The organism is Pseudomonas sp. BF-R-19 (genome assembly GCF_019956445.1).
In the GTDB taxonomy this organism is placed as follows: Bacteria; Pseudomonadota; Gammaproteobacteria; order Pseudomonadales; family Pseudomonadaceae; genus Aquipseudomonas; species Aquipseudomonas fluorescens_BH.
The window spans coordinates 56038-170587 of sequence record NZ_JAHBDN010000059.1 but is presented as its reverse complement, the minus strand read 5'-3'; the positions used below and the strand labels follow the sequence as shown (position 1 = coordinate 170587).

Genomic DNA, 114550 nt, shown 5'->3' with positions numbered 1-114550 from the left:
ACGTTCTACTTGTTCGCACTGGTAGAGGCATCGGCTACCTCAGTCTTGCGATTGCCATCGGTAGCCACCACTTTTTTGGCAGAGGCCTTGAGTTTTTCCGCGCGGGTTTGAGCCTCTACGACTTGCTGGGGGCTCAAGTCGGCACGGGTCACGAGGTCGGCGGCCGCCTTCCAGTTATCCTGGTAGATCAGCAACGTCACCATATTGAGTGCCGCCAGTGTGTTTGCCTGCTTGAGCTCCATGGCGGTCATGAATTCAAAGCGTGCTTCAGGGATCCGTCGCTGATTGAGGTAGACGACCCCCAGGTCATTGCGCATCCTGTCGTCGGTGGGGGCCATCTTCACCGCACGCTCAAGGTGAGTGGCAGCGCTGGCGTTATCATTCTTGGCGGCGGCCAACTGGCCCAGGCCATGTTCCCCTTCAGCCACCAGACAGGTGCCGAGCAAGCCTTCGTACAACGGCTGCGCGTCGCTGCTACGCCCCATCAAGCGCAGTACCCGAGCCTTGCGCAGGCGAACCTGGACCAGGTTATCGGGCAATCCTTCCAGATTCGCCAGGCTGGCATACAAACGGCCTTCGTCGGCCATGTTGTCGGCCAGGTTCAGGGCCAGTTCTTGTTCCGAATCGGGCTTGGCACAGCTGGCCGGTCGCGAAGACAGGCCATTGCTGGCACAACCGGCGAGCATTAATGTCGCCGCTATTGCAATGACTGCTTTCATCGAAGGTCCCCTGGCTGCAACACGTTGAACGCCTGGCCAATGGCAATAAGGCTGGCCCGGCAAGCGTGCAAAGTCACCGCTACGCGTGAGGGCGAGACAAGTCTGGTTCAGGCTCCGGTTCATTGCGAGAGCCCGCTGCGACTGTCGAAGTCGCCATTTTCCAGGAAAAACATGCGGTAGAAGTTCGGGTCGTAATTGCGCAGCTGTTCGCCAGGCAATGACGGTAGTTGTGCATTGGCAGCCAGTGGCTGGACCAGATGCGGGGTGACGATCATCAGCAGTTCGCGCTCTTCACGGTTGATGGTGTTGTCGCGGAAAAACGCGCCTAGAACCGGGATATCGCCCAGCCCCGGAAACTTGTTCACCTGGGAATTGTTGCGGGAGCTGATCAGACCGCTGATGACGAAGCTTTCGCCGTCGGCCAGGGAGATGCTGGTATCGGTACGGCGCACGGTCAGGGCCGGGACTACCGTGCCGGCGATGCTCACGGCGTTGGTGAAGTCCAGTTCACTGACTTCCGGCGCCACCTTCAGCGCGATACGGTTTTTCCCGACGATGGTCGGCGTCAGGGTCAGGCGGATACCAAATTCCTTGTACTCGATGGACACGTTATCGCTGCCTGAACTGGGCACCGGAATCGGTATTTCACCGCCGGCCAGGAAGCTCGCACTCTGCCCGCTGAGCGCTACCAGGCTTGGCCGCGCCAGGGTGTAGGCGAAACCACTGCCTTCCAGCGCATTGAGCGCCACCAGGGTATTGCCGGTAGCAAAAGTGAGGTTGAAGTTGTCGTTGTTCACCGGTATCACCGGCGTGACAATGCCGCCGATGGTGGGCAAGGTTCTCGGCGAGCCAAACAGCCAGTTGCCGCGGATGCCGAAAATCGAGGCGGAGGCTTCCTTGAGCTTGGTCCGGCTGACTTCAACGAAGCGGATATCGGTCTGCACCTGGCTCGGCAGCAGCGGGTCGTCGGAAGGCACCGACGGCACGCTGGTCAGCGCCGACGTGGCCTTGCCCTTGACGAACACCATGCTTTGGCGCGGCGTTTTCGAACAAGCGGTCCAGACCATCAGGCTGGTGGTCCCCGGCGCAATGCCCGTAAGTATGAAGGCGTTGCTGCCGCTGGGTTGCACGTCGGCAATTTTCGGGTCGCCCACCGCCAGTTGCGTTACCGGAACGGGGCTGCGCAGTTCATTCTGCAGCCCCTGACCGACCTCGTACGTTGTCGGCCAATTGTCCAGTTGCGGGCAATTGGCCGGCGCGGCCTGAGCCGCATCCACGCTGAGGCCCATCCAGAACAGGCCATGGAAAATTCGCTTGAAAGCGGGCACGGTACGAAGGCTCATTAAGTACATCCTCACTGGATAGACCGTCTTTAGGCGGACTGAGTTGTCTCGGATCACTTCACGGGGATCGGGCTATCCCCCCCAATGCGCCCGACCACTCATCCATGGCCTTGGCGTTATTCCTTGCGTGCTACACACGAGCGGGCGTACTTCGCTGATCTGGCGGGACAGCGAGCGACCTTTGCTGAAACGGTTTTTAGTGATCCGGTTACCTGGACTGCCCGTCTGAGCGATACTCGCGCCTATGGGTCGACCTGGTTCCCCCGGAAAGTCATCGGCAATGAAGGTACAGAGCCGAAAAGCGCCTGCCAGGATCATGGTGAGGTAACTCCTTTTGCCAATCCGCGGTCTGATCACTGAAGCTGACGTGGAAAATCGAGCCGTCATGACTTCTTATTGTTTGAAGGTAGTTCAATCAAACCAAAGTGCCATGAATTTAAGGAAAACCATTGGTGCAAAGGCTGGAGATAGGCGGGTGGGCAAGGTCGCAGCACAGTGCGGTTGCCGAAATTGACGGGTTGCGCTGAAGGCAATAAAAAAAGGCCCGCATGCTCAAGCATGCGGGCCTTTTGGCATCACTGATTGAAAATCAGTGCTTGCTGTCCTGGTTCGACAGCGCCAGCAGCTGCTTTTCCTGGTTCCAGTCGAAAGGCTCGTCGTTCTGTTCGGCTTCGAAACGGCGCTCTTCCAGTGCCTGATACAGGTCGATTTCATCATCGGGCATGTAATGCAGGCAGTCACCGGCGAAATACCACAGCAGGTCGCGCGGGACCAGGTGAGCGATTTGCGGATAGCGCGTAATGACCTGGCACAGGATGTCCTGGCCCAGGTACTGGCTTTCGATCGGGTCAATCGGCAGCGATGCAAGCAGTTCGTCGAAGCGCTCAAGGAACAAGGCATGACTTTCGTCGGGAACCTGCTCGGCCTCACCTACGGCGACCAGGATGCTGCGCAGGTGGTCGAGTAAAACGAGATGATCGGCAACGATGTTGGACACGAGATAAGTCCTCAAGAGCAAAACGGGCGCGGGAGTATAAAGCGCCTGCGCCCGTTTTTACATGCTTGAAGGGATCAGCGGACTTTTCCCTTGGCCAGTGCCAAAGCCTTTTGGTCAAAGTCATCGACATCGATCACCTTGCGCCGGGCTGCTTCGGCTTCACGCAGGGTTTGGGCTTCCACCGGCTGCAACACGCCAGCCTCGAGCGCGGCATCGATCACCGACTCGCCGGCCACGGGTTTGACCTGACCACTCTTGAGTGCCACGTGCAGCTTCTTGTGCAACGGCTGTGCGGCGCTCAACAGATTGCAGGCGTGTTGCAATGCACCGACCGGATCGTCGCTCGCTTGTGGGCGATAGCAACCCAGGAGCAATTCCTCCAGGGCAGGGTCGTCCTTGGCGCGGCCAATCAACCCGGCGACTTCGGCTCCGAGTTTGTCCGATGGCCCTTTGTGCCGGCGACCGAACGGGAACACGATCACCCGCAACAGGCAGCCGACGACTTTGTTCGGGAAGTTGTTCAACAGCTCATCCATGGCCCGTTCCGCCTGGCCCAGGCTTTCTTCCATGGCCCAGGCCAGCAGCGGTGTCATGTACTGCGGTGAGTCGAGATCGTTGTAGCGCTTGAGTGCGGCCGAGGCCAGGTAAAGGTTGCTCAGCACGTCACCCAGCCGTGCGGACAGACGCTCGCGGCGTTTCAGTGCGCCGCCCAACAGCATCATGCTGAGGTCGGCGAGCAGGGCGAAAGCCGCGGCCTGACGATTGAGGGCGCGGAAGTAACCCTGGCTGAGCTTGTCGCCCGGGGTGTGTTCGAGGTGTCCGAAACCGAGATTCAGCACCAATGTGCTGGCGGCGTTGCCCACGGCAAAACCGATGTGCTTGAGCAGCAGGCCATCGAATTCTCTGAGCGCCTGATCCTTGTCTTCACGGCTGGCGAGGGCCATTTCCTTGAGCACGAAGGGATGGCAGCGAATCGCGCCCTGGCCGAATATCATCAGGTTGCGCGAGAGAATGTTCGCGCCTTCGACGGTGATGAAAATCGGCGCGCAGTTCCATTTGCGGCCGAGGTAATTGTTCGGCCCCATGATGATCGCCTTGCCGCCGTGCACATCCATGGCATCGCTGATGCAGTCGCGGCCGCGCTCTGTGAGGTGGTACTTGAGAATCGCCGACAGCACCGACGGTTTCTCGCCCAGATCGACCGCGTTGGCGGTCAGCATGCGGGCGGCGTCCATCATCCAGGTGTTGCCGCCAATGCGCGCCATGGCTTCCTGAATGCCTTCGAAAGCGGCAATCGGCACATTGAACTGCTCGCGAACCTGAGCGTATTGGCCCGTCACCAGGCTGGTGAACTTGGCCATGCCGGTGCCCACCGCTGGCAGGGAAATCGAACGCCCGACCGACAGGCAATTCATCAGCATCATCCAGCCTTTGCCGAGCATCTCCTGGCCGCCGATGAGGAACTCCAGCGGGACGAACACGTCCTTGCCCGAGTTCGGGCCATTCATGAACGCGGCGCCCAAAGGTAGGTGCCTGCGCCCGATTTCGACACCGGCGATGTCGGTTGGAATCAGCGCCAGGCTGATGCCCAGGTCTTCGTTGTCGCCCAGCAGGTGATCCGGGTCGTAGGCCTTGAAGGCCAGGCCGAGGAGGGTGGCCACCGGGCCGAGGGTGATGTAGCGCTTTTCCCAGTTCAGGCGCAGGCCGAGGACTTCCTGGCCCTGCCATTCACCTTTGCAGATCACTCCCGAGTCCGGCATGCCACCGGCGTCGGAGCCGGCCAGCGGACCGGTCAGGGCAAAACACGGGATGTCGTCGCCGCGTGCCAGGCGTGGCAGGTAATAATTGCGTTGTTCGTCGGTACCGTAATGCAGCAACAGTTCGGCCGGGCCGAGGGAGTTGGGGACCATCACGGTGGAGGCGAGGTCGCCGCTGTGGCTCGCCAGTTTCATCGCCACTTGCGAGTGGGCATAAGCGGAGAAGCCCTTGCCGCCAAACTCCTTGGGGATGATCAGGGCGAAAAAGCCGTTGTCCTTGATGAACGTCCAGACGTCGGGCGGCAGGTCCATGGTTTGACTGAGCTGCCATTCACTGACCATGGCGCAGAGTGTTTCGGTCGGCCCATCGATGAACGCCTGTTCCTCTTCATTCAATTGTGCTTTGGGATAGGACAGCAGTTTGTTCCAGTCCGGACGGCCACTGAACAGTTCGCCGTCCCACCAGACCGTACCGGCGTCGATGGCATCGCGTTCGGTTTGCGACATCGGCGGTAGGGTTTTCTGGAACCAGTTGAACATCGGCGCGCTGAACAATTTGCGGCGCAGGTCGGGCAGCAGCAAGGGCGCGGCGACGGCGGCGATCAATACCCAGTAAACCAGCAATAACCAGCCCGGCGCGCGGCTGAAAGCGCCCATGGCCACGACATAAACGGCCACGATGCTCAGGGCGGGCAGTGGGGCGATGCGGCGGTGGGCCAAATAAGCAATCCCGACCAGCAGAACCAGTATCCACAACAGCAGCATATTCATTCCTCCGTGAAACCAGGGCGAACCAGCCCACAGAGCTTAGACGGCATCCGCAAAACAGGCTGGTTGGAGCGATGTGTTTGGAATCGTGGGAAAAGCGTTCATCGAGCGAGCGGCAAAGCGCCCATGTTTGGCCGAAATGTCGTTATCTCTGTGCTGAAGCTCTCGCTAGACTCGGGGCTTCCCCAGGAGATTAATCTCATGCACGAGTATCTGAGTCCCGGCCGCTTCATCGATAGTGACCATCCGTCCGTCGTGGAGTTCGCCGAACAACATCGTGGTGCCAGTCGCGATCCGCTGGAGCAGGCGATCAGTCTCTATTACGCCGTGCGCGAAGCGGTGCGCTACAACCCGTACACATTCAGTCGCGATCCGCAGACCCTGCGCGGCAGTTATGCGCTGGCGGCCGGGGAGAGTTACTGCGTGCCCAAGGCCACGCTGCTGGCAGGTGCAGCGCGGCATTGCGGGATTCCCGCGCGGATCGGCCTGGCGGATGTGCGCAATCATTTGTCGACGCCACGGCTGCTTGAGTTGCTCAAGAGCGACATGTTCGCCATGCACGGCTACACCGAGTTCTATTTGCAGGAGCGCTGGGTCAAGGCGACGCCAGCGTTCAACCGCAAACTCTGCGACCTGTTCAACGTGGCGCCGCTGGAATTCGACGGGATCAACGACAGCGTTTTTCATCCCTTCAACCGCGATGGCGCGAAGCTAATGGAGTACCTCGTCGATCACGGCCAGTTCGCCGACGTACCTGAAACGTTCTTTTTCGAACACCTGGAAAAATGCTATCCGCACCTGTTCGGCGAGCAACAGCAAGCGCTGCTGGTCGACATGCAGAGCGATTTGAGTCGCGCCTGATCCGGCGTATGCTGCCTGCCCACTTATCGAAAAAGAGGCAGTCATGCTGAAGATCTGGGGTCGGAAAAACTCGTCGAATGTCAGAAAACCATTGTGGGCCGCCGAAGAGCTGGGGCTGGCCTACGAGGCGATCGATGCCGGTGGTGCCTTTGGTGTCGTCGATACGCCCGAATACCGCGCCATGAATCCCAATGGTCGTGTGCCTGTCATTGAAGACGACGGTTTTGTGTTGTGGGAATCCAACGCCATCGTGCGTTACCTGATGGCCTTGCATGCTGACGGCACGGCCTGGTACCCGAACAATCTTAAGGCCCGCGCCACTGCCGACAAGTGGATGGACTGGACCACCTCAAGCTTTGCCGGCCCGTTCCGCACCGTGTTCTGGGGCGTGCTGCGTACCCCGGCAGACCAGCAGGACTGGCCCGCCATCAAGGCGGCGATCAAGGAATGCGACACGCTGCTGGCGATGGCCGATCAGGCGTTGGCGAACAAACCCTACCTGTCCGGAGACGAGATCGGCATGGGCGATATTCCCTTGGGCAGTTTCATTTATGCCTGGTTCGAGATGCCGATCGAGCGTGCGCCACAACCCCATCTGCAGGCCTGGTATGCCCGGTTGAAGCAGCGTCCGGCGTATCAAAAGGCGGTCATGACCGCGTTGACTTAATACTCACTATCGACACGCTTGACTGTACTTGTGTGGCGGCGACAAGCACCATTGTGCCAGTTCGCTGCGGTTGTATTGTTCGCCGCCGCCCATACTTATCCCTTTCTTCCCTTCTTGGTGCGTAAATCAGATATGAGTTCCGCTCTGTCCATCCGGCAGCTAACCAAAACCTACGGCAACGGTTTCCAGGCCCTGAGTGGTATCGATCTGGATGTCGCCGAAGGTGACTTCTTCGCCTTGCTCGGCCCGAACGGTGCAGGCAAATCCACGACCATCGGCATTCTCTCGACCCTGGTGAACAAGACCAGCGGCACGGTGAACATCTTCGGTCACGACCTGGACAGGAATCCTGCGCAGCTCAAGCGCTCCATCGGCGTGGTGCCTCAGGAATTCAACTTCAACCAGTTCGAAAAGACCTTCGACATCGTCGTGACCCAGGCCGGCTACTACGGCATCCCGGCGAAAATCGCCAAGGAACGCGCCGAACAGTACCTGACCCAACTCGGCCTGTGGGACAAGAAGGACGTGCCGTCGCGTTCACTGTCCGGCGGCATGAAGCGGCGCCTGATGATCGCCCGCGCGCTGGTGCATGAACCGCGCCTGCTGATTCTCGACGAACCGACTGCCGGGGTGGACATCGAGCTGCGTCGCTCGATGTGGAGCTTCCTCACCGAACTGAACCAGAAAGGCATCACCATCATCCTCACCACCCACTACCTGGAAGAGGCTGAGCAGTTGTGCCGCAACATCGGCATCATCGACCACGGCACCATCGTCGAGAACACCAGCATGAAGCAGTTGCTCAGCCAATTGCATGTGGAAACGTTCCTGCTGGATATGAAGAACACGTTGCAAGTGGCGCCGCAGTTGCTCGGCTACCCGTCCCGGCTGGTCGATAGTCACACCCTGGAAGTCCAGGTGGACAAGTCCATGGGCATCACCGCGCTGTTCACCCAGTTGGCGCAGCAGAACATCGAAGTACTGAGCCTGCGTAACAAAACCAATCGGCTTGAGGAGTTGTTCGTGTCCCTGGTGGAGAAAAATCTGTCGAAGGTGGCGGTATGAGTTCCGAGCTGCGCCCCAACCTCGTTGCCCTCAACACCATCGTTTACCGTGAAGTCCGGCGTTTCACCCGGATCTGGCCGCAGACCCTGCTGCCACCCGCGATCACCATGGTTTTGTACTTCGTGATCTTCGGTAATCTGATCGGTCGGCAAATCGGCGACATGGGTGGCTTCACTTACATGGAGTACATCGTGCCGGGGCTGATCATGATGTCGGTGATCACCAACTCCTACGGCAACGTGGTGTCGAGTTTCTTCGGCAGCAAGTTCCAGCGGTCCATTGAAGAACTGATGGTCTCGCCGCTGTCGCCGCACACGATTCTGATCGGCTACACTCTGGGCGGTGTGCTGCGCGGGTTGATGGTGGGGATCATCGTGACCCTGCTGTCGCTGTTCTTCACCCATTTGCAGGTGCATCACCTGGGCGTGACCATTCTGGTGGTGGTGCTGACCGCGACGATCTTCTCGCTGCTGGGCTTCATCAACGCCGTGTTTGCGCGCAACTTCGATGACATTTCGATCATTCCGACTTTCGTGCTGACGCCACTGACTTACCTGGGCGGGGTCTTCTACTCGATCACCTTGCTGCCGCCGTTCTGGCAGACCGTGTCCCTGGCCAACCCGGTGCTGCACATGGTCAACGCGTTCCGTTACGGCATCCTCGGCGTATCGGATATCCGCATCAGCGTGGCCATCGCCTTCATGCTGGTCGCGACCGCGGCGCTGTATCTCGGTAGTGCACGGTTGCTGGTCAGCGGGCGCGGGATGCGTACCTGAGGGATACCGCGTCGTCTGTTTCGCGAGCAAGCCCGCTCCCACACTGGATCTATGGAGCACTGAAGATCCCTGTGGGAGCGGGCTTGCTCCGGGCGGCGTTCCGACGAAAGCGTCAGCCCAGACACCGCATAAAAAACGGCCTCCCAAAGTGGAGGCCGTTTTGCAATCTCACATTCGACTTTGCTTGCGCCGCTTCCATTGCCGCGCCACCCACCAGCGCCAATACATCATCACCAGGCAGTAGGCCAGTGCACCGAGTGCCAGCCCCGTCACTACCGAGCCCAACAGAAACGGTTGCCACAGTGTCGAGATTTCGCCGCTGATCCATTCCCAGGTCAGTGAGTCCGGCAACTGCCGGGCGGGGACGTCCATCAGCCAGGCGCCAGTCTGGTAGGTGCAGAAAAACACCGCGGGCATGGTGATCGGGTTGGTCACCCAGACCAGGCTCACGGCAATCGGCATGTTGCCGCGCACGATAATGGCGAGGATGGCCGCCAGCAGCATCTGCAGCGGGATCGGCAGGAACGCGGCGAACAGCCCCACCGCCATGGCGCGGGCAACGGAGTGGCGGTTGAGGTGCCACAGGTTCGGGTCATGCAACAGCGTGCCGAGGAAGCGTAAGGACTTGTGTTCCCTGATGCTCATCGGGTCTGGCATGTAACGTTTGAATAAGCGCCGGGGCATAAGGTTTCTCGGTCGGTCAGGGCGGCAAGTATGTCTGGATTCTATGAGCTGCCCATTCAGACTTTGTGACAATTATTGACGACGCCCATGTGACGGGCGGACTAAGCCTTGAAGGGTACTCTCAAGGACGGGCTTATGCGCACAGGGATGATGGCGCTGGCGTTGGGTCTGCTGACCTTGCGTTTTTTACCGGCATTACCGCCGGTCTGGTTGTGGCTGGTGATGCCGGTGGCGGGTTTGATGTTGCTGCCGTTCAGGACCTATCCGGTGGCGTTTTACTTGTTCGGTTTGAGTTGGGCCTGCGTGAATGCGCAGTGGGCGCTGGATGACCGGTTGCCGCCGACGCTGGACGGAGAAACCCGTTGGGTCGAAGGGGGGGGTCACAGGCTTGCCCCGGCATGACGACGGTGTCGTGCGTTTCGAATTGACCGACATCCAGTCTCGACGTACCCGGCTGCCGCGGCAAATGCGTCTGGCCTGGTATGGCGGGCCGCCGGTGAACAGTGGCGAACGCTGGCGCCTGGCAGTCAAGTTGAAGCGCCCGGTCGGGCTTCTCAATCCGCAGGCCTTCGATTACCAGGCCTGGTTGCTGGCACAACGCATCGGCGCGACCGGGACGGTCAAGCAGGGCGAACGCCTTGCACCAGCCCAATGGGCCTGGCGCGATGCCATCCGTCAGCGTTTGCAAGCGGTGGATGCCCAAGGGCGAAGCGGCGCGTTGACGGCGTTGGTGCTCGGGCACGGCGCCGGGCTGAGTCGCGAAGACTGGCAGGTATTGCAGGACACCGGCACGGTGCATCTGTTGGTGATTTCCGGGCAGCACATCGGACTGCTGGCGGGAGTCGTGTATCTGCTGATCGCTGGCCTGGCCCGCTTGGGGCTATGGCCGAGCCGTCTGCCATGGTTGCCCTGGGCATGTGGCCTGGCATTCGCCGCTGCGCTCGGTTACGGGATGCTGGCCGGTTTCGAGGTGCCGGTGCGACGGGCCTGCCTGATGATTGCCATGGTGTTGTTGTGGCGTCTACGGTTCCGTCATCTCGGTGCATGGTGGCCACTGTTGTTGGCACTCAACGGCATATTGCTGCTGGAGCCGCTGGCGAGTCTCCAGCCTGGTTTCTGGCTGTCTTTCGCGGCCGTGGCGTTGGTGGCAGACCTGGACCCGTGCCCAGTGGCTGATTGCAATCGGGCTGTGTCCATTGTTACTGGCTCTGGGGTTACCAATCAGTCTCAGCGGGCCGCTGGCCAATTTGTTCGCGGTGCCCTGGATCAGTCTGGTAGTACTGCCACCGGCGTTGCTCGGGACGCTGTTGCTGTCGGTGCCTTACGTGGGTGAGAAATTGCTGTGGCTGGCGGGCGGCCTGATCGACGGGTGGTTCAGGGGATTGAGGCTCGTCTCCGGTCAGGTTCCCGCGTGGTTGCCCGCGGCAGTCCCGCTATGGGCCTGGGTAATCGGTGCCATTGGCGCCTTTTTGCTATTGCTGCCGCGAGGCGTACCGATGCGCCCGTTAGGGTGGCCCATGTTGTTGATGCTGGTTTTTTCGCCCAGGCCGATGTTGCAGGAGGGCATGGCCGAAGTCTGGCAACTGGATGTGGGGCAGGGCCTGGCGATCCTGGTGCGCACTCGGCATCACACGTTGCTGTATGACGCCGGACCGCGTTTCGGTGAACTCGATCAGGGGGAACGGGTGGTGCTGCCGGCCTTGCGCAAACTGGGGGTGAAGGGGCTCGACCTGATGCTGATCAGCCACGCCCATGCCGATCATGCCGGCGGTGCCCCGGCGATCGCCAGGGGCTTGCCGGTGAAACAGGTGGTCAGCGGTGAGCCGTCAGACTTGCCTGTGGAGTTGCAGGCCGAGAGGTGTGAGAGCGGTCGGCAATGGACCTGGGATGAGGTCGATTTCCAGCTTTGGCACTGGCCATTGGCCGGCGACAGCAACCAGAATTCCTGTGTCTTGCTGATCGAGGCCAATGGTGAGCGGTTGCTGTTGAGTGGCGACATCGATGCCGCCGCCGAGAGAGCCCTGCTGGACAGTCCGTTGGCCGTGCCCACCGATTGGCTGCAGGCGCCACACCACGGCAGTCGAAGTTCGTCGTCCAATGCTCTGTTGGATGTCCTGCAACCCAAAGGGGTGCTGATCTCCCGCGGGCAGGGCAATTCGTTTGGCCATCCGCATCCCACGGTCATCGCGCGTTATCAAAAACGTGGAATGTCGATCTACGACAGCGTCGAACAAGGTGCCATTCGTCTGCAACTGGGGCGCTTCAAGCCGCCATGGTCAATGCGCCAGGAACGGCGTTTCTGGCGCGATCCGCCGCCCTTGAACCCATAACCGAGCATTATCAAAGCCCGACGGGTTGCGACATCACGGTTTTCGGTGCTTCAACCCCCTATGTTAGAGTGGCGCACTTTTTCGAGGGGACTGTCACTGTGTGGGAATTGGTCAAATCCGGCGGCTGGATGATGCTGCCGATCATTCTGAGTTCCATCGCGGCCATGGCGATCGTTGCCGAACGCCTCTGGACCCTGCGAGCCAGCCGCGTGACCCCGGAGCACTTGCTCGGGCAGGTCTGGGTCTGGATCAAGGACAAACAGCTCAATAAGGAAAAACTCAAGGAACTGCGCGCCAATTCGCCTTTGGGCGAGATCCTGGCAGCCGGCCTGGCCAACTCCAGGCATGGTCGCGAGATCATGAAGGAGTGCATCGAAGAGGCCGCACAACGGGTCATCCATGAGCTCGAACGCTACGTCGCCGCCCTCGGCACCATCGCCGCCATGGCGCCGTTGCTGGGCCTGTTGGGTACGGTGCTGGGCATGATCGATATTTTCAGTGCGTTCACAGGCAATGGCATGACCACCAACGCCTCGGTACTGGCCGGTGGTATTTCCAAGGCCCTGATCACCACGGCAGCCGGTTTGATGGTCGGTATCCCCGCGGTGTTCTTCCACCGTTTCCTGCAACGCCGGATCGATGAGCTGGTGGTGGGCATGGAGCAGGAAGCGATCAAGCTGGTCGAAGTGGTTCAGGGCGATCGCGATGTGGACCTGACCGGGAGCAAAGCGTGAAATTCCGCCGCAAAGCACGGGAAACGGTGGACATCAACCTCGCGTCGCTGATCGACGTGGTGTTCATCTTGTTGCTGTTTTTTGTCGTGACCACCACTTTCACCCGTGAAACCCAGTTACGCGTCGATCTGCCGGAAGCGGTCAGTGGCACGCCAGCCGAAGATCAGAGCAAACCTTTGGACATCGCCATCAGCGCCGACGGTGTGTTCTCGGTGAACAACCAGATTTTGCCGAAAAGCGACCTGGCTTCGCTGATGGACGCGCTGCAAAAAGCAGCCAACGGCGACACCAACCGACTGCTGTCTATCAGCGCAGACGGCAAGACTCAGCATCAGTCCGTGGTGACTGCCATGGATGCGGCCGGCAAACTCGGCTTCAGTCATTTGCGCATGACCACCATCGAGGCGGCGCCCCCCGCGCCCTGATGAGCATGTCCAATCGATTGCTCGCTGCGTGGTACGCAGGTCATCCGGCCCTGAAGCTGTTGCAGCCACTGGAGTGGTTGTACCGGCGCGTGGTCATGAACAAGCGCAAGCGCTTTCTGGCGGGTGAGGGCGAGATCTATCAGCCGCCGGTGCCGCTGATCGTGGTCGGCAATATCACCGTGGGTGGCACCGGCAAGACGCCGCTGATTCTATGGATGATCGAGCACTGCCAGCGCAGCGGCCTGCGGGTTGGCGTGGTCAGCCGCGGCTACGGCGCCAAACCGCCGCAATTGCCGTGGCGGGTCGAGGCCGAGCAGAGCGCCGACGTCGCCGGTGACGAGCCGTTGCTGATCGTCCAGCGCACCGGCGTGCCGCTGATGATCGACCCCAATCGCAGCAACGCTGTAAAAGCGTTGCTGGCCAGTGAGCCGCTGGACCTGATCCTGTCCGACGACGGCATGCAGCACTACCGCCTGGCCCGCGACCTCGAGCTGGTGTTGATCGACGCCGCCCGCGGCCTGGGCAACCGCCGTTGCCTGCCTGCCGGGCCATTGCGTGAACCGGTCGAGCGCCTGCAAAGCGTCGACGCGGTGCTCTACAACGGTGCCGTGGCTGACCGCGATGATGGATTTGCCTTTCAATTGCAACCCACCGCGCTGGTCAACCTGCACAGCGACGAACGGCGTCCCCTCGACCACTTCCCCAGCGGCCAGGCCCTGCACGCGGTGGCCGGCATCGGCAATCCGCAACGTTTCTTCAAGACCCTCGAAACGCTACACTGGCAGCCGGTTCCACATGCGTTTGCCGACCACGCCGAATACAGCGTGGAGGCGTTGAATTTCACGCCGTCATTGCCGTTGGTGATGACGGAAAAGGACTCGGTGAAATGCCGTGCCTTTGCCGCCGCCGACTGGTGGTACCTGGCGGTCGATGCCGTGCCGTCGCCGGCCTTCGTGGCCTGGTTCGACACACAGCTGATGCGCCTGCTGCCGGCTCGTTTGTTGCCTTAACTCCGTTTTTTCCAGGGAATGCTCATGGACACCAAATTGCTCGATATCCTCGCTTGCCCGATCTGCAAAGGCCCGCTCAAGCTCAGCGCCGACAAGACCGAGCTGATCAGCAAGGGCGCAGGCCTGGCCTACCCGATTCGCGACGGCATCCCGGTGATGCTCGAATCCGAAGCACGCACCCTGACCACCGACGAGCGCCTGGATAAATGACCACAGCCTTTACCGTCGTCATTCCATCGCGTTACGCCTCCACCCGCCTGCCGGGCAAGCCGATGCTGCTGATCGCCGGCAAGCCGATGATCCAGCACGTCTGGGAACAGGCGAGCAAAAGCAGCGCCGAACGGGTGGTGGTGGCCACCGACGACGCGCGCATCGTCGAGGCCTGCAAAGGCTTTGGTGCCGAAGTGGTGTTGACCCGTGAAGATCACAACTCCGGCACCGATCGCCTGGCCGAAGTCGCGATGAAGCTGGGCCTGGCGCCCGACGCCATCGTGGTCAACGTCCAGGGCGACGAACCGCTGATCCCGCCGAGCGTGATCGATCAGGTCGCCGCCAACCTGGCGGCCCACGCCGAAGCGCGCATGGCCACCCTGGCCGAGCCGATCGAAGACGCGGAAACCCTGTTCAATCCCAACGTGGTCAAGGTCGTCAGCGACCTCAATGGCCTGGCGCTGACGTTCAGCCGTTCCACCTTGCCCTGGGCGCGGGATGCATTCGCCGTGAACCCTGAGCAGCTACCCGAAGGTGTGCCGTACCGCCGCCATATCGGCATCTATGCCTACCGCGCCGGTTTCCTGCAGGATTTCGTCAGCTGGGGTCCATGCTGGCTGGAAAACACCGAGTGCCTGGAACAGCTGCGTGCCCTGTGGCATGGCGTGCGGATCCACGTGGCCGACGCACTGATCGCGCCGCCAGCCGGTGTCGATACCGTTGAAGACCTAGAGCGCGTTCGTCGCCTGCTGGAGGCGTGATGCGGGTTCTGTTTGTCTGCCTGGGCAACATCTGCCGCTCTCCCACGGCCGAAGGCGTGCTGCGGCAAAAGTTGCGTGAAGCGGGGCTGGCCGACCAGGTCGAAGTCGCCTCAGCCGGCACTGGTGACTGGCATGTCGGTAAGGCACCGGACCAGCGCAGTCAGGCCGCGGCAAAGCTGCGCGGTTATGACTTGTCCGCCCAGCGCGCCCGGCAAGTCAGCCGCGCCGATTTCACCACCTACGATCTGATCCTGGCGATGGACAACAGCAATCTGCGCAACCTCAAGGCCTTGCAACCGGTCAAGGGCAAGGCAGAGCTGGATTTGTTCCTGCGCCGTTATCAGTCGGAAATCGATGAAGTGCCGGACCCGTATTACGACGGCGACCAAGGCTTCGAGCAGGTGCTGGACCTGATCGAGCGCGCCAGCGATTTGCTGGTGATCGAATTGAAGGGACGGTTATGAGTTTGCAGGTTCGGTCGCAGGTTTCGCTCAAGCCGTTCAACAGCTTTGGCGTGGATGTCCAGGCCCGGTTGTTTGCCGAGGCCCATAGCGACGCCGAGGTGCGAGAAGCCTTGGCCTATGGGCTGGAACACGAGGTACCGGTGCTGGTGATCGGCGGAGGTAGCAACCTGCTGCTGACGGCGGATATCGAATCACTGGTGCTGCGCATGGCCACCCGCGGGACTCGCGTGCTGAGCGATGACGGCAGCAAAGTGGTGATCGAGGCCGAGGCCGGTGAGCCCTGGCATCCCTTTGTGCAACACACACTGTCCCTGGGGCTGTCCGGCCTGGAAAACCTCAGCCTGATTCCCGGCACTGTCGGTGCGGCACCGATGCAGAATATCGGCGCCTACGGGGTCGAGATCAAGGACGTGTTCGCTGGCCTGACCGCCCTCGATCGCCAGACCGGCGAACTGCGCGACTTCACACTGCAAGAGTGTAACTTCGCTTACCGCGACAGCCTGTTCAAGCAGGAGCAGGGGCGTTGGTTGATCCTGCGTGTGCGTTTCGCCCTCGACCGCGCCGCGCATCTGCATCTGGAATACGGCCCGGTGCGTCAGCGCCTGACCGAACAAGGCATCGAGCAGCCGACCGCCAGCGATGTCAGCCAGGCCATTTGCAGCATTCGCAACGAAAAACTCCCGGACCCGGCCGTACTCGGCAATGCCGGTAGTTTCTTCAAGAACCCTTTGGTGTCGGTGGCGCTGGCTGCACGGCTCAAGGGCGAATACCCGGACCTGGTGGCCTATGCGCAACCCAACGGGCAGATGAAGCTGGCCGCCGGTTGGTTGATCGAGAGGGCAGGGTGGAAGGGTTTCCGTGAGGCTGACGCTGGCGTGCATAAATTGCAGGCGCTGGTGCTGGTCAACTATGGCGGCGCGACGGGCCTGCAACTGCTGAACCTGGCGCAGCGCATCCAGAAAGACATTTTCGAGCGTTTCCATGTCGATCTGGAAATGGAGCCGAACCGCTATTGAGCTAAGCTTTCAGGACGGATCAAAAAGCCCTGCACAATGTTTATTGTGCAGGGCTTTTTTGTTAATGCTCGGTTAACTTAGTCAGCTAACGATGCACACTCTTGCTCCACCAAAGGCCCGGTGCAGACCGTTTGCGTCCGCATAAGAGAGCCCATTAGCCTGAGTCGATCTGCGTGCGACCCACCGAGATCCAGCGGCAGATTGCTCGACCCCATAACTCAAGCACTATGCGGGCGTGCCCATGATTACCCTGAAACTCAATGGTCAAGACCATCAACTCGACGTCACCGAGGACATGCCGCTGCTCTGGGCGATCCGCGACGTGGCCGGTTACAACGGTACCAAATTCGGCTGCGGCATGGGCCTGTGCGGGGCCTGCACCATTCATATCGAAGGGGCTCCGGCACGCAGTTGCATCACGCCCATCGGCTCCGTCGCGGGGCAGAATGTCAGCACCATCGACAACCTGCACGCCGACCCGATCGGCAAAGTCGTGCAGCAAGCCTGGCTCGACACGGCAGTGGCTCAATGCGGCTTCTGCCAGGGCGGGCAAATCATGTCGGCGACGGCGCTGCTCAAGACCAATCCGAACCCGAGCGACGAGCAGATCGAAGAAGCCATGGTTGGCAACATCTGCCGCTGCGGCACCTACAACCGCATCAAGACCGCGATCCGCCAGGCCTCCACTCACCTGAAGGAGGCCAAGGCATGAGCCAGTTACCGAATGATTTCGCCCTGAGCAATCTGAGCCAGCTCAGTCGCCGTGGCTTCCTGAAAGGGGTGGGTGCCACCAGTGCGCTGGTATTGGCGGCGAGTTGGGGCTGGCAAGACGCTTTTGCCGGAGAAAAAGACAAGAAGTTCGGCGCCGACGGTATGCCCCACGGCTGGGTCGACGATCCGAAAGTCTATGTGAGCATCGCCGCCGATGGCACGGTGACCGTGATCTGCAACCGCTCGGAGATGGGCCAGGGCGTGCGCACCAGCTTGACCATGGTGGTGGCCGATGAATTGGAAGCCGACTGGGCGATGGTCAAAGTGCAGCAGGCCCCTGGCGATGAAGTGCGCTTCGGCAACCAGGACACCGACGGCTCGCGCAGCATGCGTCACTGGTACGAGCCGATGCGTCGCTGCGGTGCTGCCGCGCGGACCATGCTCGAACAGGCCGCCGCCGCGCAATGGAAAGTGCCGGTCGGTGAATGCCATGCGCAATTGCACAAGGTTGTCCATGAGCCTTCTGGCCGCGAAATCGGATATGGCGCCCTGGCCTCCGCCGCAAGTGCGTTGCCGGTTCCGGCCCGCGACAGCCTGAAACTCAAGCAACCCGAGCAATTCCGTTACATCGGCAAGGAAGGCACCAAGGCCATCGACGGTGAAGACATCGTCAACGGTCGTGCGGTGTACGGCGCCGACGTGCATTTCGACGGCATGCTGTACGCGACCATTGCGCGGCCCACGGTGTATGGCGGCAAAGTCAAAAGCTTCGATGGCAGCGCGGCAATGAAAGTTCCTGGCGTGGTCAAGGTGCTGCAGATCGAAAGCCGGCCTTTGCCTTCGGAGTTCCAACCCCTGGGCGGTATTGCGGTGGTGGCGAGCAATACCTGGGCGGCGATCAAGGGGCGCGAGGCGCTGAAAATCGAGTGGGACGACGGCCCCAACGCCAGCTACGACTCGATTGCCTATCGCAAGGAACTCGAAGCGGCCTCGCTCAAGCCCGGCAAGGTGGTGCGCAATACCGGCAACATCGATGAGGTCATGACCAGCGCCGATAGCATGCTGGAAGCCTCCTATTATTTGCCGCATTTGTCACAGTCGCCGATGGAACCGATGGTCGCCATTGCGCGGTTCAAGGACGGTGCGTGCGAAGCCTGGGGGCCAAGCCAGGCGCCGCAGGTCTCTCGGGAACGGATCGGCGAACGCCTGGGCCTGCCGTTCGACAAGGTCACGTTCAACGTGACCCTGCTGGGGGGCGGATTCGGGCGCAAGTCCAAGCCTGACTTCATCATCGAAGCCGCCATCCTCGCCAAGGAGTTCCCCGGCAAAGCGGTGCAGGTGCAATGGACCCGCGAAGACGACATCCACTGTTCCTACTTCCACACCGTGTCGGTCGAATACCTCAAGGCCAGCCTGAACAAGGATGGCCTGCCGTCCGGCTGGTTGCACCGTACGGTGGCGCCGAGCATCACCGCGTTGTTTGCGCCGGGCATGAACCATGAGGCGGCGTTCGAACTGGGCATGGGGTTCACCAACATGGCCTATGCGATCCCCAACATTCGCCTGGAGAACCCCGAGGCCACGGTGCATACCCGGGTGGGTTGGTATCGCTCGGTGTCGAATATTCCCCATGGCTTCGCGATCCAGAGTTTTATCGACGAACTGGCGCACAAGGCCGGGCAGGACCCACTCAAGTACCAGATCAGATTGCTCGGCCCGGACCGTCAGATCGATCCGCGCACCTTGAGTGAAGAGTGGAACTACGGCGAATCACCCGAGCGTTATCCGATCGACACCGCGCGCCTGCGCACGGTACTGGAGACCGCCGCCAAAGCCGCCGGTTGGGGGCGTGAGTTGCCCAAGGGGCGCGGTCTGGGCCTGGCGGTGCATTACAGCTTCGTGACGTATGTGGCGGCGGTGATCGAGGTGGAGGTGAAAGACGATGGCACACTGGTGGTGCACAAGGCCGACATCGCCGTCGATTGCGGACCACAGATCAACCCCGAGCGGATTCGCGCGCAATTCGAAGGTGCCTGCGTCATGGGCCTGGGTAATGCGGTGCTGGGGGAAATCAGCTTCAAGGACGGCAAGGTCCAGCAGGATAACTTTCACATGTACGAGGTAGCGCGCATGTCCCTGGCGCCAAAAGAAGTGGCCGTGCATCTGGTGACGCCGCCGGGTAACGTCCCATTGGGCGGTGTGGGTGAGCCGGGCGTGCCACCGATTGCGCCAGCACTGTGCAATGCGATCTTTGCTGCCACCGGCAAACGCATCCGCAACCTGCCGGTTCGTTATCAGCTGTCGGGCTGGCAGAAGGCTGGCGCCTGATGGACAGCGCCGATCTGAACGTCCTGCGCAGCGTGTTGCAATGGCATCGCGCCGGTCAGCGGGTGGTGTTGTACAGCGTGGTCGAAACCTGGGGCACTGCGCCCCGGGCACCCGGCGCCATGCTCGCCTTGCGCGAAGACGGCATGGTGATTGGTTCGGTTTCCGGCGGGTGTGTCGAAGATGACTTGATCGCCCGGCTGCACGACGGGCGCCTCGCGCTTGACGGGCCGCCGGTGCAATTGATCACCTACGGCGTGACCCGCGAGGAGGCCGCACGTTTCGGCTTGCCCTGCGGTGGCACCTTGCGCTTGACCGAGGAGCGTATCGACGATGGGGATTGGGTCGAGCAATTGCTCGCCCGTTGCGAGACCCATGAAATCGTTGCGCGCGAACTGAACCTGGCCACCGGCAAAGTGCTTTTGCAGCCGGCCAATAAAGCTGACGTGTTGACGTTCGACGGACAGACCTTGCGGGCGATCTATGGCCCGCGCTGGCGCTTGCTGTTGATCGGCGCGGGGCAGCTGTCGCGCTATGTGGCGGAAATGGCCCGGCTACTGGATTTCGAGGTGCTGATTTGCGATCCGCGTAGCGAGTTCGTCTATGGCTGGGAGGAGCAGCACGGACGATTCGTTTCGGGCATGCCGGATGAGGCGGTATTGAACATCCAGACCGATGAACGCACGGCCATCGTGGCCTTGACCCATGATCCGCGTCTGGACGACATGGCGCTGCTCACTGCCCTGGATTCCAGGGCTTTTTACGTCGGGGCGCTGGGATCGCGGGTCAACAGCCAGAAGCGCCGGGAAAACCTGGCTCAACTGGGTTTGTCGCAATCGGCGATTGACCGCTTGCATGGTCCGATCGGTTTGCACATTGGCAGTCATAATCCTGCAGAAATTGCCTTGTCGCTCATGGCGGAAATCGTGGCGGTCAAAAACGGCGTCGAACTGAAACAGAAGAAAGCCGTGCGGGAGAGCGTATGAGCGAGTCCATTGGCGTCGTCGTACTGGCGGCGGGGCAGGGCAGCCGCTTTCGCCAGGAGGCGGGTACCGAAAAGGATAAATTGGTGGCCGATTGCACCGGGCGTGACGGCGTGGTGCGGTCCGTCATCGAGCACACGTTGGTCAACCTGCCGACGGCGATGGACAAACGCGTACTGGTGACCACTGCTGACCGCCCGCAAGTGATTCGCATGGCTCAGGCCTATGGCTGCGAGATTGTACTGATCGAATCGACTGGAATGGGCGACAGCATTGCCGCAGGAGTTGCTGCCTGCAAGCAACTCGATGGCTGGCTGATGGTGCTGGGGGATATGCCGTTCATCCTGCCATCCAGTATCGAGCAAGTGGTAGCGGGTATTGGCGATGACATTATCAGCGTGCCCGTGCAGGGCGGCGAGTACGGGCATCCGGTCGGGTTCGGACGGGACTTCGCGGCGGGGTTGATGGCGTTATCGGGGGATCGCGGTGCCAAACCGCTGTTCGCCCAAGGGCGGGTGGTTGAAGTGACCGTGGATGATCCGGGTGTGTTGTGGGATGTGGATGTGCCTGAGGCGTTGGTCTTCAAGTAGTTCCGGAGCAAGCCCGCTCCCACAAGGGACTGCTGTGAAGTCCGGATATAAAAAAGCCCCGCCTGGGATCACCAGACGGGGCTTTTTAGTGGCCGATGGAATCAGACGAGAGGTTTAGGCTCGTGTTCTTTTTCCTGGGCTTGCTCGTGTTGCTCTACCGCTTCCTGAACGGAGCGCGGTGCTTCGTGGATCACCGACTCAACCGGCTCGGCAGCCACTTCAGCGGCCGGGGCAGGAGCTGCCTCAACCACTTCAGCAACAACCGGTGCAGGTTCGGCAGCGACAGCCGCTTCAGCTGGAGCCGCAGCGGCAGCCAGTTCAGCTTCCTTCTGCAGGCGCTCGGCTTCACGCTTGCGACGACGCACTTCACGTGGGTCGTTAGGCGCGCGGCCACTTGGCGTCAGGGCGCTGACAGGAGCGGCTTCGACTACCGGTGCAGGTGCTTCGGCAACAACCGGCGCTTCAACGACTGGCGCTTCAACCACCGGCGCTGGAGCAGGTTCCGCGGCGGCAACCACCGGTTCGGAAACCATGGCTTCAGCCACCTGAGGTTCAGCAACTGGTGCAGCGGCTTCAGCGACGGCTGGTTCGGCAACCCAGTTGAATGCGGTTTGCTCTTCGCGTGCTTCGCGAACGGTTTCAGTCACGGTTTCAACAACCGCTTCTGCAACCACGGCAGGTTCTTCAACCACTGGAGTTGGCTCGGCAGCCGCTTCAACGGCAGGCTGTGCCTCAGGCGCTGACGCCACTTCGATTTCCGGCGAGGCGGTGATTTCGACCGGGGTGGTCGCTTCAACGACTGGCGCTTCAACCGGAGCTGCTTCCAGGGTCGCGGCGGTGGCGCGTTCGGCTTGCACATTGGCTTCAGCTTCGGCTGGAGCGCTGATCACGCTGCTGGCAACGGCTGCGGTGACAGCCAGGCCGGCAGCCAGATCGGCAACGCTTGGTGCTTCAGCGTTTTCGCCGGACTCGGACTCTTCCGAACCTTCGATCACGTTGCCGTTGGCGTCACGCTGACGCTCGCGACGGTTGCTGCGACGACGCTGACCACGGGAGCGGCGGCGTGGACGATCGCCTTCGGCGCCTTCCTGACCGTCTTCCTGCAGTTGCTCTTCGTTGGTGACCAGTTCTTCTTCAGTGGCGGCTGCGGCAGCTTGTTCGGCACGTGGCTGACGTTCTTCACGCGGTGGGCGTGGAGCGCGTTCTTCACGTGGCTGGCGAGCTGGACGCTCTTCAGCCGTAGCAGCCGTAGCAGCCGTAGCAGCGGCCGGAGCAGCCGGAGCGGCATCCAGAGGTTCGCGCAGTTCACGAACGCGTTCTTCGCGCTCGCCACGTGGCTTGCGATCTTCACGCGGAGCGCGCGGTGCACGTTCTTCACGAGGCGCGCGTGGTGCGCGTTCTTCGCGGGCTACTGCCGGAGTTTCTTCGCGGGTCTCACGCGGTTCGCGCACTTCCCGTGGCTGACGCTCTTCACGCGGTTCACGTGGTGCGCGTTCTTCACGCGGTGCACGTTCTTCGCGGGGCTTGCGCTCTTCATCACGGCGAACGTTACGGTTGCGGCTCTGCTGGCGACCGTTGCGACGCTCTTCGTTGCGGGCCGGACGCTCGGCGGCAGGTTTTTCAACCACAACCGGTGCGGCAGGCTCTTCCTTGGTGGCGAACAGGCTCACCAGCGACTTCACCAGGCCTTTGAACAGGCTTGGCTCAGGCACTGCAGCCGGAGCAGGGGCTGGAGCGGCCACTTCAGTCGGAACCGGAGCGTTGGCGCGGGCCGGGGCCGTCTTGACCGCGGCTTCCTGGCGAACCAGGGTGCGGGTCGCAGCGGCTGGCTGGACTTCTTCGACTTCGGCAGCGGCAGCGGCGATTTCGTAGCTGGACTGGTTGGTCGCGGCTTCCGGGCTGTCGTCACGCAGGCGCTGTACTTCGAAGTGCGGCGTTTCGAGGTGATCGTTCGGCAGGATGACGATACGGGCACGGGTGCGCAGTTCGATCTTGGTGATCGAGTTGCGTTTTTCGTTGAGCAGGAACGCCGCCACCGGGATCGGCACTTGTGCACGAACTTCGGCGGTACGGTCTTTCAGGGCTTCTTCTTCGATCAGGCGCAGGATCGCCAGGGACAGCGATTCAACGTCACGGATGATGCCGGTGCCGTTGCAACGCGGGCAGACGATGCCGCTGCTTTCGCCCAGGGACGGACGCAGGCGCTGACGGGACATTTCCAGCAGGCCGAAGCGCGAAATGCGACCGACTTGCACGCGAGCGCGGTCGGCTTCCAGGCATTCGCGGACTTTCTCTTCCACGGCGCGCTGGTTCTTGGCAGGGGTCATGTCGATGAAGTCGATGACAATCAGGCCGCCGATGTCGCGCAGGCGCAACTGACGGGCGATTTCTTCGGCCGCTTCAAGGTTGGTTTGCAGTGCGGTTTCTTCGATGTCGCTGCCTTTGGTGGCGCGCGCCGAGTTGATGTCGATGGACACCAGGGCTTCGGTCGGGTCGATAACGATGGAGCCGCCGGAAGGCAGTTCGACAACGCGCTGGAAAGCGGTTTCGATCTGGCTTTCGATCTGGAAACGGTTGAACAGCGGAACGCTGTCTTCGTACAGCTTGATCTTGCTGGCGTATTGCGGCATCACCTGGCGGATGAAGGTCAGGGCTTCGTCCTGGGCTTCAACGCTGTCGATCAGCACTTCGCCAATGTCCTGGCGCAGGTAGTCGCGGATCGCGCGGATGATCACGTTGCTTTCCTGGTAGATCAGGAACGGCGCGGCGCGGTCCAGCGAGGCTTCCTTGATAGCGGTCCAGAGTTGCAGCAGGTAGTCGAGGTCCCACTGCATTTCTTCGCTGCTACGGCCCAGGCCGGCAGTGCGCACGATCAGGCCCATGTCGGCCGGTGCAACCAGGCCGTTCAGGGCTTCACGCAGTTCATTGCGCTCTTCGCCTTCGATGCGACGGGAGATACCGCCGGCACGCGGGTTGTTCGGCATCAGCACCAGGTAACGACCGGCCAGGCTGATGAAGGTGGTCAGGGCGGCGCCCTTGTTGCCACGTTCTTCTTTTTCGACCTGAACGATGACTTCCTGGCCTTCGCTCAGGACGTCCTTGATGTTGACGCGACCTTCCGGGGCTTTCTTGAAGTATTCGCGGGAGATTTCTTTGAGGGGCAGGAAGCCGTGGCGCTCAGAGCCGAAATCGACAAAGGCAGCCTCGAGGCTTGGTTCGATGCGAGTAATCCGGCCTTTATAGATGTTGGCCTTCTTCTGCTCGCGTGCACCGGATTCGATGTCCAGGTCGTAGAGGCGCTGGCCATCTACCAGTGCAACACGCAACTCTTCGGGTTGAGTTGCGTTAATCAGCATTCTTTTCATGTAGTACCGTCGGTTTCCGGGCTGCCGGAAACGGCGTTCGGCACACACGACTTCTCACGGTCGGTGTCAGGTGCGTCGGGAGTGGTTGGCCATTTCCCGTGTCCAGCGAAGTCCGGCCAATGTGGGCCTTCATCGCGACGTACGCGTCCTGCTTGCTGTGGCTACTTAAGCACTCAGTCAGGAGGAGGAATCAACCAGCGGCTGTGGACGAGATGAAGCGTCTTGAGAAAGCCTGTTGCTACACAGTCCGGCGGTTGTGCATCTCCACCCTACACGTATCCCTGATAATTCGGGTGCTGCCGCGCGCAGAATCCGCAGCGGGTTGGCATTTACCGTGAGCTCCGATAGGGGAGGTCACGCATCATGGCTAATTTAGGCGTTGTTTCCGATGCCTTCGCTCGGGGTCATTCGCAACTGACTGCACTTTGTGAACTGGCCGTGAATATGGCTCGCAAAACGAGTGGAAACTCTGCTTTGTGGCGTGATTCAGGCCTCATGTCACCTGCGCTCGTTACACCTGCAAACTCCACCGTTACGTAGCGAAAGCCCCGTAGGACGGCCTCGCGTCCTGGTGAATTGCGTTGGTCAGGGCCGGTTTTTGACCGTTGGTCCGCTGTCCAGGCCGCTTTTGGCGACGTTCGCGACTATAGCAGCAATGATTAAGTGCTTCAATTCCATAAAAAATTGTTATCATCCGCGCCATGACGACGACTACCCCCCCGACTCCAAGCGTACAACTGCTTGAGGTCTCGCCGGAATATGCCGGCCAGCGCATTGATAATTTCCTTCTCGCCCGACTCAAAGGCGTGCCCAAGACCTTGATTTACCGCATTTTGCGCAAGGGCGAAGTGCGCGTGAACAAAGGTCGGATCAAGCCCGAGTACAAGCTGCAGGCGGGCGACATCGTGCGCGTGCCGCCGGTTCGCGTGCCTGAGCGCGACGAGCCGGTACCACTGGCACAAGGCCTGCTGCAGCGGCTCGAGGCCTCGATTGTCTTCGAAGACAAGGCGCTGATCGTGATCAACAAGCCTTGCGGCATCGCCGTTCACGGCGGCAGCGGCTTGAATTACGGAGTCATCGAAGCCTTTCGTCAGTTGCGTCCCGATTGCAAGGAGCTCGAGCTGGTTCATCGTCTCGACCGTGACACCTCCGGCCTGCTGATGATCGCCAAGAAACGCAGCATGCTGCGTCACTTGCACACAGCCTTGCGCGGTGATGGCGTTGATAAGCGCTATATGGCGCTGGTTCGCGGTAACTGGGCATCCTCGATCAAGCAAGTTCGAGCGTCGCTCGGTAAGAGCAATCTGCGCTCCGGTGAACGTATGGTCGAGGTCGATGAGGAGGAGGGCAAGGAGTCTGTGACCGTGTTCAAGGTCCTGCGTCGCTTTGGCGACTTTGCCACCCTGATTGAAGCCAAGCCGATCACCGGCCGCACTCACCAGATCCGCGTCCACACGTTGCACGCCGGGCACTGCATTGCCGGCGACACCAAGTACGGCGATGACGATTTCAGTAAGGAAATCCGTGATCTGGGTGGCAAGCGCCTGTTCCTGCACGCCTACATGCTGACCGTGCCGCTTCCCGATGGCGGCGAGCTGAAGCTGCAAGCGCCGGTCGACGAGATGTGGGCCAAAACCGTGGAGCGATTGAGTGCGCCCATCTGATTACAAGCTGCTGATCTTTGATTGGGACGGCACCCTGGCTGATTCCATTGGCCGGATTGTCGAGGCGATGCACGTTGCCTCGCAGCGTTCCGGTTTTGAGCGGCGCGATGATCTGGCCGTCAAGGGCATCATCGGCTTGGGCTTGCCGGAAGCGATCCGCACCCTGTACCCCGAAATCGATGATGCCGAGCTGATCGCGTTCCGTGAGCACTATGCTGAGCATTACATTGCGTCGGAGGCTGTGCCTTCGCCGCTGTTCGAGGGTGTGGTCGAGTCGCTCGAGGCGTTTCGTGCCGAGGGTTATCATCTGGCCGTGGCGACCGGCAAGGCCCGTCGCGGGCTGGATCGGGTGTTGAAGTCCCATGGCTGGGAGAATTACTTCGATATCACTCGCGCTGCCGATGAGACCGCCAGCAAGCCCCATCCGCTGATGCTCGAGCAAATCCTGGCCCATTGCGAGGTTCGCCCGGAGCAGGCGTTGATGGTCGGTGATTCGTCCTTTGATCTGCAGATGGCGCGCAACGCTGGCATGGGCTCGGTGGCCGTCAGTTATGGCGCTCAATCGATCGATGCGTTGAAGTTGTATGAGCCGCGACTGGCCATCGACCGCTTTTCAGAATTGCATGCCTGGCTGAGTCAGCGGGCTTAACCGGTTGTATTTGGGGTGGATGGCATGACCGACGAATGGAAGGCGCCCGCCAAGGCGAGCGCAGAGAGCGGTGACGACAAGAGCTGGAAGCTGCTGGAAAAGACGCTGCTGGCCAGCGTGCAGGAGCAGCGCCGTTCCCGTCGCTGGGGGATATTCTTCAAGTCACTGGCTTTTGTGTATCTGTTTGGCGCAATTGCCCTGTTTTCGCCGCTGATGGATATGGAGAAGGCCGCTACCCTCAGTGCCAATTACACGGCGTTGATCGATGTGACAGGCATGATTGCCGACAAGGAGCCGGCCAGTGCAGACAATATCGTTGGCAGCCTGCGCGCGGCTTTCGAGGACAAGAAGGTCAAGGGCGTCATCCTGCGCATCAACAGCCCGGGCGGCAGTCCGGTGCAGTCGGGTTATGTGTATGACGAGATCCGTCGTCTGCGCGGCCTGCACCCGGACATCAAGCTCTATGCGGTCATTTCCGATCTGGGGGCTTCCGGCGCTTACTACATCGCCAGCGCGGCGGATCAGATCTATGCCGACAAGGCGAGCCTGGTCGGTTCCATCGGTGTGACGGCAGCCGGTTATGGTTTTGTCGGTACCATGGAGAAGCTGGGTGTCGAGCGTCGTACCTACACCTCTGGCGAGCACAAATCGTTCCTCGATCCGTTCCAGCCACAAAAGCCGGAGGAAACCGCCTTCTGGCAGGGTGTGCTCGATACGACCCACAAGCAGTTCATCAGCAGCGTCAAGCAGGGGCGTGGCGATCGCCTGAAGGACAAGGAACATCCGGAGTTGTTCTCCGGCCTGGTCTGGTCCGGCGAGCAGGCACTGCCATTGGGGTTGATCGATGGGCTGGGCAATGCCAGTTCGGTTGCGCGAGATGTGATCGGCGAGAAAGAGCTGGTGGACTTCACCGTTCAGGAGTCGCCATTCGATCGCTTCTCGAAAAAACTCGGCGCCAGCGTGGCTGAGCATTTGGCGATGTGGATGGGCTTTAACGGTCCGTCGTTGCGCTGATTCTGAAGTGACATGAAAAACCGGCCTGCGTGGCCGGTTTTTTAGTACTGGGTGTCAGGGTATTTGCACGCCTTCTGCCAACAGCATGTCGATCAGGCGAATCAGCGGCAGGCCGATCAGGCTGGTGGCGTCAGGTCCCTCGGTGCTGCGAAACAGGCTGACCCCCAGGCCTTCGGCCTTGAAGCTGCCAGCGCAGTCGTAGGGTTGCTCTGCGTGCAGGTAGCGTTCGATGCGGGTCGCATCAAGTGTGCGCATGTGTACGGTGAGCGGCACGCAGTCGATCTGACAGTGCCCGGTCTGGCTGTTGAGCAGGGCCAGGCCGGTCAGGAACGTCACGCTGGCACCGCTGGCGGCCAGCAGTTGTTCGCGGGCTTTTTCGAACGTGTGGGGCTTGCCGATAATCCGGTTTGCCAGCACGGCGACCTGGTCGGAGCCGATTATCAGATGAGCGGTATGGCTGTCGGCCAGGGCGCGCGCTTTCTCTTCGGCGAGGCGCTTGACCAGTTCGGTGGCGGACTCACCCGGGCGATGGCTTTCGTCGATATCCGGCGAGCTGCAAGTGAAAGGCAGTTGCAGGCGGGTCAGTAATTCCCGGCGATAGACCGAACCAGAAGCGAGTAATAAAGGCAGCATGCGCATCTCCAGAAGGCAGGTGCGAATTCTAGCGGGGCTTCCAAGTGACGGACAGGGCTGAATTTCCTTTGACATGGGCGGGGGCATCCCTATAATGCTGCGCCTATGTTGAATGACCCGATTCCACCTCACGTTGACCCGCGCAAATTGGCTGATCGTGGCACCACCCTTCAAGGTGAAATGCTGCTGGCCGATTTGGAGAGACTCTGCGACCCGCTTTCCGACAATGTCGGTACGGTGCAGGCTAAATTCGTTTTTGAACGAGATGAACGTAAATCTGTGGTCATCCACAGCTTTATCGACACTGAAGTCAAAATGGTTTGCCAGCGTTGTCTTGAGCTGGTCACCCTGCCGATCCACAGCGAATGCAGTTACGCCGTGGTGAAGGAGGGTGCGAATACCCAGTCGTTGCCGAAAGGTTATGACGTGCTGGAACTGGGCGAAGATCCTTTGGATCTGCAGTCACTGATCGAGGAGGAGCTTCTGCTTGCCTTGCCCATTGTGCCTGCTCATCATCCGGAAGAATGCCAGCAGCCGGCGGGTCTCGATGAGCCCGAACCGAGCGAGGACGAGGTAACGCGGTCCAACCCGTTCAGTGTATTGGCGCAGTTAAAGCGTGACCCAAACGTTTAGGAGTTAATCAATTATGGCTGTTCAGCAGAACAAAAAATCCCGCTCTGCCCGTGACATGCGCCGTTCGCACGACGCTCTCGAGGCTAGCACCCTGTCTGTAGAAAAAACCACCGGTGAAGTTCACCTGCGTCACCACGTATCGCCAGAAGGCGTATACCGTGGCCGTAAAGTGATCGACAAGGGCGCTGACGAGTAATCACTTGTCCGCTCAAGTCATCGCGATTGACGCAATGGGCGGGGACTTCGGTCCCCGCAGCATTGTCCAGGCCAGCCTTGCTTGCCTGTCTGCTACACCCTCGCTGCACCTGACCCTCGTCGGTCAACCCTCCCTTCTTGAAGAATTGATCGCTGGCCATTCGGCTGTGGATCGCGCGCGCCTGTCGATTGCCCCGGCGAGCGAAGTCATCACCATGGACGAAAAACCCGCCCAGGCCTTGCGCGGCAAACCTGACTCGTCGATGCGCGTGGCGCTTGAGTTGTTGCGTGACGGCAAGGTCCAGGCCTGCGTCAGTGCCGGCAACACCGGGGCGCTGATGGCGTTGTCGCGGTTCGTGCTCAAGACCCTGCCGGGCATTGACCGTCCGGCCATGGTCGCGGCGATTCCGACACAAAAGGGTTACTGCCAATTGCTCGACCTGGGCGCCAACGTCGATTGCAGTGCCGAGCATCTGTTGCAGTTTGCGGTCATGGGCTCGGTTGCGGCGGAAACCCTGGGCATAGTGCGCCCACGGGTAGCCTTGCTGAACATCGGCACCGAAGACATCAAGGGCAATCAGCAGGTCAAGCTGGCAGCGACGTTGTTGCAAGGCGCCCGGGGCATCAATTACATCGGCTTTATCGAGGGCGACGGTTTGTACCGTGGCGAAGCGGATGTGGTGGTGTGCGACGGTTTTGTCGGCAACATCCTGCTCAAATCCAGCGAAGGTCTGGCGACCATGATTGCCGGGCGCATCGAGGCGTTGTTCAGGAAGAACGTGGCCTCTCGCGTGGTCGGTGCGCTGGCGCTGCCGTTGATGAAGCGTCTGCAGGCTGAACTGGCGCCTGCCCGGCACAACGGCGCGAGCTTTCTCGGCCTGCAGGGGATTGTGGTGAAAAGCCATGGTTCTGCCGGGGTTCAGGGGTTTCAGAGTGCCATTGCGCGCGCCTTGATCGAGATTCAGGAGAATCTCCCCGAGCGCCTGCACGGTCGTCTGGAGGATTTGTTGCTTTAGGCGTTTTCGTCGGACAATGCTTAAATGTGACCGCTTGGTTCGATGGGCCATCCAACTGTCAGTTTCTTGCGTCCCCAAAGCGGGGCGCCAACTCTCCGACGACAAGATCATTAGGGGCTTGTTACATGTCTGCTTCCCTCGCATTCGTCTTTCCCGGACAGGGCTCGCAGTCCCTCGGCATGCTCGCCGAGTTGGGCGCACAACATCCGGTTGTCCTTGAAACATTCAAAGAAGCTTCCGATGCACTGGGTTACGACCTGTGGGCACTGACCCAGCAAGGGCCGGAAGAGCAACTCAATCAAACCGATAAAACCCAACCGGCCATTCTGACCGCCTCTATCGCCTTGTGGCGTCTGTGGCTGGCGGAAGGTGGCGCGCGTCCGGCTTATGTTGCCGGGCACAGCCTGGGTGAATACAGCGCGCTGGTCGCGGCAGGCAGTCTGAGCCTGGGCGATGCGGTGAAGCTCGTCGAGCGTCGTGGCCAGTTGATGCAGGAAGCCGTTCCGGCCGGGCAGGGCGGTATGGCCGCCATCCTCGGTCTGGACGATGCCGACGTACTGGCAGCCTGTGCCGAAGCGGCGCAAGGCGAAGTGGTCAGTGCGGTCAATTTCAACTCGCCGGGCCAGGTGGTCATCGCCGGTGCCAAGGCTGCCGTCGAGCGCGCCATCGAAGGCTGCAAGGCGCGTGGTGCCAAGCGCGCCATGCCGTTGCCGGTCAGCGTGCCGTCGCACTGCGAGCTAATGCGTCCGGCGGCCGAGCGTTTCGCCGAGTCGATCGCCGCGATCGACTGGCAGGTCCCGCAAATTCCTGTGGTGCAGAACGTCAGTGCTGACGTGCCTGCCGATCTGGAAACCCTCAAGCGCGATCTGCTTGAGCAGCTTTACAAGCCAGTGCGCTGGGTTGAATCGGTCCAGGTGCTGGCCACCAGGGGCGCGACCCAACTGGTCGAATGCGGTCCGGGCAAAGTGCTGGCCGGTCTGAACAAGCGCTGCGCCGAAGGCGTGTCGACATCCAACCTCAATACCCCAGACGCTTTCGCTGCCGCCCGTGCAGCGTTGGCCTGAATCAGGAGAAGCTTGCATGAGTCTGCAAGGTAAAGTTGCACTGGTCACTGGTGCAAGTCGTGGCATCGGCCAGGCTATCGCCCTGGAACTGGGTCGTCAGGGCGCCATCGTCGTGGGTACCGCGACCTCCGCGTCGGGTGCTGAGCGCATTGCCGCCACCCTGAAAGAAAACGGCATCCAAGGCACCGGTCTTGAGCTCAACGTCACCAGCGACGAGTCCGTGGCTGCGGTCCTGGCGAGCATTCAGGAGCAGTTCGGTGCGCCGGCGATCCTGGTCAACAATGCCGGTATCACCCGCGATAACCTGATGATGCGCATGAAAGACGACGAGTGGCATGACGTTGTCGATACCAATCTGAACAGTCTGTTCCGCCTGTCCAAGGGCGTTTTGCGTGGCATGACCAAGGCCCGTTGGGGCCGAATTATCAGTATTGGTTCGGTTGTGGGTGCCATGGGCAACGCAGGCCAAGTAAACTACGCTGCCGCCAAGGCCGGCCTGGAAGGTTTCAGCCGTGCACTGGCGCGTGAAGTCGGTTCGCGTTCGATTACGGTAAACTCGGTGGCCCCAGGGTTCATCGATACCGATATGACCCGTGAACTGCCCGAGGCGCAGCGTGAAGCCTTGCAGACGCAGATTCCGCTGGGTCGTCTGGGGCAGGCTCAAGAGATCGCGTCCGTGGTCGCTTTTCTTGCGTCGGACGGTGCGGCTTACGTTACCGGAGCTACAATCCCGGTGAACGGCGGGATGTACATGTAATTCAAATGTGACGGATTGCTTCAAAAAAATGTCATACGAGCTGTCTAAAATCCGTTATAAAGCTGCAATCTATTTTATAGGCAGTGGGTCACCGGGTTCGAGGAGTGAAGCTTTCAGTTGAAAAGCTGAAAAGTCTTTCTATACACTTACCCACTGGCCAGCTGCCTGAATTTGTCCATTAGGAGTGAAAACAAGGTATGAGCACCATCGAAGAGCGCGTCAAGAAAATCGTTGCTGAGCAACTGGGCGTTAAAGAAGAAGAAGTGGTCAACACTGCTTCCTTCGTTGAAGACCTGGGTGCCGACTCCCTTGACACCGTTGAGCTGGTGATGGCTCTGGAAGAGGAATTCGAGACCGAAATCCCTGACGAAGAAGCCGAGAAGATCACTACTGTACAAGCTGCAATCGACTACGTTACTAGCCACCAGGCGTAATAGTTTGTAATCGTTGCTCGCTGTCATGGAAAAACCGCACTGCCATCACGGCGTGCGGTTTTTTCTTTAGGCCTGATGCAAAGTCGTCATTTGAAAAAGGAGAGTGCTGTGTCGCGTAGACGCGTCGTAGTCACCGGTATGGGTATGTTGTCGCCACTGGGCACGGATGTGCCGAGCAGCTGGCAGGGCATTCTGGCTGGCCGCAGTGGCATTGGTCTGATCGAACACGCCGACCTTTCTGCCTATTCCACCCGTTTTGGCGGCTCGGTAAAGGACTTCAATGTCGAGGAATACCTGTCGGTCAAGGAAGCCCGCAAGCTCGACCTGTTCATTCAATACGGTCTGGCCGCAGGTTTTCAGGCGGTACGCAATTCCGGTCTGGAAGTCACTGACGCCAACCGTGAGCGTATCGGCGTGGCCATGGGCTCGGGTATTGGCGGTCTGACCAATATCGAAGAAACCGCCCGCACGCTGCACGAGACCGGCCCGCGACGGATTTCCCCGTTCTTCGTGCCAGGCTCGATCATCAATATGATTTCCGGTTTTCTGTCCATCCACCTCGGTGCACAGGGACCCAACTACGCCATCGCCACGGCCTGTACCACCGGTACCCACTGCATTGGCATGGCGGCCCGCAACATCATGTACGACGAAGCCGACGTGATGATTGCCGGCGGCGCCGAGATGGCGGCCTGCGGTCTGGGCATGGGCGGCTTCGGTGCCTCCCGCGCGCTGTCGACCCGCAACGACGAGCCGACCCGCGCCAGCCGTCCATGGGACAAGGGCCGCGATGGCTTTGTATTGTCCAATGGTGCCGGTGCGCTGGTGCTGGAAGAGCTCGAGCACGCCAAGGCGCGTGGCGCGACCATCTATGCCGAGCTGATCGGCTTCGGTACCAGTGGCGATGCCTACCACATGACCTCGCCGCCAGCCGATGGCGCAGGTGCTGCGCGTTGCATCACCAATGCGCTGCGCGATGCCAAAATCAACGGCGATCAAGTGCAGTACATCAACGCCCACGGCACGTCGACTCCCGCAGGCGACCTGGCCGAAGTCAATGCGATCAAGTCGGTGTTCGGCGATCACGCCTACAAGCTGGCCGTCAGTTCCACCAAGTCCATGACCGGTCACCTGCTGGGTGCGGCGGGCGCGGTCGAGGCGATCTTCAGCGTGCTGGCAATCAACGGCCAGGTGGCGCCGCCGACCATCAACCTCGATGAGCCGGACGAAGGCTGCGACCTCGATTTCGTGCCGCACACGGCGCGCAACATGGATATCGATGTGGTCGTTTCCAACTCCTTCGGTTTTGGCGGCACCAACGGCTCGCTGGTGTTCCGCCGGTTCGCAGGCTGATGGACAGCTGGGTCGACGGTCAGCCGGCTGACGCTTTGTCGCTGAAGGATCGCGGCCTGGCTTATGGCGATGGTCTGTTCGAGACCATCGCCGTACGCAACGGGCAGCCCCTGTTGCTGGACCGGCATCTATCGCGTCTGGCGGATGGCTGTTCGCGTTTGGCAATGACTGCCGATCATGAGTTGGTCCATAGCGAGTTGCTGGCCTACGCCGCGGCACTGGGTGACGGGGTGCTCAAGCTCATTCTCACTCGTGGCGACGGTCTGCGCGGTTACGCCCCCGATCCTTCGGCCCAGGCCCGACGCATTCTGCAAGGCAATCCACCAGCGGCTTACCCTGCCGCGCACGGTGAGCAGGGGGTACGTCTGTTTCCCTGCGTCACGCGATTGTCCAGGCAGCCATTACTGGCCGGCCTCAAGCACCTGAATCGTCTTGAACAAGTCCTCGCCCGTGCCGAATGGCAGGACACCGAGCATGCCGAAGGCTTGATGCTCGATCAGGCCGGACGGGTGATTGAAGGTGTGTTCAGTAACTTGTTCCTGGTGCGTGATGGCGTGCTCATCACTGCTGACCTCAAGCGCTGCGGCGTGGCAGGCGTGATGCGCGCCGAAATATTGTTTCAAGCCAAGTCGCTGGGAATTTCCACGCAAGTCACCGATATCCCTCTCGAACAGCTGCAATGGGCTGACGAAGTCTTTGTCTGCAACAGCGTGTATGGTATCTGGCCGGTGCGCGCCTATGCTGCTCTTCACTGGCCGGTTGGGCCGCTCACCCGTAAACTCCAAACCATTGCCCGTGTGCTACTGGATGCTTGATACGTGAGACGTAAACTCTTGCTGCTGCTGGAAACCGGAGTGGTTCTGGCGGGGCTGCTGATGGGTGCTTCAGCCTGGAAGATTCATTCGGCGCTGGTACAGCCGCTGAACATTGCCCAGGAACAATTGCTGGATGTGCCCAAGGGCACCACGCCGACCCGCACCTTATACCGACTCGAAGCCAATGGCGTCATCAAGGACGCATTCTGGCTGCGGGTGTATTGGCGCTTCAACCTCGCCAAACAACCCCTGCACAGCGGGGAATACCGCATTCAACCTGGCATGACCGTCGAAGGCCTGATCGACCTGTGGAAACGCGGGGAAATGGTTCAGTACAGCCTGACCCTGGTCGAAGGCTGGAATTTCCGTCAGGTCCGCGCAGCGCTGGCCAAGGAAGAAAAGCTCGATCATAGCCTCAACGGTTTGAGCGATAGCCAGGTCATGGACAAGCTCGGCCACACCGGGATTTTTCCGGAAGGGCGCTTCTTCCCTGACACCTATCGTTACGTGCGGGGCATGTCCGATGTCGAGCTGCTGAAAACCGCTTACGACCGCCTCGACGAAGTGCTCGCCAAGGAGTGGGAGAAGCGCGCTGCAGATACGCCGTACACCGAACCCTACCAGGCGCTGATCATGGCTTCGCTGGTGGAAAAGGAAACCGGTGTGCCACAGGAGCGCGGGCAGATTGCCGGTGTGTTTGTGCGGCGCATGGCGATGGGCATGCTGCTGCAGACCGACCCGACGGTGATCTACGGCCTCGGCGACCGCTACAGCGGCAAGCTGACCCGGGCTCACCTCAAGGAATCGACGCCCTATAACACCTACATGAATGCGGGCCTGCCGCCGACGCCGATTTCCATGGTCGGTCGCGAAGCCATCCATGCGGCACTCAATCCGGTGGAGGGCAACAGTCTTTACTTCGTGGCGCGTGGCGATGGCACTCACGTGTTTTCCGACGACCTGGATGCCCACAACAATGCCGTGAAGGAGTTCCAGCTCAAGCGTCGCGCCGATTACCGCTCCAGCCCGGCACCCGCTGCTGCGCCAGAGACATCGCCGACCCAGACTGAACAAAACGGTACGCAGGAGGCCAAGGCTTCGCAGGAGCTGGCACCGATCCCGGCCGCTTCACCGAACACGGTTCCCGAGGCGCTGCCGCAGGTGCCGGCGCAAGATCCTGCACCAGCCCCTGAAACGCCCGAGCTCGATGCCAACGCACCGAAAAGCCCGCAATGACTCTGACTAAGGACTGCCTGTGACTGGCTTGTTTATTACTCTGGAAGGCCCGGAAGGCGCCGGCAAGAGCACCAATCGCGAATACCTGGCCGAGCGCTTGCGCGCCGCCGGCATCGAGGTGGTGCTGACCCGCGAGCCGGGTGGCACGCCGTTGGCCGAGCGCATCCGTGAAGTGCTGCTGGCCCCGGTCGATGAAGTCATGAACCCGGATACCGAGTTGCTGCTGGTGTTCGCGGCGCGAGCCCAGCACCTGGCCGAAGTGATTCGCCCGGCGCTGGCCCGCGGTGCGGTGGTCCTGTGTGATCGTTTTACTGATTCGACATACGCTTACCAGGGTGGCGGTCGCGGCTTGTCGTTGGAGCGCATCGCGACCCTGGAAACTTTCGTCCAGGGCGAACTGCGCCCGGACCTGACGCTGATTTTCGATCTGCCTGTCGAGGTCGGCCTGGCCCGCGCCAGCGCTCGTGGTCGTCTGGATCGCTTCGAGCTCGAAGGCCGGACCTTTTTCGATGCCGTGCGCAGTGCCTTCCTCAAGCGCGCCAAGGCGGATCCGGCGCGTTATGTGCTGGTCGATGCTGCCCAACCGTTGGCAAAGGTCCAGCAATCGCTGGATGCCTTGCTGCCGCGCCTGCTGGAGTTGAGCCGTGGCTGAGGCCTACCCGTGGCAGGAAAACCTCTGGCAGCAACTGGCCGGTCGCGCCCAGCATGCGCACGCCTACCTGCTGCATGGCCCGGCGGGAATCGGCAAGCGGGCACTGGCCGAGCGCTTGATGGCCAGCTTGCTGTGCCAGCGCCCGAACGCGCTGCAAGCCTGCGGAGAGTGCAAGTCCTGCCTGCTGCTCAAGGCTGGCAGCCACCCGGATAACTACATCCTGGAGCCGGAAGAGGCCGACAAGGCGATCAAGGTCGATCAGGTTCGCGACCTGGTCGGTTTCGTGGTGCAGACCGCGCAGTTGGGCGGGCGCAAAGTGGTGCTGATCGAACCGGCCGAGTCGATGAACATCAACGCCGCCAACGCCTTGCTCAAAAGCCTTGAAGAGCCGTCCGGCGAAACCGTTTTGTTGCTGGTCAGCCATCAGCCGAGCCGTTTGTTGCCAACCATCAAGAGTCGCTGCGTGCAGCAGGCCTGTCCGCTGCCGGGTGAGGCCATGAGCTTGAAGTGGCTAGCCCAGGCGTTGCCGGAGTGTTCCGAAGAAGAGCGCGTCGAACTGCTGACGCTGGCCGCCGGTTCGCCACTGGCGGCGGTCAATCTCCAGGCCCAGGGCGTGCGGGAGCAGCGCATGCAAGTGGTGGAGGGGGTGAAGAAACTCCTCAAGCAACAGCAGTCGCCGACGCAATTGGCCGAAGAATGGAAAAACATTCCGATGTTGCGCCTGTTCGACTGGTTCTGCGATTGGTCGAGCCTGATCCTGCGTTATCAGTTGACCCAGGATGAAGCCGGCCTCGGCCTGACCGACATGCGCAAGGTCGTGCAATACCTGGCGCAGAAAAGCGCCCAGGGCAAAGTCCTCGATATCCAGGACTGGATCCTCGCCCAGCGACAGAAAGTCCTGAGCAAGGCCAACCTCAACCCGGCCTTGTTGCTGGAGGCATTGCTGGTGCAATGGGCGTCGTTGCCTGCCCAGCGATGACTGTCTGCGCCTAGACTCTGAGTATCAGAACATCCGACCGTCCCACCCATTCGATGCAAGTAGCAGCCCTTTATGCTCGTAGATTCCCATTGTCACCTTGATCGCCTCGACCTGACCGCCCACGACGGCTCCCTGGATGCTGCCCTGGAGGCTGCCCGGCAGCGTGGGGTAGGGCACTTTCTGTGTATCGGTGTCAGCGCGGACAACGCGGCCGACGTCAAGGCCCTGGCCGAACGTTATGACGACGTCGACTGCTCGGTGGGCGTGCACCCTCTGGATGTGCAGCCGGGTGCCGCGCCGGCGCTGGACTGGCTGTTGCACGAGCTCAACCATCCGCGGGTGGTCGCCATTGGCGAAACCGGCCTCGATTACCACTACGAGCCGGAAGCGGCAGAGTTGCAGCAGGAATCGTTCCGCCTGCACCTGCAAGCGGCGCAACAGACCGGCAAACCGGTGATCATCCACACCCGTGGCGCCCGCACCGATACCCTGGACTTGCTGCGTGAAGCAGCGCTGCCCCAGGCGGGCGTGCTGCATTGCTTCACCGAAGACTGGGAGATGGCGAAGGCTGCGCTGGACATGGGCTATTACATTTCCCTGTCCGGGATTGTCACTTTCCGCAATGCCGACGCGTTGCGCGATGTGGCCAGCAAGGTGCCGGCCGACCGCTTGCTGGTGGAAACCGACTCGCCGTACCTGGCGCCGATTCCCTATCGCGGCAAGCCAAACCTGCCGCAGTACGTGCGTGAAGTTGCGGAATTTCTGGCAATGTTGCGTGGTGAGCCCTACGAGCGGTTTGCCGAGCAAACCACGGCGAATTTCAAGCGACTGTTCCCGCTGGCACATGTAAAAGGTTAAATCGCAGGCAAAAAAAACCCGGGTTCTGGGGGGTGAATCCGGGTTAAGACCATTAGGAGTAAAACAATGGCACGCGGTCCGTTGGTACCAATATCGGCGTGACACTTGGGGGAGATGCCCCGCCGACAGTTCAAGTATTGATCAGGATTGCGCCTCGTCCAGTTTGCTGGTCAGGGTTTTTAAACAAATTTGGAATACGTGCGCTTCGGAAGAGTTCTCATCACCCTGTAAACGTGCGCGGAATGACCAGAAAGCGCAGATATGGTCGGATGATCCGTGCATTTTTGCGTAAGTTAGGCATAATACGCGGCTTCGAATTTTGACCTCGACAGACCTTTTCTTATGCATAAAGAACCTCGTAAGGTCCGTGAATTCCGTCGCCGCGAGCAGGAAATTCTCGATACCGCGCTCAAGCTGTTCCTCGAACAAGGTGAAGACAGTGTCACCGTCGAGATGATTGCTGATGCCGTCGGTATCGGCAAAGGCACGATCTACAAGCACTTCAAATCCAAGGCGGAAATCTATCTGCGCCTGATGCTCGACTACGAGCGCGATTTGAACGCTCTGCTGCATTCGGCCGATGTCGACAAGGACAAGGAGGCCCTGTCCCGGGCCTACTTCGAATTCCGCATGCGCGATCCACAACGCTATCGCCTGTTCGACCGCCTCGAAGAGAAAGTGGTCAAGGGCAACCAGGTGCCGGAGATGATCGAGGAGCTGCACAAGATCCGTGCCTCGAACTTCGAACGCCTGACCTTGCTGATCAAGGGCCGGATCAGCGAAGGCAAGCTGGAAGACGTGCCACCTTACTTCCATTACTGCGCGTCCTGGGCGCTGGTGCACGGTGCCGTCGCGCTGTATCACTCGCCGTTCTGGAGCAATGTGCTGGAAGATCAGGAAGGTTTCTTCCAGTTCCTGATGGATATTGGCGTGCGCATGGGCAACAAGCGCAAGCGTGACACCGACACTTCCGGCAGCTGAGCCATTCAGTTGCCTTATTGCGCCATGATTTCGCTACTTGGCGCAGTACCGCAGGAATATACTCAGGTAGAGGACTTGCTAAAACTTGATTTCTGAGTCAAGTTTTAGCGGCCCGATATTCTTCCGCCGGAGTGACCATGATCGTTGACCGTCAAGGCAGGCGTTTTCGCAACTTGCGAATCAGTCTGACCTCAGCCTGCAATTACGCCTGTACCTACTGCGTGCCCAACGGCAAGCGGCTGGTGGCTGCGCAGGATGAATTGTCGGCCGAAGCCATGGCGCGCGGCGTGGCTTATCTGATTGAAGCAGCGGGCATCGAGCGTCTTCGCATTACCGGTGGCGAGCCGCTGGTCAGCCCGAAACTCGAAGCGTTCATGACGGCGGTCGGGCAGATGGGCCTGGAAGACATCAGTCTGACCACCAATGGCCAGTTGCTTGCGAAGAAACTGCCGCTGCTGGTGAACGCCGGCATTCGGCGCCTCAACGTCTCCCTCGATACCCTCGACGCCAGTGCGTTCCGCGGCATTGCCCGGGGTGGCGACCTGGCCACCGTGCTCAATGGCATGAGCGAGGCCAGTGCGGCCGGCATGAAGATCAAGGTCAACATGGTGCCGCTGCGCGGACAGAACCTCGATCAAGTGATGCCGCTGCTCGACTACTGCCTGGAGCGCGGTTATGAACTGCGCTTCATCGAACTGATGCGCATGGGCCACCTGGCCAACGATTCCAATGCCTTTCTGCAACAGTTCGTCAGCCTCCAGCAATTGCTGAGCCTGATCGGCGAGCGCTACGAATATCTGCAAGCCGACGCACCTGTCGATGCGACAGCGGTGCGCTATGAAATTCCGGGGCAAGGCCATTTCGGCGTGATCGCCAACGAAAGTGTGCCGTTCTGCCGTACCTGCTCGCGCCTTCGTTTGTCGTCCACCGGATGGCTGCATGGCTGCCTGTCGTCGAGCAATCGCCATTACATCGGCGACCTGCTGGACAAGCCGCGCCATCAGGCCCTGCCGGCCTTGCAGCGGCTGCTGGTGAAAGCCTTGGGGGACAAGCAGGAAGTGGCGTTCTCTGGTGGTGCGACTGTGATGAAAATTATCGGCGGTTGATCCGGCCTCATCGCGGGCAAGCCACGCTCCCACAAGGTTTTGCGTAAACCCTGTGGGAGCGTGGCTTGCCCGCGATTGCGTTTGATCAGGCAACGATCAACTTGGACTGGCGCGGAAGCTGCATCCTACGGCCATTCGCCGGTTTTCCGACACCGGCCTCTGGAGGATAGGATGCGTAGCCTGGTTTTGCTGCTGGCCGTTTTGGCACTTGGTGGCTGCATGAACGTCAGCGATATGGCCGAAGGGACTCGTTACCATATGAGCGATGCGGGGTTGCTCGACCACAGTGACAGCCGTCGCGTAAACAATCTGCGCATTCAACCGGACTCGTTCGTCTACATTGCCCAGGGCGCTTTCATGCCGCCAGGCAGCGACGTCTACCCGCGGCCCAACGTGATCGCCGAAGTCGCGTTCGATGGTTTCGTCGAATACTTCCCGATGGTCCGCCGTGCCCGTACGCCGGAAGGCCTCGACCAGGCCATGGGCGACGCCCGTGCCGCCGGTGCGCACTATCTGCTCTACACCCGCTTCGCCAAGTCTGACGACCGTATCGGCAACTCGGACGAGTGGCTGGACCAGGAAGCCCTGGATCGTCTCGGCATCGACAGCGGTATGATTCAGATCATGTTGATCGAGACCAGCACCCAGTATTTGATTGATACTGCAACCATCAAGAGTCGTGGCGGTTTACTGACGTTCCACGATAAAAAACCCGAAGACCTGATGGGCCCGCCGCTGGAACAATACGCGCGCAGCCTGTTGGGGCTCAGCGACCAGTAATTTCAAGGAGAACGCCATGAGTGGCCCGCAAAAAGCCAACGACCTGCTGGGGCAAATCCCCAAGACCAAAGGCTTGCCGCCGGTGCACCTGTGGAATCCCGATTTCTGCGGCGACATCGACATGCGCATCGCCCGCGACGGCACCTGGTATTACCTGGGCACGCCGATCGGGCGCAAGCCGATGGTCAAGCTGTTCTCCACCATCATTCGCCGCGACGGCGATGATTATTTCCTGATCACTCCGGTGGAAAAGGTCGGCATCAAGGTCGACGATGCGCCGTTCGTGGCGATTGCGGTGGATGTGGAAGGCGAGGGCGAGGCGCAGGTGTTGCGCTTTACCACCAACGTCGATGAAACCACCGAGGCCGGCGCCGATCATCCGATGCGCGTGGTCATCGACCCGGTAACGCAAGAGCCGGCCCCTTACGTGCACGTGCGCAGCAATCTTGAAGCCTTGATCCATCGCAACGTGTTCTATCAATTGGTGGAGCTGGCGGTGAGTCGCGAGATCGACGGCCAGCGCTGGCTCGGTGTATGGAGTGGCGGCGAGTTCTTCTCCATCGGCCTTGAGCCCTGACGCATCACTCTGTGGGAGCGGGCTTGCTCCGGGCGGCGATCCGACGATGAGGCCATCAGCTTCAGCACAAAAAAGTTGGCTTTAACCCGCCTTGCGCAACGCCTCGATCAACTCCTGCTTGCGCATCCCCGATCTTCCCGGAATGCCTTTGGCCCGGGCTTCCTTCCTCAAGCTATCGACCGTCTGGGTCTCTCTGGAGGCCGTGCTCCCACGTGAGTGCCCCTCACGAGTGGCCACCGCCCGACGTGCCGATTCCTTGCGATCTGCCGATTTTGCACTGTCCGGTTTCTTGCGTCCCGAACCGCCGGCCCGCTCGCCGCCGCCGGACTGTTTGTTGACTGTCGCCCAGGCGCGGGCCTCGGCTTCGTCCTTTGAGACGCCTTTGCTTTCGTAACTTTCTTCGATGTGTTGCGCCTTGCGCTTTTGCTCGGCGGTGTATTTGGTTTTGCTTCCACGAGGCATGGGATTTCTCCTGGCTTCATTATTGGCTCAAATTGCTTTCCTCGTCCTCGGTGGTGCTTGAGCCGAGGCCACCACTGCCGGGCGTTTTTTTGTCCGGCAGGTTCGTCCCGCTCTGACGTCCCGCGTCATTGCCTTGAACCCGAGGGTCGGTGCCGGTGGCGGGAGGGAGGTTATGGTCGATCGTCGTGCCATCGGTGTTCATGCCAGGGGCACTCTGGATGGCGGGGGCCCTGGGTTTTTCCACCGGATTGGTCGGGCCGGTGCTCGAGCCGATGGTCCCGGCGAAGGAGGCTGCGGACAAAAGCGCAGTGAGAACGAGGGCGATCAACCTGGACAGGGTCATGGCGGTGTCTCCAACGAGTAGAGTCCTTACCTGATTAGTCCGCCCTCGAACTGGATGGGTGCATTGTCAACGACGAACGGCTCAGGCCTGCTCCAGTGCCCTGACCGCTGTGGCCCTACGCCAGATCAACCGGCCCAGGGTGATCAGCCAGTTGAGCGAGGCAACCGCCAGCACCGTGAGTAACAGCGTGGGCATGCCTTGCTCGACGATGATTTTCCCGGCCAGCAGCGGAAAGCCGAACACGCCGATGAAGTACGACAGGCTGAACAGCAGCAAGGATTGTGCGGTGGTGCCGTTCGGCGCTTCATTGGCGGCCAGGCCGTTGATCACCGAGTAGGTCAGGCCGTAACCGATCCCAAGCATCACCGCCGCGAGCACGTAGCTGAAGCTGCTGTCGACGACAAAACCGAACATCACGATCGATGCCAGCATCAACCCCGAAAGCACGCACGACGCACGGAATGGATCGCGCTTGACCACGAAACCGGCAACCAGCATGCGGCCGCTGATCGCCGCGCTCATGAAACCGAGGAAGAACAGCGAATAGTCGAGTGAGTGCGCCGCTGCGTAACTGGTTTGAAAGCTCGACAGACCACCGAACACACAACCGCCGAGGCCAACCATGATGATCGGGAATACGGCCCTGGAGGACAGCACCTGAACCGCTGCGCGCCAGGAGATCCGCGACACGCTGCCAGATTGCGCGGGCGCCGGTTTCAGTTGTCGATCCAGGCGCCAGAACAGCAATACGCCGATCAGGCTGGCCAGTGCCGCCAGGTAAAACGCCGCGGTCACCGGGTAGCCGAGCGCACTCGCCGCGCGGCCGAGCAACGGGCCGCTGCCGATCCCGGTCATCATGCTGCCTGACAGCAGGGCGAAGTATTTGGCGCGCTGTGCGGGTGTTACCAGGCTTGCAACGATGATTGGCCCCAGGGTGTAGAACACGCCCCAGCCCAGGCCCAGCAGTAGCCCGAAAAACAGCAGCAGGTGACCGAAGCCCGGGCTCAGGGCGAAGCCCAGGCTGGCCGCCACCAGCAACACACCGAACAGCGCCACCGATCGAGCGGCGCCGAGCAGGTCGGACAAATGACCGGAAACAATCACCGCCGCAAAGGTGCTGAGCATCGCCGCCGAAATCACACTCCCGGCGTCGTGTTCGTTACCGCCGCGCGAACCAATCAGCAATGAGAGCAAAAACGTCGAACCGTAGGACAACGACAACAGGTAACTGGTGAGGCAAAACAGGCCGAACAGCTTGCTTGAAACTGGAGGTGTTGCGGTAGACATGACGCGGTTCCTTGACCGGCTAGATGAGCCGCGCAGGTATCTAACCATGCAGTGCCAAAATGTTAGGTCCGAGGTTATCGATTCCAGGGTTAGTGGCGGCCGGAGTAAAGCTTCCAGACACTTTGCGGCGGATCAGCTTTTGTGGCGAGGGAGCCCCTCGCCACAAGTACCGCGCCGACTTAGTATGGCGTTTTCCACTTTTGACAAGGCACGTCCATGACGATCGAAATCCGCCCGGCGACCCCCAGTGACGCACCGCAAATCCTCGCGTTCATCACTGAACTGGCCGACTACGAACGTGCCCGCCATGAAGTCATCGCCAGCGTTGCCGATATCGAACGCAGCCTGTTCAGCGAAGGCGCCACCGCCCATGGCCTGATCTGCCTGCGCGACGGTGCACCCATCGGTTTCGCGGTGTTTTTCTTCAGCTATTCCACCTGGCTTGGCAGCAACTGCCTGTACCTCGAAGACCTCTACATCACCCCGGAACAGCGCGGCGGCGGTGCGGGCAAGACCCTGCTGCGGCACCTGGCGAAAATCGCCTGCGCCAATGATTGCGGGCGGTTTGAGTGGAGCGTGCTGGAGTGGAATACGCCGGCCATCGACTTCTACAAATCCCTGGGCGCGCAGCCGCAGGAGGAGTGGGTGCGCTATCGGATGGATGGGGCGGTGTTGCGGGATTTTGCTTCGGGTAACTGAAACTTCTTAAAAGATCGCAGTCTTCGGGCTGCGATTTTTTTGCCTAATATCATAATATGGGATTGATATTTATATATTGAGATTTATCCCGTCTCAGGTTTATAGTCCCGCTCACTCACTGCCAAAAACCAAAACAGGTGAAGCGATGCAGGCGCAATTGATCGCGCTCGACTGGGGGACAACCTCATTACGTGCTTACAAACTGGCTGAAGGCGGCCAAGTGCTCGAACAGCGTTCGCTGTCGTCGGGGATCATGCAGCTGCCGAAAGCGCCGCGAATCATTGGCGGCCGGGAATGCGCCGATGGTTTCGAACTGGCCTTCGATGAGGCTTGCGGCAACTGGCTCGACGTCCAGCCGGACTTGCCGGTGATTGCCTGCGGCATGGTTGGCAGTGCCCAGGGCTGGAGCGAAGCGGCCTACCGCGACACGCCGGCGAACGTCGCCACGCTCGGTACTTCCTTGCAAACCGTGCGCAGCCTGCGCGGCGTTGATGTACACATCGTGCCCGGCGTCATTGAGCGTTCGCCTTTGCCGAACGTGATGCGCGGCGAAGAAACCCAGGTGCTCGGCGTGCTGCAATACCTTGCGAGCGAGGCGGGCGCTGATCTGCTGATCGGCCTGCCGGGCAGCCATTCGAAATGGGTGGAAGTGGCCGACGGCTGCATCATGCACTTCGACACTTTCATGACCGGCGAAGTCTTCGCTGTGCTCAGTCAACACAGCATTCTCGGACGCACCCAACAATGTGGCGGGTCTTTCGATGGCGATGCGTTTGATCGCGGCGTGAAGGTCGCGTTGTCGGCGGACGGTGAAATCGGTCCGCTGTCGACGATGTTCAGTGCCCGCAGTCTCGGGCTGGCTGGTGAACTAAGCGCTGCGGCGCAAGCGGATTATCTGTCAGGCCTGCTGATAGGCCATGAACTGTCGGCCCTGGCCAGCGTTCAGCGGCGCCGGCGCAACAGTGTGCATCTGCCTTCGATCATCCTCATCGGCAACACCCAACTCTGTGCCCGCTACAGCCGTGCGCTCCACGCCTGCGGTTTTGCCCGGGTGATCCTGGCCGAACAGGCCACCGAACGCGGATTGTGGCAACTGGCACTGGCTGCCGGCCTGGTCACGTGCACCGCATCCCGTTAAACCTGACTGGAGTCCTGACATGCTCAAACAAGCCCTGGCGCAAAACGGCCTGATCGCGATCCTGCGTGGCCTGCGCCCGCAGGAAGCAGCGGCCATCGGCGAAGTCCTGTACACCGCCGGATTTCGCGTCATCGAAGTGCCGCTCAATTCCCCTGAGCCGTACGAAAGTATCCGCATCCTGCGCAGTACCTTGCCCGCCGATTGCCTGATCGGTGCCGGCACGGTGTTGACGCCGGAGCAGGTCGAGCAAGTGAAAGCCGCGGGTGGCCAGGTGATCGTCATGCCCCATAGCGATCCGAAGGTCTTGCGCGCGGCGAAAGCGGCGGGCCTGTACCTGTCGCCGGGTGTCGCCACGCCGACCGAAGCCTTCGCGGCACTGGCTGAAGGCGCGGATGTGCTGAAGCTGTTCCCGGCCGAGCAGATGGGCCCGGCAGTCGTCAAGGCCTGGCTCGCCGTATTGCCTGCCGGAACCCTTCTGGCGCCGGTCGGCGGGATCACGCCAGACAACATGCAGTCGTTCATCGATGCCGGCGTCAAAGGTTTCGGCCTCGGTTCCGGCCTGTTCAAACCGGGCATGACGCCTGCGCAAGTGGCGGCCAATGCCAAGGCCTACGTCGTTGCCTGGAAAGCCCTTCGCTAAGACTTCTTTGAGCGCCGAGCGCGCTGCATCTAATAAGAGAGCCAAAAGATGAAAATCACCAAACTGACCACCTTCATCGTTCCGCCGCGCTGGTGCTTCCTCAAGGTCGAAACCGACGAGGGCGTGACCGGTTGGGGCGAGCCCGTGGTCGAAGGCCGCGCCCACACCGTTGCCGCTGCCGTTGAAGAATTGTCCGACTACCTGATCGGCAAGGACCCACGCAACATCGAAGACATCTGGACTGTGCTCTATCGCGGCGGCTTCTACCGTGGCGGCGCGATCCACATGAGCGCCCTGGCCGGTATCGACCAGGCCTTGTGGGACATCAAGGGCAAGGCGCTGGGTGTGTCGGTCAGCGACCTGCTGGGCGGTCAGGTGCGGGACAAGATTCGTGTGTATTCGTGGATCGGCGGCGACCGTCCGGCGGACACCGCGCGTGCGGCGAAAGAAGCGGTCGAGCGTGGTTTCACCGCGGTAAAAATGAACGGCACCGAAGAACTGCAATTCCTCGATACCTTCGACAAGGTCGACCAGGCCCTGGCCAACGTCGCCGCCGTGCGCGATGCCGTCGGCCCGAACGTCGGCATTGGTGTCGACTTCCATGGCCGGGTGCACAAGCCCATGGCCAAGGTGCTGATGAAGGAGCTTGCCCCGTACAAGCTGATGTTCATCGAAGAGCCGGTGCTGAGCGAAAACTACGAAGCGCTTAAAGAGCTGGCGCCGCTCACCAGTACGCCGATTGCCTTGGGCGAGCGCCTGTTCTCGCGCTGGGATTTCAAGCGCGTGCTCAGCGAAGGTTATGTCGACATCATCCAGCCAGATGCGTCCCACGCCGGCGGCATTACCGAAACCCGCAAGATCGCCAACATGGCCGAAGCCTACGACGTGGCGCTGGCGCTGCATTGCCCGCTGGGTCCGATTGCCCTGGCGGCTTGCCTGCAACTGGACGCGGTTTGCTACAACGCGTTCATCCAGGAACAGAGCCTGGGCATCCACTACAACGAGAGCAATGACCTGCTCGACTACATCAAAGATCCACGGGTGTTCGACTACGACAAAGGCTTCGTGAAAATCCCGAACGGCCCGGGCCTGGGCATCGAGATCAACGAGGAGTACGTGATCGAACGCGCCGCCATCGGCCACCGCTGGCGCAACCCGATCTGGCGCCATGCCGATGGCAGTTTTGCCGAGTGGTGAGTGCCTGACACACCACTGAACCCCTGTGGGAGCGAGCTTGCTCGCGATAGCGATTTCACAGCCAACATTGATGCTGACTGACACTCCGCCATCGCGAGCAAGCTCGCTCCCACAGTTTGATCTCCATGCACAGTGAGATCTGCGTTAACCCTGTTTTCGACCTCAATAACCATAAGAAGAGGCACCCCTCATGCAACCGCAAACCCTCACCGGGCAGGCGTCGTTGGTGACGCCCAGCCGCAAGCGTTTTTTCATCATGGTGCTGTTGTTCATCACCGTGGTGATCAACTACCTGGACCGCAGCAACCTGTCGATTGCCGCCCCGGCATTGACCAGCGACCTGGGCATCGACCCGATCCACGTCGGCCTGATCTTCTCCGCGTTCGGCTGGACCTACGCCGCCATGCAAATCCCCGGCGGCTGGCTGGTGGACCGCGTGCCGCCACGGATTCTGTACAGCGTCGCCTTGCTGCTGTGGTCGGTGGCCACCGTGATGCTCGGCTTCGTCAGCAGCTTCATCGCGCTGTTCGTGTTGCGCATGGCGGTCGGTGCGCTGGAAGCACCGGCGTATCCGATCAACAGCCGCGTGGTCACCACCTGGTTCCCCGAGCGCGAGCGCGCCACGGCCATCGGTTTCTACACCTCCGGGCAGTTCGTCGGCCTGGCCTTCCTGACGCCGGTGCTGGCCTGGCTGCAGCACGAATTCGGCTGGCACATGGTGTTCGTCACCACCGGCGCGGTGGGCATTGTGTGGGCGGTGATCTGGTACGCGGTGTATCGCGAACCACGGGATTTCAAAGGTGCCAATGACGCAGAGATTGATCTGATTCGCGAGGGCGGTGGGCTGGTGGACATCCAGGCCGAACAAGCCAAGGTCAAAGCCAAATTCAGCTGGACCGACCTGGGCATCGTCCTGACCAAACGCAAGCTCTGGGGTATCTACCTCGGGCAGTTCTGCCTCAACTCGACGCTGTGGTTCTTTCTCACCTGGTTCCCGACGTACCTGGTGAAGTACCGCGGCATGGACTTCATCAAGTCCGGCCTGTTGGCGTCGCTGCCGTTTCTCGCGGCCTTTGTCGGCGTACTGTGTTCCGGTTTCTTCTCGGACTTTTTGATCCGTCGCGGGTACACGGTAGGCTTCGCCCGCAAGTTGCCGATCATCAGCGGTCTGCTGATTTCCACCTCGATCATCGGCGCCAACTTTGTCGAGTCGACGCCGCTAGTGATTGCCTTCCTCGCGCTGGCATTCTTCGGCAATGGCCTGGCTTCGATCACCTGGTCGCTGGTGTCGACCTTGGCTCCGGCGCGCTTGCTCGGGCTGACCGGCGGGGTGTTCAACTTCATCGGCAACCTGTCGGCGATTGCCACGCCTATCGTGATCGGCTTCCTCGCGACGGGTGATTCTTTTGCCCCGGCGATCACCTACATTTCGGTGCTGGCGTTGATCGGTGCACTTTCCTACATCTTGCTGGTGGGCAAGGTCGAGCGTATCAAGTTGTAGTCGTGGCGTCCGGGCGACCATAATGCCGCCCGTTCACTCGCTCAACGGTAAAGGCTGGATATGCAGGAAGACGCCCCAAAAATCGCCAAGGATGCCGCGCCGACCGGCACCCAGACCCTGCTTCGCGGGTTGGGTGTGGTTCATGCCGTGGCCAGCGGCGCCCGCGATCTCAAGGAAATCGCCCGGCTGATCGGCACCACGCGCAGCACCACCCATCGCCTGGCCAGTTGCCTGGTGGACGAGCGTTATCTGCGGGTGGTGCCACAAATCGGTTATCTGCTGGGGCCGAAGCTGATCGAACTGGGCTTTCAGGCCCGTGAAGAGTTGCCATTGGTGACCCTGGCCGGGCCGTATCTGGATGAGTTGTCGGCGTTGACCGGCGACACCATTCACCTGGCGATTCGTGAAGGCGACGAAGTGCTGTACCTGCACAAGAATCCGGGGCGCAATGGCCCGGAAATGCGTTCGCGGGTCGGCCATCGCATGCCGTTGGCGCGCACCGGGATCGGCAAGGCGCTGATGCTCGATGATTCGCCGCAAGAGTGGCAGCGCCTGTACGAAGTCAGCCTGCCGGTGGGTGGGAAAAACCAGTTCTGGCCGCAGCACCCTGAGCAGTCCTGGGAGCAGTTCGAGCAGCGCATGGCCGAGTACGTGGCCGGCGGCTACGCCTTCGACCTGGAAGACAACGAACCGTCGATCCGCTGCGTGGCGGCGCCGATTCGCGATGCCAGCAAGCGCATCGTCGCCGGCATCAGCATCGCCAGTACCGTGCCGTACATGCCGCTGGAAAAAATGGCCGAGCTGATTCCCCTGATCAAAGGGGTCACGGCCCGGCTGTCGGCGGAGCTGGGCCTCAAGGTTTAAACCTTGAGGGTCGCCATGTCGATGACGAAGCGGTACTTCACGTCACCGGCGATCATGCGGGCGTAAGCCTCGTTGATCTGGCGGATGTCGAGCATTTCGATGTCGCAGGTGATGTTGTGCTCGGCGCAGAAATCCAGCACTTCCTGGGTTTCGGTGATGCCGCCGATCAGCGAGCCGGCGAGCACACGACGCCCCAACACCAGTTTGGCGGCATGTACCGGCGGCTCCACCGGTTCGATCAACCCCACCAGAATATGCACGCCGTCGAATCGCAGCGTATCGAGGTAAGGGTTGAGGTCGTGCTGCACCGGAATGGTGTCGAGCAGGAAGTCGAAGTGACCGGCGGCAGCCTGCATCTGCGCGTCATCGGTGGACACGATCACATGGTCCGCGCCCTGGCGGCGAGCTTCTTCGGCCTTGCTTGCCGAACGGGTGAACAGCGTCACTTCAGCGCCCATGGCCTTGGCGAACTTGATGCCCATGTGGCCCAGGCCACCCATGCCGAGAATTCCGACCTTGTCACCGGCCTTCACGCCGTAGTGCTTGAGCGGCGAGTAGGTGGTGATGCCGGCGCACAGGATTGGCGCGGCGTTGGCCGGGTCCAGTGACTCGGGAATGCGCACCACGAAGTGCTCGCTGACCACGATGCTGTCGGAGTAGCCACCCATGGTGTTGCTGCCATCGATCCGGTCCGGGGTGGCGTAGGTCAAGGTTGGGCCTTCGAGGCAGTATTGCTCCAGGTTGGCCTGGCAGGCTTCGCAGCTGCGGCACGAGTCGACCATGCAGCCAACACCGACCAAGTCGCCGACTTTGTGTTGGGTGACATTCGCACCGACGGCAGTAACTTTGCCTACGATTTCGTGGCCGGGCATCAGCGGGTAAACGGCAATGCCCCACTCGTTGCGAGCCTGATGGATGTCGGAATGGCAGACGCCGCAGTAGAGAATCTCGATGGCAACGTCGTCAGGCCTTGGGCTGCGACGTTCGAATTTCACGGGGGCGAGGGGAGTGGTGGCCGACTGGGCGGCGTATCCGATGGCGGTGTACATGGTGAACCTCGCAAGAGCGGTGACGGGTGAGGTGGCGCATTCTGGGCGCCGAACCCTGTACCGGCCATGGCGATTCCTCCGGGTGTCATGCCTATTCCTCCGGCATGCGGGTGTGAGCCGTCGCATTGGCCAGCGGATCTGCGATGATGCTTTTGTCCCTTTTTCCGTGATTTTTTTGTGAAGAGCTCCGATGTTGCTGACCCGTCACCTTGATGCCAATGCCACCCTGGTTTCGCTGATCGAACCGCTGTCCACTCGCGACGGTTTTGTCCCGACTGCCTTGCCGGGCGTGCAGGTTCTGCGGGCCAGTTGCGATGTGGCCCGTGGGCCGCAGATCTATGAGCCGAGCCTGGTGATCATCGCCCAGGGCAGCAAACTGGCGTACCTGGGGCCGCGCACCCTGGAATATGGCGCAGGGCACTACCTGATTCAGGCGCTGCCGGTGCCGTTCGAGTGTGAAACCTTTGCCGCGCCGGACGGGCCGATGCTGGGTGTTTCCGTCGCGATTGACCGGGTGATGCTGGGCGAACTGGTGTTGGCGATGGGCCTGGCGCCAGGGCGGCATATTCCGGCGCAAACGCCTGAGTCCATGACCTCGGCAGTGCTCGATGACGCCATGCGCGGTTGTGTTGAGCGGCTGCTGCGTTGCCTGCACGATCCGCTGGAATGCCAGATCATGGGGCAAGCGCGCTTGCGCGAATTGCTGTTCGTCGCATTGCGTGGTCCGCAAGCCGATGTGTTGCGGGCGCTGGTTGAGCAGCAGGGGCAATTCGCCCGGATCGCGGCATCCCTCAGTCATCTGCATGCGCATTTTGCCGAACCGCTGAACGTCGAGACCCTGGCCAGTTGCGCGAACATGAGTGCGTCGACCTTTCACGAGCATTTCAAGCGCAGCACCTTGTTGTCGCCGGTGCAGTATCTGAAGCGATTGCGTCTGCTCAGAGCGCAGCAGTTGTTGCTGGGCGAGGGATTGGGTGTGGCGCAGGTGGCGCATCGGGTAGGGTATCAGAGCACGTCGCAGTTCAGTCGCGAGTACAAGCGGTACTTCGAGCGTAATCCGGGAGACGAACGCGCAGCCTGATCCACCGAAAATCCCCTGTGGGGGCGGCGGTGCGGCGATCCGACTTGCTCGCGAAAGCGGTGTGTCAGTCAATATAAATGGTGAAGGATCAACCGTATTCGCGAGCAAGCCCGCTCCCACAGGGGACGGTGTTGTGGCTTGAATCGCAGGCAACAAAAAGGCCCCCGTTTCGGGAGCCTTGATGTTCAGCGGTTCGGCTTACATGTTCGGGTAAGTCGGGCCGCCAGAGCCTTCAGGCGTCACCCAGGTGATGTTCTGTGCAGGGTCCTTGATGTCGCAGGTCTTGCAGTGAACGCAGTTCTGGGCGTTGATCTGGAAGCGTCTCTCGCCATCTTCCATGGTGATCACTTCATACACGCCAGCCGGGCAGTAACGTTGTGCCGGCTCATCGTACAGCGGCAGGTTCTTGCTGATCGGGATGCTTGGATCGGTCAGCTTCAGGTGACACGGCTGTTCTTCTTCGTGGTTGGTACCGGAGATGAACACCGAGCTGAGTTTGTCGAAGCTGAGCTTGCCGTCCGGTTTCGGGTAGTCGATCTTCTTGCAGTCGGCCGCGAGCTTGAGGCAAGCGTAATCCGGCTTGGTGTCGTGCAAGGTGAACGGCAGTTTGCCGCCGAAGATGTTCTGGTCGAGCCAGTTGAAACCGCCACCGACGATGGCGCCGAACTTGTGGATCGCCGGGCCGAAGTTGCGGCTGGCGAACAGTTCTTCGTAGAGCCAGCTCTTCTTGAACGCGTCGACGTAGGTGGTCAGCTCTTCGGTGCCATCCTTCTCGGCGAACAGGGCTTCAGCCACGGATTCAGCGGCGAGCATGCCGGACTTCATCGCGGTGTGGCTGCCTTTGATCTTGGCGAAGTTCAGGGTGCCGAGGTCGCAACCGATCAGCGCGCCACCCTTGAACACCATTTTCGGCAGCGAGTTCAGGCCGCCCTTGCTGATGGCACGTGCGCCGTAGCTGATGCGCTTGCCGCCTTCCAGGTACTGAGCAAGCACCGGGTGATGCTTGAGGCGCTGGAACTCGTCGAACGGCGACAGGTAGGTGTTGCTGTAGGACAGGTCGACGATCAGGCCAACCACGACCTGGTTGTTTTCCAGGTGATAGAGGAACGAGCCGCCGGTGTTCTCGGTTCCCATGATGTCCATCGGCCAACCGGCGGTGTGCACCACCAGGCCAGGCTGGTGCTTGGCCGGGTCGACTTCCCAGATTTCTTTCAGGCCGATGCCGTAGTGCTGGGCATCAGCGTCAGTGTCCAGGTTGAAACGCTTGATCAGCTGCTTGCCGATGTGGCCACGGCAACCTTCGGCGAACAGCGTGTACTTGCCACGCAGTTCCATGCCCGGGGTGTACAGGCCTTCCTTCGGGTTGCCTTCGCGGTCGACGCCGAGGTCACCGGTGATGATCCCGCGAACTACGCCGTTTTCGTCGATCAGCGCTTCCTGAGCGGCGAAGCCCGGGTAGATTTCCACGCCCAGGTTCTCGGCCTGCTGGGCCAGCCAGCGGCACAGGTTGCCCAGGGAGATGATGTAGTTGCCTTCGTTGTGCATGGTCTTGGGCACAAAGAAGTCTGGAATTTTCTGCGCGCTTTCAGCGTTCTTGAGCACGAAGATATCGTCGCGGGTCACCGGCGTGTTCAGCGGCGCGCCGAGTTCTTTCCAGTTCGGGAACAGTTCGTTCAGAGCCCGAGGTTCGAATACGGCACCGGACAGAATGTGAGCACCGACTTCGGAGCCTTTTTCGACCACGCAGACGCTGATTTCCTTACCGGCTTCGGCGGCCTTCTGCTTCAAGCGGCAGGCGGCGGAAAGACCAGCGGGGCCGGCACCGACGATGACCACGTCGAATTCCATGTATTCGCGTTCCACAGGTTATCTCCTACTCAAGGCTCAACAGTTTTTTTTCTAATTTGGAAGTCGGGTGTCGCATCCATGAATCCCGGAACAGCGCCGGGAGCGGACAATCGATTGACCACCTTTCTCTTTGTGTGGCGCATTATATCTACACCACTCTCAGCGTCCAATACAAACGTTTGTTTGAATTGGCTCAAAGCCAGAGAAATCAAAGTCACGCGCCTTATGAACGGCCATTTTGGCGTATTGACCGGAATAGGCGTTCCGGTCAAGATACGGGCGGTTTTGCGCTCGCCGTAGGCTGACTGTTGGTTTCAAGAGCACCTCTAAAGACAGGGCGATGGCAGTAGAGAGTGATGCGCTGCGCGGGTTTGATACGCAGTTTACACGCCGCGATGTTGAATGACTCGTCAGTCACCACTGACGAACGGTCATCCAGATCATGAGCGATGGTCACTTGACAGCTTTGCCGGCGTTTTTTGAGGTGCCCTTGCGCCCGATGAGCATCAACCGCCAGGTTCGCCTAGGCGACTTTCTTTTCACCGGAGAGTAACGAGGAATCCATGAAGGTTCTTGTAGCTGTCAAACGCGTTGTGGATTACAACGTCAAGGTTCGCGTCAAGGCGGACAATTCCGGCGTCGATCTTGCCAACGTCAAGATGTCGATGAACCCGTTCTGCGAAATCGCCGTGGAAGAAGCCGTACGCCTGAAAGAGAAGGGTGTTGCGACTGAAATCGTCGTCGTCTCCGTAGGCCCGTCCACCGCTCAAGAGCAACTGCGCACCGCGCTGGCTCTGGGTGCCGACCGCGCCATCCTCGTCGAGTCCGCCGAAGACCTGACGTCCCTGGCTGTTGCCAAACTGTTGAAAGCTGTTGTCGACAAGGAACAGCCTCAGCTGGTGATCCTTGGCAAACAGGCCATCGACAGCGACAACAACCAGACTGGCCAGATGCTTGCTGCATTGAGCGGCTACGGTCAGGGCACGTTCGCGTCCAAAGTCGAAATCAGCGGCGACAGCGTAGCTGTCACCCGTGAAGTCGACGGCGGCGCGCAGACGGTTTCCCTGAAACTGCCGGCCATCGTCACCACCGACCTGCGTTTGAACGAGCCGCGCTACGCGTCTCTGCCAAACATCATGAAAGCCAAGAAGAAGCCTCTCGAAGTGCTGACTCCGGATGCTTTGGGCGTTTCCACCGCCTCCACCAACAAGACCCTGAAAGTCGAAGCGCCGGCTGCACGCAGCGCGGGTATCAAGGTCAAGTCGGTGGCTGAACTGGTCGAGAAACTGAAAAACGAAGCGAAGGTAATCTAATCATGACTATCTTGGTAATCGCTGAACACGACGGCAAAGCAGTGGCCCCGGCCACGCTGAACACCGTGGCCGCTGCTGTTAAAATCGGCGGCGACGTGCACGTACTGGTTGCAGGTCAGGGCGTTGGCGCCGTGGCTGAAGCCGCTGCGAAAGTCGCTGGCGTGGCTAAAGTGCTGGTGGCCGACAACGCCGCCTACGCTCACCAGTTGCCGGAAAACGTTGCTCCGCTGGTAGCTGAGCTGGGCAAGGGCTACAGCCACATCCTGGCTGCCGCTACTTCCAACGGCAAAAACATCCTGCCGCGCGTTGCCGCAGCCCTGGACGTTGACCAGATCTCCGAGATCATCTCGGTAGAAAGCGCTGACACTTTCAAGCGTCCGATCTACGCCGGTAACGCCATCGCTACCGTTCAATCGAACGCTGCGGTCAAGGTGATCACCGTGCGTGCCACCGGTTTCGATCCGGTTGCCGCTGAAGGTGGCTCCGCTGCCGTTGAAGCCTTTGCTGCTGCCCACGACGCTGGCATCTCCAGCTTCGTTGGCGAAGAACTGGCCAAGTCCGATCGTCCGGAACTGACTGCTGCCAAGATCGTCGTTTCCGGCGGCCGCGGCATGCAGAACGGTGACAACTTCAAACACCTGTACGCCCTGGCCGACAAGCTGGGCGCTGCCGTCGGAGCATCGCGCGCCGCGGTCGACGCAGGTTTTGTTCCGAACGACATGCAGGTCGGTCAGACCGGCAAGATCGTTGCTCCACAGCTGTACATCGCCGTCGGTATCTCCGGCGCGATCCAGCACCTGGCCGGCATGAAAGACTCCAAAGTGATCGTTGCGATCAACAAGGACGAAGAAGCGCCGATCTTCCAGGTGGCCGATTACGGCCTGGTGGCGGACCTGTTCGAAGCCATCCCTGAGCTGGAGAAGCTGGTCTAATCCGGCTGCTTCACTTATAAAGAGCCCGGCCTTTTGGTCGGGCTTTTTTTTGCCTTTTTGTAGGAGCGAGCTTGCTCGCGATGGGTTCAAGGGCGCCGCGTTTATCCAGAATGAACACGTCATCGTTAACGACCATCGCGAGCGAGCTCGCTCCTACAGGTGTTACATCCAAGTGGAGTGAATTGCCATGGATCAGCGACTTGTGTGGAGCTTGCTGGGATTGACGTTATTGCCGGCGCTGTCTGTCGCCGCAGGCAAATGCGAACGCCTGGTGGTCACCGGCAGCCCGGATGCGCCACCGTACCTGTGGCAAGACCCGCAGAACCCCAAATACCTGATCGGTGCCAGCGCCGATTTACTGCAGCAAGTGGCGGGGGAGTTGGGGCTCAAGGTCGAACTGCTTTATGCCGGCAAACGCGCCCAGGCCCTGGACGAAGTGCGCAGCGGGCGCATGGACATGCTGGCGGACGCGACGTTGGCCGTCAGCGAGCTGGAAACCCTGGACTACATCCATCCACCCTTGCTGGAAAACGACTATCTGGTCTGGACTCGCAAGGACTCGGCGCTGGTCTACAACGAAGCGCAGGACCTGCACGGCCATCCCGGTGCTGTGTCGGAAAAGGCCCGATTGACCGCGCAATTCAGCAACTTTGCCGGACAGCAACTGAGCCTCACGCGCACGTCCAACCTGACCCAGGCCTTTCAGAAGCTGCTGTTGGGCGAGGTCGAATTTGTACTGGCAGGGCGTTACTCGGGCATGGCGACCGCACAGACACTAGGCATGGCCGCTGATCTGGTCGCGCGCTCGCAACCGGTCGACAAGCCTGGCCTGTACCTGGTGATTTCCCATGACTCTGCCTGCAACGATCCATGGTTGCGCGGACAGTTGGCCAAAAAGATGACAGAATTGCCCGCGTCCGGACTGACGGAGGCCGTGCTGATGCGCAATATCGAGCGATGGAAAGCACAACGCTCACAACCACAGCCAAGCCCCCCGCAACAACCCGTCAGTACCCCAAAACAGTAAGGATTTTCAGTGAGTATTCGACCTCTTTTCGCTGCCGTGGCCTTTGTCGCCCTGGCGGGTTGTGCAACCGATCCTGCGCCGAATGAACAGATTCGCCTGACCGAACAGGCACTCGAACAGGCCAAGGCCGTGGGCGCTACGGCAGACGATGTGCCGGAAATGAAACTGGCCGAAGACAAGTTCAACCGCGCCAAGGGCAACATGACCGATCAATCCTTCAAAAACGCACGCATGCGGGCCGAACAGGCCGAACTCGATGCGCGTCTGGCTGAAGCCAAGGTGTTGACGGCCAAGAGCGAGGAACAGTTGAACGTGCTCAACACCCGCATTGCCCGCCTGCGCAAGCAACTGGGAGATGCCGAATGAGCCTCAAGAGCAAAGCCCTCGGCGGTTTGATCCTGGCAGGCTGCGCGAGCCTCTTTGGCTGCGCCAGCCAGCACAGCGAGTCCGCGTTGCAGCAGGCCGGTGCTGACTTTCAGAAGGTCAAGGAAGACTCCAATGTGCTGCGAATCGCCCCCAAGGACGTGATTCGCGCCGGTGAGTCCCTGGCCCGTGCCGATCGCCTGTCCAGCTATTGGGGCAGCGGTTCGGACGTGGTGCATTACGCTTACCTGAGCCAGCGCTATAGCGCCATTGCCCGGGAACATACCAATCAGGTGCTCAACGAAGAGCAAGCGGCGAAACTCGAACTGGAACGGCAGCGTCTGCAACTGGCACTGCGTGAATCCAAACTGTTCAGCGTGCAGCAGCAAGGCAAATGGCTCGAGGAGCAGATCCTCGCATTGACCACCAGCCAGACCGACCGCGGGTTGGTGATGACCTTGGGCGACATGCTGTTCGACACGGGCGAAGCGGAATTGAAGCCGTCGGCCAACCGCGTGGTGTTGAAGATCGTGCAGTTCCTGCAACTCAACCCCAAGCGTGTGGTGCGGATCGAAGGTTATACGGACAGTACCGGGGGCAAGCAGGAAAACCTCAAGCTGTCCCGCGACCGCGCACAATCGGTGGCTGACGTGCTGATGGACCTGGGTATCGACGACAAGCGCATTCAGGTCGAGGGTTATGGCGACGAGTATCCGGTGGACGCGAATGCGTCGGAACGGGGCCGGGCGCAGAATCGTCGGGTGGAAATTGTGTTTTCCGACGAAAAGGGCCAGCTCGGCGCTGCCCGCTAAGGGTTGCGTCGCTGGAAAGCCCGGCCTGCCATGCAGCGCCGGGTTTTTTATGCCTGCCGATTACCGCACAAAACAGTACAGATTTTGCTGACACTGCACTGTACGGTCGACTATTGTGGCAACTGTCCCCGTACACTTCTAAACTGTTCCGGTATTGTTTCACACAAGAATAAAATGCCCGTGAAATCGAGTGCTGCGTCATGACCAACCTTTTGCTCTATCAACGTATTGCTCAACAACTGGCCGAAGACATCCGCCGTGGGGTCTATCAGCCGGGAGAGCGCGTGCCTTCGGTACGCAAGATGAGCTCGCAGCTCAATGTCAGCCATGCGACGGTGTTGCAGGCGTATGCCAATCTCGAGGATCAGGGGCTGATCCGCGCCCGGCCGCAGTCGGGTTACTACGTGCACCAGACACCGGCACTCACTGCACCGACGCCGGACATCGCCCGGGTCGAGCGCCCCGGCCTGGTTACCCGCAGCAGCATCATTCAGCAAGTTCTGGTCGAGTCCCGTCGTGAAGGTGTCTTCCCGCTGGGCGCTGCGGTGCCGAGTGTCGACTATTTGCCGGTGCGGGCACTGCATCAGCAATTGGCCAAAGTCACCCGTTTCCATAGCCCGCGGGCCTTCAGCTACATGTTCAGCCCCGGTTTCGAGCCGTTGCGCCGACAGGTGGCGATCCGCATGCGTGATGCCGGCGTGGTGGTCGATCCGTCGGAAGTGGTGATCACCCACGGTTGCGTCGATGCGCTGCAGATGTCCTTGCGTGTGCTGACCCGTCCGGGCGATCTGATCGCGGCCGAGTCGCCGACCTATTACGGCTTGCTGCAACTGGCCGATCTGCTGGGCCTGAAGGTCATCGAGATCCCCAGCGATCCTGCTACCGGCATGAGCCTGGAAGCCCTGCAACTGGCGGCCAACCAATGGTCGATCAAGGCGTTGGTGCTGACCACCCGACTGAGCAATCCATTGGGCGGCACCATGCCGGAGGAGCGGCAGAAACAATTGCTGCGCCTGGCGTCGGACTTCGACATCCAGGTTGTCGAAGACGATATCTACGGTGAGCTGATGTTCGAGCAGGGGCGCACCAAGTCCCTCAAGGCCTACGATCGGCTGGATCGGGTGATCTATTGTTCGAGCTTCTCCAAGACCCTGTCGCCTGGCGTGCGGATCGGCTGGATGATTGCCGGCAAGTACCAGCAGGAAATCCAGCGCCTGCAGACCTTCAGCACGCATTCCGCGTGCAGCGTGACCCAGATGGGCATTGCCGCGTACCTGGAAAATGGCGGGTACGACCGGCATTTGCGCTTTATCCGTCAGGAGTACCGGAAAAACCTCAGTGCCTTCCAGCTGGCCGTTCAGCAGTATTTCCCGGAAGGCACGCAGATGACCCGGCCTACCGGTGGCTTCATTCTGTGGGTCAGTCTGCCGGGGCGGGTCAACACCCAAGAGTTGCACGTGCGGGCGTTGCAGCAGGGCATCAGTATTGCGCCGGGACTGATCTTCAGTAATACCGAGCAATTCAATCACTGTATCCGGCTCAACTGCGGCATCCCGTGGAACCGTGAAGCCGAGCGCGCTTTGATGACCCTGGGCATGCTGGCCACCCAACTCTGCCAGGAGATGGCTAGCGGTTTGTAACAGGCTGCTGCTGCGCTTGTCATGTGGGCTGCAACAGGCGAGCATATGCATCTCTGCCGTTTGCACCCACCGTGGGATACATGAAACCGACTTTTCCTGCCGCCTGGCTTTTGCTCTGCCTGATTGCGAGTATTCAGCCGGCATCCGTCATGGCGGCTACCGAGCAGGATCAGACTACCGGCAGTTTCCAAGTCGCACCGATAGAAACCGCACCTGCGAAAAAAGCCTCGGCGACCAGTAAGCAGGCTGCGTCCGTGAAAAAGCGTGCGCCCATTGCCTCCAAATCGAAACCGGCCAGCGAGGTGGTAAAGACTGAGCTTCCATCTGCCAATCTGGACTTGAGTTTGCCCCGGGACATGGTTCAGGAGCTGAAGCCTGTCGGTACGGTGCCGTTGACCAGGCGTGAACCGTTGTTACCCCAGATGTTCGGTGACAAAAGCGGCAGCAGTCCGTTCCAGCTCAACGGCCGCCTGCTCAGCAATGAAATGCAGCTGCAACTGCGAAATGAAGAGCGCCACGAGGTCGAAGGCGCGGCACTGGATTTCGAGTTCAAACAGTAATCTCATCCCGATCCGCGAGCCGCAGACCAGACGCTTTGTCGGAGACTGGTCGGTCATGCTCGGTCGAGCTGAAAAACCCGCTCGCAGGTAATTTAAAACAACTGTTTTAGCGGGTACTCTGTGCCCCGTCCTTTAACACACTGCTCGTCGCGAGGAGCTTGTCGTCATGAAATGCCGTGAGGGCTGTGGCGCTTGTTGCATTGCCCCTTCCATCAGTTCACCGATTCCCGGTATGCCCAACGGCAAGGCCGCGGGCCAGCGTTGCCTGCAACTTTCCTCCGATAACCTGTGCAGTATTTTCGGCCAGCCAGAACGGCCGGCGGTGTGTTCTGCCTTCGAGGCCGACCCCGAGGTGTGCGGAAGCAGCAGCGAAGAAGCCATCCGGTTGATTGGCTGGTGGGAGCAAATGACGGCGGCGTGATGTGTGGGCTTGCACCTCCGATCACCTCCGAAAAACCTGAAGGTGATCGGAGGTGCAAGCCCAACGAATGGAACTTCAACAATAAGGAATAAGACTATGGGTTCGCTGCATCGTATGGCTGTACTGTGTGGTTTGACGGTTGCGCTGGTTACCTCGACGGCCCAGGCCGAAGACTGGAAAGTCAAAAAAGACGAAGACGGCATCAAGATCTCCCTGAGTGAAGTGGCCGGCTCCGACTACAAGGCCTACCAGGGCGTCACGCTGATGAAAACCACCATGGCCAAGCTGCGTGCGTTGCAGGAAGACGTGCCCGGAGCCTGCGCCTGGATTCACGAATGCAAAACCCAGAAGCTGCTCAAGCACGAAGGTGACCAGAGCTGGACCTACACTCAGTTCAACACCCCGTGGCCGGTTACTCCGCGAGATTCGGTGTTGCACATCACCACCCTCGAAGGGGCTGATGGCAGCCTGACCCGCAAGCTCGAAGGCGTACCGAAATACGTTCCTGAAGAAAAAGGCTTCGTCCGGGTCGCCAAGGTCGACGGTTTCTGGAAGTTCGTACCCAAGGGCGACCAGATCGAAGTGACCTATCAGGTGCACACCGAACCGGGCGGCAGCGTGCCGTCGATGGTGGCCAACAAGTTCGTGGTGGATGCCCCGTTCAATACCTTGAAAGCCCTCAAGGAACGCGCCGAGAAGTAACTGTTTCGCTCTTTTGAGGTGACTTCGTAACGCCCCGATTCGATCGGGGCGTTTGCGTTTTTGACCGGTGCGCAGGCTTTAATTTGTTTCAGGATATGCGTTGCACGAAATTTTCACCCACTCTCCAAGACAATTCGCCGGCTCTCCCGTAAGGCGCTGCGTATTGCTGAATGCAGGATGAAACAGTCGGGATGAGGGTAGTTATCAATGGCAATGCTGCCGTTGATCGTGCAACATTTGCGCACCGCGCAAACCCCCAGGCCTTGTACGGGCCGAAAAGAGGGCAAGGCGCAGCTGTATTTTTGAAACTTCAACTTCCAATGGGTCCTAAAACGACATGGCAATCCCGGACGCCCTGAGTCAGCAGCGAGCTTCTAGTCGCCTGCTGCAACCGACCGTCAAATCGCATCTGGCCTACACGCTGTTGTGTGCCCTGGTCATGATGGTCATGTTCAGCCTGCTGCGCGTCGCGCTGCTGGCTTACAACAGCTCGATGATCCTCGATACACCGGCCTCGACCTTCCTCGAAGCATTCGCCAACGGTCTGCGTTTCGACCTGCGCCTGGTGGTCTATCTCAGTATTCCGTTGCTGCTGGCCTTGTTCAGTGCCCGGGCCATGGCCGCACGCGGGCTGTTCCGTCTCTGGCTGACGATCGTCTCCAGCATTGCGCTGTTCCTGGGCCTGATGGAGATGGACTTCTATCGTGAGTTCCACCAGCGCCTGAACGGCCTGGTCTTCCAGTACGTCAAGGAAGACCCGAAAACCGTGGCCAGCATGCTCTGGTATGGTTTTCCGGTGGTCCGCTATCTGCTGGCGTGGGCCGTGGGTACCGTGATCCTGAGCATGGCATTCAAGGGCGCCGACCGTGCGACCCGCCCTCGTGGCCCGTTCAGTGGCGGCAGCATCGGCACACGCAAGGTAGCGCCGTGGTATGCACGCATTGGCGTGTTCGTGGTTTGCCTGCTGATCTGCGTCGTCGCGGCCCGTGGCACCTTGCGTCAAGGCCCGCCGATGCGCTGGGGTGATGTCTACACCACAGACTCCAACTTCGCCAACCAGTTGGGTCTCAACGGTACGCTTTCTCTGGTCGCCGCCGCCAAGAGCCGGATGTCCGAAGATCGCGACAATATCTGGAAAGCCACGCTGCCACAGCCACAAGCCCAACAAGTCGTGCGCGACGTGCTGGTGATGGCGGATGACAAACTGGTGGATGGCGAGACCGCAGCGGTACGTCGCGATTACACCCCGCCAGCCGACAAGACCCTGCCGATCAAGAACGTCGTCGTGATCCTGATGGAAAGCATGGCCGGTCACTCGGTGGGTGCGCTGGGTGGGCCGGGCAACATCACGCCGTACCTCGACAAACTGTCGAAGGAAGGCTTGCTGTTCGACCGCTTCTTCTCCAACGGCACCCATACCCACCAGGGCATGTTCGCCACCATGGCCTGCTTCCCGAACCTGCCGGGTTTCGAATACCTGATGCAGACCCCGGAAGGCAGCCACAAGCTTTCCGGTTTGCCGCAGTTGCTCAGCGCCCGTGAGTTCGACGATGTGTATGTCTACAACGGCGATTTCGCCTGGGACAACCAGTCGGGTTTCTTCAGCAACCAGGGCATGACCAACTTCATCGGCCGTAACGATTTCGTGAATCCGGTGTTTTCTGATCCGACCTGGGGCGTGTCCGACCAGGACATGTTCGACCGTGGCCTGGTCGAGCTCAAGGCACGGGAAAACGGCAAGCCGTTCTATGCCTTGCTGCAAACCCTGTCCAACCACACGCCTTACGCCTTGCCGACGCCATTGCCGGTCGAGCGCGTGACCGATCGTGGCAACCTGAACGAACACCTGACCGCTATGCGTTACTCGGACTGGGCACTGGGCCAGTTCTTTGAAAAGGCCCGCAAGGAGCCGTACTTCAAGGAAACCCTGTTTGTCATCGTCGGTGACCACGGTTTTGGTAACGAACAGCAGATCACCGAAATGGACCTGGGCCGCTTCAACGTGCCGATGCTGATGATCGCGCCGGGCATCCAGGAAAAGTTCGGCCAGCGTGACCACACCGTGGGCACTCAGATCGACATCGTACCGACCATCATGGGCCGCATCGGTGGTGAAGTGCGTCATCAGTGCTGGGGACGCGACCTGCTCAACCTGCCGGAAGGCGACGCCGGTATTGGTGTGATCAAGCCGTCGGGCAGCGAGCAGACCACGGCCATCCTCACCGCAGACCAGATTCTGGTCCTGCCGAAGGACAAGGACATGGCGCCGAAGTTGTATCAGTATGAATTGGGTACCAAGCCTCGCGCCGAAGTCATTGCTGATGTACCGCGTACCGCCGAGTTGAAACTCAAGCTCGAAGCGTTCCTGCAAACAGCGACCAAGAGCCTGCTGGACAACACCGCTGGTGTTGTTGATGGCAAGCCGGACTAAGTTGTGACGCAATAGAAAAGAGGCCCTTCAAGGGCCTCTTTTTTTTGCCTGGCGGATATTTATATTCGGCCGAGCAAGAGCAGGATCAACAGCACCACCAATACGACGCCGATGATTCCGGACGGGCCGTAACCCCAACTTCTGGAGTGCGGGAAGACCGGTAAACCACCGATCAGTAACAGGATCAGAATGATGATCAGTATTGTGCCCATGTCTATTTCCTTGTCGAAAATGCAGTGGATTGACCATGCCAATCAAGCTCAGCGGGAATGAAGTAAATTCGAGCTGCTTAAAAATTCCGACTCTTGCGCTTGCGGGAAAATTCCAGGTTTTTTTGAAGTATTTCGGACGGGTTCTTATTTCTTTTGTAGTTACCTTGGTTGCGTCAGACGCTCCCGCAGTTTGCTCGGGCCATTCAGCAATCTGATGGAGCGTGGGTCGGGCAATTTCCTTCGCTACACTCGGTGCATCTTCCGAGAACAACAAGGCTGTCTGCTATGCAAAATCGCATGATGATCACTGGTGCAGGCTCTGGCCTGGGTCGCGAAATCGCGCTGCGCTGGGCGCGTGAAGGCTGGCAACTGGCCTTGTCGGACGTCAGCGAGCCCGGCTTGCAGGAAACCCTCAAGCTGGTCCGCGAAGCGGGCGGCGACGGTTTTATCCAGCGCTGTGACGTACGCGATTACAGCCAGTTGACGGCGTTTGCCCAGGCCTGCGAAGTCAAGCTCGGCGGCATCGATGTCATCGTCAATAACGCGGGCGTGGCGTCTGGCGGGTTCTTCAGTGAGTTGTCCCTGGAGGACTGGGACTGGCAGATCGCGATCAACCTGATGGGCGTGGTCAAGGGCTGCAAGGCTTTCCTGCCACTGCTGGAAAAAAGCCAAGGCAAGATCATCAACATCGCGTCCATGGCCGCGCTGATGCAAGGCCCGGCGATGAGCAACTACAACGTGGCCAAGGCGGGCGTGGTGGCGTTGTCCGAAAGCCTGCTGATCGAGCTGGCGCATCAGGAAGTCGGCGTGCATGTGGTGTGTCCGTCGTTCTTCCAGACCAACCTGCTGGACTCCTTCCGTGGCCCAACCCCGGCCATGAAAGCCCAGGTCGGCAAGTTGCTGGAAAGCTCGCCCATCAGTGCCGCCGACATCGCCGACTACATCTATCAGCAGGTCGCCGCCGGCGAGTTCATGATCCTGCCCCACGAACAGGGGCGCATGGCCTGGGCGATCAAGCAGAAGAACCCGCAATTGCTCTACAACGAAATGACCGTCATGGCCGACAAAATGCGCGCCAAGGCCAGGCAATCGGCAAGCTGATCTTGCCCGCAGGCAACGCTGTGGTTAGGGTGGCCGCCATCGGCCATCCTCGCGAGACGCTTGCATGCTCAATTACCTGTGGTTTTTCCTCGCCGCGTTGTTCGAAATTGCCGGTTGCTTTGCCTTCTGGATGTGGCTGCGCCAGGGTAAAAGCATGTGGTGGGTGGTGCCGGCGCTCCTCAGCCTGACCCTGTTCGCCCTGCTGCTGACCCGTATCGAAGCAAGCTACGCCGGCCGCGCCTACGCCGCTTACGGTGGCATCTACATCATTGCCTCAATCGGCTGGCTGGCCGTGGTCGAGCGGATTCGTCCGCTGGGTTCGGACTGGCTTGGTGTGGCGCTGTGTGTGATCGGCGCGAGTATCATCCTGTTCGGGCCGCGATTCTCCGCGTCCTGACAGATCGGCCCTACAATCAACCGACCTGTCAGACCTTTCCGTAAGCGTGGTGCGTCAGGGGCTGTCAGTCCGGTCTGGTTTGCTGTCGGAGCATTGTAGGCGTACCGCGGGCCGGGCATCTTCAAGGGCCAGTAACCCCTGAAGGACACTCCTCATGCTCGTACTCACTCGCATTGTGGGCGAAACCATTTCCATCGGTGACAACATTTCCGTGCGTGTTCTCGCGATCAACGGAAGCAACGTGCGCTTTGGCGTTGAAGCGCCTCAGGACGTCAATGTGCATCGCTGCGAAATCTACGAACGCATCCAGAACAAACTGGCGAAAACCAAGGAGCGCTGAAGGCCTCAGTCAAACAGGTGCTTGGGCACGTCGTGCTTGAGCATCAGCTGGCATTGCTCGCTTTCCGGATCGAAGACAATCAGTGCCTGGCCCTTGGTCAAGGCCTGGCGCACGCGCAGCACGCGGGTTTCCAGTGGCGTGTCGTCACCATTGTCCGTGCCGTCGCGGGTCACGAAATCCTCGATCAGGCGGGTGAGGGTATCGACTTGAAGTTGGTCGTGGGGGATCAGCATAGGCACCTCGGTTGGATCAATGGCGCGATGCTACGGCCAATGGGCTGTTGCGGCTAGCCTTGGGCTGATGTGTCGTCTGGTCCGGCGTCTTCGCGAGCAAGCCCGCTCCCACAGGGGAATGCGATCACATGTGGGAGCGGGCTTGCTCGCGAAGGCGGTTTACCAGGCGATGAAGAGCCTGAATCAGTTCTCCGACCGCTGCCCCACCAGGCTATCCACCGACGGCACCCGCGTATCGCTTTCCATCTGGGTGTCATGTTCAAGCTGATGGCTGAAGCGGTCCAGTGAGCCCTTGGCCGGTTGTGCATCGCTGGCAAACACGGGCGGGCTGAGGATGTACGCACCGAGCAGGCGGCTCAGGGCGGCGAGGCTGTCGATGTGGGTGCGCTCGTAACCGTGGGTGGCGTCGCAGCCGAAGGCAAGCAGGGCGGTGCGAATGTCGTGGCCGGCGGTGACCGCCGAATGGGCGTCGCTGAAGTAGTAGCGGAACAGGTCCCGGCGTGCCGGCAACTCGTTGTCGCTGGCCAGGCGCAGGAGGTGGCGCGACAGGTGGTAGTCATACGGCCCGCCGGAATCCTGCATCGCGATGCTCACCGCGTGCTCGCTGGAGTGTTGGCCGGGCGCGACCGGTGCGATGTCGATGCCGACGAACTCACTGACGTCCCAGGGCAACGCCGCCGCGGCACCGCTGCCGGTTTCCTCGGTGATGGTGAACAGCGGATGGCAGTCGATCATCAGCTCTTCGCCACTGTCGACGATGGCTTTGAGCGCCGCCAGCAGCGCGGCCACCCCGGCCTTGTCGTCGAGGTGGCGGGCGCTGATGTGGCCGCTTTCGGTGAACTCCGGCAGCGGGTCGAAGGCGACGAAATCGCCGACGCTGATGCCCAGCGACTCGCAGTCGGCACGGGTGGCGCAGTAGGCGTCCAGGCGCAACTCGATGTGATCCCAACTGATCGGCATTTCATCCACGGCGGTGTTGAATGCGTGCCCGGAAGCCATCAGCGGCAAGACGCTGCCGCGGATCACGCCGTTGTCGGTAAACACGCTGACCCGGCTGCCTTCGGCAAAGCGGCTGGACCAGCAGCCGACCGGCGCGAGAGTCAGGCGGCCATTGTCCTTCACCGCACGCACCGCTGCGCCGATGGTGTCCAGGTGGGCGGAAACGGCGCGGTCGGGGCTGTTCTTCTTGCCCTTGAGCGTGGCGCGAATGGTGCCGCGACGGGTCAGCTCGAAGGGAATGCCGAGTTCTTCAAGGCGTTCGGCGACGTAGCGCACGATGGTGTCGGTGAACCCGGTGGGGCTGGGAATGGCGAGCATTTCCAGCAGGACTTTTTGCAGGTAACCGAGGTCCGGTTCAGGGATTTTGCTGATCATGGAAACTCCTGATGAGTTGAGCGCACCGATGGTTTCGATGAGGGATTTGTGTTGTCTGTCAGGCCGCCTTCGCGAGCAAGCCCGCTCCCACAGGGGAATGCGATCACATGTGGGAGCGGGCTTGGTCCGGGCGGCGTTCCGACGAAGGGGCCAGTGCAGACAACACATGGCTAAGAGACCACCGGCTGGCTGTACGGAAACAACAAATCCACAAACCGCTCCGCCGTCGGCTGCGGTTCATGGTTGGCCAGCCCGGCCCGTTCGTTGGCTTCGATAAACACATAGTCCGGCCGGTCAGCGGCGGACACCATCAGGTCGAGGCCGACCATGGGAATGTCCAGTGCCCGGGCCGCGCGGATGGCGGCGTCCACCAGCGTCGGGTGCAGGATCGCCGTGACATCCTCAAGCACGCCACCGGTATGAAGGTTCGCCGTGCGTCGTACGAACAGGTGCTCACCGGCCGGCAGAATGCTGCTGTAGTCGTATCCGGCGGCACGCAAGGTGCGCTGGGTTTCCTGGTCCTGCGGGATCTTGCTTTCGCCGCCCGTGGCCGCTTGTCGCCGCCGGCTCTGGGCTTCGATCAATGCGCCGATGGAGTGCTGGCCGTCGCCCACCACTTCGGCCGGCCGGCGAATGGCGGCGGCGACCACTTCAAAACCGATCACCACAATGCGCAGGTCCAGGCCTTCGTGGAAATGTTCCAACAGCACGCGGCTGTCGAAGTGGCGAGCGGCTTCTATGGCTTGCTGCACTTCCTCGATGGTGCGCAAATCCACTGCCACCCCTTGGCCCTGTTCACCATCCAGTGGCTTGACTACTACGCGCTGGTGTTCATCGAGGAACGCCAGGTTGTCATCGGCGTTACCCGCCAATTGCTGCGCCGGCAGGTTCAACCCGGCAGCCTTGAGCACTTTGTGGGTCAGGCTTTTGTCCTGGCACAGGGTCATGCTGACGGCGCTGGTCAGGTCGCTCAGGGATTCGCGGCAGCGTACCCGGCGCCCGCCATGGCTGAGGGTGAACATCCCGGCGTCGGCGTCATCGACGTGCACATCGATGCCACGACGGTGTGCTTCCTCGACAATGATCCGGGCGTACGGGTTGAACGCGGCTTCCGGGCCGGGCCCGAGAAACAGCGGCTGATTGATGCCGTTCTTGCGCTTGATGGCGAAGGTCGTCAGGTTGCGAAAACCGAGCTTGGCGTAAAGGCTTTTCGCCTGGCGATTGTCGTGCAGCACCGACAGGTCAAGGCAGGCGAGCCCGCGACTCATGAAGTGTTCGATCAAATGCCGCACCAGTACTTCACCGACACCCGGCCGCGCACAATGCGGGTCGACCGCCAGGCACCACAGGCTGCTGCCGTTTTCCGGGTCGTTGAAGGCCTTGTGGTGGTTGAGGCCCATGACGCTGCCGATGACCGCGCCGCTGTCCTCGTCTTCGGCCAGCCAGTACACCGGGCCGCCCAGATGACGCGGAGTGAGCAGGGTGGCATCGATCGGCAGCATGCCGCGGGCCTGATACAGCTGGTTGATGGCCTGCCAGTCGGCATCGCTTTGCGCGCGTCGAATGCGAAAACCACGAAACACCCGGGTCGCCTGACGGTAGTCGCTGAACCACAGGCGCAAGGTGTCGGACGGGTCGAGGAACAGCTGCGTCGGCTCCAGCCCCAGCACTTGCTGGGGCGCGGCGACGTACAGGGCAATGTCCCGCTCGCCGGGCTGCTCGTTGAGCAACTCGCCGGCGAGGCTCGCGGCATCGGCAAAGGTATGGCCGATCAGCAAGCGGCCCCAGCCGCAATGCACGGCAATCGGCGCCCCGCCGAGTTCACAGCGATCCTCGGCCAGACGTGCCTGCAAGCGTTCGTAGGAGGGTGACTGGCCGCGCAACAGGCGTTGGCTGAAAGCCGTGGCGTGAGGTTTCATCGTTCAGATTCCTTGTTCGCTGAGCCACAGGTTGAGGGCTGCCAGTTGCCACAGCTTCGAGCCGCGCAACGGTGTCAATTGCCCCTGTGGATCAGTCAGCAAACGGTCGAGCATCGCGGGTTTGAACAGGCCGCGATCCTGGCTGGGATCGAGCAGCAACTCGCGCACCCATTCCAGCGTATCGCCCTGCAAATGCTTGAGACCCGGCACCGGGAAGTAACCTTTCTTGCGATCGATCACTTCACTGGGAATCACTTGTCGCGCAGCTTCTTTCAAGACTTGCTTGCCGCCGTCCGGCAGTTTGAAACGCCCCGGAATCCGTGCCGACAGCTCCACCAGGCGATAGTCGAGAAACGGCGTGCGCGCTTCCAGGCCCCAGGCCATGGTCATGTTGTCGACCCGTTTGACCGGGTCGTCCACCAGCATCACCGTGCTGTCCAGACGCAGAGCCTTGTCCACTGCCGCATCGGCACCGGGCTGGGCGAAATGGGCTTTGACGAAGTCACCGGCGGCGTCATTTGCAGTCAGCCATTTCGCTTGCACGGTGGCGGCGTAGTCGTCGTAACTGCGGTCGAAAAACGCTTCGCGGTACGCGGCATATGGATCGCTCGCACCGTCCACTTGCGGATACCAGTGGTAACCGGCGAACAGTTCGTCGGCGCCCTGGCCGCTCTGGACGACTTTGCAGTGTTTGGCCACTTCCCGGGACAACAGATAGAAGGCGATGCAGTCGTGGCTGACCATCGGTTCGCTCATGGCGCGGAATGCGGCGGGCAGCTGTTCGATGATTTCCTTTTCGTCGATGCGCAGTTGGTGGTGCTGCGTGCCGTAGTGTCGGGCGATCAGGTCCGAATACTGGAACTCGTCCCCACGCTCGCCGCCGGCATCCTGGAAGCCGATGGAGAAGGTCGACAGATTGTCCACGCCGACTTCCCGCAACAGGCCCACCAGCAGGCTTGAATCGACACCGCCAGACAGCAGAACACCGACATCCACCGCCGCACGCTGACGAATCGCTACCGCTTCGCGGGTGCTGTCGAGCACACGGTCGCGCCAGTCTTCGAGAGTCAGATCGGTCTCATCGGCGTGAGGGCCGTAGGGCAGGGTCCACCAGGTTTTCTGCTCGGTGCGACCGTCGGCTTCGATGCGCATCCAGGTGGCCGGCGGCAGTTTTTCAACGCCCGCCAGCAAAGTGCGGGGTGCCGGGACCACGGCGTGGAAGTTCAGATAATGATTGAGCGCTACAGGATCGAGGAGCGGGTTGATGTCGCCGCCCTTGAGCAATGCCGGCAGGGCCGAGGCGAAGCGCAGGCGTTGGCCGGCGCGCGACAGGTACAGCGGTTTAACGCCGAGACGGTCGCGGGCGATGAACAGGCGTTGGGCATCGCGCTCCCAAATGGCAAAGGCAAACATGCCGTTGAGTTTTGGCAGCAAGGCTTCGCCCCAGGCGTGATAACCCTTGAGCAAGACTTCGGTGTCGCCACCGGAATAGAAGGCGTAACCCAGGCTTTCCAGTTCCGCGCGCAGTTCCGGAAAGTTGTAGATCGCCCCGTTGAAGGCCAGGGACAAGCCCAGTTGCGGGTCGATCATCGGCTGCGCCGAGCCGTCCGACAGGTCCATGATCTTCAGGCGCCGATGGCCCAGGGCAACCGGCCCCTGGCTATGAAAGCCCCAGGCGTCGGGGCCGCGAGGGGCCAGGTGATGGGTGATTCGTTCAATGGCTGCAAGGTCTGCAGGTTGATGATCAAAACGTAACTCGCCAGCTAATCCGCACATAAATTCCTTACCGGTTTTTCCGTTGGGGAGGGTCGATCGATACCGCGCCAAAACGGCGGGTACTCAGAAAGTGACCCTCCTCGGTAAGGGGAGTTTTAGACCGATGAGTTATATGCGCGCCAGACCACGGCCGAATCGCCCCGTGAGGGCGACTTCGGCTGCTGTATCGACTACTTGCCCCGGATCAGACGCCGCAGGGCAAACCGGTTGGGGTGACAGGCCTCGGCCACGCTTCTGGGCAATGGCAGGGGTTCGTTGTCCAGCCAGGCTGCCAGCAGCTCTCCGGACAGCGGCGCAGTGATCAGGCCGCGCGAGCCGTGACCGCTGTTGACGTACAAACCGTCAAGCCATGGGCATTCGACGTCCGGCACCTGCCGGGCGTCTTTGCCCAGCGCTGCATAAGCCTCAGCGAACGCCTGGGTGTCGGCCAATGGGCCGACGATTGGCAAGTAGTCGGGGCTGGTGCAGCGAAATGCAGCGCGACCCTGGAGATGCTCGGGGTCGAGGTGTTCGATCTCCAGCCGCTCGACCAGATCGTGGGAAATCTCTTCGAGCATGGCCAGGTTGCCCAGGTGTTCTGCCGTGGTCGGCGTCAGGTCATCGCTCTTGAAATCGAAACTGGCCCCCAGGGTGTGTTCGCCCAAACGGGCGGGGGCGACATAGCCTTCGGCACACACCACGGTACTCAGGGCCTGGCTTTGCGGGGTTTGCGCCAGGCGCGTGATTTGCCCGCGAATGCGTTTGAGCGGCAACTCGGCGCTCTCGGGGAAACGCTGGATTTCGGCTGCGCCGGCGAGCACCACCACGGGGGCGTCGGCAAGCAAGCGTTCGCCGTCCCAGGCTTGCCACCGGCCCTCAACCTTGCGCAGTTCCAGCGCATCGTGGTGGGTGAACAGTTGAATCTGTGGATGCGCAGCCTGCCACTGACACAGCGCCGGTGGGTGAACCCAGCCGCCTTCGGGATAGAACAGGCCCCCCTGTGCCAGCCCGATACCGGCCACGGCCTGTGCCTCGGGTTGATCAAGCAGGTGCAACAAGTCCGCCGGAAATGCCGCGGCTAATTTCACCTGGCGTTCAGCTTCCTTGGCGTTGAAAGCCAGTTGCAACACGCCGCAATCGTCCCAGTCGCGGCCCCGTTGCAAGTGTTCGAGCAGGCGTCGGGTGTAGCCGAATCCGCTGACGATCATTTGCGACAGCGCCGTGCCGTGGGCGGATAACTTCAGGTAGAGCACGCCTTGCGGGTTACCCGAGGCTTCCCGTGCGATGTCGTCGTGGCGCTCCAGCACTGTCACTTGCCAGCCCCGCGCGGCGAGGCTGGCGGCGCTGGCACAACCGGCCAGGCCGGCACCGATCACCAGTGCCTGGCGCTCGCCGGTCAGTGGGGCCGGGCGTGCGAACCAGGGTTTATCCAGGGCCGGGGCCGGCGTTTCCTGGGGCCAGCCGAGGAACTCGCCGCGCAGGATTTCCCATTTATGGCCGATGCCGGGGGTGCGTTTCATCTTGAAACCGGCGGCGTTGAGCAGGCGCCGCACCCAACCGGTGCTGGTGAAGGTGCTGATGGATGCACCGGGAGCGGCCAGGCGCGCCAGCTCGGCAAACAGTTCGGCGGTCCACATGTCGGGGTTTTTCGCCGGGGCGAAACCGTCGAGAAACCAGGCGTCGATTCGGGCATCGAGTTGCGGTAGTTGCTCCAGTGCATCGCCGATCAGCAGCGTCAGGGTCACGCGGCCGTGGTCCAGCGTCAGGCGCTGAAAGCCCTGATGGATGGCCACGTATTGCTCAAGCAGTTGATCGGCAAACACCTTGAGTTCCGGCCACAGCGCCAGGGCCCGTTGCAAGTCGTCGGGGCTCAGCGGGTACTTCTCGACGCTGACAAAATGCAGCCGCGCACCGGCCGCTGCGTGTTGCTCGAACACCTGCCAGGCGCACAAAAAATTCAGCCCGGTGCCGAACCCCGTTTCACCGATGACCAGCCGCCCGCCTTCGGGCAAGGCCGCAAAGCGCTCGGCCAAACGGTTCTGTTCGATAAAGACATAGCGGGTTTCGTCCAGCCCCGACTGGTCGGAGAAATACACATCGTCGAACACTCGCGAATACGGGCGACCTTGGTCGTCCCAGTCGAGCTGGGCGTGGGGCAATACAGGTTTCATGGCAGGCTCGGCAACGGCAAGGCCGCCATTCTAGCCGATCGCAGGCGTGGTGCTTGATCCGTGGCAAGGTATGCATTGGCCGAGACCGGGAGAATCTCTGCTGGCCTTCAGTTCAATCCGCTAGTCTTGCTCACATCTGGAAGGGAGCCGCTCATGTTTGAATCCGCCGAAATCGATCACGCCATCGACAAAGAAATCTACGACGCCGAAGTCCCGGCCCTGCGCGAAGCGTTGCTCGAAGCGCAATTCGAATTGCAGCAGCAACGCCGCTTTCCGGTGATCATTTTGATCAATGGCATCGAAGGTGCCGGCAAGGGTGAGACGATCAAGGTGCTCAACGAGTGGATGGACCCGCGCTTGATCGAGGTCCGTACGTTCGATCAGCAAACCGACGAAGAACTGGCGCGGCCGCCGGCCTGGCGGTACTGGCGGATGCTCCCGGCCAAGGGGCGCATGGGGATTTTCTTCGGCAACTGGTACAGCCAGATGCTGCAGGGGCGGGTCCATGGCGAGTTCAAGGATCCGCGACTGGACCAGGCAATCAATGCCGCCGAGCGCCTGGAAAAGATGCTCTGCGATGAAGGTGCGCTGATCTTCAAGTTCTGGTTTCACCTCTCCAAGAAGCAAATGAAGGCACGCCTCAAGGCGCTGGCCGACGACCCGCTGCACAGCTGGCGCATCAGCCCGCTGGACTGGCAGCAGTCGCAAACCTACGACAGGTTCGTGAAATATGGTGAGCGGGTGCTGCGCCGCACCAGCCGTGACTATGCACCGTGGCATGTGATCGCCGGGGCGGATGCCCATTATCGGAGCCTGGCCGTGGGGCGGATTCTGCTGGCGGGCCTGCAGGGCGCATTGCAGCGACCGACGATCCATCCGGAAAAGGTCAGCGCCGCGCCAGTGTTCCCCAGTGTCGATCAAGTGAACTTGATCGATAGCCTGGATCTGACCCTGCACCTGGACAAGGAAGATTACGAAGAACAGCTGATCACCGAGCAGGCGCGGTTTTCCGGGTTGATGCGTGACAAACGCATGCGCCGCCACGCGCTGGTGGCGGTGTTCGAGGGCAACGACGCGGCCGGCAAGGGCGGGGCGATCCGCCGGGTCGCGGCAGCGCTTGATCCGCGCCAGTACAGCATCGTGCCGATTGCCGCGCCCACCGAGGAAGAACGGGCGCAACCGTATCTGTGGCGTTTCTGGCGGCACCTGCCGGCCCGGGGCAAGTTCACCGTGTTCGATCGCTCCTGGTATGGCCGGGTGTTGGTGGAGCGCATCGAAGGGTTTTGCAGCCCGGCAGACTGGCTGCGTGCCTACAGCGAGATCAACGATTTCGAGGAGCAGGTTACCGACGCCGGTGTGATCGTGGTCAAGTTCTGGCTGTCCATCGACAAACAGACGCAACTGGAGCGCTTCGAGGAGCGCGAAAAGATTCCCTTCAAGCGCTTCAAGATCACTGAAGACGACTGGCGCAACCGTGAAAAATGGGATGACTATCGCGCGGCGGTCGGTGACATGGTCGACCGTACCAGCACCGAGATTGCGCCATGGACCCTGGTGGAAGCCAACGACAAGCGCTGGGCACGAGTCAAAGTCTTGCGCACCATCAACCGGGCACTGGAGGAGGCTTTCGAAAAATCCGACCGGCATGAACGCAAGCGTAAGGACAAGGATTGAGGCGATGGTTACGCATATGCGAGGTGAATGATTGTCGCGGTCGGTCAAGGGCTGGACTTATGCTCGGTCCACTCTCAACCGATAACAACAATGAGGTATGTCATGCGTGAAGTGGTGATCGTCGACAGCGTGCGGACCGGCCTGGCCAAATCCTTTCGCGGTAAATTCAACATGACCCGCCCGGACGACATGGCGGCACACTGTGTCGATGCACTGTTGGCGCGCGCCGGTATCGATCCGGCGAGCGTCGAGGACTGCATCGTTGGCGCCGGCTCCAACGAAGGCGCCCAGGGTTTCAATATCGGTCGTAACGTCGCGGTGCTGTCGCGCCTGGGCATCGGCACGGCCGGCATGACCCTCAACCGCTTCTGTTCCTCGGGCCTGCAGGCGATTGCCATTGCCGCCAACCAGATCGCTTCGGGTTGCAGCGACATCATCGTCGCCGGCGGCGTCGAGTCCATCAGCCTGACCATGAATAGCGTCAATAACGACAATCTGATCAACCCTCTGCTCAAGGAGCAGGTGCCGGGCATCTACTTCCCGATGGGCCAGACTGCTGAAGTCGTCGCGCGTCGGTACAGCGTCAGCCGTGAGGAGCAGGACCTGTACGCGCTGCAAAGCCAGCAGCGTACCGCAGAGGCTCAGGCTGCCGGGCTGTTCACCGATGAAATCGTGCCGATGGCGGTGAAGTACCGCGTCGAAGACAAGGCCACAGGTCAGGCACAGATCCTCGACGGCATCGTCGACCGCGATGACTGCAACCGCCCGGACACCACCCTGGAAAGTCTGGCCGGGTTGAAGCCGGTGTTCGCCGAAGATGGCTCGGTCACGGCGGGCAACTCTTCGCAGCTGTCTGACGGTGCGTCCATGACCCTGGTGATGAGCCTGGAGAAAGCACTGGAACTGGGGCTCAAGCCGAAAGCGTTCTTCCGCGGTTTTACCGTGGCCGGTTGCGCGCCGGACGAGATGGGCATCGGCCCGGTGTTTTCGGTACCGAAACTGCTCAAGGCCAAAGGCTTGCGGATTGACGACATCGACCTGTGGGAACTCAACGAAGCGTTCGCCTCGCAGTGCCTGTACAGCCGCAACCGGCTGGAAATCGACAATGCCCGGTACAACGTCAACGGCGGTTCGATTTCCATCGGCCACCCGTTCGGCATGACCGGCTCGCGCCAGGTCGGGCATCTGGTTCGTGAATTGCAGCGACGCAATCTGCGTTACGGCATCGTCACCATGTGTGTGGGTGGCGGGATGGGGGCAACCGGGCTGTTTGAAGCGGTGCGTTAAGCCTCGATATTTCTCGTTGTCAGTTAGATAGTCATCGCGAGCAAGCTCGCTCCCACAGTGTTCAGCGGCGATAACAAATGTTGTGTACGTCGCAAAACCTGTGGGAGCGAGCTTGCTCGCGATGGGTGCGCCACGGTCAAAAAACATCACCTGAAGATTACGACCCGCACAGTTTCATTCGCGGCCAGTCCGAAACTGTGCCTGTGTACGCCAAGGCGCCGGGCCTAGAATGTCGGCTCCTGTCAGTTGGCGTTGGGGTTCACATGCACATTTCATCGGGTCGCTGGGGTTACGGTCTGTTCCTGGCCTTGTTGACCGCGTTGTTGTGGGGAATCCTGCCGATCAAGCTCAAGCAAGTGTTGCTGGTGATGGACCCGGTGACGGTGACTTGGTTTCGCCTGCTGGTATCCGGCGGCTGCCTGTTCATTTACCTGGCGGCCACCAGGCGCCTGCCCAGCCGCAAAGTGCTCGGTCCTCGTGGTGGCTGGCTGGTGCTGATGGCGGTGCTCGGCCTGGTCGGTAACTATGTGTTGTATCTGATGGGCCTGAACCTGCTCAGCCCCGGCACCGCGCAACTGGTGGTGCAGATGGGCCCGATCATGCTGCTGATCGCCAGTCTGTTTGTGTTCAAGGAGCGTTTCAGCCTGGGGCAGGGGATTGGCCTGCTGGTGCTGCTGATCGGCTTTGCGCTGTTTTTCAACCAGCGCTTGAGTGAGTTGCTCACGTCGCTGACCGACTACACCGCCGGCGTGCTGCTGATACTGCTGGCGTCCACGGTCTGGACCTTCTATGCCCTGGGGCAGAAGCAACTGCTGACGGTATGGAATTCGCTGCAGGTGATGATGGTAATCTACCTGTTTTGCGCGGCGCTGTTGACGCCGTGGGTGCATCCGCTCGAAGCGTTGCAATTGACCCCGTTGCAGGGTTGGTTGCTGCTGGCGTGCTGTCTCAACACCCTGATTGCCTATGGCGCGTTTGCCGAGGCCCTGGCCCATTGGGAAGCCTCCCGGGTCAGTGCGACGCTGGCCATCACGCCGTTGGTGACCTTTGCCGCGGTCGCCATGGCTGCGTGGCTGTGGCCCGACTATGTGCATGCCGAGACGATCAATGGTCTGGGTTATGGCGGCGCGGTGCTGGTGGTGCTGGGGTCGGCGCTGGTGGCGTTGGGGCCATCGCTGATTGCCGGATTGAAGGCGCGGCGGATGCGGATTGCTGCAGGTTAATCCGCGTTATCGTTCTTCGCGAGCAAGCCCGCTCCCACAGGGATCTGATGTGTGACGAAGATCCAATGTGGGAGCGGGCTTGCTCGCGAAGACGGACTATCAGGCGCTACAGCACTCAGCACTCAGCACTCAGCACTCAACCCTTGGCCCCAGCCTCCAGCATATTCTCCGGTCTTACCCACGCATCGAACTCTTCGTCAGTCAGATACCCGAGCTGCAACGCCGCCTCGCGCAAGGTCAGGCCTTCGCTGTAGGCCTTCTTGGCGATCTCCGCCGATTTGTCATAGCCGATGTGCGGGTTGAGCGCTGTCACCAGCATCAGGCCACGTTCCAGGTGCTCAGCCATTTTTTCCGCATCCGGCTCCAGGCCGGCCACGCAGTGCTGCTGGAAGTTGCTGCAGCCATCAGCCAGCAAACGGATCGATTGCAGGAGGTTATGGATGATCACCGGTTTGAACACGTTCAGCTGCAAGTGGCCCTGACTGGCGGCAAAGCCGATGGCGACGTCGTTGCCCAGCACCTGGCAGGCCAGCATCGACAGTGCTTCGCACTGGGTCGGGTTGACCTTGCCCGGCATGATCGAACTGCCCGGTTCATTGGCCGGCAGCCTGACTTCGGCAAAACCGGCGCGCGGGCCGGAGCCCAGCAGGCGCAGATCGTTGGCGATTTTCATCAGCGTCACGGCGAGGGTTTTCAGCCCACCGGACAGCGTGGTCAGCGGCTCATGGCCGGCCAGCGCGGCGAACTTGTTCGGCGCGGTGATGAACGGCAATCCAGAGAGGGCGGCCAATTCTGCGGCGATGGCCTCACCGAAGCCGTGGGGTGAATTGAGCCCGGTGCCGACGGCCGTTCCGCCCTGGGCCAGTTCGCAGACCGCGGGCAGTGCGCTGCGGATTGCCCGCTCGGCGTAATCGAGTTGCGCGATGAAAGCCGAGATTTCCTGGCCGAAGCTGATCGGTGTCGCATCCATCATGTGCGTACGGCCGGTCTTGACCAGTTTAATGTGGCGGGCGGCCAGCTCGGCCAGCCCGCCGGACAGTTCGCTGATCGCCGGCAGCAAGTGCTGTTGCACCGCCTGGACGGCGGCGATGTGCATCGCGGTGGGGAAGCAATCGTTGGAGCTCTGGGAGCGATTGACGTGATCGTTGGGGTGCACCGGGGACTTGCCGCCACGGGGGTTGCCGGCCAGCTCGTTGGCGCGACCGGCGATCACTTCGTTGACGTTCATGTTGCTCTGGGTGCCGCTGCCGGTTTGCCAGACCACCAGCGGAAACTGGTCGTCGTGGTCGCCGGCCAGCACTTCGTCGGCCGCTTGCTCGATCAGGCGGGCGATATCGGCGGGCACGTCGCCGTTGCGATCATTGACCCGTGCCGCGGCTTTCTTGATCAGCGCCAGGGCATGCAACACGGCCAGCGGCATGCGTTCGTTGCCGATGGCGAAGTTGATCAGCGAGCGTTGCGTCTGAGCGCCCCAGTAGGCTTCATCCGGGACTTCAACCTGGCCGAGGCTGTCGGTTTCGATACGGCTCATCTTGCTCACTCCTGTAGGTCCGATTGCGCAGTTTAGGCCGTGATCGACGGCCGTGGTTCCATCAGTCTGAATTTGACCATCCAACCCCTCTAAATCAGGTGCGACAAGGCTTGGGGTTGAGCGACACACTTTTTTAGGCGCAGAATGGACGCCCTTGGGGTTTTACCTCGCCAGCTAGAAAAGGAAACTCGATGACTCGTCTTCGTGCCATCTGTACCGCCGTTGCTTTGGTCTGCGCCAGCGGCCAGGTTCTTGCCGACACCGCCAGCCATAACGCCAGTGCCGAGGCTTTCCTGACCATGGCGCACGCTGACAAACTGGGCACCCCGGTGTACATGCAAGTACAGCAGATGTTTGCCCAGCGTTTCGAACAAACCAAAGCTCCTGAGTCGAAAAAAGCCGTGCTGGAAACCTACCAGGCCAAGGCCAACGCCGCTCTGGACCAGGCCATTGGCTGGAACAAGCTGAAACCGGACATGGTCAAGCTCTACACCACCAACTTCACCGAATCCGAGCTCAAGGACCTGGTTGCGTTCTACCAGTCGCCACTGGGCAAGAAAGTCCTGGAAAAAATGCCTCAGCTGACCCAGCAATCGGCCCAGATGACCCAGGCCAAGCTGGAAAGCGCAGTGCCGGTGGTCAACAAGCTGCTGGCTGATATGACCGCTGAGCTGACGCCGAAAGACGCGGCCGCTCCAGCCAAGAAAAAGCCTTAAGCGGAGTTCGGTATGACCATGCAACAACGCATCGAATCGACGCTCGCCCTGCTTCAGCCCGAGCATCTGCAAGTGCTGGATGAAAGCCATATGCATAGCCGTGGGCTGCAAACCCATTTCAAGGCTGTGGTGGTCAGTACGCAGTTCGAAGGCCTGAACCGGGTCAAGCGCCACCAGAAGGTCTACGGCACGCTCGGCGAGCTGATGGGCGAGTTCCATGCGTTGGCGCTGCATACGTACACGCCAGAGGAATGGGCACAGATCGACGCGGCCCCTGCCTCGCCGACCTGTGCCGGCGGCAGCAAGCACTAAACCCCGGTTTTTTGTTAGAATGCCCAACGCGCCGCTAACCCGGCGCGTTTTTTTTCGCATCCGGTTCACCCCTTACGAGGGTAGCCACCTGGAGATTTACCCATGACACAACAGATTGTCGTGGCGGCACTGTATAAGTTCGTCACCCTGGAAGATTACGTCGCCCTGCGCGAGCCCCTGCTGCAAGCGATGGTCGACAACGGCATCAAAGGCACCCTGCTGATTGCCGATGAAGGCATCAACGGCACCGTGTCCGGCAGCCGCGAAGGCATCGACGGGCTGATGGCCTGGCTCAAGAACGACCCGCGCATGGACGACATCGACCATAAAGAGTCGTACTGCGATGAACAGCCGTTCTACCGCACCAAGGTCAAACTCAAGAAAGAAATCGTCACCCTCGGCGTGGAAGGCGTGGACCCGAACAAAAAGGTCGGCACCTACGTCGATCCGCAGGACTGGAACGCGCTGATCAGCGACCCACAAGTGCTGTTGATCGACACCCGTAACGATTACGAAGTCTCGATCGGTACCTTCGAAGGCGCCATCGACCCGAAAACCACCAGTTTTCGCGAATTTCCCGATTACATCAAAGCCAACTTCGATCCGGCCGTGCACAAGAAGGTCGCGATGTTCTGCACCGGTGGCATCCGCTGCGAGAAGGCCTCGAGCTACATGCTCAGCGAGGGCTACGGTGAGGTTTTTCACCTCAAGGGTGGCATCCTGAAGTACCTCGAAGAGGTGCCGCAGGAAGAAACCAAGTGGCAGGGTGACTGCTTCGTGTTCGACAACCGCGTGACCGTTCGTCACGACCTGAGCGAAGGCGACTACGATCAATGTCATGCCTGCCGCACGCCGGTGAGCGTGGAAGACCGCGCGTCTGAGCATTACGTGGCCGGCATCAGTTGCCCGCATTGCTGGGATAAGCTGAGCGAGAAGACCCGTCGCAGCGCGATCGACCGGCAGAAGCAGATCGAACTGGCCAAGGCTCGTAACCAGCCTCACCCGATCGGCTTCAACTACAAGCAAGCATCCTCCGAGGTCTGAACCATGTCTGCGCGCCTGCTCTATGTGATGGACCCGATGTGTTCCTGGTGCTGGGGCTTCGCTCCGGTTGCAAACGCATTGGTAGAGCAGGCGGCGGCGGCCGGTGTGGACGTGCATCTGGTGGTGGGTGGTTTGCGCACTGGCAGTGGCGCTGCGCTGGAACCGACCACCCGGCGCTACATTCTTGAACACTGGCAGGCGGTCACCGAGGCTACCGGCCAGCCGTTCAAGCGCGAAGGCGCGTTGCCTGACGGTTTTGTCTACGACACCGAACCTGCCTGTCGGGCGCTGGTGACTGCCCGCAACCTGGCGCCGGATTGTGCGTGGAAACTGCTCGGGCTGATTCAGCACGCCTTTTACGCTGAAGGTCGCGATGTCACGCGCGCCAGTGTCCTGGTGGAGCTGGCAGAGCAGGCCGGTCTACCACGAATTGAATTCGCTGCCGCGTTTGACCGTGCCGATACGCACGCCGCGACATCTGCCGATTTCACTTGGGTCCAGGACCTGGGTATCGCCGGTTTTCCTACGTTGCTGGCTGAGCGAAATGGGCAGTTGGCGTTGTTGACCAATGGCTATCAGCCGTTGAGCGAGTTGTCCCCGCTGCTCGGCCGCTGGCTGGAGCGTGCTGCCTGTGCATGACCTGCCCGATGATGTTGCTACCGCTAAACGTGTCGACCGTCTGAGCTGGGCGGAAATCCGCCGCCTGGCCCTGCATCACAAGAAATCCCTGTGGATCGCCAACGGCGTGGCCGTGCTGGCGACCTTGTGCAGCGTGCCGATTCCCTTGCTCCTGCCGTTGCTGGTGGACGAGGTGTTGCTGGGGCATGGTGATGCCGCGCTGAAGATCATGAACCACGCGCTGCCCGAAGGCTGGCAGAAAGCCGCGGGCTACATCGGCCTGATGCTGCTGGTGACCTTGACCCTGCGATGCATGGCGTTGCTGTTCAACGTGGTGCAGGCGAAATTGTTCGCCGGGTTGGCCAAGGACATCGTCTACCGCCTTCGCATTCGCCTGATCGAGCGTCTCAAGCGTATTTCCCTTGGCGAATATGAAAGCCTGGGCAGTGGTACGGTGACCACGCACCTTGTGACGGACCTGGACACGCTGGACAAATTCGTCGGCGAAACCCTCAGCCGTTTCCTCGTGGCCATGCTGACTCTGGTCGGTACGGCGGGCATTCTGATGTGGATGCACTGGAAACTGGCATTGCTGATTCTGCTGTTCAACCCGCTGGTGATCTACGCCACGGTGCAGTTGGGCAAGCGGGTCAAGCACCTGAAGAAACTCGAGAACGACAGTACTTCGCGCTTTACCCAGGCGCTGACCGAAACGCTGGATGCCATCCAGGAAGTTCGCGCCGGCAACCGCCAGGGGTTTTTCCTCGGTCGCTTGGGGCAACGCGCCCGGGACGTGCGTGACTATGCGGTGAATTCGCAATGGAAAACCGATGCGTCGAATCGGGCCAGCGGTTTGCTGTTCCAGTTCGGCATCGATATTTTCCGGGCCGCGGCGATGCTCACCGTGCTGTTTTCCGACCTTTCAATCGGCCAGATGCTCGCGGTGTTCAGCTACCTGTGGTTCATGATCGGTCCGGTGGAACAACTGCTGAACCTGCAATATGCCTACTACGCTGCCGGTGGTGCGCTGTCGCGGATCAACGAACTGCTGTCCCGAGCCGATGAGCCCGAATACCCGGGCGGTGTCGACCCATTTGTCGGTCGTGAAACGGTCGGGCTGGAAGTCCAGGGGCTGAGCTTCGGTTACGGCGATGAACTGGTCCTGAACCAGATGAACCTGTCCATCGCCCCCGGTGAAAAGGTCGCGATCGTCGGCGCCAGTGGCGGTGGCAAGAGCACGCTGGTGCAACTGCTGCTGGGCTTGTACACGCCGTTGGCCGGAACCATTCGCTTCGGCGGTTCGACCCAGCAGGAGATCGGCCTGGAAACCGTGCGGGAAAATGTTGCGGTGGTCCTGCAGCATCCGGCGCTGTTCAACGACACCATCCGGGCCAACCTGACCATGGGCCGCGAGCGCAGTGACGAGGCCTGCTGGCAGGCGCTGGAAATCGCCCAATTGCACGGCACGGTCCGGGATTTGCCCAATGGCCTGGACAGCGTCGTCGGGCGCTCCGGGGTACGTTTGTCCGGTGGGCAGCGTCAACGCCTGGCCATCGCCCGGATGGTACTGGCCGAGCCCAAGGTGGTGATCCTCGACGAAGCCACCTCCGCGCTGGACGCCGCCACCGAATACAACCTGCACCAGGCGCTGGCGCGTTTCCTGAGCAACCGCACCACGTTGATCATCGCCCACCGACTTTCGGCGGTAAAACAGGCCGACCGTGTGCTGGTGTTCGACGGCGGGCAAGTTGCCGAGGATGGCGATCATCAGCAGCTGATTGCCGAGGGTGGTCTGTACGCCAAGCTCTACGGTCATTTGCAGCGGTTGTAGCGAGATGATATCAAGGGTACAGGACGCTACTTCATTACTATAAAAAAACATCGCCGCGACCGGATTCAGCGGCCGCGATACTCCCACCGGGCATAGCGTGTCGCTTGCCGGGATTGGAATCGCAACCTAGTCTAGCTACAGCGATTTCGTCCGGAAGACGAGCAGGCAGTGCTAATGCAAGGGACCACATGAATCAAACCCGGACTCTCGGAACGCCACGGTTGTTGGGCATCGTCTGGCCATTTATCGCCGTTGTGGTGTTTCAAGCCTTGTTGGGCGGCGTTAGCCTTTACGTGCTGTCGGCGGTTCGCGGCTATGTTGCCGGCGAAAGCCTATGGTCCAAGGGCCAGAAAGACGCCATCTATTACCTCAACCTCTACGCCGACAGCGGCGACGAAGCGATTTTTCATAAATACCAGAACGCCATTTCCGTGCCTCAGGGCGGGCATGAATTACGTGTGGCGCTCGATCATCGGCCGCCGAACATCGAGGCGGCACGTGTGGCGATCCTCAAGGGCGGCAACCATCCGGATGACATCACCAGTGTGATCTGGCTGTACCTGAATTTCCGGCACTTCAGTTACCACGAGAAAGCCATCGACCTTTGGAGGGTGGGCGACGCGTATCTGGTGCAACTCGATGCCATTGCGCGGGAGATGCATCAACGCATCACCACCAGGCAGGCCACCGATGCCGATATCAAGCGCTGGAAGGATCAGATATTCGTCATCAACGAAAGTGTGACACCGGCGGCGAAGGCCTTCAGCGATGCCTTGGGCGAAGGCTCGCGGATGATCCTGCGACTGTTGCTGGTGACCAACCTCGCCACCGCCCTGGGCTTGATTGCATTGGCCTTGATGCGCACCCATAAACTGCTCAAGCAGCGCCATGCCTTCGCCGATGCATTGCAACTGGAGAAAGAACGGGCGCAGATCACCCTGCAATCAATTGGCGACGGCGTGATCACCACGGATGTTTCCGGTGCGATTGCCTACATGAATCCGGCGGCCGAAGCGTTGACCCACTGGAAGGCCGAGCAGGCGACGGGGTTGCCGCTGGCGGCGCTGTTCAACCTGTTGGACGAAAATGCCCAGTCCGACGGTTTCACTCTGATCGAACATATTCTGAGCGGCCAGCTCAGTGGCGGCAGTGAACACTCCAAGCTGATTCAACGCCTGGATGGCAGCACGGTGTCGGTCACGCTGGTGGGCGCGCCGATCCGCAATGCCGGCAAAGTCAGCGGGACGGTGCTGGTGCTGCATGACATGACCCAGGAGCGGCAATACATCGCCAATCTGTCGTGGCAGGCGACCCACGACGCCTTGACCGGGCTTGCCAACCGCCGAGAGTTCGAATATCGCCTGGAACAGGCGCTGCATAACCTGACCCGCTACGCGGGTCGCCATGCCCTGATGTTCCTCGATCTGGATCAGTTCAAACTGGTCAACGATACCTGCGGCCACGCGGCGGGCGACGAACTGTTGCGGCATATCTGTGCCTTGTTGCAATCCGGGCTGCGCGAAGGCGATACCTTGGCGCGCCTTGGCGGCGACGAGTTCGGTATCCTGCTGGAAAACTGCGCACCGGAAGCGGCGGAGAAAATTGCCGAAAGCCTGCGACAGACTGTGCAGAATCTGCATTTTGTCTGGAAGGGCCGGCCTTTCGTGACCACTGTCAGTATCGGGCTGGTCCATGTCGCACAGAATCCGACGACGCTCGAAACCTCGCTGCGTGCTGCCGACATGGCGTGCTACATGGCCAAGGAAAAGGGCCGGAACCGGGTCCAGGTCTATCATCCGGATGACTCGGAATTGTCCCTGCGCTTCGGCGAAATGGCCTGGGTGCAGCGTTTGCACATGGCGCTGGAGGAAGACCGCTTCTGCCTGTATGCCCAGGAAATTGCCCCCTTGGGTCATGTCGATCAGGGCGGCGGGCACATTGAAATTCTGCTGCGATTGCATGATGAAGCCGGGCGGATGATCTTGCCTGACAGCTTCATTCCGGCTGCCGAGCGTTATGGCCTGATGAGCTCGCTGGATCGTTGGGTGGTGCAGAACGTGTTCAAGATCATTGCCCAATGCCGGGCCGAGCAAGGCCCCGGGCCACTGGCCATGTGTGCGATCAATCTGTCAGGCACGACGATCGGGGATGAGGCGTTCCTGGACTTTTTGCGTGAACAGTTTGTGACGTATTCGGTTCCGCCTGAAATGATTTGTTTTGAAATTACTGAAACCAGCGCCATTTCAAATCTTGGCAGCGCCATTCGATTCATTAATGAACTCAAAGGCTTAGGCTGCCATTTTTCACTGGATGATTTTTGTGCCGGAATGTCCTCATTCGCATACCTGAAACATTTGCCTGTAGACTTCCTGAAGATCGACGGGAGTTTCGTAAAGGATATGCTGGACGACCCGATTAACCGCGCCATGGTCGAAGTGATCAATCACATTGGCCATGTGATGGGTAAGCGCACGATTGCCGAGTTTGTCGAAACGCCCCAGATCGAGCAGGCATTGCTGGAGATCGGGGTGGATTACGCTCAAGGGTATGTGATTGAACGCCCGCAGTTGTTTACCGGCGATAGCTTGTTAAGTCGTCCTGCCAGACCTCAGCCGCTGTTATTCAAGGCGCCTGGCACGTTCCGTTGAAATTCCTGCCGGTCTCACAATCACAATCAAAAGGAGCTCGACAGTGATCGACACATTCATCCGAACCGGACCGCTCATGGAAGCTGCAAGTTACCCTGCCTGGGCCCAGCGCCTGATCCAGGATTGCAGCGAGAGCAAGCGCCGGGTTGTCGAACACGAACTGTACCAACGCATGCGAGACAACAAACTCAGTGCGAAGACCATGCGCCAGTACCTGATCGGTGGCTGGCCGGTGGTCGAACAGTTCGCGTTGTATATGGCACAAAACCTGACCAAGACCCGCTTTGCCCGTCATCCCGGCGAAGACATGGCCCGTCGCTGGCTGATGCGCAACATCCGCGTCGAATTGAACCACGCCGATTACTGGGTGCACTGGAGTCGCGCGCACGGTGTCAGCCTGGAAGAGCTGCAGGCCCAGCAGGTTCCCCCCGAGCTTCACGCCCTGAGCCATTGGTGCTGGCACACCAGTTCAGCCGACTCGCTGATCGTTGCGATTGCCGCCACCAACTACGCCATTGAAGGGGCGACCGGGGAATGGTCGGCGGTAGTGTGTTCCAACGGTATCTACGCCGCCTCGTTCCCCGAGGAAGATCGCAAGCGGGCGATGAAGTGGCTGAAGATGCATGCCCAGTACGACGATGCCCATCCATGGGAAGCCCTGGAGATCATCTGCACATTGGCGGGCACCAACCCGAGCAAATCCTTGCAGGTGGAGCTGCGTCAGGTCGTTTGCAAGAGCTACGACTACATGCACCTGTTTCTCGAACGTTGCATGCAATTGGAGCACGCAGAGCGGGCACCGGTCGTGCGTGAGCGGATGGCACTGGCCGAAGGCTAATCCAGCTATTACGCAGTAAAAACTGTGGGAGCGGGCTTGCTCGCGAAAGCGGTGTGTCATTCAGCATAAATCTGGCTGACACGACGCTTTCGCGAGCAAGTCGAATCGTCGCACCGCCGCTCCCACATTGGTTTGTGTCGTGGCTGAAAAATCAGCCTGCCATCTCCAGCCGGTTACGACCTTCGCGCTTGGCCACATACAGCGCGCTGTCTGCCCGTCGCAACAGGCTTTCGGCAGACTCGCCGGGCAACAGGGTCGAACAGCCGAGGCTGACCGTCAGCACGACCGTATGACCATCGGCCAGGTACTCTTCAGACTGCGCTGCAAACCGCAGCCGCTCACCGACCAAGGCCGCGGCCTCGCGGCAGGTGTTCGAGAGCAGGATCAGGAACTCTTCACCGCCATAGCGAAACACCATGTCCACGTTGCGCAGCTGGTTTTTGATCGTGGCGGCGACCGCCTTGAGCACGTCATCGCCAGTGCTGTGGCCATGGGTGTCATTGACTTGCTTGAAATGATCGATGTCCAGCATCAGCACCGACAACGGTTGCAGATGGCGTCGGGACAGCTCGATTTCCCTTTGTAGCGTCTGGTCCATGGCGATGCGGTTGCCGGTGCCCGTCAGCGGGTCGCGCAGTGCGCTTTGGGTGGCGGTACGGTAAAGCAGCGCGTTGCGCATCGGGAAAAGCAGCGCGGCCAGCAGTGATTCGAGATTGCCCTGTTCCTGTTCGCTGAAACGCTGATTGCGACGGAAAGTCAGCTCACCCAGGTGTTCGCCTTCGTGGCTGAGGCTGTAACTGATGGAATGGTGGCCGCGTTGGCCGAACTCCAGGCGCAGGTCACTGCTCTTGTGCAGGTAGCACAAAGCGTCCAACGGCACCAATCGCTGAATCTCGCGGTAGAACGTCCCAAGAATGCGTTGCGGCTCCAGACTGGTTTGCAACTGCAGGCTCAGTTGCTGGCGCAATTGCGCAAGACTGACAGGCCTTTCCAGAAGAGGCGGCTGCTGACCAAAGCCCAGGCGCTGCAATTTGGCGCTATCGAAGTCAATTGCGTTGGTCTGGGAAGGTGGTTTCATAAGGCGTGCGCCCCTAAGCAGTAAGGGTGTCTTACAAGCAGGGTGAGAGCGGCTTAGGGCTGCGCGTCGTACTGGTCCGTCAGTCCCGTAGGACATTTCGTACAAGTTTAATCCGCTTTGTAGAAGATGAGTAATCTCAGCACTCAAGCTTCACCCCTGCCTGCTTTCACGTTGCGTGTCTGAGCAAACTTAGAGCGAAAGTCGTGCCATTCGGTTCATCCGAATAAAATCTGTATTAAATCAATTAGTTGTGGATTAACTGTTAGCTGTGTAGCGCTGCGTGCGACGTTTGTTTGACAGGTGCCTGGCTCGAGTTCGAGCGCCGCGACAGGAAGCTGGCGCGGCACCAAAAAGCGACGTGCGGTCGTTACTGGGCGTTGAACGCCTGGCCATTGATACCGGTGCTGTCCGGGCCCATCAGATAGAGGTAGACCGGCATGATCTCCTCGGGCGTCGGGTTGTTCAGCGGATTTTCGCCCGGGTAAGCCTGGGCGCGCATGCTGGTGCGGGTAGCGCCCGGGTTGATGCTGTTGGAACGTACCGGGGCCACGGTATCGACTTCGTCAGCCAGGGTTTGCATCAGGCCTTCAGTGGCGAATTTGGAGACACCGTAAGCACCCCAGTACGCACGTCCCTTGCGGCCGACGCTGCTGGAAGTAAACACCACCGAGGCATCCTGCGACAGCTTGAGCAGCGGCAGCAGTGTGCTGGTGAGCATGAACATGGCATTGACGTTGACTTGCATGACCCGCATGAAGTTTTCGCCGGAAAGCTGCTCGATCGGCGTGCGCGGGCCGATGATCGAAGCATTGTGCAGCAGGCCGTCGAGATGTCCGAACTCGCTTTCGATCATCGCTGCCAGCTCATCGTATTGATGGGGCAGGGCGGTTTCGAGGTTGAATGGGATCACCGCCGGTTGTGGATGGCCGGCGGCTTCGATTTCGTCGTAGACCTGGGTCAGGTTGGCTTCGGTCTTGCCCAGCAACAGCACGGTTGCGCCGTGGGCCGCGTAGGTTTTTGCCGCAGCGGCGCCGATGCCGCGTCCTGCGCCGGTGACCAGAATGACCCGATCCTTGAGCAGTTCGGGGCGGGCGGAATAATCAAACATAAAAAAACCTCAACAAATCAGAAGACAGGCGCTGCCCTTGTAGGAGCGAGCTAGCTCCGGGCGGCGTTCCGACGATGGTCGTCAACGATTACGCGTAAAGCCTGACACCCAGCGGCATTCTCAGGTTTTTCGCGAGCAAGCTCGCTCCTACAAAAAAGCGATTCGACTTAGCAGCTGCAAAGCGCACTATCGAGCACCTTGCGCAACTCCAGCGGATGATCGACCACCACATCCGCACCCCAATGCCGCGGATTATCATCCGGGTGGATATAGCCAAAGGTCACCGCAGCAGTCTTGGTGCCGGCATCGCGGCCCGACTCGATGTCGCGCAGGTCATCGCCGACGAACAGCACGCTGGCCGGGTCCAGGTCGAGCATCTTGCAGGCGAGGATCAGCGGTTCCGGGTCCGGTTTGCTGTTCTTCACATGATCCGGGCAGATCAGCAGCGCAGAGCGTTCAGCCAGCCCCAGCTGTTGCATGATCGGCTCGGCGAAGCGTAGCGGCTTGTTGGTGACCACGCCCCAGATCAGGTTGGCCTTCTCGATGTCCGCCAGCAACTCGCCCATGCCGTCGAACAGTTTGCTGTGGACTGCACAACCGACGAGGTAACGCTCCAGGAACTCCAGTCGCAGTTCCTCGAAACCCGGCGATTCCGGGTCCATGGCGAAGGTCACTGCGACCATCGCCTTGGCGCCGCCGGAAATCTCGTCGCGGATGTGCTTGTCGTTCATCGGCGGCAAGCCGCGGTCGGCACGCATTGCCTGACAGATCGCAATGAAGTCCGGCGCGGTGTCGAGCAGGGTGCCGTCCATGTCGAAAAGAACTGCTCTGATTGGCATCGGCTTACTCCTCGCGCAGGGTCTGGATCATGTAGTTGACGTCCACGTCGGAGGCCAGTTTGTAGTGCTTGGTCAGCGGGTTGTAGGTCAGGCCGATGATGTCCTTGACGGTCAGGCCGGCCATGCGGCTCCAGGCGCCGAGTTCGGAAGGGCGGATGAATTTCTTGAAGTCGTGGGTGCCGCGCGGCAGCAGCTTCATAATGTATTCGGCGCCGACGATGGCGAACAGGTACGCCTTCGGGTTGCGGTTGATGGTCGAGAAGAACACCTGGCCGCCGGGCTTGACCATACGGAAGCAGGCACGGATGACCGACGACGGGTCCGGCACGTGCTCAAGCATTTCCAGGCAGGTGACCACGTCGAACTGCTCGGGCATTTCCTCGGCCAGGGCTTCGGCGGTGATCTGCCGGTACTCGACGCTCACGCCCGACTCCAGCTGATGCAGTTGGGCAACCGCCAACGGCGCTTCACCCATGTCGATGCCCATCACGGTCGCGCCGCGCTGAGCCATGGCTTCGCTGAGGATGCCGCCGCCGCAACCGACGTCGAGGACCTTCTTGCCGGCCAGGTTGACCCGCTCGTCAATCCAGTTGACCCGCAGCGGGTTGATGTCGTGCAGCGGTTTGAATTCGCTTTCGCGGTCCCACCAGCGATGGGCCAGGGCCTCGAATTTGGCGATTTCGGCGTAGTCGACGTTGCTCATGGTTTAAGTCCTCTAAAACTTGAAAAATCCTGTTGCCCCGGATTGTGCTCCAGGGTGCTTACGATTCGGTGCGGCCGCTGATGCGCTGGCCCCAGGCCTTCGCGACAGTGCCAAGCTGTTGTTCATCCAGGCGTGTCAGGCGACGGTCGTCGAGCAGTTGCTTGCCGGCAACCCAAAGGTGTTTCACGCAGTCCCGGCCAGTGGCATATATAAGCTGCGAAACCGGGTCGTAGACCGGCTGCTGGGCCAGGCCGGAGAGATCGAAAGCCACCATGTCCGCCGCTTTGCCGATTTCCAATGAGCCGACTTCGGCCTCGATACCCAGCGCCCGGGCACCGTTTAGCGTGGCCATGCGCAAGGCACGATGGGCATCCAGCGCGGTGGCCGAGCCGGCGACAGCCTTGGCCAGCAGGGCTGCAGTGCGGGTTTCGCCAAGCAGGTCCAGGTCATTGTTGCTAGCTGCGCCGTCGGTGCCGACCGCAACATTGACCCCGGCCTGCCACAAACGCTCGACCGGGCAGAACCCGCTGGCCAGCTTCAGGTTCGACTCCGGGCAATGAATCACATTGCTGTTGCTTTCTACCAGCAGCGCCAGGTCTTCTTCGCTGATCTGGGTCATGTGAACTGCCTGGAAACGTGGCCCCAGCAAGCCCAGTCGCGCCAGTCGCGCCAGCGGTCGTTCACCGCGTTGCTCGACCGATTGCTGCACTTCGAAGGCGGTTTCATGTACGTGCATGTGAATCGAAGCGTCCAGCTCTTCGGCAATCACCCGGATTTTTTCCAGGTTTTCGTCGCCCACGGTGTAGGGTGCATGGGGGCCGAAGGTGACTTTGATGCGCTCGTGGTGCTTGAGATCGCCAAACAGCTCAACGCCCTGACGAATGGCTTCGTCCGCGGTAGCGGCGCCCGGAATGGGGAAATCGAGGATCGGAATCGCGATCTGCGCGCGAATGCCGCTGTTGTGCACGCGCTCACTGGCAACCTTCGGGAAGAAGTACATGTCAGAGAAACAGGTGATGCCGCCTTTGATTTGCTCGGCAATGGCCAGATCCGTGCCGTCGCGCACGAAGTCCTCGTCGACCCACTTGGCTTCGGCGGGCCAGATGTGGTTTTCCAGCCAGGTCATCAATGGCAGGTCATCGGCCAGGCCACGAAAAAGTGTCATCGCCGCGTGCCCGTGGGCATTGATCAGGCCGGGGCTGAGCAGCATGTCGGGCAATTCGCGGGTTTCGGTTGCGTTAAGCTTCAGCGCGGCGGAACGTGGGCCGATAAACACGATGCGTCCATCACGGATGCCCACGCCATGTTCCTTGAGGACAACACCAGCGGGTTCGACGGGTACCAGCCAGGTCGGCAGCAATAACAGGTCGAGCGCAGCGGCAGTGTTCGGCATCGAAGGTCGGTTCCAGTGCTTTTGTATAGGATGGCGAAGTATACCCGAGCGTCTTCGCGGGGGGATCGCTATAATCGGCGGCTTTTGTTCATGAGTGCGGGGTGAGGGATGCGCGATCGACTGTTGGCTGCGGAAAAGGTAAAGGCCATCGATTGGCGTGATGGCGCTCTTCATCTGCTGGATCAGCGTATTTTGCCGTTCGAGGAAACCTGGATTGCCTACACCAGCGCCGCTGGCGTGGCCGAGGCCATTCGCTCGATGGTGGTGCGTGGCGCGCCGGCCATCGGCATTAGCGCCGCTTATGGCATCGTACTGGCGGCCCGTGCCCGGATTGCCGAGGGTGGCGACTGGTACGCTGCACTGGAAGAGGATTTCATGCTGTTGGCCGATTCCCGTCCTACTGCGGTCAACCTGTTCTGGGCGCTGGGTCGCATGCACGACCGGCTTGATCGCCTGAAGGACAATGCCGATCCGCTCGCGGTACTGGAGGCCGAGGCCATCGCCATTCACGAAAGTGATCGCGAAGCCAACCTGACCATGGCGCAACTGGGTGTCGACCTGATCCGCAAGCATCAGGGCAACGCCCAGGCGATCCTCACCCACTGCAATACCGGCGCGCTGGCCACGGGCGGCTTTGGCACGGCACTGGGGGTGATTCGTGGGGCTTTCATCGAGGGTATGGTCGAGCAGGTCTATGTCGACGAAACCCGCCCATGGCTGCAGGGCTCGCGACTGACCGCGTGGGAACTGGCCAATGAAGGCATTCCCGTGACCCTCAATGTCGATTCCGCCGCGGCGCATATCATGAAGACCAAAGGCCCTACCTGGGTCATCGTCGGTGCTGACCGGATCACCGCCAATGGCGACGTGGCCAACAAGATCGGCACCTATCAACTGGCCGTCAACGCCATGCACCACGGCGTGCGCTTCATGGTGGTGGCGCCGAGTTCGACCATCGACATGAACCTGGCCAGTGGCGATGACATTCCGATTGAAGAGCGTGATGGTCGCGAGTTGCTGGAGGTCGGTGGCAAGCGAGTCGGCGCTGATGTCCATGCCTTTAACCCGGTGTTCGACGTGACGCCGGCGGATCTGATCGATGCGATCGTCACCGAAAAAGGCATCGTCGAGCGTCCGGATACGGCGAAGATGGCGCAGTTGATGTGCCGTAAGCGTCTGCATTAATTATCTTTGGCGTCTATTCAATCGCTTTCGCGGGCAAGCCCGCTCCCACAGTGTTTTATGGTGTTCACAAAACCTGTGGGAGCGGGCTTGCCCGCGAAGAGGCCCTCAAAGCCAACAAATCAACCAGAATCAGCCACAAATTCTCCATTCAACACAGCTCTAAGCCTCTCTCGTCCCCTTCAAGCCTGTCACCGGTCAACTAACTACTCTCCATGCGCATCTGGGGGATAGGTGCGTGGCGGCTCTTGTGATAACATCCGGCGGTTTCCAGGGTTGCCCAAAGTGGCGACCCGTACTGCGCAGATCCATGGCATAACTCGTTGATTTGTTGTAAGCCAATGCATGGCACTGAGCCTGCAGCGGCGAGCTTCGTTGGTCCTGACGAAGTTTCACCAGAAAAAGGAATCAGGCTTCTCATGGGCGAACTGGCCAAAGAAATCCTCCCGGTCAATATCGAAGACGAGCTGAAGCAGTCCTACCTCGACTACGCGATGAGCGTAATTGTCGGGCGGGCACTGCCGGATGCGCGCGATGGCTTGAAGCCCGTGCACCGGCGCGTGCTGTTCGCGATGAGCGAGCTGGGCAACGACTTCAACAAGCCGTACAAGAAATCTGCCCGTGTTGTCGGTGACGTGATCGGTAAGTATCACCCGCACGGTGATACCGCGGTGTACGACACCATCGTTCGGATGGCACAGCCATTCTCCCTGCGCTACCTGCTGGTAGACGGCCAGGGCAACTTCGGTTCGGTGGACGGCGACAACGCCGCGGCCATGCGATACACCGAAGTGCGCATGACCAAGCTGGCGCACGAGCTGCTGGCTGACCTGCATAAAGAAACCGTGGACTGGGTGCCGAACTACGACGGCACCGAAATGATCCCGGCGGTCATGCCGACCCGTATTCCCAACCTGCTGGTCAACGGCTCCAGCGGTATCGCCGTGGGCATGGCGACCAACATTCCGCCGCACAACCTCGGTGAAGTCATCGACGGTTGCCTGGCGCTCATCGACAACCCCGAGCTGACCGTCGACGAGCTGATGCAATACATCCCCGGTCCGGACTTCCCGACCGCCGCGATCATCAACGGTCGCGCCGGCATCATCGAAGCCTACCGTACCGGTCGCGGGCGCATTTACATGCGCGCCCGCTCGATGATCGAAGACATCGACAAGGTCGGTGGTCGTCAGCAGATCGTCATCACCGAACTCCCTTACCAGCTGAACAAGGCACGTCTGATCGAGAAGATCGCCGAGCTGGTCAAAGAGAAGAAGCTCGAAGGTATCACCGAACTGCGCGACGAGTCCGACAAGGACGGTATGCGCGTCGTGATCGAGCTGCGTCGCGGCGAAGTGCCTGAGGTCATCCTCAACAACCTCTACGCCCAGACCCAGCTGCAAGCGGTGTTCGGTATCAACATCGTCGCGCTGATCGACGGCCGTCCGCGGATCCTTAACCTCAAGGACCTGCTGGAAGCCTTCGTGCGTCACCGTCGCGAAGTGGTGACCCGTCGTACCGTGTTCGAACTGCGCAAGGCGCGCGAACGTGGTCACATCCTTGAAGGTCAAGCGGTTGCCCTGTCGAACATCGACCCGGTCATCGCCCTGATCAAGGCGTCGCCAACGCCGTCGGAAGCCAAGGAAGCGTTGATCAGTACCCCTTGGGAATCCTCGGCCGTGGTGGCGATGGTCGAACGTGCCGGCGCCGATTCGTGCCGTCCGGAAAACCTCGATCCGCAATACGGTCTGCGCGACGGCAAGTACTTCCTGTCGCCAGAGCAGGCACAAGCCATTCTGGAACTGCGTCTGCACCGCCTGACCGGTCTGGAACACGAAAAACTGCTGGCCGAGTATCAAGAGATCCTCAACCAGATCGGCGAGCTGATCCGCATCCTCAACAGCGCCACGCGCCTGATGGAAGTGATCCGCGAAGAGCTGGAAGTGATTCGCGCCGAATACGGCGATGTGCGTCGTACCGAAATCCTCGATGCCCGTCTCGACCTGACCCTGGGTGACATGATCCCGGAAGAAGAGCGCGTCGTGACCATTTCCCACGGTGGCTACGCCAAGACCCAGCCGCTGGCTGCGTACCAGGCCCAGCGTCGTGGCGGTAAAGGCAAGTCGGCGACCGGCGTCAAGGATGAGGACTACATCGCTCACCTGCTGGTTGCCAACAGCCACACCACGCTGCTGCTGTTCTCCAGCAAGGGCAAGGTGTACTGGCTGAAAACCTACGAAATCCCTGAAGCGTCCCGCGCTGCCCGTGGTCGTCCGCTGGTCAACCTGTTGCCGCTGGATGACGGTGAGTACATCACCACCATGCTGCCGGTCGAGGAATACACCGAAGGTCACTACATCTTCATGGCCACCGCCAACGGCACCGTGAAGAAGACCCCGCTGGAATCCTTCAGCCGTCAACGCAGCGTCGGCCTGATCGCGCTGGAGCTGGACGAAGGCGACGTGCTGATTTCCGCGGCCATCACCGATGGCGAGCGCGAAGTGATGCTGTTCTCCGATGGCGGCAAGGTCACCCGCTTCAAGGAATCCGACGTTCGCGCCATGGGCCGTACCGCCCGCGGTGTGCGCGGCATGCGTCTGCCGGAGGGCCAGAAGCTGATTTCCATGCTGATCCCGGAAGAAGGCAGCCAGATCCTCACCGCTTCGGCGCGTGGCTACGGCAAGCGCACGGCGATCACTGAGTTCCCTGAGTACAAGCGTGGCGGCCAGGGCGTTATCGCCATGGTCAGCAACGAGCGTAACGGCCGTCTGGTCGGTGCGGTCCAGGTGCTCGACGGCGAGGAAATCATGCTGATTTCCGACCAGGGTACCCTGGTGCGCACCCGCGTCGACGAAGTGTCCAGCCTGGGTCGTAACACCCAGGGCGTGACTCTGATCAAGCTGGCCAACGACGAAACACTGGTCGGGCTGGAGCGGGTTCAGGAGCCGTCGGAAGTCGAGGGTGAAGAGCTGGAAGGTGAAGAGGGTGAAGGGTTTGTTGGTGAAGTCGTGATCGACGACGTTGCCGAAGACCAGCAACTCGACGCCGCCGCTGACGAAGAACCACAGGAATAAGCGGGTAAGCAGGGGGCGGATGAAAATTCGCCCCCTTGTTGTTTGTCCGTAACGAAATATCGACGCCCATGAAGAACCAGTGTGGGAGCGGGCTTGCTCGCGAAGACGGACTGACATCCAATGAAGATGTCGCCAGTCCAACCGCTTTCGCGAGCAAGCCCGCTCCCACATGGTATTGGTGTCGGCTGATGATTTATTGCGTGATACCACCAAATCAGAGCGAGATTGGATGTGAGCAAGAGAGCATATAACTTCTGTGCCGGTCCTGCGGCGCTTCCCGAAGCTGTCCTGCAGCGCGCCCAGGGTGAACTCCTCGACTGGCACGGCAAGGGTCTGTCGGTCATGGAAATGAGCCATCGCAGCGATGAGTTCGTGTCCATCGCCACCAAGGCCGAGCAGGATCTGCGTGATCTGCTGAATATCCCTTCGAACTATAAAGTGCTGTTTCTGCAAGGTGGCGCCAGCCAGCAATTCGCTCAGATTCCTCTGAACCTGTTGCCGGAAAACGGCTCTGCCGACTATATCGACACCGGTATCTGGTCGCAGAAAGCCATCGAAGAAGCTTCGCGCTTCGGCCACGTCAATGTTGCCGGCACCGCCAAGCCTTACGACTACTTCGCTATTCCCGGCCAGAACGAATGGAAGCTGTCGAAAGACGCGGCCTACGTTCACTACGCGCCGAACGAAACCATCGGCGGCCTGGAATTCCAATGGATTCCCGAGACCGGTGATATCCCGCTGGTCGCCGACATGTCCTCGGACATCCTGTCGCGCCCGGTGGATGTTTCGCGCTTCGGCATGATCTACGCCGGCGCCCAGAAAAACATCGGTCCGAGCGGTATCGTCGTCAACATCGTTCGCGAAGACCTGCTGGGTCATGCGCGCTCCATTTGCCCGACCATGCTCAACTACAAGGTCGCGGCCGATAACGGTTCGATGTACAACACCCCGCCGACCCTGGCCTGGTACCTGTCCGGCCTGGTGTTCGAGTGGCTCAAGGAGCAGGGCGGCGTCGAGGCCATCGGCAAGCTCAACGAAGTCAAGCAGCGCACGCTGTACGGCTTCATCGATGCCAGTGGCCTGTACAGCAACCCGATCAACAAGTCGGACCGCTCGTGGATGAACGTGCCGTTCCGCCTGGCTGATGATCGTCTGGACAAGCCGTTCCTGGCTGGTGCCGACGAGCGTGGCCTGTTGAACCTCAAGGGGCACCGTTCCGTGGGCGGCATGCGCGCCTCCATCTATAACGCCGTCGACATCAACGCGGTCAATGCGCTGGTTTCGTACATGGCAGAGTTCGAGAAGGAACACGGCTAATGTCTGAGCAAGAACTCAAGGCACTGCGCCTGCGCATTGATGCCCTGGACGAAAAGGTCCTGGAGCTGATCAGTGAGCGTGCGCGCTGCGCCCAGGAAGTCGCGCGAGTAAAGATGGCCTCGCTGGCCGAAGGCGAAGTGCCGGTGTTCTATCGTCCTGAGCGTGAAGCTCAGGTGCTCAAGCGTGTCATGCAGCGTAACCAGGGGCCGCTGGGCAACGAAGAAATGGCGCGGTTGTTCCGCGAAATCATGTCTTCGTGCCTGGCGCTCGAGCAGCCGCTGAAAGTGGCTTACCTCGGCCCTGAAGGTACGTTCACCCAGGCGGCGGCCATGAAGCACTTCGGCCACGCGGTGATCAGCAAGCCGATGGCGGCGATCGACGAAGTGTTCCGTGAAGTGGCGGCCGGTGCGGTGAATTTTGGCGTGGTGCCGGTGGAGAACTCCACCGAGGGCGCAGTCAACCATACCCTCGACAGCTTCCTCGAACATGACATGGTGATCTGCGGCGAAGTCGAGCTGCGTATCCACCATCACCTGTTGGTCGGTGAAAACACCAAGACCGACAGCATCAGCCGCATCTACTCCCACGCCCAGTCCTTGGCCCAGTGCCGCAAGTGGCTGGACGCCCATTACCCGAATGTCGAGCGCGTGGCAGTGTCGAGCAACGCCGAAGCGGCCAAGCGGGTCAAGGGTGAGTGGAACTCCGCGGCGATTGCCGGCGACATGGCGGCCGGCCTGTACGGCTTGACCCGTCTGGCCGAAAAAATCGAGGACCGTCCGGATAACTCCACGCGCTTCCTCATGATCGGCAACCAGGAAGTGCCGCCGACCGGCGACGACAAGACATCGATCATCGTTTCGATGAGCAACAAGCCGGGTGCGCTTCACGAGTTGCTGGTGCCGTTCCACGACAATGGCATCGACCTGACGCGAATCGAGACTCGTCCGTCGCGCAGCGGTAAATGGACCTACGTGTTCTTCATCGACTTCGTCGGCCATCATCGTGACCCGCTGGTCAAAGGTGTGCTGGAAAAGATCAGTCAGGAAGCAGTGGCACTCAAGGTGCTGGGTTCCTACCCGAAAGCAGTTCTCTAAGGGGCGGTAGCAAATGAGTGGCAATTTCCTCGCTCTGGCACAGCCGGGCGTGCAACAACTTTCGCCTTACGTTCCGGGCAAACCCGTGGACGAACTGGCGCGTGAGCTGGATCTCGATCCAGCCAGCATCGTCAAACTGGCGAGCAACGAAAACCCGCTGGGCGCCGGTCCCAAGGCGCTGGCGGCGATCCGCGATGCGCTGCCCGAGCTGCCCCGTTATCCGGACGGCAACGGTTTTGCGCTCAAGAGCCTGCTGGCCGAGCAGTGCCGCGTCGAACTCGACCAGGTCACGCTGGGCAACGGTTCCAACGACATCCTGGAGCTGGTTGCGCGTGCTTATCTGGCGCCGGGCCTGAATGCGGTGTTCAGCGAGCATGCGTTCGCGGTCTACCCGATTGCCACCCAGGCGGTCGGCGCGCAGGCCAAGGTGGTTCCAGCCAAGGATTGGGGGCATGACCTGCCTGCCATGCTGGCGGCGATCGATGCCAACACCCGCGTGGTGTTCATCGCCAACCCGAACAACCCGACCGGGACCTGGTTCGACGCCGAGGCGCTGGATGAATTCCTGCAGGATGTTCCGGAGCATGTGCTGGTCGTGCTGGACGAGGCCTACATCGAGTACGCCGAAGGCAGCGATCTGCCGGATGGTCTGGGCTTCCTGGCGGCTTATCCGAACCTGCTGGTTTCCCGTACCTTCTCCAAGGCCTATGGCCTGGCAGCGCTGCGCGTGGGTTATGGTTTGTCCACGGCGGTGGTCGCAGACGTGCTGAACCGTGTACGCCAGCCGTTCAACGTGAATAGCCTGGCCTTGGCCGCGGCCTGTGCGGCGTTGAAGGACGAAGAGTATCTGGCGCAAAGCCGTCAGTTGAACGAGTCCGGCATGCAGCAACTGGTAGCCGGTTTTCGTGAGCTGGGGCTGAGCTGGATTGCGTCCAAAGGCAATTTCATCTGCGTCGATCTCGGTCAGGTCGCGGCCCCGGTGTTCCAGGGCTTGCTGCGTGAAGGCGTGATCGTGCGTCCGGTGGCCAACTATGGCATGCCGAACCACCTGCGCATCACCATTGGCCTGCCGGCAGAGAACAGCCGCTTCCTTGAGGCGCTGACCAAGGTTCTGGCTCGTGGTTGATGTCACTGCGCTGCAATCTGCTGAACCTATGATCGGTCGCCTGGTGGTGGTCGGTCTCGGGTTGATCGGCGGTTCGTTTGCCAAGGGTTTGCGTGAAAGCGGTCTGTGCCGCGAAGTGGTCGGGGTTGATCTCGATCCACAATCGCGCAAACTCGCGGTCGAGTTGGGTGTGGTGGATCGCTGCGAGGAAGACCTGGGCGTTGCTTGTCAGGGCGCCGACGTCATCCAACTGGCGGTGCCGATCCTGGCCATGGAGAAAGTGCTCGCGCGTCTGGCGGGCATGGATCTGGGGCAGGCAATCCTGACCGATGTCGGCAGTGCCAAGGGCAATGTGGTGCGTGCGGCCACCGAAGCATTTGGCAAGATGCCGTCATCCTTCGTGCCGGGGCATCCGATTGCCGGTTCGGAGCAGAGTGGGGTGGAAGCTTCCAACGCCGAGCTGTTCCGTCGCCACAAAGTGATCCTGACGCCGCTGGAGCAAACCGATCCTGCAGCCCTGGCGGTAGTCGACCGTTTGTGGCGCGAACTGGGTGCCGATGTCGAGCACATGCAGGTCGAGCGTCACGACGAAGTACTGGCCGCGACCAGCCATCTGCCGCACTTGCTGGCGTTCGGTTTGGTCGACTCACTGGCCAAGCGCAATGAAAATCTTGAGATCTTCCGTTACGCTGCGGGCGGTTTCCGCGATTTCACAAGAATCGCCGGAAGCGACCCGGTCATGTGGCATGACATCTTCCTCGCCAACCGCGAAGCTGTCCTGCGCACACTCGATACATTTCGCAGCGATCTCGACGCCTTGCGCGACGCGGTCGATGCAGGGGATGGGCACCAATTGTTGGGCGTTTTCACTCGCGCCCGGGTTGCCCGCGAGCATTTCAGTAAAATCCTGGCCCGCAGGGCCTATGTGGACGCTATGAATTCCAACGATCTGATTTTCCTGGCTCAACCTGGTGGCCGCCTGTCCGGTCGGATTCGCGTACCGGGTGACAAATCGATTTCCCACCGTTCGATCATGCTCGGCTCCCTGGCCGAAGGCGTCACTGAAGTCGAAGGCTTCCTCGAGGGCGAAGATGCCCTGGCGACCTTGCAGGCATTCCGTGACATGGGCGTGGTCATCGAAGGTCCGCACCACGGTCGCGTGACCATTCACGGCGTCGGCCTGCATGGCCTGAAGCCGGCACCGGGCCCGATCTACCTGGGCAACTCCGGTACTTCGATGCGCCTGCTGTCCGGCCTGCTGGCTGCGCAGAACTTCGACAGCACCTTGACTGGCGACGCTTCGCTGTCCAAGCGCCCGATGAATCGCGTGGCCAATCCGCTGCGCGAAATGGGTGCGGTGATCGAAACCGCCGCCGAAGGTCGTCCGCCGATGATCATTCGCGGTGGCAACAAGCTCAAGGGTCTGACCTACACCATGCCGATGGCCAGTGCCCAGGTTAAGTCCTGCCTGCTGTTGGCTGGTCTGTATGCCGAAGGCAAGACCACGGTTACCGAGCCTGCTCCGACCCGCGACCATACCGAGCGCATGCTGCGTGGTTTCGGCTACCCGGTAACGGTCAATGGTGCGACCGCATCGGTCGAGTCCGGCAACAAGCTGACCGCGACCCACATTGAAGTCCCGGGTGATATTTCGTCCTCGGCGTTCTTCCTGGTGGCGGCGTCGATCGCCGAAGGTTCGGAGCTGGTGCTGGAGCACGTCGGCATCAACCCGACCCGTACCGGTGTGATCGATATCCTGCGCCTGATGGGCGCCGACATCACCCTGGAAAACCAGCGTGAAGTGGGTGGTGAGCCTGTAGCTGACTTGCGCGTACGTGCAGCTAAACTCAAGGGTATCGAGATTCCCGAGGCGCTGGTTCCACTGGCGATCGACGAGTTTCCGGTATTGTTCGTCGCCGCCGCCTGTGCCGAAGGGCGCACCGTGTTGCGGGGCGCCGAAGAGCTGCGGGTCAAGGAGTCGGATCGCATCCAGGTCATGGCCGATGGTTTGCTGGCGCTGGGCGTCAAGTGCGAGCCAACCCCGGATGGCATCATCATCGACGGCGGCCAGATCGGCGGCGGTGAAGTACACGGCCATGGTGATCACCGTATCGCCATGGCGTTCAGCGTTGCTTCGCTGCGCGCCAGTGCGCCGATCCGCATTCATGATTGCGCCAACGTCGCGACGTCGTTCCCGAATTTCCTGGCGCTGTGCGCACAGGTCGGTATTCGCGTGGCACAAGAGGCACAGTCGTGATCAACATTGCACCGGTCATCACCATCGATGGGCCAAGCGGCTCGGGCAAGGGCACGGTAGCCGGGATCCTGGCCAAGCGCCTGGGCTGGAACCTGCTGGATTCCGGTGCGTTGTACCGATTGCTGGCCTTCGCCGCGCATAACCACGGTGTCGACCTGACCAATGAAGAGCTGCTGAAGAAACTCGCCGCTCATCTGGATGTGCAGTTCATCGCGGCGACGGACGGTCAGTTGCAACGCATCATTCTGGAAGGTGATGAGGTCAGCGATGTCATTCGCACCGAAAGCGTCGGTTCCGGCGCTTCCCAGGTGGCTGCACTGCCCGCTGTACGCGAGGCGCTGCTGCAGCGCCAGCGAGCCTTTCAGGAAGCGCCGGGCCTTGTGGCGGATGGTCGCGATATGGGCACGGTGGTTTTTCCGGACGCGCCGCTGAAGATTTTTCTGACCGCCAGCGCCGAGGAACGGGCTCGTCGTCGATATTTGCAGTTGAAGGGCAAGGTCGAGGGTGTTAGTCTGTCGAGTCTGCTAGATGAGATACGTGCGCGCGATGAGCGTGACACCCAGCGAGCGGTAGCCCCGCTCAAACCGGCGGCTGACGCCATACAGCTGGATTCCACGGAATTATCCATCGACCAGGTGCTGGAACGCATCATGAGCGAGATCGCCATTCGCGATATCGCCGGGTGACCAAGAAGGCCGCAGGGGACCAGTCATAGTCCTGCGGTGGCTTCTTTTAAATGAAACTAACCCACACCGTCTGGGGTGTGGAGATGGGCGTATTCTTCGCCCTCATCGACAGGAATTAAAATGAGCGAAAGCTTTGCGGAACTCTTTGAAGAAAGCCTAAAAACCCTGAACCTTCAGGCAGGCTCCATCATCACCGGTGTTATCGTTGATATCGATTACCAGGCTCGCTGGGTAACCGTTCACGCTGGCCTGAAGTCTGAAGCACTCATCCCGCTTGAGCAGTTCTACAACGACGCTGGCGAACTGAACATCAACGTCGGTGACGAAGTTCACGTTGCTCTGGACTCGGTTGAAGACGGCTTTGGTGAAACCAAGCTGTCCCGTGAAAAAGCCAAGCGCGCTGAATGCTGGATTGTTCTGGAAGCAGCCTTCGCAGCCGAAGAAGTGGTCAAGGGCGTTATCAACGGTAAGGTTAAAGGCGGCTTCACTGTCGACGTTAACGGCATCCGTGCGTTCCTGCCAGGTTCTCTGGTTGACGTCCGTCCAGTGCGCGACACCACGCACCTGGAAGGCAAAGAGCTGGAATTCAAGGTCATCAAGCTGGACCAGAAGCGCAACAACGTTGTCGTTTCCCGTCGCAGCGTCCTGGAAGCCGAGAACTCCGCTGAGCGCGAAGCTCTGCTGGAATCCCTGCAGGAAGGCCAACAAGTCAAAGGTATCGTCAAGAACCTCACCGATTACGGCGCATTCGTCGATCTGGGTGGCGTCGATGGCCTGCTGCACATTACCGACATGGCTTGGAAGCGTATCAAGCATCCTTCCGAAATCGTCAACGTTGGCGACGAGATCGATGTCAAGGTTCTGAAGTACGATCGCGAGCGCAATCGTGTTTCCCTGGGCCTGAAGCAGCTGGGCGAAGATCCATGGGTTGCTATCAAAGCCCGTTACCCAGAAAGCACTCGCGTTACCGCGCGTGTAACCAACCTGACCGACTACGGCTGCTTCGCTGAGCTGGAAGAAGGCGTTGAAGGTCTGGTACACGTTTCCGAAATGGACTGGACCAACAAGAACATCCACCCTTCGAAAGTCGTACAAGTCGGCGACGAAGTGGAAGTTATGGTTCTGGACATCGACGAAGAGCGTCGCCGTATCTCCCTGGGCATCAAGCAGTGCAAATCTAACCCATGGGAAGATTTCTCTGGCCAGTTCAACAAGGGCGATAAAATCTCCGGCACCATCAAGTCGATCACCGATTTCGGTATCTTCATTGGTCTGGACGGTGGCATCGACGGTCTGGTTCACCTGTCCGACATCTCCTGGAACGAAGTGGGCGAAGAAGCCGTTCGCCGCTTCAAGAAGGGCGACGAGCTGGACACCGTTATCCTGTCGGTTGACCCAGAGCGCGAGCGCATCTCCCTGGGTATCAAGCAGCTGGAAAGCGATCCGTTCTCCGAGTACGTTCAAGAGAACGACAAAGGCGCCATCGTTAAAGGCATCGTGAAGGAAGTTGACGCTAAAGGCGCCATCATCACTCTGGCCGACGATATCGAAGCGACTCTGAAAGCCTCTGAAATCAGCCGTGACCGCGTTGAAGACGCGCGCAACGTTCTGAAAGAAGGCGAAGAAGTAGAAGCCAAGATCATCAGCGTTGACCGCAAGAGCCGTGTAATTCAGCTCTCGATCAAGTCGAAAGACGTTGAAGACGAGAAAGAAGCAATCCAGAGCCTGCGCGACAAGCCAGTAGCTACTGATGCTCCTGTGGCCACCACTCTGGGTGACCTGCTGCGTGCACAAATGGAAAAGCAGAACTAAGTTCTGATTTTCTGTAAAAAAAAGGGCGACTTCGGTCGCCCTTTTTTGTGCCTGGAGTTTGGTGAATCAAGCGAGGCTGTAACTGCTTGAGTCGTGAACCAAAAACGTCGAAAGAAGGTCTGATTGTTTAGTCGGATCAAACGCTTATTTGCAGCTAGTCTTTAGCCTGAGACTGATGATCGCCCGGTAGGCTTTCTGGCAAAAGGATGTGAATGAACAAGCTCATTGTCGCAGTGGCGGTGCTGGTACTGGTGCTGGCGGGTTGTACCACCAATGCCAAAACTCACGCGGTGCGTGGGGTTAGTGGTATTGAGGTGGATTGTTCGGGGCTCGGTTCGAGATGGGAGCGGTGTTACAAGCGCGCGGCCAAGGAGTGCAGGGGGGCAGGCTACAAGGTTGTAGCAAGGTCTGATGATATCAAGGAAGAGGAGGAGGGACTCCCCTTTGGATTCAACCCGGCAGGTTTCCTGACGCGCAGTATGTTGGTGATTTGCCGATGACTTTGTGATCGCCCAGAAGTCTTCCCCTTCCAGGAATCAAGCATTTTGGGGTGGTGGGATAGATGGAAAAACTCGGGCTGTTCAAAATCTTGCGGGCGTGCTAAAACCTTTGAAGCGCTGACCTAGCTGCTTGAAAAAGAAGGGAAAAATATGACGAAGTCGGAGTTGATCGAACGAATTGTCACCCATCAAGGGCTGCTCTCATCCAAGGATGTGGAGTTGGCCATCAAGACCATGCTTGAGCAAATGTCCCAATGTCTGGCTACCGGGGATCGTATCGAGATCCGGGGGTTTGGCAGCTTCTCTCTGCACTACCGCGCACCACGGGTCGGCCGTAATCCGAAAACCGGCCAGTCTGTCAGTCTCGACGGCAAGTTCGTTCCTCACTTCAAGCCAGGTAAAGAGCTGCGTGACCGGGTGAATGAAGAAGAAGAGGATGGGCATTGCGGTCTTTGATTTTAAGGAGTTGGCAATGCGTAACCTAAAGCGCGTCATGCTCGTGGTGTTCGTACTGTTACTGGTATTGGCGATTCTCGCGTTCGTGCTCGAGAACCAGCAGTCTGTTTCATTGTTATTCCTTGGCTGGTCGGGGCCGCAGCTACCCGTTTCATTGGCGGTACTGTCGGCGCTTATGGTGGGTATGGTGATCGGGCCTATGTTGCATTGGTTCCTGGGTCGCACATCTTCAAGGTCCAAATACCCAGGCTGATTGCGGCGCATGCTGGGTAACGCGTTTGGCGTTAGCCACTGCTTGTCTGCATCCATTAGTAAAAACGTCATTAAGCTGTAAAATGCTTTGCTTGTCCGAAAACGGCTGGTTCCGAGGTCGGCCGGACTGACTCTGCAGGCAGCCTCGGGTGCCGGTTTTTGCATTCATGGATTAGACAGTGCTCGGTTTGGCGGCCCTGTCAGTAACTCAAGGGTATGGTTTCGCGTGAAAATTCTAGTTACCGGCGGCGCCGGTTTTATCGGTTCGGCGGTCATCCGCCATATCATCTCCAGCACTTCCGATTCTGTCGTTAATGTCGATAAGCTCACTTATGCGGGTAACCTTGAGTCCTTGGCAGGAGTCAGCCAGGACTCGCGATACCTGTTCGAACATATTGATATTTGTGATCGTGACCAAGTCGACCGAGTTTTGCGCGAGCACCAGCCGGACGCCATCATGCACTTGGCCGCAGAATCTCATGTCGATCGTTCTATCTCCGGTCCATCGGAGTTTATCCAGACCAATATCATTGGCACGTACACCCTACTGGAAGCAGCACGTCACTATTGGGCAGCACTCGACGGTGCGCGCAAAGCCAGATTTCGTTTCCATCATATTTCGACAGATGAAGTCTACGGAGACCTCGAAGGGCCCGAAGACCTCTTTACCGAAACCACGCCCTATCAGCCAAGTTCACCGTACTCCGCCAGCAAGGCCAGTTCTGATCACCTGGTTCGTGCCTGGGCGCGCACCTATGGTTTGCCAACCCTGGTAACCAATTGCTCGAACAACTATGGCCCATGCCACTTTCCCGAGAAGTTGATTCCGCTGATCATCCTCAATGCACTGGAAGGCAAGCCGCTTCCAGTTTACGGTAAAGGCAACCAGGTCCGTGACTGGCTTTACGTCGAAGATCACGCCCGAGCGCTATATAAAGTTGTCACTGAGGGCGTTGTTGGCGAGACATACAACATCGGTGGTCATAACGAAAAGCAGAACATTGAAGTGGTTTATACCCTGTGTGCCTTGCTTGACGAACTTCGTCCAGATTCCGCGCACCGGCCGCATGTCAGTCTGATCACCTACGTTCAGGATCGTCCCGGGCACGACCAGCGATACGCGATCGATGCCAGCAAAATCCAGCGCGAGCTGGGCTGGACTCCGGAAGAAACCTTCGAAACCGGCATCCGCAAGACGGTTGAATGGTATCTGGACAATACCGAGTGGGTAGAGCACGTCAAGAGCGGCAGCTATCAGCAGTGGCTCGACTTGAACTACACGGATCGCTCGAGCAAAGCATGAAAATCCTTCTGTTGGGAAAAAATGGTCAAGTGGGCTGGGAGCTGCAACGCTCCCTTGCACCTTTGGGTGAGCTGATCGCATTGGACCGCTGTGCGAATGATGGTTTGACGGGAGATATTTCCAATCTCGATGCCTTGCGCGCCACAATCCGCAAGGTCAAACCTGATGTCATCGTCAATGCGGCGGCCTACACTGCCGTGGACAAGGCCGAGTCCGAAACTGAATTGGCAGACAGAGTGAACAGTCTGGCAACCCAAGTCATGGCTGAAGAGGCCGCATCCTCGAATGTATGGCTGATTCACTATTCCACCGATTATGTTTTCAACGGCCAGGGCTCCACCCCTTGGCAGGAGACAGATGCTGTCGCCCCCGTAAATCATTACGGTGTTACCAAGCTCGCAGGAGAGCAGGCTATAACTGCATCCGGATGTAAGCACCTGATTTTCCGTACCAGCTGGGTCTACGGAGCTCGCGGTAACAACTTCGCCAAGACCATGCTGCGACTGGCCAAGGATCGAGAAACACTGAGCGTCATTGCAGACCAGATCGGAGCACCCACTGGTGCCGACCTGATTGCAGATGTGACGGCGTTGGCCATCCAGCAAGCCGTCCAGCGTCCGGAGCTGTCAGGTCTATATCACCTGGCAGCAAGCGGTGAGGTTTCCTGGCACGGTTATGCCCGCTATGTGATCGAATTTGCCAAGGCCAATGCCGAGCAACTCGCCGTCACAGCTGTAGATCCCATAGAAACCACCGCGTATCCAACGCCTGCACGCCGTCCTTTGAATTCGAGGCTGAATACTCGGAAACTGCGTGATAATTTTTCTCTGCACTTGCCGGATTGGCAAAGTGGCGTAACCCGAATGCTTATGGAAGTTCTGAACAAATGACAACAACAAATCGTAAAGGCATCATTCTAGCCGGTGGTTCGGGAACTCGGCTCCACCCGTTGACGCTCGGTGTTTCCAAGCAGATGCTGCCGATATACGACAAGCCAATGATTTTTTATCCGCTGTCGGTGCTCATGCTTGCCGGGATGCGTGAAATTTTGATCATTTCCACCCCGGAAGATCTACCGTGCTTCCGCAAGTTGCTGGGTGATGGCAGCCTTTATGGCATCAAGCTTACTTACGCGGAACAACCAAGCCCGGATGGTCTTGCGCAAGCATTCATCATAGGTGAAGAATTCATCGGCAAAGATCCATGCTGCCTCATCTTGGGGGATAACATTTTTTACGGTCAGCACTTCTCGGACAAACTCCGTTCCGCCAGTGCTCAAACTCATGGTGCGACAGTTTTCGGGTATCACGTTTCCGATCCCGAGCGATTCGGCGTGGTGGAATTTGATTCCTCAGGCCGTGCCTTGAGTATTGAAGAAAAACCGCTCACGCCTAAATCCAGCTACGCGGTGACTGGTTTGTATTTCTTCGACAATCAGGTTGTCGAGATAGCAAAAAATATCAAGCCGTCCGAACGTGGCGAATTAGAGATTACCGATGTCAACCGTGTCTATCTCGAGAAAAAGACTCTCAACGTTGAAATGCTCGGTCGCGGGTTTGCATGGTTGGATACCGGTACTCATGATTCACTGCTTGAAGCCAGCCATTTTGTGCACACCATCGAGCAGCGTCAGGGGTTGAAGGTGGCTTGTCTGGAAGAAATTGCTTACAACAGTGGCTGGATAACTGCTGAGCAGTTGGGATCTCAAGCTGATGCGCTGAAGAAGACTGGCTATGGTCAGTACCTGCAAAGGCTGTTGGTCTTACCTTCCCTGTGAGATGGTTGCGAATCGTTCGCTTCGGCCCGCGCTCGTCAGAGAGTTTCAGTCGCTGCTAATAGCTGGTAGTACTGCGGATCGCCTGGTTATTGTGATGATTCGTATCGATAGAATGCGAAAGAAATAAAGCTCGCGTCCTATCTACAATGAAAATGAATAAGGTAAATTTTATATGGCGAACACCCCGGCATCCACGCAGCGCACCGATGAGTTTGGCCTGTTTGAACTGTTTGTGGCGTTATGGGATCAGAAGCTTTTGATATTCAGCGTCGCTTTAGTCGGAACATTGGCAGCAGCGACTTATGCATTTTTGAGTAAGCCGGTGTATGAGGCGCGTGTTTACCTGCAGCCACCAACCATGAACGGTATCGCCGATTTCAACTATGGCCGAACTGTCGGTACAGAACTGACACCATTTACGATCAAAGATGTATACGACGTATTCACCCGTAATTTGCAGAGTGAATCATTACGACGTGCTTTCTACAATCAAGTATATCTACCTTCACTGTCGCCGTCCGAGCGAAGTGGATCGCAAGATCTGCTGTACTCTGACTTTTTAAAATTATTGACTATAGGCATACCAAGCAAGGAACAGCCAGATCGTTATTCCGTTGTAGTTCACGGTGAGGATCCTGCAAATACCGTCGTGTGGGTGAAGGATTTTGCAGCGCGGGCGGGTGCCGCAGCGGAAAAAGAAATGATCAGTAATATCACCCGTGAAGCTGAAGTGCGGGCACGCAATCTTGGTCAGCAGATTACTACGCTGCAAGAGGCCGAAAGCCGAGTTCGCCAGGATTCCATCACACGATTGCGCGAGGCGCTAGCGGTTGCCGTGGCCATTGGTCTAGATAATCCACCTATCATCTCGGATAATCTTTCCGCTGAGGTCTCCGCTGGTATGGATGGACCGCTGACATATATGCGCGGTAGTAAAGCTCTAAAGGCGGAAATTCAGAACCTTGAAACGCGAAAATCTGATGATCCTTTCATCGGGCAACTAAGAGCGCTTCAAATCAAGCAAAGCTTTTACAAGGATCTACAGGTTAGCCCGAGCACTGTCTCTGTCTATCGTCAGGATGGTCCAATCGAGCAGCCCGACCGCCCTATCAAACCAAAAAAGGTTCTCATCATATTGCTGGGGCTATTCCTGGGCTGTGTACTTGGTTTCATGATCGCGCTGGTCCGTCATTTTGTCATTGCCGGGAAAAGTCGTGCTTGAGCCTTCACCTATTCAGTTGTTTGTCGCCACATAACGAAGCTGTAGAAATGGCGGGTAGTCAAATATCACGCAAGCCTGCGCAGTATCGTCGGTCCAGGTTTGCGGCGGGTCGTATTTATTGCTATGAGCGCCTCTGTAAGTGTCCCTTTATATTGGTGATGGGTGGGAGCTGAATATTGAATCTCTGATCAGGTATCAGCAAAGCACTGGAAAACCGGAAGAGGGGCGTTACCGTGAGCCGCTATTTAAAAAATTTTCAGCAAAGGTCAGCATTGGACGTCAAATCAGAACGCATGGTGCCGCTAACAACGAATCGTCGATGTGATAGGGTTTGTTGATGCCCCTTCTCAATCCGCGGCAGGTGGGCTTGGGGACAAGGCGCATCGGCGGTAGGTGTCTTGGCCTTGATATCAGGACTGATCAGGCTGGTGGTTATGGTGTTCTCAGGAAGCCAGCGGTAAATTCTGAGGAGGTACCGTGTTGTAATTTATTGCTAACCTCTTCTGACAGCGGGTCGGGAACTGAAAGGCCGGTGTGACGTATGTTATTCCTTTGCTTTTGGTGTCGATTTTAGTGGCTTGGGATATTTTGCGTGCTTGGGTCATGATTCGGAGTGCTTGAAAAGCAATGAGTTACTACCTGGAAATACCTTGTGAATCAATTTTTAAGGGTGAATTGATTTTGGATGGCCAACAGCTTAAGGCATCGCGCGACATGAGTGACAAAAAAATTCCTGTAGTAAGTCTTGGTGCGGCCGTATCAAATGATTAATTTTGTTTTTGTATTTTTGGCTAACGTTTTTTTTAGTGCGCCCTCTATATTTTTAGTGGTGGCCAGTTCCCACTTAGGAAGCTTCAATGATGCGGCAATGCTAGGAGCCGCGTTCTCCATTTGTGCTCCGGTGCAGCTATTTTTTTCCATGCAGCACAATATTTCCATTTTGAGCGGAAAATTAAGCTACAGAGATTCATTGCGTACGAGGATTTGGCTGGTCATACCGTTTTTACTTTTTGGCTTTCTTGGTGCGCTTTTGTTTTCCTCGCAAATTGTATTTTGGTTTTTTCTATATAGATGTGCGGAGTTTTTATACGAGCCCATCCTTTGCGAGGGAATCAGAACGGGCGATTATCGCAATATTTTTGCGTCGACATTGTTCAGATTTGTTCTATTTTCTCTAATTGTCTTTGTTTTGTTATACGTTGGGGCTGGTCTGAGTATCGCGCTGATGGTGGTAGGTCTAGTGTTCCTGCTACTCACTCTAAAGTTCATCTCTGTTGCCTTTGACACAGGGGTAGTGTCATGGGGCGGATTTGTTTTAGGTGCGGCCGCTTTTTTTTCGAGTCTCATCGTAAACATCCCCAGGTACTTTGTTGTTGGTGAAGATGCTTCATTTGCAGCTTTCTATTCAAGTATGTTGACCTTGGTCCTGGGGGGAGGGCTGCTATACGGGGCTTTTAATAACTATTTTTTTCCTAAGTTCATTGCTTCGGGTAGAACTGGAGCCATGAAGTTTCTTAATGTATCGATGGGCGTGTTTCTCGGCGGCTCCTTGTTGTCATATTTGTTGTTTTCGGGCGCTGTCATACCCAAGCTGTTTCTGGGGGTGTTTCTAGGCGCTAAGTATTTGGTTTATTTTGAGCTTGTTATCGGTTTTGCGTTTTTTTATTTCGTACTTTACTTTCATGCTGTGTTGAATTTTATATTCGTGTTCCTTGGCTTGGCAAGAATATATATGACTTCTCTGATCGTTTACGGTGTATGCATGGCCTGCTTCATCTTTGTCGTGAGGAGTTCTTCTGCAGGTGATTTTAGTCGTTTGATTTGGATCGTTGTTTGTTTTGGGTTGGTCTATGCGGTGGTTTGTTATCTTTTTCTTATGTTCAAGTTGTTGAGAGGGCATGAGGGATGATATTTCTAAGTGTGTTTTTAATTTTCGTTCTTTCGATACTTGACAGCCGAACCTCCTTCCTTGGTGCTGCGCATTTTTAGTGGTGGGAGTATGCTCTTGTTTTTGTCATACGCTTCAGTGGTTTTCTACGGTTTAGAATTTTTCTTTGTGCGCGGTAAGAGGGGGCAGGTGCTTGGGTCCTGGGGTTAATGGCGTTTCTGATCCCGGGAGCAGGAAACCCCTTGCTATTGGCTCCTGTGTTTGTATTCATGCATTTTATAGCTATAATGTTGGTAAATAGTGAGCTTTCCCCCGGTAGCGAATTTGATCAGAGCAGTGAGGCCCAGTTTTAAAAAAGGTAACTCTTCCGACCCGGCTTTTTAAAGGTAATGGGTGGATTTTCTGGTTTCTTTATTGGGTGTTAACTAGGAATAAATATGTTTTCGGTTAGCGTTTGTGTAGCTACTTACAATGGGGCTGAATTCATCAGGGATCAGCTGAGTTCAATACTCGAGCAAATTCCGGAAGATTCTGAGGTTTTGATCGGTGATGATGGTTCGAGCGATGAGACAATTCGTATTGTTGAAGAGTTTCACGATCTCAGAATCAGGATTATCAGAAATACCACGAATCTTGGGTATATAGGTAATTTTGAGAATTTAATTAGTGAAGCATCGGGTACTTATATTTTTTTAAGTGATCAAGATGATCTCTGGCCAGCGGGCAGAGTCGATAAGATGATTTCTGCAATGGAACTTTCGAACAGCTTGCTGGTAGTGGGCTCTATGGAGTCATTTGTCGATGATGTTGACTCTCGTAAATTTTTCTGTGGTTTTGATCATACAAGGAATGGTACTCCTTACAAGAATATATTTGACATTTTTATCGGGCGTAGCGTTCCTTACTATGGCTGTGCCATGTTGCTGTCGAAGAAGATAAAACCCTGTCTGATCCCTTTTTACTCGAAGGTGATTAGTCATGATATATGGATCGCTTTCGTCGCAAATAGACGTAATTCGGTCGTTCATTTGAGCGACACGGTTGTGTTAAGACGTATTCATGGTAGTAATCTGACCAATAATAACCGTGGTTTTTTCGATAAAATCAAAACCCGGCTTATCTGGTCGTTGGCTATTTTTAATATTATTTAATAAAGAGGGTAGGCCGTGTTTGATAATAAGACTCTACTGATAACTGGGGGGACAGGTTCTTTTGGCAACGCTGTGCTCAAGCGATTTTTAGATACTGACATAACTGAAATTCGTATTTTCAGCCGCGACGAGAAAAAGCAGGATGACATGCGCAAGCGCTATGCCAGTCCGAAGCTGAAATTTTACATAGGGGATGTGCGGGATTATCAGAGCATATTGAATGCTAGTCGTGGCGTGGACTTCATTTTTCATGCCGCAGCGCTCAAGCAAGTCCCATCCTGCGAGTTTCATCCGATGGAGGCTGTCAAAACCAATGTTCTTGGTACCGAGAATGTTCTTGAGGCGGCGATACAGAATCAAGTCAAACGGGTAGTTTGTCTGAGTACCGACAAGGCTGTGTACCCGATCAATGCCATGGGTATTTCCAAAGCCATGATGGAAAAGGTCATGGTTGCCAAATCCCGTAATGTGGATGAAACCAAGACGGTGATTTGTGGTACGCGCTACGGTAATGTCATGGCTTCGCGTGGATCCGTTATTCCTTTGTTCATTGGTCAGATTCGAGCTGGCCAACCGCTGTCGATTACAGATCCAAACATGACACGCTTCATGATGACTCTCGCGGATGCTGTTGATTTGGTTCTGTATGCTTTTGAGCATGGCAACAACGGTGATCTATTCGTCCAGAAGGCCCCTGCCGCGACTGTGGAGACTCTTGCTCTCGCCCTGACATCGATGCTGGGGCAGCCTGAGCATCCTATTCAGGTTATCGGCACACGCCACGGAGAGAAACTCTACGAGGCGCTTTTGAGCCGAGAAGAAATGGCCTGCGCAGAGGACATGGGCGATTATTTCCGAGTGC

General features: G+C 59.5%; 107 protein-coding genes and 1 pseudogene (1 of these 108 cut by a window edge). 84 read left to right on the top strand and 24 right to left on the bottom strand.

Going from position 1 to position 114550, the window contains the following annotated elements; genetic code table 11:
• Positions 1-5: 5 nt before the first annotated feature.
• The 4 genes from KGB28_RS16945 to KGB28_RS16930 all read right to left on the bottom strand — a co-directional run bounded on the left by KGB28_RS16945 (position 6) and on the right by KGB28_RS16930 (position 5581).
• Positions 6-719: a tetratricopeptide repeat protein gene (locus KGB28_RS16945; RefSeq protein WP_150754016.1), complete on the bottom strand. Its 714-nt coding sequence runs from the start codon at positions 717-719 to the stop codon at positions 6-8.
• A 119-nt stretch (positions 720-838) separates the two neighbouring features.
• Positions 839-2062 (bottom strand): type II and III secretion system protein family protein, encoded by a 1224-nt coding sequence (locus KGB28_RS16940; protein ID WP_150754015.1) that lies wholly within the window; start codon positions 2060-2062, stop codon positions 839-841.
• 589 nt (positions 2063-2651) lie between these two features.
• Positions 2652-3059 (bottom strand): PA2817 family protein, encoded by a 408-nt coding sequence (locus tag KGB28_RS16935; protein WP_150754013.1) that lies wholly within the window; start codon positions 3057-3059, stop codon positions 2652-2654.
• 74 nt (positions 3060-3133) lie between these two features.
• Positions 3134-5581, bottom strand: coding sequence for an acyl-CoA dehydrogenase (locus KGB28_RS16930; protein WP_150754012.1), 2448 nt, complete (start codon positions 5579-5581; stop codon positions 3134-3136).
• A gap of 204 nt (positions 5582-5785) precedes the next feature.
• Between KGB28_RS16930 and KGB28_RS16925 the strand changes: the two genes are divergently transcribed.
• The 4 genes from KGB28_RS16925 (at position 5786) to KGB28_RS16910 (ending at position 8953) form a co-directional block, all read left to right on the top strand.
• Positions 5786-6445 (top strand): transglutaminase-like domain-containing protein, encoded by a 660-nt coding sequence (locus KGB28_RS16925; RefSeq protein WP_150754011.1) that lies wholly within the window; start codon positions 5786-5788, stop codon positions 6443-6445.
• 43 nt (positions 6446-6488) lie between these two features.
• Entirely contained in the window at positions 6489-7112 is a 624-nt protein-coding gene (locus KGB28_RS16920; RefSeq protein ID WP_150754010.1) for a glutathione S-transferase family protein, read from the top strand.
• A gap of 132 nt (positions 7113-7244) precedes the next feature.
• Positions 7245-8177 carry an ABC transporter ATP-binding protein gene (locus tag KGB28_RS16915; protein ID WP_150754009.1) on the top strand — a complete coding sequence of 311 codons (933 nt, stop codon included), beginning with the start codon at positions 7245-7247 and terminating at the stop codon, positions 8175-8177.
• Positions 8174-8953, top strand: a complete 780-nt coding sequence (locus KGB28_RS16910; RefSeq protein WP_150754008.1) for an ABC transporter permease — start codon at positions 8174-8176, stop codon at positions 8951-8953. The genes KGB28_RS16915 and KGB28_RS16910 overlap by 4 nt, the downstream gene beginning before the upstream one ends.
• A 168-nt stretch (positions 8954-9121) precedes the next feature.
• Here the strand turns inward: KGB28_RS16910 and KGB28_RS16905 are convergent, their stop codons facing one another.
• Complete coding sequence (locus KGB28_RS16905) at positions 9122-9637, bottom strand: DUF2062 domain-containing protein (RefSeq protein WP_150754006.1); 516 nt, start codon at positions 9635-9637, stop codon at positions 9122-9124.
• 135 nt (positions 9638-9772) lie between these two features.
• Here KGB28_RS16905 and KGB28_RS16900 point away from each other — a divergent pair.
• The 12 genes and pseudogenes from KGB28_RS16900 to KGB28_RS16845 all read left to right on the top strand — a co-directional run bounded on the left by KGB28_RS16900 (position 9773) and on the right by KGB28_RS16845 (position 21196).
• Positions 9773-11967 (top strand): annotated as a pseudogene (locus KGB28_RS16900) (DNA internalization-related competence protein ComEC/Rec2).
• Between the two features lie 98 nt (positions 11968-12065).
• Complete coding sequence (locus KGB28_RS16895) at positions 12066-12701, top strand: MotA/TolQ/ExbB proton channel family protein (protein ID WP_150754005.1); 636 nt, start codon at positions 12066-12068, stop codon at positions 12699-12701.
• Entirely contained in the window at positions 12698-13126 is a 429-nt protein-coding gene (locus KGB28_RS16890) for an ExbD/TolR family protein (RefSeq protein WP_150754004.1), read from the top strand. Before KGB28_RS16895 ends, KGB28_RS16890 begins: the two co-directional genes overlap by 4 nt.
• Positions 13126-14136, top strand: a complete 1011-nt coding sequence (lpxK, locus tag KGB28_RS16885) for a tetraacyldisaccharide 4'-kinase (protein WP_150754003.1) — start codon at positions 13126-13128, stop codon at positions 14134-14136. Before KGB28_RS16890 ends, lpxK begins: the two co-directional genes overlap by 1 nt.
• 24 nt (positions 14137-14160) lie before the next feature.
• Positions 14161-14346: a Trm112 family protein gene (locus tag KGB28_RS16880; RefSeq protein WP_003174668.1), complete on the top strand. Its 186-nt coding sequence runs from the start codon at positions 14161-14163 to the stop codon at positions 14344-14346.
• A complete protein-coding gene (gene kdsB / locus KGB28_RS16875; protein WP_150754002.1) occupies positions 14343-15107 on the top strand; it encodes a 3-deoxy-manno-octulosonate cytidylyltransferase in 765 nt (254 codons plus the stop codon). Before KGB28_RS16880 ends, kdsB begins: the two co-directional genes overlap by 4 nt.
• Positions 15107-15571: a low molecular weight protein-tyrosine-phosphatase gene (locus KGB28_RS16870; RefSeq protein ID WP_150754001.1), complete on the top strand. Its 465-nt coding sequence runs from the start codon at positions 15107-15109 to the stop codon at positions 15569-15571. Before kdsB ends, KGB28_RS16870 begins: the two co-directional genes overlap by 1 nt.
• A complete protein-coding gene (gene murB / locus KGB28_RS16865) occupies positions 15568-16587 on the top strand; it encodes a UDP-N-acetylmuramate dehydrogenase (protein WP_150754000.1) in 1020 nt (339 codons plus the stop codon). Before KGB28_RS16870 ends, murB begins: the two co-directional genes overlap by 4 nt.
• A 241-nt stretch (positions 16588-16828) precedes the next feature.
• The gene (locus tag KGB28_RS16860; protein WP_150753999.1) at positions 16829-17299 is read left to right on the top strand and encodes a (2Fe-2S)-binding protein; all 471 of its coding nucleotides are present in this window, start codon (positions 16829-16831) and stop codon (positions 17297-17299) included.
• On the top strand, positions 17296-19626 hold the full coding sequence (locus KGB28_RS16855; protein ID WP_150753998.1) for a xanthine dehydrogenase family protein molybdopterin-binding subunit: 2331 nt from the start codon (positions 17296-17298) through the stop codon (positions 19624-19626). The genes KGB28_RS16860 and KGB28_RS16855 overlap by 4 nt, the downstream gene beginning before the upstream one ends.
• Positions 19626-20609, top strand: a complete 984-nt coding sequence (locus tag KGB28_RS16850; protein ID WP_150753997.1) for an XdhC family protein — start codon at positions 19626-19628, stop codon at positions 20607-20609. Before KGB28_RS16855 ends, KGB28_RS16850 begins: the two co-directional genes overlap by 1 nt.
• Entirely contained in the window at positions 20606-21196 is a 591-nt protein-coding gene (locus tag KGB28_RS16845; RefSeq protein WP_150753996.1) for an NTP transferase domain-containing protein, read from the top strand. Before KGB28_RS16850 ends, KGB28_RS16845 begins: the two co-directional genes overlap by 4 nt.
• 101 nt (positions 21197-21297) lie before the next feature.
• Here the strand turns inward: KGB28_RS16845 and rne are convergent, their stop codons facing one another.
• A complete protein-coding gene (gene rne / locus KGB28_RS16840) occupies positions 21298-24561 on the bottom strand; it encodes a ribonuclease E (RefSeq protein ID WP_223446572.1) in 3264 nt (1087 codons plus the stop codon).
• 701 nt (positions 24562-25262) lie between these two features.
• Here rne and rluC point away from each other — a divergent pair.
• The 3 genes from rluC to KGB28_RS16825 are packed head-to-tail and all read left to right on the top strand — an operon-like array spanning position 25263 to position 27888.
• Positions 25263-26225, top strand: coding sequence for a 23S rRNA pseudouridine(955/2504/2580) synthase RluC (gene rluC / locus KGB28_RS16835; protein WP_046037476.1), 963 nt, complete (start codon positions 25263-25265; stop codon positions 26223-26225).
• The gene (locus KGB28_RS16830) at positions 26212-26874 is read left to right on the top strand and encodes an HAD-IA family hydrolase (RefSeq protein ID WP_150753994.1); all 663 of its coding nucleotides are present in this window, start codon (positions 26212-26214) and stop codon (positions 26872-26874) included. Before rluC ends, KGB28_RS16830 begins: the two co-directional genes overlap by 14 nt.
• A gap of 24 nt (positions 26875-26898) precedes the next feature.
• Positions 26899-27888 carry a S49 family peptidase gene (locus KGB28_RS16825; RefSeq protein WP_150753993.1) on the top strand — a complete coding sequence of 330 codons (990 nt, stop codon included), beginning with the start codon at positions 26899-26901 and terminating at the stop codon, positions 27886-27888.
• Between the two features lie 54 nt (positions 27889-27942).
• Here KGB28_RS16825 and KGB28_RS16820 read toward each other — a convergent pair whose 3' ends face one another.
• Entirely contained in the window at positions 27943-28521 is a 579-nt protein-coding gene (locus tag KGB28_RS16820; RefSeq protein WP_150753992.1) for a Maf family protein, read from the bottom strand.
• A gap of 105 nt (positions 28522-28626) precedes the next feature.
• Here KGB28_RS16820 and KGB28_RS16815 point away from each other — a divergent pair, with 105 nt between their 5' ends.
• From KGB28_RS16815 to KGB28_RS16740, 16 genes are all read left to right on the top strand, one after another.
• Entirely contained in the window at positions 28627-29154 is a 528-nt protein-coding gene (locus KGB28_RS16815) for a YceD family protein (protein WP_008050439.1), read from the top strand.
• Between the two features lie 13 nt (positions 29155-29167).
• Positions 29168-29350, top strand: coding sequence for a 50S ribosomal protein L32 (gene rpmF, locus KGB28_RS16810; RefSeq protein ID WP_003179396.1), 183 nt, complete (start codon positions 29168-29170; stop codon positions 29348-29350).
• A gap of 4 nt (positions 29351-29354) precedes the next feature.
• A complete protein-coding gene (plsX, locus tag KGB28_RS16805; RefSeq protein WP_150726190.1) occupies positions 29355-30365 on the top strand; it encodes a phosphate acyltransferase PlsX in 1011 nt (336 codons plus the stop codon).
• A 125-nt stretch (positions 30366-30490) separates the two neighbouring features.
• Positions 30491-31429 carry an ACP S-malonyltransferase gene (gene fabD / locus KGB28_RS16800; RefSeq protein ID WP_150726191.1) on the top strand — a complete coding sequence of 313 codons (939 nt, stop codon included), beginning with the start codon at positions 30491-30493 and terminating at the stop codon, positions 31427-31429.
• Positions 31430-31445: 16 nt separating this feature from the next.
• Positions 31446-32186, top strand: coding sequence for a 3-oxoacyl-ACP reductase FabG (gene fabG / locus KGB28_RS16795; protein ID WP_007997043.1), 741 nt, complete (start codon positions 31446-31448; stop codon positions 32184-32186).
• A 197-nt stretch (positions 32187-32383) separates the two neighbouring features.
• On the top strand, positions 32384-32620 hold the full coding sequence (gene acpP, locus KGB28_RS16790) for an acyl carrier protein (protein ID WP_003175607.1): 237 nt from the start codon (positions 32384-32386) through the stop codon (positions 32618-32620).
• A gap of 108 nt (positions 32621-32728) precedes the next feature.
• Positions 32729-33973: a beta-ketoacyl-ACP synthase II gene (gene fabF, locus KGB28_RS16785; protein WP_223446570.1), complete on the top strand. Its 1245-nt coding sequence runs from the start codon at positions 32729-32731 to the stop codon at positions 33971-33973.
• Positions 33973-34788, top strand: a complete 816-nt coding sequence (gene pabC / locus KGB28_RS16780; protein ID WP_150753990.1) for an aminodeoxychorismate lyase — start codon at positions 33973-33975, stop codon at positions 34786-34788. The genes fabF and pabC overlap by 1 nt, the downstream gene beginning before the upstream one ends.
• Positions 34789-34791: 3 nt before the next feature.
• Entirely contained in the window at positions 34792-36024 is a 1233-nt protein-coding gene (gene mltG, locus KGB28_RS16775; RefSeq protein WP_150753989.1) for an endolytic transglycosylase MltG, read from the top strand.
• Between the two features lie 19 nt (positions 36025-36043).
• On the top strand, positions 36044-36676 hold the full coding sequence (gene tmk / locus KGB28_RS16770; protein ID WP_150753988.1) for a dTMP kinase: 633 nt from the start codon (positions 36044-36046) through the stop codon (positions 36674-36676).
• Positions 36669-37655: a DNA polymerase III subunit delta' gene (locus KGB28_RS16765; RefSeq protein WP_150753987.1), complete on the top strand. Its 987-nt coding sequence runs from the start codon at positions 36669-36671 to the stop codon at positions 37653-37655. Before tmk ends, KGB28_RS16765 begins: the two co-directional genes overlap by 8 nt.
• Before the next feature lie 72 nt (positions 37656-37727).
• Positions 37728-38513, top strand: coding sequence for a TatD family hydrolase (locus KGB28_RS16760; protein ID WP_150753986.1), 786 nt, complete (start codon positions 37728-37730; stop codon positions 38511-38513).
• Between the two features lie 342 nt (positions 38514-38855).
• Positions 38856-39494, top strand: coding sequence for a TetR/AcrR family transcriptional regulator (locus KGB28_RS16755; RefSeq protein ID WP_007977040.1), 639 nt, complete (start codon positions 38856-38858; stop codon positions 39492-39494).
• A 137-nt stretch (positions 39495-39631) separates the two neighbouring features.
• Complete coding sequence (locus tag KGB28_RS16750; RefSeq protein WP_150753985.1) at positions 39632-40600, top strand: GTP 3',8-cyclase MoaA; 969 nt, start codon at positions 39632-39634, stop codon at positions 40598-40600.
• Between the two features lie 171 nt (positions 40601-40771).
• Positions 40772-41380, top strand: a complete 609-nt coding sequence (locus KGB28_RS16745) for a DUF4823 domain-containing protein (protein WP_150753984.1) — start codon at positions 40772-40774, stop codon at positions 41378-41380.
• Between the two features lie 16 nt (positions 41381-41396).
• Entirely contained in the window at positions 41397-41957 is a 561-nt protein-coding gene (locus tag KGB28_RS16740; RefSeq protein WP_150753983.1) for a DUF1285 domain-containing protein, read from the top strand.
• 81 nt (positions 41958-42038) lie between these two features.
• Here KGB28_RS16740 and KGB28_RS16735 read toward each other — a convergent pair whose 3' ends face one another.
• The 3 genes from KGB28_RS16735 to KGB28_RS16725 all read right to left on the bottom strand — a co-directional run bounded on the left by KGB28_RS16735 (position 42039) and on the right by KGB28_RS16725 (position 44049).
• Positions 42039-42419, bottom strand: a complete 381-nt coding sequence (locus KGB28_RS16735) for a Rho termination factor N-terminal domain-containing protein (protein WP_150753982.1) — start codon at positions 42417-42419, stop codon at positions 42039-42041.
• 19 nt (positions 42420-42438) lie between these two features.
• Positions 42439-42762, bottom strand: coding sequence for a hypothetical protein (locus tag KGB28_RS16730; protein WP_150753981.1), 324 nt, complete (start codon positions 42760-42762; stop codon positions 42439-42441).
• An 81-nt stretch (positions 42763-42843) separates the two neighbouring features.
• A complete protein-coding gene (locus tag KGB28_RS16725; protein ID WP_150753980.1) occupies positions 42844-44049 on the bottom strand; it encodes an MFS transporter in 1206 nt (401 codons plus the stop codon).
• A gap of 216 nt (positions 44050-44265) precedes the next feature.
• On the opposite strand from KGB28_RS16725, the gene KGB28_RS16720 reads away from it, so the two are divergent.
• From KGB28_RS16720 to KGB28_RS16695, 6 genes are all read left to right on the top strand, one after another.
• Complete coding sequence (locus KGB28_RS16720) at positions 44266-44748, top strand: GNAT family N-acetyltransferase (RefSeq protein WP_150726203.1); 483 nt, start codon at positions 44266-44268, stop codon at positions 44746-44748.
• Between the two features lie 145 nt (positions 44749-44893).
• A complete protein-coding gene (locus KGB28_RS16715; protein ID WP_150753979.1) occupies positions 44894-45886 on the top strand; it encodes a 2-dehydro-3-deoxygalactonokinase in 993 nt (330 codons plus the stop codon).
• 19 nt (positions 45887-45905) lie between these two features.
• Positions 45906-46526 carry a 2-dehydro-3-deoxy-6-phosphogalactonate aldolase gene (locus tag KGB28_RS16710; RefSeq protein ID WP_150753978.1) on the top strand — a complete coding sequence of 207 codons (621 nt, stop codon included), beginning with the start codon at positions 45906-45908 and terminating at the stop codon, positions 46524-46526.
• Positions 46527-46574: 48 nt separating this feature from the next.
• Entirely contained in the window at positions 46575-47723 is a 1149-nt protein-coding gene (gene dgoD, locus KGB28_RS16705; protein WP_150753977.1) for a galactonate dehydratase, read from the top strand.
• 190 nt (positions 47724-47913) lie between these two features.
• Entirely contained in the window at positions 47914-49224 is a 1311-nt protein-coding gene (locus tag KGB28_RS16700; RefSeq protein ID WP_150753976.1) for an MFS transporter, read from the top strand.
• Positions 49225-49284: 60 nt separating this feature from the next.
• Positions 49285-50088, top strand: coding sequence for an IclR family transcriptional regulator (locus KGB28_RS16695; RefSeq protein WP_150753975.1), 804 nt, complete (start codon positions 49285-49287; stop codon positions 50086-50088).
• Here KGB28_RS16695 and KGB28_RS16690 read toward each other — a convergent pair.
• A complete protein-coding gene (locus tag KGB28_RS16690) occupies positions 50085-51137 on the bottom strand; it encodes an NAD(P)-dependent alcohol dehydrogenase (protein WP_150753974.1) in 1053 nt (350 codons plus the stop codon). The genes KGB28_RS16695 and KGB28_RS16690 overlap by 4 nt on opposite strands.
• Before the next feature lie 190 nt (positions 51138-51327).
• Between KGB28_RS16690 and KGB28_RS16685 the strand changes: the two genes are divergently transcribed.
• Positions 51328-52218: an AraC family transcriptional regulator gene (locus KGB28_RS16685; protein WP_150753973.1), complete on the top strand. Its 891-nt coding sequence runs from the start codon at positions 51328-51330 to the stop codon at positions 52216-52218.
• Between the two features lie 198 nt (positions 52219-52416).
• Here the strand turns inward: KGB28_RS16685 and KGB28_RS16680 are convergent, their stop codons facing one another.
• On the bottom strand, positions 52417-54081 hold the full coding sequence (locus tag KGB28_RS16680) for an electron transfer flavoprotein-ubiquinone oxidoreductase (protein WP_150753972.1): 1665 nt from the start codon (positions 54079-54081) through the stop codon (positions 52417-52419).
• 548 nt (positions 54082-54629) lie between these two features.
• On the opposite strand from KGB28_RS16680, the gene KGB28_RS16675 reads away from it, so the two are divergent.
• The 10 genes from KGB28_RS16675 to KGB28_RS16630 all read left to right on the top strand — a co-directional run bounded on the left by KGB28_RS16675 (position 54630) and on the right by KGB28_RS16630 (position 64267).
• A complete protein-coding gene (locus tag KGB28_RS16675; RefSeq protein WP_150753971.1) occupies positions 54630-55379 on the top strand; it encodes an electron transfer flavoprotein subunit beta/FixA family protein in 750 nt (249 codons plus the stop codon).
• 2 nt (positions 55380-55381) lie between these two features.
• The gene (locus KGB28_RS16670; protein WP_150753970.1) at positions 55382-56311 is read left to right on the top strand and encodes an electron transfer flavoprotein subunit alpha/FixB family protein; all 930 of its coding nucleotides are present in this window, start codon (positions 55382-55384) and stop codon (positions 56309-56311) included.
• A 187-nt stretch (positions 56312-56498) separates the two neighbouring features.
• Entirely contained in the window at positions 56499-57338 is an 840-nt protein-coding gene (locus KGB28_RS16665) for a substrate-binding periplasmic protein (protein WP_150753969.1), read from the top strand.
• Between the two features lie 9 nt (positions 57339-57347).
• Positions 57348-57704 (top strand): DUF4398 domain-containing protein, encoded by a 357-nt coding sequence (locus KGB28_RS16660; RefSeq protein WP_150753968.1) that lies wholly within the window; start codon positions 57348-57350, stop codon positions 57702-57704.
• On the top strand, positions 57701-58513 hold the full coding sequence (locus KGB28_RS16655) for an OmpA family protein (RefSeq protein WP_057713742.1): 813 nt from the start codon (positions 57701-57703) through the stop codon (positions 58511-58513). The genes KGB28_RS16660 and KGB28_RS16655 overlap by 4 nt, the downstream gene beginning before the upstream one ends.
• 200 nt (positions 58514-58713) lie before the next feature.
• The gene (locus KGB28_RS16650; RefSeq protein WP_150726214.1) at positions 58714-60153 is read left to right on the top strand and encodes a PLP-dependent aminotransferase family protein; all 1440 of its coding nucleotides are present in this window, start codon (positions 58714-58716) and stop codon (positions 60151-60153) included.
• Between the two features lie 80 nt (positions 60154-60233).
• Positions 60234-60713, top strand: coding sequence for a translation initiation factor 2 (locus tag KGB28_RS16645; protein ID WP_150753967.1), 480 nt, complete (start codon positions 60234-60236; stop codon positions 60711-60713).
• Between the two features lie 166 nt (positions 60714-60879).
• Positions 60880-61134 carry a YkgJ family cysteine cluster protein gene (locus KGB28_RS16640; RefSeq protein ID WP_046037440.1) on the top strand — a complete coding sequence of 85 codons (255 nt, stop codon included), beginning with the start codon at positions 60880-60882 and terminating at the stop codon, positions 61132-61134.
• A 96-nt stretch (positions 61135-61230) separates the two neighbouring features.
• On the top strand, positions 61231-61836 hold the full coding sequence (locus tag KGB28_RS16635; protein WP_150753966.1) for an START domain-containing protein: 606 nt from the start codon (positions 61231-61233) through the stop codon (positions 61834-61836).
• A gap of 337 nt (positions 61837-62173) precedes the next feature.
• Positions 62174-64267 carry an LTA synthase family protein gene (locus tag KGB28_RS16630; protein WP_150753965.1) on the top strand — a complete coding sequence of 698 codons (2094 nt, stop codon included), beginning with the start codon at positions 62174-62176 and terminating at the stop codon, positions 64265-64267.
• A gap of 59 nt (positions 64268-64326) precedes the next feature.
• Here the strand turns inward: KGB28_RS16630 and KGB28_RS16625 are convergent, their stop codons facing one another.
• Positions 64327-64485 (bottom strand): DUF3309 family protein, encoded by a 159-nt coding sequence (locus tag KGB28_RS16625; RefSeq protein WP_172435350.1) that lies wholly within the window; start codon positions 64483-64485, stop codon positions 64327-64329.
• A 279-nt stretch (positions 64486-64764) separates the two neighbouring features.
• On the opposite strand from KGB28_RS16625, the gene KGB28_RS16620 reads away from it, so the two are divergent.
• The 3 genes from KGB28_RS16620 to csrA all read left to right on the top strand — a co-directional run bounded on the left by KGB28_RS16620 (position 64765) and on the right by csrA (position 66317).
• Positions 64765-65580: an SDR family oxidoreductase gene (locus tag KGB28_RS16620; protein WP_150753964.1), complete on the top strand. Its 816-nt coding sequence runs from the start codon at positions 64765-64767 to the stop codon at positions 65578-65580.
• Positions 65581-65644: 64 nt separating this feature from the next.
• On the top strand, positions 65645-65977 hold the full coding sequence (locus tag KGB28_RS16615; RefSeq protein ID WP_150726219.1) for a YnfA family protein: 333 nt from the start codon (positions 65645-65647) through the stop codon (positions 65975-65977).
• 154 nt (positions 65978-66131) lie between these two features.
• Complete coding sequence (gene csrA, locus KGB28_RS16610; RefSeq protein ID WP_150726220.1) at positions 66132-66317, top strand: carbon storage regulator CsrA; 186 nt, start codon at positions 66132-66134, stop codon at positions 66315-66317.
• A gap of 5 nt (positions 66318-66322) precedes the next feature.
• Here csrA and KGB28_RS16605 read toward each other — a convergent pair whose 3' ends face one another.
• The 5 genes from KGB28_RS16605 to mnmC all read right to left on the bottom strand — a co-directional run bounded on the left by KGB28_RS16605 (position 66323) and on the right by mnmC (position 73769).
• Positions 66323-66550, bottom strand: a complete 228-nt coding sequence (locus KGB28_RS16605; protein ID WP_056727184.1) for a YheU family protein — start codon at positions 66548-66550, stop codon at positions 66323-66325.
• A 183-nt stretch (positions 66551-66733) separates the two neighbouring features.
• Positions 66734-67924, bottom strand: a complete 1191-nt coding sequence (locus KGB28_RS16600; protein ID WP_150753962.1) for an osmoprotectant NAGGN system M42 family peptidase — start codon at positions 67922-67924, stop codon at positions 66734-66736.
• A gap of 170 nt (positions 67925-68094) precedes the next feature.
• Positions 68095-69843, bottom strand: a complete 1749-nt coding sequence (ngg, locus tag KGB28_RS16595) for an N-acetylglutaminylglutamine synthetase (protein WP_150753961.1) — start codon at positions 69841-69843, stop codon at positions 68095-68097.
• Positions 69844-69846: 3 nt separating this feature from the next.
• Complete coding sequence (locus KGB28_RS16590; RefSeq protein WP_150753960.1) at positions 69847-71619, bottom strand: N-acetylglutaminylglutamine amidotransferase; 1773 nt, start codon at positions 71617-71619, stop codon at positions 69847-69849.
• A 170-nt stretch (positions 71620-71789) separates the two neighbouring features.
• Entirely contained in the window at positions 71790-73769 is a 1980-nt protein-coding gene (gene mnmC / locus KGB28_RS16585) for a bifunctional tRNA (5-methylaminomethyl-2-thiouridine)(34)-methyltransferase MnmD/FAD-dependent 5-carboxymethylaminomethyl-2-thiouridine(34) oxidoreductase MnmC (RefSeq protein WP_150753959.1), read from the bottom strand.
• A 153-nt stretch (positions 73770-73922) separates the two neighbouring features.
• Here mnmC and pap point away from each other — a divergent pair, with 153 nt between their 5' ends.
• The 3 genes from pap to KGB28_RS16570 all read left to right on the top strand — a co-directional run bounded on the left by pap (position 73923) and on the right by KGB28_RS16570 (position 77953).
• A complete protein-coding gene (gene pap / locus KGB28_RS16580; protein WP_150753958.1) occupies positions 73923-75443 on the top strand; it encodes a polyphosphate:AMP phosphotransferase in 1521 nt (506 codons plus the stop codon).
• A gap of 102 nt (positions 75444-75545) precedes the next feature.
• Positions 75546-76730 carry a thiolase family protein gene (locus KGB28_RS16575; protein WP_150753957.1) on the top strand — a complete coding sequence of 395 codons (1185 nt, stop codon included), beginning with the start codon at positions 75546-75548 and terminating at the stop codon, positions 76728-76730.
• A gap of 263 nt (positions 76731-76993) precedes the next feature.
• The gene (locus KGB28_RS16570) at positions 76994-77953 is read left to right on the top strand and encodes a DMT family transporter (RefSeq protein ID WP_150753956.1); all 960 of its coding nucleotides are present in this window, start codon (positions 76994-76996) and stop codon (positions 77951-77953) included.
• Positions 77954-78089: 136 nt separating this feature from the next.
• On the opposite strand, the gene KGB28_RS16565 is transcribed toward KGB28_RS16570, so the two are convergent.
• Positions 78090-79484 (bottom strand): class II fumarate hydratase, encoded by a 1395-nt coding sequence (locus KGB28_RS16565; protein WP_150753955.1) that lies wholly within the window; start codon positions 79482-79484, stop codon positions 78090-78092.
• Between the two features lie 191 nt (positions 79485-79675).
• Between KGB28_RS16565 and KGB28_RS16560 the strand changes: the two genes are divergently transcribed.
• The 7 genes from KGB28_RS16560 to KGB28_RS16530 all read left to right on the top strand — a co-directional run bounded on the left by KGB28_RS16560 (position 79676) and on the right by KGB28_RS16530 (position 87491).
• Positions 79676-80200, top strand: coding sequence for a DUF2059 domain-containing protein (locus KGB28_RS16560; RefSeq protein ID WP_007997268.1), 525 nt, complete (start codon positions 79676-79678; stop codon positions 80198-80200).
• 12 nt (positions 80201-80212) lie between these two features.
• Positions 80213-80512 carry a BolA family protein gene (locus KGB28_RS16555; protein ID WP_102702334.1) on the top strand — a complete coding sequence of 100 codons (300 nt, stop codon included), beginning with the start codon at positions 80213-80215 and terminating at the stop codon, positions 80510-80512.
• 102 nt (positions 80513-80614) lie between these two features.
• Positions 80615-81556, top strand: coding sequence for a rhodanese-related sulfurtransferase (locus tag KGB28_RS16550; protein ID WP_150753954.1), 942 nt, complete (start codon positions 80615-80617; stop codon positions 81554-81556).
• Between the two features lie 36 nt (positions 81557-81592).
• Positions 81593-82195, top strand: a complete 603-nt coding sequence (locus tag KGB28_RS16545; RefSeq protein ID WP_185754836.1) for a DsbA family protein — start codon at positions 81593-81595, stop codon at positions 82193-82195.
• On the top strand, positions 82188-84005 hold the full coding sequence (locus tag KGB28_RS16540; protein WP_150753953.1) for an ABC transporter ATP-binding protein: 1818 nt from the start codon (positions 82188-82190) through the stop codon (positions 84003-84005). The genes KGB28_RS16545 and KGB28_RS16540 overlap by 8 nt, the downstream gene beginning before the upstream one ends.
• 188 nt (positions 84006-84193) lie before the next feature.
• Positions 84194-86653: an EAL domain-containing protein gene (locus KGB28_RS16535; RefSeq protein WP_150753952.1), complete on the top strand. Its 2460-nt coding sequence runs from the start codon at positions 84194-84196 to the stop codon at positions 86651-86653.
• A 76-nt stretch (positions 86654-86729) separates the two neighbouring features.
• Complete coding sequence (locus KGB28_RS16530) at positions 86730-87491, top strand: iron-containing redox enzyme family protein (RefSeq protein ID WP_263296771.1); 762 nt, start codon at positions 86730-86732, stop codon at positions 87489-87491.
• A gap of 151 nt (positions 87492-87642) precedes the next feature.
• On the opposite strand, the gene KGB28_RS16525 is transcribed toward KGB28_RS16530, so the two are convergent.
• The 5 genes from KGB28_RS16525 to KGB28_RS16505 form a co-directional block, all read right to left on the bottom strand.
• Complete coding sequence (locus tag KGB28_RS16525; RefSeq protein ID WP_150753950.1) at positions 87643-88569, bottom strand: GGDEF domain-containing protein; 927 nt, start codon at positions 88567-88569, stop codon at positions 87643-87645.
• A gap of 367 nt (positions 88570-88936) precedes the next feature.
• Positions 88937-89677 (bottom strand): YciK family oxidoreductase, encoded by a 741-nt coding sequence (locus KGB28_RS16520; RefSeq protein WP_007999919.1) that lies wholly within the window; start codon positions 89675-89677, stop codon positions 88937-88939.
• A 167-nt stretch (positions 89678-89844) separates the two neighbouring features.
• The gene (gene mupP, locus KGB28_RS16515; protein ID WP_056727168.1) at positions 89845-90516 is read right to left on the bottom strand and encodes an N-acetylmuramic acid 6-phosphate phosphatase MupP; all 672 of its coding nucleotides are present in this window, start codon (positions 90514-90516) and stop codon (positions 89845-89847) included.
• A 4-nt stretch (positions 90517-90520) separates the two neighbouring features.
• Positions 90521-91219: a bifunctional 2-polyprenyl-6-hydroxyphenol methylase/3-demethylubiquinol 3-O-methyltransferase UbiG gene (gene ubiG / locus KGB28_RS16510; protein ID WP_033055822.1), complete on the bottom strand. Its 699-nt coding sequence runs from the start codon at positions 91217-91219 to the stop codon at positions 90521-90523.
• A 58-nt stretch (positions 91220-91277) separates the two neighbouring features.
• Complete coding sequence (locus KGB28_RS16505; protein ID WP_150753949.1) at positions 91278-92612, bottom strand: TRZ/ATZ family hydrolase; 1335 nt, start codon at positions 92610-92612, stop codon at positions 91278-91280.
• Between the two features lie 108 nt (positions 92613-92720).
• Between KGB28_RS16505 and mtnA the strand changes: the two genes are divergently transcribed.
• The 19 genes from mtnA to KGB28_RS16410 all read left to right on the top strand — a co-directional run.
• Complete coding sequence (gene mtnA, locus KGB28_RS16500; RefSeq protein ID WP_150753948.1) at positions 92721-93797, top strand: S-methyl-5-thioribose-1-phosphate isomerase; 1077 nt, start codon at positions 92721-92723, stop codon at positions 93795-93797.
• A gap of 416 nt (positions 93798-94213) precedes the next feature.
• A complete protein-coding gene (gene gyrA / locus KGB28_RS16495) occupies positions 94214-96868 on the top strand; it encodes a DNA gyrase subunit A (protein WP_056727165.1) in 2655 nt (884 codons plus the stop codon).
• Between the two features lie 231 nt (positions 96869-97099).
• Positions 97100-98185 (top strand): 3-phosphoserine/phosphohydroxythreonine transaminase, encoded by a 1086-nt coding sequence (gene serC, locus KGB28_RS16490; protein ID WP_150753947.1) that lies wholly within the window; start codon positions 97100-97102, stop codon positions 98183-98185.
• Entirely contained in the window at positions 98185-99279 is a 1095-nt protein-coding gene (gene pheA, locus KGB28_RS16485; RefSeq protein WP_102700283.1) for a prephenate dehydratase, read from the top strand. Before serC ends, pheA begins: the two co-directional genes overlap by 1 nt.
• A gap of 13 nt (positions 99280-99292) precedes the next feature.
• Positions 99293-100405, top strand: a complete 1113-nt coding sequence (gene hisC / locus KGB28_RS16480; protein WP_150753946.1) for a histidinol-phosphate transaminase — start codon at positions 99293-99295, stop codon at positions 100403-100405.
• Positions 100406-100433: 28 nt separating this feature from the next.
• Positions 100434-102641, top strand: a complete 2208-nt coding sequence (locus KGB28_RS16475) for a bifunctional prephenate dehydrogenase/3-phosphoshikimate 1-carboxyvinyltransferase (protein WP_263296786.1) — start codon at positions 100434-100436, stop codon at positions 102639-102641.
• Entirely contained in the window at positions 102638-103327 is a 690-nt protein-coding gene (gene cmk, locus KGB28_RS16470) for a (d)CMP kinase (RefSeq protein ID WP_007985391.1), read from the top strand. The genes KGB28_RS16475 and cmk overlap by 4 nt, the downstream gene beginning before the upstream one ends.
• Before the next feature lie 120 nt (positions 103328-103447).
• Positions 103448-105139, top strand: a complete 1692-nt coding sequence (gene rpsA, locus KGB28_RS16465) for a 30S ribosomal protein S1 (protein WP_007973639.1) — start codon at positions 103448-103450, stop codon at positions 105137-105139.
• Positions 105140-105351: 212 nt separating this feature from the next.
• Positions 105352-105639, top strand: a complete 288-nt coding sequence (locus KGB28_RS16460; protein WP_150753944.1) for a hypothetical protein — start codon at positions 105352-105354, stop codon at positions 105637-105639.
• A gap of 150 nt (positions 105640-105789) precedes the next feature.
• Entirely contained in the window at positions 105790-106095 is a 306-nt protein-coding gene (ihfB, locus tag KGB28_RS16455) for an integration host factor subunit beta (protein WP_150753943.1), read from the top strand.
• Positions 106096-106111: 16 nt separating this feature from the next.
• Positions 106112-106348, top strand: coding sequence for a lipopolysaccharide assembly protein LapA domain-containing protein (locus tag KGB28_RS16450; RefSeq protein ID WP_150753942.1), 237 nt, complete (start codon positions 106112-106114; stop codon positions 106346-106348).
• A 225-nt stretch (positions 106349-106573) separates the two neighbouring features.
• Positions 106574-107650, top strand: a complete 1077-nt coding sequence (rfbB, locus tag KGB28_RS16445; RefSeq protein ID WP_150753941.1) for a dTDP-glucose 4,6-dehydratase — start codon at positions 106574-106576, stop codon at positions 107648-107650.
• Positions 107647-108540, top strand: coding sequence for a dTDP-4-dehydrorhamnose reductase (gene rfbD / locus KGB28_RS16440; protein WP_150753940.1), 894 nt, complete (start codon positions 107647-107649; stop codon positions 108538-108540). Before rfbB ends, rfbD begins: the two co-directional genes overlap by 4 nt.
• The gene (rfbA, locus tag KGB28_RS16435) at positions 108537-109427 is read left to right on the top strand and encodes a glucose-1-phosphate thymidylyltransferase RfbA (RefSeq protein ID WP_150753939.1); all 891 of its coding nucleotides are present in this window, start codon (positions 108537-108539) and stop codon (positions 109425-109427) included. Before rfbD ends, rfbA begins: the two co-directional genes overlap by 4 nt.
• Before the next feature lie 172 nt (positions 109428-109599).
• Positions 109600-110649 carry an LPS O-antigen chain length determinant protein WzzB gene (locus KGB28_RS16430; RefSeq protein WP_150753938.1) on the top strand — a complete coding sequence of 350 codons (1050 nt, stop codon included), beginning with the start codon at positions 109600-109602 and terminating at the stop codon, positions 110647-110649.
• Positions 110650-111276: 627 nt separating this feature from the next.
• Complete coding sequence (locus tag KGB28_RS16425) at positions 111277-111420, top strand: hypothetical protein (protein ID WP_223446567.1); 144 nt, start codon at positions 111277-111279, stop codon at positions 111418-111420.
• Positions 111413-112558 (top strand): hypothetical protein, encoded by a 1146-nt coding sequence (locus tag KGB28_RS16420; protein WP_150753937.1) that lies wholly within the window; start codon positions 111413-111415, stop codon positions 112556-112558. Before KGB28_RS16425 ends, KGB28_RS16420 begins: the two co-directional genes overlap by 8 nt.
• A 416-nt stretch (positions 112559-112974) precedes the next feature.
• Positions 112975-113688 carry a glycosyltransferase gene (locus KGB28_RS16415; RefSeq protein ID WP_150753936.1) on the top strand — a complete coding sequence of 238 codons (714 nt, stop codon included), beginning with the start codon at positions 112975-112977 and terminating at the stop codon, positions 113686-113688.
• Between the two features lie 15 nt (positions 113689-113703).
• A protein-coding gene (locus KGB28_RS16410; RefSeq protein WP_150753935.1) for a polysaccharide biosynthesis protein crosses the window boundary here: on the top strand, positions 113704-114550 show its 5' portion. The gene runs 188 nt beyond the window's last position; the window shows 847 of its 1035 coding nt (coding positions 1-847); it begins with the start codon at positions 113704-113706; its stop codon lies off the right edge, out of view.

Bases quoted from the DNA above. Each gene is read 5' to 3' on its own strand.
- KGB28_RS16945 (WP_150754016.1), bottom strand. From the start codon at position 719: ATGAAAGCAGTCATTGCAATAGCGGCGACATTAATGCTCGCCGGTTGT.
- KGB28_RS16940 (WP_150754015.1), bottom strand. From the start codon at position 2,062: ATGAGCCTTCGTACCGTGCCCGCTTTCAAGCGAATTTTCCATGGCCTG.
- KGB28_RS16930 (WP_150754012.1), bottom strand. From the start codon at position 5,581: ATGCTGCTGTTGTGGATACTGGTTCTGCTGGTCGGGATTGCTTATTTG.
- KGB28_RS16925 (WP_150754011.1), top strand. From the start codon at position 5,786: ATGCACGAGTATCTGAGTCCCGGCCGCTTCATCGATAGTGACCATCCG.
- KGB28_RS16920 (WP_150754010.1), top strand. From the start codon at position 6,489: ATGCTGAAGATCTGGGGTCGGAAAAACTCGTCGAATGTCAGAAAACCA.
- KGB28_RS16915 (WP_150754009.1), top strand. From the start codon at position 7,245: ATGAGTTCCGCTCTGTCCATCCGGCAGCTAACCAAAACCTACGGCAAC.
- KGB28_RS16910 (WP_150754008.1), top strand. From the start codon at position 8,174: ATGAGTTCCGAGCTGCGCCCCAACCTCGTTGCCCTCAACACCATCGTT.
- KGB28_RS16905 (WP_150754006.1), bottom strand. From the start codon at position 9,637: ATGCCCCGGCGCTTATTCAAACGTTACATGCCAGACCCGATGAGCATC.
- lpxK (WP_150754003.1), top strand. From the start codon at position 13,126: ATGAGCATGTCCAATCGATTGCTCGCTGCGTGGTACGCAGGTCATCCG.
- KGB28_RS16880 (WP_003174668.1), top strand. From the start codon at position 14,161: ATGGACACCAAATTGCTCGATATCCTCGCTTGCCCGATCTGCAAAGGC.
- kdsB (WP_150754002.1), top strand. From the start codon at position 14,343: ATGACCACAGCCTTTACCGTCGTCATTCCATCGCGTTACGCCTCCACC.
- KGB28_RS16870 (WP_150754001.1), top strand. From the start codon at position 15,107: ATGCGGGTTCTGTTTGTCTGCCTGGGCAACATCTGCCGCTCTCCCACG.
- murB (WP_150754000.1), top strand. From the start codon at position 15,568: ATGAGTTTGCAGGTTCGGTCGCAGGTTTCGCTCAAGCCGTTCAACAGC.
- KGB28_RS16860 (WP_150753999.1), top strand. From the start codon at position 16,829: ATGATTACCCTGAAACTCAATGGTCAAGACCATCAACTCGACGTCACC.
- KGB28_RS16855 (WP_150753998.1), top strand. From the start codon at position 17,296: ATGAGCCAGTTACCGAATGATTTCGCCCTGAGCAATCTGAGCCAGCTC.
- KGB28_RS16850 (WP_150753997.1), top strand. From the start codon at position 19,626: ATGGACAGCGCCGATCTGAACGTCCTGCGCAGCGTGTTGCAATGGCAT.
- KGB28_RS16845 (WP_150753996.1), top strand. From the start codon at position 20,606: ATGAGCGAGTCCATTGGCGTCGTCGTACTGGCGGCGGGGCAGGGCAGC.
- rne (WP_223446572.1), bottom strand. From the start codon at position 24,561: ATGAAAAGAATGCTGATTAACGCAACTCAACCCGAAGAGTTGCGTGTT.
- rluC (WP_046037476.1), top strand. From the start codon at position 25,263: ATGACGACGACTACCCCCCCGACTCCAAGCGTACAACTGCTTGAGGTC.
- KGB28_RS16825 (WP_150753993.1), top strand. From the start codon at position 26,899: ATGACCGACGAATGGAAGGCGCCCGCCAAGGCGAGCGCAGAGAGCGGT.
- KGB28_RS16820 (WP_150753992.1), bottom strand. From the start codon at position 28,521: ATGCTGCCTTTATTACTCGCTTCTGGTTCGGTCTATCGCCGGGAATTA.
- KGB28_RS16815 (WP_008050439.1), top strand. From the start codon at position 28,627: ATGTTGAATGACCCGATTCCACCTCACGTTGACCCGCGCAAATTGGCT.
- rpmF (WP_003179396.1), top strand. From the start codon at position 29,168: ATGGCTGTTCAGCAGAACAAAAAATCCCGCTCTGCCCGTGACATGCGC.
- fabD (WP_150726191.1), top strand. From the start codon at position 30,491: ATGTCTGCTTCCCTCGCATTCGTCTTTCCCGGACAGGGCTCGCAGTCC.
- fabG (WP_007997043.1), top strand. From the start codon at position 31,446: ATGAGTCTGCAAGGTAAAGTTGCACTGGTCACTGGTGCAAGTCGTGGC.
- acpP (WP_003175607.1), top strand. From the start codon at position 32,384: ATGAGCACCATCGAAGAGCGCGTCAAGAAAATCGTTGCTGAGCAACTG.
- pabC (WP_150753990.1), top strand. From the start codon at position 33,973: ATGGACAGCTGGGTCGACGGTCAGCCGGCTGACGCTTTGTCGCTGAAG.
- KGB28_RS16760 (WP_150753986.1), top strand. From the start codon at position 37,728: ATGCTCGTAGATTCCCATTGTCACCTTGATCGCCTCGACCTGACCGCC.
- KGB28_RS16755 (WP_007977040.1), top strand. From the start codon at position 38,856: ATGCATAAAGAACCTCGTAAGGTCCGTGAATTCCGTCGCCGCGAGCAG.
- KGB28_RS16750 (WP_150753985.1), top strand. From the start codon at position 39,632: ATGATCGTTGACCGTCAAGGCAGGCGTTTTCGCAACTTGCGAATCAGT.
- KGB28_RS16745 (WP_150753984.1), top strand. From the start codon at position 40,772: ATGCGTAGCCTGGTTTTGCTGCTGGCCGTTTTGGCACTTGGTGGCTGC.
- KGB28_RS16740 (WP_150753983.1), top strand. From the start codon at position 41,397: ATGAGTGGCCCGCAAAAAGCCAACGACCTGCTGGGGCAAATCCCCAAG.
- KGB28_RS16735 (WP_150753982.1), bottom strand. From the start codon at position 42,419: ATGCCTCGTGGAAGCAAAACCAAATACACCGCCGAGCAAAAGCGCAAG.
- KGB28_RS16730 (WP_150753981.1), bottom strand. From the start codon at position 42,762: ATGACCCTGTCCAGGTTGATCGCCCTCGTTCTCACTGCGCTTTTGTCC.
- KGB28_RS16725 (WP_150753980.1), bottom strand. From the start codon at position 44,049: ATGTCTACCGCAACACCTCCAGTTTCAAGCAAGCTGTTCGGCCTGTTT.
- KGB28_RS16720 (WP_150726203.1), top strand. From the start codon at position 44,266: ATGACGATCGAAATCCGCCCGGCGACCCCCAGTGACGCACCGCAAATC.
- KGB28_RS16715 (WP_150753979.1), top strand. From the start codon at position 44,894: ATGCAGGCGCAATTGATCGCGCTCGACTGGGGGACAACCTCATTACGT.
- KGB28_RS16710 (WP_150753978.1), top strand. From the start codon at position 45,906: ATGCTCAAACAAGCCCTGGCGCAAAACGGCCTGATCGCGATCCTGCGT.
- dgoD (WP_150753977.1), top strand. From the start codon at position 46,575: ATGAAAATCACCAAACTGACCACCTTCATCGTTCCGCCGCGCTGGTGC.
- KGB28_RS16700 (WP_150753976.1), top strand. From the start codon at position 47,914: ATGCAACCGCAAACCCTCACCGGGCAGGCGTCGTTGGTGACGCCCAGC.
- KGB28_RS16695 (WP_150753975.1), top strand. From the start codon at position 49,285: ATGCAGGAAGACGCCCCAAAAATCGCCAAGGATGCCGCGCCGACCGGC.
- KGB28_RS16690 (WP_150753974.1), bottom strand. From the start codon at position 51,137: ATGTACACCGCCATCGGATACGCCGCCCAGTCGGCCACCACTCCCCTC.
- KGB28_RS16685 (WP_150753973.1), top strand. From the start codon at position 51,328: ATGTTGCTGACCCGTCACCTTGATGCCAATGCCACCCTGGTTTCGCTG.
- KGB28_RS16675 (WP_150753971.1), top strand. From the start codon at position 54,630: ATGAAGGTTCTTGTAGCTGTCAAACGCGTTGTGGATTACAACGTCAAG.
- KGB28_RS16670 (WP_150753970.1), top strand. From the start codon at position 55,382: ATGACTATCTTGGTAATCGCTGAACACGACGGCAAAGCAGTGGCCCCG.
- KGB28_RS16665 (WP_150753969.1), top strand. From the start codon at position 56,499: ATGGATCAGCGACTTGTGTGGAGCTTGCTGGGATTGACGTTATTGCCG.
- KGB28_RS16655 (WP_057713742.1), top strand. From the start codon at position 57,701: ATGAGCCTCAAGAGCAAAGCCCTCGGCGGTTTGATCCTGGCAGGCTGC.
- KGB28_RS16650 (WP_150726214.1), top strand. From the start codon at position 58,714: ATGACCAACCTTTTGCTCTATCAACGTATTGCTCAACAACTGGCCGAA.
- KGB28_RS16645 (WP_150753967.1), top strand. From the start codon at position 60,234: ATGAAACCGACTTTTCCTGCCGCCTGGCTTTTGCTCTGCCTGATTGCG.
- KGB28_RS16640 (WP_046037440.1), top strand. From the start codon at position 60,880: ATGAAATGCCGTGAGGGCTGTGGCGCTTGTTGCATTGCCCCTTCCATC.
- KGB28_RS16635 (WP_150753966.1), top strand. From the start codon at position 61,231: ATGGGTTCGCTGCATCGTATGGCTGTACTGTGTGGTTTGACGGTTGCG.
- KGB28_RS16630 (WP_150753965.1), top strand. From the start codon at position 62,174: ATGGCAATCCCGGACGCCCTGAGTCAGCAGCGAGCTTCTAGTCGCCTG.
- KGB28_RS16620 (WP_150753964.1), top strand. From the start codon at position 64,765: ATGCAAAATCGCATGATGATCACTGGTGCAGGCTCTGGCCTGGGTCGC.
- KGB28_RS16615 (WP_150726219.1), top strand. From the start codon at position 65,645: ATGCTCAATTACCTGTGGTTTTTCCTCGCCGCGTTGTTCGAAATTGCC.
- csrA (WP_150726220.1), top strand. From the start codon at position 66,132: ATGCTCGTACTCACTCGCATTGTGGGCGAAACCATTTCCATCGGTGAC.
- KGB28_RS16605 (WP_056727184.1), bottom strand. From the start codon at position 66,550: ATGCTGATCCCCCACGACCAACTTCAAGTCGATACCCTCACCCGCCTG.
- KGB28_RS16600 (WP_150753962.1), bottom strand. From the start codon at position 67,924: ATGATCAGCAAAATCCCTGAACCGGACCTCGGTTACCTGCAAAAAGTC.
- ngg (WP_150753961.1), bottom strand. From the start codon at position 69,843: ATGAAACCTCACGCCACGGCTTTCAGCCAACGCCTGTTGCGCGGCCAG.
- KGB28_RS16590 (WP_150753960.1), bottom strand. From the start codon at position 71,619: ATGTGCGGATTAGCTGGCGAGTTACGTTTTGATCATCAACCTGCAGAC.
- mnmC (WP_150753959.1), bottom strand. From the start codon at position 73,769: ATGAAACCTGTATTGCCCCACGCCCAGCTCGACTGGGACGACCAAGGT.
- pap (WP_150753958.1), top strand. From the start codon at position 73,923: ATGTTTGAATCCGCCGAAATCGATCACGCCATCGACAAAGAAATCTAC.
- KGB28_RS16575 (WP_150753957.1), top strand. From the start codon at position 75,546: ATGCGTGAAGTGGTGATCGTCGACAGCGTGCGGACCGGCCTGGCCAAA.
- KGB28_RS16570 (WP_150753956.1), top strand. From the start codon at position 76,994: ATGCACATTTCATCGGGTCGCTGGGGTTACGGTCTGTTCCTGGCCTTG.
- KGB28_RS16565 (WP_150753955.1), bottom strand. From the start codon at position 79,484: ATGAGCCGTATCGAAACCGACAGCCTCGGCCAGGTTGAAGTCCCGGAT.
- KGB28_RS16560 (WP_007997268.1), top strand. From the start codon at position 79,676: ATGACTCGTCTTCGTGCCATCTGTACCGCCGTTGCTTTGGTCTGCGCC.
- KGB28_RS16555 (WP_102702334.1), top strand. From the start codon at position 80,213: ATGACCATGCAACAACGCATCGAATCGACGCTCGCCCTGCTTCAGCCC.
- KGB28_RS16550 (WP_150753954.1), top strand. From the start codon at position 80,615: ATGACACAACAGATTGTCGTGGCGGCACTGTATAAGTTCGTCACCCTG.
- KGB28_RS16545 (WP_185754836.1), top strand. From the start codon at position 81,593: ATGTGTTCCTGGTGCTGGGGCTTCGCTCCGGTTGCAAACGCATTGGTA.
- KGB28_RS16535 (WP_150753952.1), top strand. From the start codon at position 84,194: ATGAATCAAACCCGGACTCTCGGAACGCCACGGTTGTTGGGCATCGTC.
- KGB28_RS16530 (WP_263296771.1), top strand. From the start codon at position 86,730: ATGGAAGCTGCAAGTTACCCTGCCTGGGCCCAGCGCCTGATCCAGGAT.
- KGB28_RS16525 (WP_150753950.1), bottom strand. From the start codon at position 88,569: ATGAAACCACCTTCCCAGACCAACGCAATTGACTTCGATAGCGCCAAA.
- KGB28_RS16520 (WP_007999919.1), bottom strand. From the start codon at position 89,677: ATGTTTGATTATTCCGCCCGCCCCGAACTGCTCAAGGATCGGGTCATT.
- mupP (WP_056727168.1), bottom strand. From the start codon at position 90,516: ATGCCAATCAGAGCAGTTCTTTTCGACATGGACGGCACCCTGCTCGAC.
- ubiG (WP_033055822.1), bottom strand. From the start codon at position 91,219: ATGAGCAACGTCGACTACGCCGAAATCGCCAAATTCGAGGCCCTGGCC.
- KGB28_RS16505 (WP_150753949.1), bottom strand. From the start codon at position 92,612: ATGCCGAACACTGCCGCTGCGCTCGACCTGTTATTGCTGCCGACCTGG.
- mtnA (WP_150753948.1), top strand. From the start codon at position 92,721: ATGCGCGATCGACTGTTGGCTGCGGAAAAGGTAAAGGCCATCGATTGG.
- gyrA (WP_056727165.1), top strand. From the start codon at position 94,214: ATGGGCGAACTGGCCAAAGAAATCCTCCCGGTCAATATCGAAGACGAG.
- pheA (WP_102700283.1), top strand. From the start codon at position 98,185: ATGTCTGAGCAAGAACTCAAGGCACTGCGCCTGCGCATTGATGCCCTG.
- hisC (WP_150753946.1), top strand. From the start codon at position 99,293: ATGAGTGGCAATTTCCTCGCTCTGGCACAGCCGGGCGTGCAACAACTT.
- KGB28_RS16475 (WP_263296786.1), top strand. From the start codon at position 100,434: ATGATCGGTCGCCTGGTGGTGGTCGGTCTCGGGTTGATCGGCGGTTCG.
- rpsA (WP_007973639.1), top strand. From the start codon at position 103,448: ATGAGCGAAAGCTTTGCGGAACTCTTTGAAGAAAGCCTAAAAACCCTG.
- KGB28_RS16460 (WP_150753944.1), top strand. From the start codon at position 105,352: ATGAACAAGCTCATTGTCGCAGTGGCGGTGCTGGTACTGGTGCTGGCG.
- ihfB (WP_150753943.1), top strand. From the start codon at position 105,790: ATGACGAAGTCGGAGTTGATCGAACGAATTGTCACCCATCAAGGGCTG.
- KGB28_RS16450 (WP_150753942.1), top strand. From the start codon at position 106,112: ATGCGTAACCTAAAGCGCGTCATGCTCGTGGTGTTCGTACTGTTACTG.
- rfbD (WP_150753940.1), top strand. From the start codon at position 107,647: ATGAAAATCCTTCTGTTGGGAAAAAATGGTCAAGTGGGCTGGGAGCTG.
- rfbA (WP_150753939.1), top strand. From the start codon at position 108,537: ATGACAACAACAAATCGTAAAGGCATCATTCTAGCCGGTGGTTCGGGA.
- KGB28_RS16430 (WP_150753938.1), top strand. From the start codon at position 109,600: ATGGCGAACACCCCGGCATCCACGCAGCGCACCGATGAGTTTGGCCTG.
- KGB28_RS16425 (WP_223446567.1), top strand. From the start codon at position 111,277: ATGAGTTACTACCTGGAAATACCTTGTGAATCAATTTTTAAGGGTGAA.
- KGB28_RS16420 (WP_150753937.1), top strand. From the start codon at position 111,413: ATGATTAATTTTGTTTTTGTATTTTTGGCTAACGTTTTTTTTAGTGCG.
- KGB28_RS16415 (WP_150753936.1), top strand. From the start codon at position 112,975: ATGTTTTCGGTTAGCGTTTGTGTAGCTACTTACAATGGGGCTGAATTC.